This window comes from Bradyrhizobium viridifuturi (assembly GCF_001238275.1).
Classification (GTDB): domain Bacteria; phylum Pseudomonadota; class Alphaproteobacteria; order Rhizobiales; family Xanthobacteraceae; genus Bradyrhizobium; species Bradyrhizobium viridifuturi.
Genome location: NZ_LGTB01000033.1, coordinates 1 through 111,958, shown reverse-complemented (window position 1 = coordinate 111,958; position 111,958 = coordinate 1). Strand labels below are relative to the sequence as shown.

Here is a 111,958-nt window from a genome sequence, read left to right as displayed (position 1 = left end):
CCTAAAAGCTATCGATTTCTATGTTTCCTATTTTATGGAAGGGCCAGTTGGGCACACGTTTCTGAGCTTCATGTTCGACAATGTGCCGCCGCTGACCATCTCGATCGAGACGCGCCCAGAGATCGGCGAAGGTTTTGCTCCCATCGCATCCATGTTCAAGCAATTCGAATTGATTTACGTGGTGGGCACCGAGCGCGACCTCGTTGGCGTGCGGACCAACCATCGCAACGAGCCGACCTATCTTTATCGCCTCAATTCATCCGCCGGCGACGCGCGCCGCCTGTTGCTGGTTTACCTGGAGCGCATCAACCAGCTCGCCGATCACCCCGAATTCTATCATCTGTTGACCAATAGCTGCACAATCAACATCGTACGCTACGCCAATGCGGCGGGACGCGGCGGAAGGCTCGACATCCGTCATCTTCTCAACGGCCTGATCGACAGCTACCTGTATCAGTCGGGCCGGATCAACACGGACGTGTCGTTCGATGAATTGCGGCAACGCTCCCTGATCAACCTGGCCGCACAGGCAGCCGACGGCGCGCCCGATTTCTCGGAGCGGATCAGAGCTTCCCTGCCGCCGCGTTGATGAAAAGCCGCTCGCGACATGACGCAGCGTTTCTCTTGCTTGCACCGACGTTCTCGACCTGACGCGTCCGGATCGACGCGTCGCACAAGCTAACGCAGTGTCTGGGACAGCATCTCACCTATTTTTGCCGCTAGTTCCTCGATCTGAAAGGGCTTGCTTATCATCGCCATGTTTGTTCCAAGGAAGCCAGCTCGAATGGCGGCGTTTGCGGCATAGCCCGTGACGAATAGGATCGGCACCTTCGGGTGATGCTTGCGAGCGACTTCAGCGAGTTGCCGGCCGTTCATGCCGGGCAGTCCAACGTCGGAAATCATCATGTCTATCGGACGACCGCTTTCCAGCAGCTTGATTGCGGAGTCGGAATCAGGTGCTTCGATCGTTCGGTAACCCAGCTCCGATAGCAGTTCGCCGATGAGAAGACGAACCGAAGGGTCGTCTTCGACAAGCAGAACGGGCTGACCGGTTCCTTGCGGAGACGCTTCATGCTGGACGGTAGTCTCGATCGCCCCTTGATCCGCAGCCGGCAGGTAGATCTTCGCGGAGGTGCCTTGGCCGGGCGTCGAATGGATCCGGACTTGGCCGTTCGACTGCCGCGCAAACCCGTAGACCATCGATAGACCGAGACCGGTACCTTGCCCCACCGGCTTTGTCGTGAAGAAAGGATCAAAGACCTTTTCGATCACGTCCGGCGTCATTCCGACGCCGGTGTCCGAAACTGCCACGACCACGTAGCGGCCGGGCGAAATGCCTGGTCGAGCCCTTGAATATGTCGCGTCGAGGTCAATTGCAGCGGTCTCGACGGTAAGCTTGCCTCCGTTAGGCATCGCGTCTCGCGCGTTGATGGCGAGGTTAAGGATCGCGTTCTCAAGCTGATTGGCATCCACTATGGCGGCGGGCACGTCCTCGTTGGTTTGGATGGCGATCGAGATATTCTCGTCCACAGTGTGATGCAGCAGGTCCGAGAGCGACCGGACGAGAGCATTGATATCGGTCGGTTTGCTGTCGAGAGATTGCCGGCGCGAGAAGGCGAGAAGTCGTGATGTCAGATTGGCAGCCCGGTGCGCCGATGTGCTCGCCGCGTCCATGAAGCGATTCAAGTCGTCGAGCCGATGCGATGCAATGCGCCGTTTCATCAAATCGATCGCGCCGATGACGCCGGTGAGCATGTTGTTGAAGTCGTGCGCAATGCCGCCAGTGAGCTGGCCGACAGCTTCCATTTTTTGAGCTTGGATCAGCGCGGATTCTGCCCGCGACCGCTCTGCCGTCTCCCTACGGAGATCGGACAAGGCCTTTTCAAGCTCCGCGGTACGTTCGGCCACCTGCAACTCGAGCGTCTCGGCGGCCTTCGCCAACCTTTGCTGCGCAAGCTTTTGCTCGTTGATGTCGACGACGACACTTATCGCACCCATGATCGCGCCGTCTTCTCTCAAGATCGGGACGCTGCTGATGCGGGTCCATATTGGTCCCTCCGCCAAGCCCGTGTAGAGAAATTCGACCCCGGTCACATATTCGCCGTGCAGCGCACGCGCGCTCGGGAAACGGTTTCGCGAGAGCGGGGAGCCGTCGCTGTCCTGCGCAAGCCATTCATGCTCCGCTGTGGGGTCGAAAGCGGGGCTTTTGCCAGACTTGGAAAAGCGTTTGAATGCCGGGTTGGAGACCAGACCAGTTCCCGTCTTGTCAAGAAACACGACCCCGACCGGGAGATTGTCGAGAAGCGTCCTCAAGCTGGCCCGCTGCGTGTCCAATTCCGCAAGTTGATCGCGCATCAAAAATTGTCGCTGTCGCGCCCGCATAGCCGATGTGATCGTACTCAGCAGGGATTCGCTGCTTAGCGGCCTCTCGAGCAAGACCACATTCGTGGCGTTTGGCGGCAATTTCCGGCGGACGGCTTCATTCGGACGCTCGCGCCCTGCTCGTCGGCCGGACAGCAGAATGAACGGAATGTCCGACCACGCGGGTTGTGCCGTCAATGCGGATTCCAGCGTCGACGCGTCTTCGCGGAGTGCTTCCTCGGTGATCAGAATGACGCCCGCGTGCGCATCGACGAGTGGCGCAAGCTCGTTGAAGGTCTCGCAAATCTTCGTATCGTAGCCGTGAGACATCAGTAGTGCCGATACGCTGTCCGCATCGCGGCCGTAAGGGGCGATGATCAGGACGCGATGGCCTTCAGCGGCTGTCCTATGCACCTGAACCGCGATCTTCCATTAGGGGATTGGTTGCGCCCGTGTATTCCGGTGTTCCGGTCAAGACGCCCTTGAACTCCGACAGAGGCTCGCCGACCCTCACTCCCCTGTCGTCGATGCGCATCTCGCGGATCGTGTCTTCGTGCTTTCCGGAGCGGTTCTTGACGACGGAGATGGCCTTCCGGATACGTCCTGCAGCCTCGAAGAACCGCAGAAGGATGACGGTGTCTGCCAGATAAGAAACGTCCAAACCATTTGTCTGCATGTTTCCGAAGAAGCCGCTTTGGGCGTTAATCAACAGAGTCAGGACGCCCGACTGGCTGAGGTAGGACAGGAGTTCGTGAAGCTGCAGAACGAGTTGCTGCTCCTGCGGCATGGCGGCGACGTAGCCGCTGAGGCTGTCGATCATAAGGATCTTGACGGAGCGTTGTTCAACTTCCTTCATAACGTCGGCAGCGAACTCGCCTGGCGAAATCTCGGCCGGGTCGATCTGCCGAACGACAAGCTGCCCCTTCTCGATACACGCCCCAAGGTTGAGGCCCATTGCTTCCGCGCGTGCGAGAAGAGTGTCGATACGCTCGTCGAATTGATAGACCGTCACCTTCTCTCCTCTCTCGCAAGCGGCAGCAAGGTACTGCAGCGCGAGAGTTGTCTTTCCTGCGCCGGAAGGTCCGGTGATGAGAACTCCTGTGCCGCGCGTAGGACCGCCGTTCAGTAGCGCATCAAGTTCCGGTATGCCGCTGGGAACGAGTTCGTTCGAGCGCTCGATTCCATGCTCAGCTGCGACCAGTCGAGGAAAAATGTCCAAGCCGCCACGCCGAATGACGAAATCATGAAAGCCGGCGATGAAATCGACGCCTCGAAGTTTTTGAACCTGAAGCCGTCGCCGTGCCGCGCCAAAGTCCAGCGTCAGCCGTGACAGGGTGATGACGCCATGGCAAAGGCTATGTAAGTGATTGTCCAAACCGGTGCCTGACCCAGTGAAGTCGTCCACCAGCAAGACGGTTGTACTGAGACCGGAGAAGAATTGCTTCAGAAGGAGAAGCTGCCGCCGATACCGCAGTGGATCCTGGGCGAGCAGCCGCATTTCGGAAAGGCTGTCGAACACGACCCTGGTCGGCTTGATCCTCTCCACTTGCGTCTTGATGAGCTTGATTGTCTCTCCAAGCTCGATCTCCCAGCTATGGAGTATCGACTGATCTCTGCCTGGGCCGAGAACTTCGTCGGCGGCGCTCAGTTCAAAAATATCAATTCCGCCTAGATCCCAACCATGCGAGGCCGCGACGACTTCTAGCTCTTCCTTGGTTTCCGACAAAGTGATGTAGAGCCCGCGCTCGTTCCTGGATTGACCATCTTGGAGAAATTCGAGCGCGAGCGTTGTTTTGCCTGAACCGGGCGTTCCCTCGACAAGGTACAAGCGGTTGCGCGGCAAGCCTCCGCGAAGGACATAGTCCAGACCGGCGTTGCCGGTCGAAATGCGATTGCGTGTGTGATCCATGGCGCGTTCGGTAATAGGCTCAATCTTTATCGTTCTGCACGAAGCGGCGAACAATGTGAGACAACAAGGCTACTGCTGCAGTAGATCGCCCGCCGTTGATAAAAATGTTCACTAGTGAACATAACCATCGTCTCTGTTGGTAGGTCAGAGAAGACGATCCTGTCCAAACCCATGCTTCTGTCTTTCACCTGTGTTCCTGGAACAGAACGCGCGCGCCGGCGATTGGCTCCCTAGGACAAGGAACTCTATTTCGACGATTAATTTCGGCAATGGCGGAACATTTCCGCTTCATCGAGCCAGCCACACGGCACGCGGAAATGACAGGGGCGGCTGCAACGGGTAGCAATTGAGATCGGGCAGGGCCCGCTCTGGTCGATAGCGCTAGCTGGCTTGCTGCTGTACGGCGGGCATCTTCAAGTCTCTAATCCTGATTGGACAGGCGAAGCCGCAAACGATCTCGTACGACAGATCTCAAAGACCCCAAACGGACAGGTCGAACTCCGGTCGGCATAGCAGTCCAATTCGTCTGCCTTGCGGGCGTTCCAATCTATGGGTACGCGCCCTGGTCATTGTCTTGCCGCCAAATCCGCGATCGCCTTCATCACGGCGTTGCGGATGCCGGGGTCGTAGAGGATGTGGCCGGCGCCATCGACAACGCGGACCTCGCTGCCCGGCCAGCGCGCGGCGAGCGCGTGCGAGGTTGCGGGCGGGCACAGGAGATCGTAGCGGCCCTGCACCAGGATGCCGGGAATTCCGGCGAGCTTGCCGGCTTCCTCCATCAACTGGTTCGGCCGCATGAAGCAATCGTTGGCGAAGTAGTGTGCCTCCATGAAAGGCGTCGAGGGCAGGGCGCCTGAGGCCTTCAGATCGAGCCGCGTCTGCTTCGGCGTGTGCTCCGACAGCACGCGCTCGGTGTCATGCCAGGCGCGCGCGGCCGGCGCATGCACGGCGGCGTCGGGATCGAGGATGCGGCGGTAGTAGGCCGCAAGTGGCGCCGCACGTTCATGCTCGGGCAGGAAGTTGAGGAAATCCTCCGAGAGGTCGGGATAGAAGCGCGGCAAGGCGCGCCGAAGACGTCTTCCAGCTCCTCCGCCGTGCCGAGAAAGGTCGCGCGCAGCACCAGGCCGCTGACGCGCTCGGGATGGGCCTCTGCATAAGCCAGCGCCAGCGTCGCGCCCCAGGAGCCGCCGGCCACCATCCAGCGTGCGAAGCCGAAGCGTTCGCGGATCTTCTCCATGTCGGCGATCAAATGCTGCGTCGTGTTGTGGTCGCGGCTGCCTTTCGGCCGGCTGCGGCCGCAGCCGCGCTGGTCGAACAGCACCGCGTGGAAGCGCTCGGGATCGAACAGCCGGCGATGGTCCGGCTGGCAGCCGCTGCCAGGGCCGCCATGCAGATAGACCGCGGGAATGCCGCCTTCGCGCCCGACGCTCTCGACGTGAAGGTTGTGGCCGTCGCCGACATCGAGCCATTCCGATGTCAGCGGAGCGAAGGGATCGGCGCGCCTGGCAGCCTTGCCGGCGTCGGCGTCAGGCGCCATGAGATTTGTCCTGGGGTTCTTCCTGGAGTTGGTCTGTCTCCAGCGTGCCGCCGGCGAAGTTGCGGTAGAGGAAACGGTTCTGCGTGCCGGCGGATTCCTGCTCGGCCTGCTTGAAGATCTCCTCATGCCGCGGCGACAGCGCACAGGCCGGGTCGGTATTCCCGGCATCGCCGGTCAGCGCAAAGGCCTGGCAACGGCAGCCGCCGTAATCGACCTCGCGGAATTCGCAGGATTTGCACGGCTCCGGCATCCAGCCGGTGCCGCGATAGCGGTTGAAGGCCTCCGAGTTCTGCCAGATCCAGGCGATCGAATGGTTCGAGCGCACGGATTCGAATTCGAGCCCGGTGATGCTCTCCGCGGCGTGGCAGGGCAGCACCTTGCCGGCCGGCGAGATGTTGAAGAACTGGCGGCCCCAGCCGCCCATGCACTTCTTCGGCCGCAGCGCGTAATAGTCCGGCACGACATAGTCGATCGCGAGCGTGCCCTTCAGGCGCGCCTGGGCTTCCTCGACGATGCGGCTGGTTTCCTCGATCTGCGCGACCGTCGGCATCAGTGCAGCGCGGTTCTTCAGCGCCCAGCCGTAATACTGCACGTTGGCGACTTCGAGCCGGTCGGCGTCGAGATCGACCGCCATCTGGATGATGTCGGGCAGCTGATGCAGGTTCTGCCGGTGCATCACCGCATTGACCGTGAGCGGCATGTCGAGCTCGCGGGTCCATTTCGCGACCTCGAGCTTCTTCCTGTGTGCGTCCTTCAGGCCCGCGACGCGATCGGCGACGTTGGGCTCGTTGCCCTGAAAGCTGATCTGCACATGGCTGAGGCCGGCATCGGCCAGCGCCGACAGCCTGTCCCTGGTCAGCAGCACGGCCGAGGTGATCAGGTTGGAATAGAGCCCGACATCGGTCGCGTGCTGCACCAGCTCGACGATGTCCTTGCGCGCGGTCGGCTCGCCGCCGGAGAAATGGACCTGCAGCACGCCGAGCTCGGCAAGCTCGCTCAGCACCTTCTTCCACTCTTCGGTGGTGAGCTCGGTCGAGCCGCGGTCTAGCTCGACCGGGTTGGAGCAATAGGGGCATTGCAGCGGGCAGCGGTGGGTGACCTCGAGCAGCACCGCGAGCGGGATGCCGTAGGTTTCGGCCGCCGAGCGCGTTTGCTCGAGCACCGCGAGCCCGTCGGTTGGGCCCACTGCCGTTGTCTTGTTGCCGGCGAGCGTGTCAGTCATGCCGTGCTCTCGCGCGCTTCGGTGAGAAAGCCCTTGTCGGCCAGGTCCTGCAGCATCGCGATCACGTCGGTCGCGATCGCCTCGCGCGGCGCGGCGTATTTTTCCGCGAGCTGGTCCACCATCTGGCCGACGCTGCGCACGCCGTCGCAGAGATGCAGCACCTCGACCGCGATCTCGTCCGGCGCCAGCACGCGTTCCGGCGCCAGGATCACCCAGACCTGCCGCGTCTCGTCGAATTTCAGCCTGGTGTGGCGCGGCAGTTTCGGCCGGCTGGTCTCGCTGACGCTGATGTTGCGGCTGGCCATGATGTTGTCTCTAAAGCGCGATGAGATTGAGTTGAATCGTCATCGCACTTTAGCTCCTTGTTTGAGCATGATCTTCTCGGAAAACCGCTTCGCACTTTTCCGGATCATGCTTTAACCTGTCTTCGGCACGAAGGCGCCGGGCGGAATCTGGCCCTCGACATAGGCGTGATAGAGCGCGTCGAGCTGCACCCACAGCACGTTGGTCTTGAAGATCAGCGCGTTGCACACAGCCTCGCGCTCGGCCGGCGTTCTGGCGTGCTGCTTGACGTAGTCGAGCGCAAAGCCGGCGTCGCGCGGCGCCTGGGTGAGGCGGCGGCTGAAATAGCTCATGATGTCGGGGTTGACGAAGTCGTAATGCTTCAGCATCCCCGAGATGCGCTCCTCATGCAGGTTCGGCGCGAACAATTCGGTGAGCGAGGAGGCGATCGCCTCCAGCGGCGTGCGGTCGCGGCAGAAATGTACATAAGCTTCCACGGCAAAGCGCGTCGCCGGCAGGATGCCTTCGGTGGATTCGACATAGGCGGTGTCGAGGCCGAGGCCTTCGGTCAGCTTCAGCCAGCGCTCGATGCCGCCCTCACTGCCGAGATCTCCGTCATGATCCTCGATGCGGTGGCGCCACTCGACCCGCGTCATGCGATCGCGAAAGCGCGTCATCACCATCGCGTCCTTCAGCGGGATCGTGCTCTGATAGTAATAGCGGTTGAGAGCCCAGGCCTGGACCTGGCCCTTGTTCAGCTTGCCGCCGTGCAACAGGCGGTGGAACGGATGCAGGCTGTGATAGCGCGTCGCGCCGATGGTGCGCAGCGTCGCCTCCATCTCTTCGGCAGTGTCGAGCGTGATGCCCTTGCCGATCGAGAGCGCGGTCATTCCATTGGTGGGCACGACGTTCACAGCACGATCTCCGTTCCGTCCGAAGGTATCTGCCAGCCCGCGTGCTCGACCGTCTTGCGTTCGGCCGAACTCCCAAGCAGCGCCGGGTTGGAATTGTTGATATGCAAAAACACTTTTCGTCCAATGTCGAGACCGGCGAGGCTTTCGATCGCGCCGTGATCGCCTGACATCGCGATATGTCCCATGCTTTGGCCGGTCTTGGTGCCCAGCCCCGCCGCGATCAGTTCGTCGTCGCGCCAAACCGTGCCGTCGAAAAACACCAGCGGCGCGCCCTTGAGCCGCGATTTCAGCTCGTCAGTGACCCGCGCGCAGGCGGCTAGGAAATAGAAGTATTTGCCGCTGCGCTTGTCCGCAATACGCAGGCCCAGCGTATCGCCGACGCCGTCGGCGCCTGCCGGGTGGGCCTTGCCTTCGAGATACCATGCGCCCTTGCCGGGAACCTCGAACGGCAGCACTTCGAGCCCCGACGGCGATCCATCGGGCAGGGCCGGCTCGAAGGCCTGGTCGACGGCGATCGGCAGGCGGGCGACGTTCTTCTCGCTCAGCACGTTGAAGATGCTATTCGAGCGCAGGATCGCGAGCACCCGCTGATGCGCGTAGATCGCAAACGGCGAGCCCTCGCGCATCGACAGCAATCCGGCGACCGCATCGACCTCGCTGTTGGTGAGGATGACGCCCGCGATCGGGCTGTGGCGCAGCGCGCCGTGCTTCGGATGAAGCTGCGGCGTCGTGATCAGCTGCTGGCGGAGATCGGGAGAGGCGTTGACCAGGAACCAGTGCGCGCCGTCGCCGCTGACGGCGATCGAGGCTTGCGTGCTCTGCAATTCGGGATGGTCGCTTCGCGCCGTCCTGCAAACGGCACAGCCACAATTCCACTGCGGAACGCCGCCACCCGCCGCGGCACCCAGGACGACGACACGAAGCATGATCCGTCCCCTGGAGAGTTTTTCTCAGATCCAGAAACGTTACGAGGTGGACTCCGGATTTGAAACACACCCCCATGCTCGGGAGCGCGTTACGCCCGGATGTCCACCTGCGCTAAAACGCTAAACGTGTATAGGGCGCTGCCGCTTACTTGCGGGTGGCGCACATATACATGTTGATTTCCATGCCGACCGACACTTCCACGATCTTCGGTGCTTTCCAGGCCATTAGGCTCTCCTTGTTGCAACCGGACGAACTTTCCGCCCTGAGATTAAACTACTGCGGTTCGGAAAGTTCGCCACCTAAATTTTTCGCTAGGCGTCCTGCGGAATGGTATGCTGCACTGCGGAAGACAAATCCGGACCACTCACAAATTTGTGCGCGCATTTCCCGTCAAAACCCGGTGCCATCAGACCTTTTTCCTGTTGTTCGCCACACGGCGAATGGTGATCTTGGATTATGAGACTGGGGCCGGGTGATCCTCCCAAGGTCCTGATGACGATCCTGTGCTTCCCGGTCACGGGAAGCGACTAACCGAGCCGAGTTCAGCCGATGCCACGCTATTTCTTCAATACCCGTATCGGCGACGAGCTGATCTCCGACCCCGACGGCGAAATCCTGCGCGACCCGGATCGCGCGTGGGAGATGGCCCGGGCGATGATTCGCGAGCTGCTCAAGACCGAAGGAGCCGACGGCGCGCTGCTCAGCGCTGTCATCGAGGTGACCGACGACGAGGGCGAGATCGTGCTGGAGTTTCCGTTCACCGAGGCGATTCTCGATCGCCCGGACCGCTCGATGACAAGGCACTGAGAAACGCCGGCGCTGCCGCGCGGTCACAACCGTGGTCACAACCATGCGTTGGACGATGTCGGCATGTTTCCGATTGCATTTGTCCGGACAAATTCGCAAGACTATGAACGGAAAGCCTAATGCGCCGATCGACATCAATGGCGCGATGAACAAAGGCTTCCACCCAGGGGAGATCATCATGAAAAAACACTCGTTCGCACCGCGCAGCCTGCTGCTGGCGGGGGCCATGCTGGGCGCGTTCACGCTCTCTGCTGCGGCGCAGCAACCGGCGGCCGCACCGGCGGCAGGTGCTGCTCCGGCCGCCCAGCCGCTGCCGCCGGGCTCGCCCTTGATCGGGCGTCCGGACAATGAAGCCGCCGCCAAGCTGGCGCCGGTGGCGCCGCCGCCGCTGCCGTCTGCGCCCGACAAGCTGCCGCTCGCCAAGCTCAAGGTGCCGGCCGGCTTCAATGTCGAGGTCTATGCGGCCGGGATGGCCAATGCGCGCTCGATGGCGCTCGGCGACAAAGGAACGGTGTTCGTCGGCAGCCGCCTCGTCGACAAGGTCTATGCAATCGTCAACAAGGACGGCAAACGCTCGGTCAAGGTGATCGCTTCCGGCCTCTACCGCCCGAACGGCGTCGCCTTCAAGGACGGCACGCTCTACATCGCCGAGCTCTCGAAGGTCTCCAAGATCGACAAGATCGAGGACAATCTGGACAACCCGCCGAAGCCGACCGTGATCTACGACAAGCTGCCGAAGGACGAGGCGCATGGCTGGAAGTTCATCGCCATCGGTCCCGACAACAAGCTCTATGTCCCGGTCGGTCAGCCCGGCAACAACGTGCTGCATGACGCCGACCACGGCCAGATCCGACGCATGAATCTCGACGGCTCCGGTGCCGAGGTCTATGCGCTCGGCGTGCGCAATTCGGTCGGCTTCGACTGGAATCCCGAGACCAAGCAGATGTACTTCACCGACAACGGCCGCGACTGGCTGTCGGAGACGGTGCCGGAAGACGAGCTCAACCGCGTCACCAAGGCGGGCGAGGATTTCGGCGCGCCGTTCTGCTACCAGGGCAACATCATCGACCAGGAGCTCGGCTGGGGCAAGAACTGCAAGGACTACACGCCGCCGGTCGGTCTGATGGGTCCGCATACCGCTTCGCTCGGCATGCGCTTCTATACGGGCAGCATGTTCCCGAAGACCTACAAGAATGTGATCTTCGTCGCGCGTCACGGCTCCTGGAACAAGTCGCAGAAACAGGGCGGTGACGTCGTCGTCGTGCGGCTCAACAAGGACGGCACCGTGAAGTCGGTCGAGCCGTTCATGACCGGCTTCCTCGAGGACAACAAGTATGTCGGCCGCCCGGTCGACGTGATGCTGCTGAAGGACGGCTCGCTGCTGGTCTCCGACGACTGGAACGGCGCGGTCTATCGCATCAGCTACGGCAAGCCGAAGGTCGCCAATCAATAAGCCGAAACCCAGGGATCGGGGGCAGCGCGTGCTGCCCCCGATTTTCTTTTTGAACTGCATGCAAGGATGGACCGATGCGCAAGTTCGCAATCGCCGCGGCGCTGGCCGCTCTCAGCTTCTCCGCAAACGCCGAGACCATCCAGGAGCGCGCTGCGGCGTGCTTTGCCTGCCACGGCGAACACGGCACGTCGGAAACCGAGAACACGCCATCGCTCGGCGGCCAGCAGGCGCCCTATGCGCTGATCCAGCTGTTCATGTTCCGCGAGAAGCTCAGGGTATTCGACCCGATGAACGAGATGGCGAAGCCGATGACCGACGACGATTTGCGCGCCTTCTCGGATTTCATCGCCACCCTGCCGAAGCCGGCGCCGCCCGCGGATGCCGGCGATCCGGCGCGGATGGCGCGCGGCCAGGCGCTGGCGCAGCAGAACCGCTGCAACAGCTGCCACAACACTGATTTCTCCGGCAAGGACAACGTCCCTCGCATCGCCAACCAGCGCGAGGATTACCTCGCCAAGACATTGGCCGAATACAAGGACAACAGCCGGCACGGCTACGACGCCACCATGGCGGACGTGATGCAGACGGTGACCAAGGAGCAGATCGGCGACCTTGCCTATTACATCGCGCATTTCCGCTGACCGGCTACGCGGCAGGCCGCTGGCCTTGCCTCGCATGCAGCGCTAAAAAGCCTCCGTCACACGGAGTATCTCATGCAGGATCTTTGGCGTCTGTCGGCAACCGAGCTCGCCGGCCTCATCAAATCGAAGAAGGTATCGGCGAAGGAGGCGGCCGAGGCCGGGCTCGCTCGGCTCGATGCGGTCAACCCGAAGATCAACGCGGTGGTCGATCACCGGCCGGACGACGTGCTCGCGCAGGCCGCGAAGGTCGATGCGGCAATTGCGCGCGGTGAGGCGGTGGGGCCGCTTGCCGGCGTGCCGATCACGATCAAGGTCAATGTCGACCAGGAAGCTACGCCACCACCAACGGCCTGAAGGCGCAGCGCGACCTGATCGCTAAGGTGGACAACCCGGTGGTCGCCAATCTGCGCAAGGCCGGCGCGGTGCTGCTCGGCCGCACCAATTGCCCGGCGGTGTCCTATCGCTGGTTCACCACCAACCTCATTCACGGCGACACCAAGAACCCGCGCGATCCCGGCATCACCCCGGGCGGCTCGTCGGGCGGCGCGGGCTCCGCGGTCGCGGCCGGCATCGGCCACATCGCCCACGGCACCGATATCGCCGGCTCGATCCGCTATCCGGCCTATGCCTGCGGCGTGCACGGACTGCGGCCGAGCATGGGCCGCATCCCGGCCTTCAACGCGGCATTGCCGGAGCGTCCGATCGGCCCGCAGATCAGCGCGGTCTCGGGCCCGTTGGCACGTACGGTCAACGATCTGCGGATCTCGCTCGCGGCGATGTCGGCACCTGACTATCGCGATCCCTGGTACGCACCGGTGCCGCTCGAGGGACCGCCGCGCGAGAAGCGCGTTGCGATGTGCCTCAATCCCGATGGTCTCAACCCGGTACCGGAAGTGGTCGCTGCGGTTGCCGACGCCGGCAAGCGTCTGCAAGCCGCCGGCTGGATCGTCGAGGAAGTTGCCAACACGCCATCCCTGCGTGAGGCGGCCGAGATCCAGACCCGGCTCTGGCTCGGCGACGGCTACGAGGCGCAGCTTGCGTTTGCCGAGCGCGAGGGCGATCCCGGCGCGCTGGCCTGCCTGCGCGGCGTCCGCGCCAGGGTGCATCCGTTCGACCTGTCGCAGGCGCTGACCCGCCGCGCGACCTTGACGCGCGAATGGTTCGCCTTCCTCGACAAATATCCCGTGCTGCTGATGCCGGTGTCCGGTGAGCTGCCGTTCCCCGATCATCTCGACCGCAAGGACGAGGCGTCGTTCGCACGGGTCTGGCACGCGCAGCTGCCGCAGATCGCGATCCCATTCATGGGTCTGCCGGGGCTCGTCGTCTCCACCGGCCTCGTGGGACGGATTCCGGTTGGCGTGCAGCTCGTGGCGGCCCGCTACCGCGAGGATCTCTGCCTCGCCGCAGGCGAGGCGGTCGAGGCCGGCGGCACGCCGTCGGCTGCGATCGATCCGGTGAGCTGAAGATGCCGACGGTCTACGATTTCACCGCCAAATCGCTCGCCGGCGAGGACATGCCGCTGCGGGATTTCGAGGGGCAGGTGCTGCTGATCGTGAACACCGCGAGCGCCTGCGGGTTCACGCCGCAATACAAGGGCCTGCAGGAGCTGCACGCCGGATTGTCGCCGCGCGGCTTTGCCGTGCTCGGCTTTCCCTGCAACCAGTTCGGTGCGCAGGAGCCGGGCGATGCCAAACAGATCGCGGCGTTCTGCGAGACTAACTATGCCGTGACGTTTCCGATGTTCGCCAAGATCGACGTCAATGGCTCAGGTGCGCATCCATTGTACGAACACCTGAAACGTGAGAAGTCGGGCCTGCTCGGACCGGCGATTAAATGGAACTTCACCAAGTTTCTGGTCGATCGCGCCGGCAAGGTCGTGGCGCGGCATGCGCCGACCGCCCGGCCCGAAGGATTGAAGAAGGAAATCGAGGCGCTGCTATGAGCGACGACACCACCAACGACCAATTCCCCGACCGCCTCTCGGTCGATCCGAACAGCCCGTACTACAATGCGGAGATTCTGGCGCGCGACGTCGGCATCCGCTTCAAGGGCGCCGAGAAGACCAATGTCGAGGAGTACTGCATCAGCGAGGGCTGGGTGCGCGTCACCGCCGGCAATGCCAAGGACCGTTACGGCAATCCGCTGACCATCAAGGTGCACGGGCCGGTCGAGCCGTATTTCCGGGATAAGAAGTAACCACCGTCATTCCGGGGCACGCGAGACGTGAACCCGGAATCTCGAGATTCCGGGTTCGATGCTTCGTATCGCTCCGGAATGACGTGCCCCGACAACTCCGAAAGCTCAACCATGTCCGTCCGCATCGTCGACGTCCGCGAGGTGACGAAACCGATCTCCTCGCCGATCCGCAACGCCTATATCGACTTCACCAAGATGACCTCGAGCCTGGTTGCCGTGGTCACCGATGTGGTGCGCGACGGCCGGCGGGTGGTCGGCTACGGCTTCAATTCCAACGGCCGTTACGGGCAGGGCGGTCTGATCCGCGAGCGCTTTGCGCCGCGCCTCCTGGAAGCCGACCCGAAATCGCTGCTCGATGCCACCGGCGACAATCTCGATCCGGACAAGGTCTGGTCGACGCTGATGTCGAACGAGAAGCCGGGCGGCCATGGCGAGCGCTCAGTCGCGGTCGGCACCATCGACATGGCGGTGTGGGACGCGGTGGCGAAGATCGCGGGCAAGCCGCTGTTCCGGCTGCTTGCCGAGCGCCACGGTGTGAGCGCCAATCCGCGCGTCTTCGTCTACGCCGCAGGTGGCTATTATTATCCGGGCAAGGACCTCGGCGCGCTGCGGAAGGAGATGCGCGGCTATCTCGACCGCGGCTACAACGTCGTGAAGATGAAGATCGGCGGCGCGCCGCTCACTGAGGACCGCGAGCGCATCGAGGCGGTGCTGAAGGAAATCGGCAGCAGCGCGCAGCTTGCGGTCGACGCCAACGGCCGCTTCGACCTGGAAACCGCGATCGCCTACGCAAGATGCTGCGGGAGTATCCACTGTTCTGGTACGAGGAGGCCGGCGACCCGCTCGACTATGCGCTGCAGGCCGCCTTGGCTGAATTCTATCCCGGGGCGATGGCGACCGGCGAGAACCTGTTCAGCCACCAGGATGCGCGCAACCTGATCCGCTACGGCGGCATGCGGCCGGACCGCGACTGGCTGCAATTCGACTGCGCGCTGTCCTATGGGCTGTGCGAGTATCAGCGCACGCTCGAGGTGCTGAAGACCCACGGCTGGTCGCCGAGCCGCTGCATCCCGCATGGCGGCCACCAGATGTCGCTCAACATCGCGGCCGGCCTCGGGCTCGGCGGCAATGAAAGCTATCCCGACCTGTTCCAGCCCTATGGCGGTTTCCCCGACGGCGTCCGCGTCGAGAACGGCCACATCGTGATGCCGGACCTCCCCGGCATCGGGTTCGAGGGCAAGTCGGATCTCTCCAAGGAAATGAAGGCGCTGGCCGATTAGCTGGTGCCCATCCGCCCGGTGGGCCGGCTGCTAAATAATTTGAGCATTGCTCAATATAAGATTGAACGTTGCTCACGTTCCGATATACTTATGGGGGAGAGGCGCCTCGTCCGGAACCGGGAAGGCGTCGGAACCGGCCATGAGGAACAACCGCATGCCATATTCAGCGAAGAGTCTTCGGGAAGCTGCCGATGCCGGGGTGATCAGCGCGGCTGATCTGGACCGGCTGCTCGCCTTCCTGTCCAGCCATGAGGGGCAGGGCGCCACTGGCGATGCCAGCCCGGCCGCCAGGTTCGATGCCGCCCACGTGCTCTGGTATGCCGGCGCCCTGATCGTGATCGGCGCCATGGGCCTGTTCTCGACCCTGGCGTTCACCCAGATGGGGGGACGAGCGCTCACGGCCTGCGCAATCGCCTATGCCGCCGCTTTCGCCGTGGCCGGTCACCACCTCTGGGTCGGCAAGAATCTGCGGGTTCCCGGCGGCCTGCTGATCGCGATCGCCGTCTCGATGGCGCCGCTTGCGGTCTATGGCATCCAGGATGAACTCGGCTGGTGGGGCAAGTTCGGCAAGCCCGGAACCGTGCAGGACTTCTACGTCTGGGTGAAGGGCAGCTGGATCTTCATGGAACTCGCGACCGTCGCCGCCGGCATCGTCGCGCTGCGCTATTTCCGCTTCGCCTTCATCGTCGCGATCATCGCGTTTGCGCTGTGGTTCATGTCGATGGACTTGGCGCCATGGTTCAGCGGCACGGCCCATGCCGACTTCGAGACGCAGCGCCGCGTGTCGGTCTGGTTCGGTCTTGCCGTCCTCGCGGTGGCCTGGATCGTGGACTATCGCAGCCGCAACGGTGACTTCGCGTTCTGGCTGCATCTGTTCGGCCTGATGGCGTTCTGGGGCGGCATCTCTGCGTCCTCGAGCTCGACCGAACTGGGCAAGGCGATCTACTGCCTGCTCAATGTCGGCCTCGTCGTGATCGCCGTGATCCTGATGCGGCGCGCCTATGCGGTGTTCGGCGCGTTCGGCATCTGCCTCTATCTCGGACATCTTGCCGACGTCGTGTTCAAGGACTCGCTGTGGTTTCCCTTCTCGCTGTCGCTGATCGGCATTGCCGTGATCGCCGCGGGCCTGCTCTACCATCGCAACGAGCGCGCGATCACAGCCTGGATCGACACGCATCTGCCGGCGGGACTGCGGCCGCGCTCGGCAATCGCGTGACGACGACGGCCCATCAAGAAGCCGCTTAGAACCGATACAATCTGGAATTACTACAAGAAGGGCGGCGCGCAAGCGCCGCTCTTCGTTTCCCGGCGCAAATCCGGAAGCCGACGGAAACCATTTGCATCCTTGACTTTTCCAGCCCTGCGCTCGCCGTGCGCGGCACCTGCGCGCTTTCGTCACGACTTTATTCCGACATCACGCAAAAATTTTCCCGGGCTCATCGTCTGGACGCACAACGCCTCACGTCTCTAGAGGACGGCGCATCGCCTTCCCGCAAGGCGCGAGTTGCTTGGGGACGACGTCATGACATCAAGACTACAAGAAAATCGTCGCGTCGCTTTGCTTGCGAAGCTGGCGCTGCTCACGGCAAGCTATCTCGCGCTGAGCTTTCCGCTCGCAACGTCACCTGCGCGGGCGCAGTCGACCCCCTCGCAAGGCGGCGCCTCGTCGTTGCCGCCGGTGACCGTCACCGCGCCTGCCGCGCAACGTCGCCGCACTTTGCCGTCTACGTCACGCAACACCGCCGCTGCCCGCGGCCGCCGCACCCGGACGGCACGGCGGATCGAGCCTGCGGCCGCGCCGAAGCCTTTCACGGAGTCGCAGGATGCCCGCACCGGCACGTCGGGCTATTTCGCCAACAGCACACAGGTTGCGACCCGAACCAACACCGCGATCGTCAACATTCCGCAGTCGCTGAGCGTCGTGACGCGGGAGCAGATCCGCGACCAGAACTACCAGGGCGTCACCGACGTCACCCGCTACGTTCCCGGCGTCGCGGTGCATCAGGGCGAAGGCAATCGCGATGAGCTCGTGATCCGCGGCGTCGATTCCAGCGCCAACTTCTTCGTCAACGGCTTCCGCGACGACGTGCAGTACTTCCGCGACATGTACAACGCCCAAAGCATCGAGGTGCTGAAGGGGCCGAGCGCGCTGACCTTCGGCCGCGGCGCCGGCGGCGGCCTGCTCAACCGCACGCTCAAGGAGGCCGACGGCAACCGCGTCTACGAGGCGACGGCGCAGACCGGCTCGTGGGGCGATCGCCGTGTCACCCTCGATGCCGGACAGGCGATCAACGAGAACGTCGCGGCGAGGCTCAACGTGTTCTACGAGGGCGCCGACGCGTTCCGCGACTTCAACCATCTCGAGCGCTACGGCATCAACCCGACGGTGACGCTGAAGCCGGACGATAATACCAAGATCAAGCTGAGCTACGAGTATTTCCACGACGCGCGCACGGCCGACCGCGGCAATCCCTCGCAAGGTGTGCCCGGCGGCGCGACCCGCTTCAACCCGACGGCGCCGTTTGCGCCGAACGGCGACTTCTCGACATTCTTCGGCAGCCCGAGCCTGAACACCGCGCAGGCGACGGTGCAGACCGGCATGGCTATCATCGAGCACGATTTCGAGAACGGGCTGACGGTGCGCAACGGCACCATCGCGGCCGACTACCAGAAATTCTACCAGAACGTCTATCCGACCGGCGGCGCGCTCGCCGGCGCGGTCAACCCGGCGGACACCGCGGTCAATCTCGGCGCCTATCAGCACACGACCAACCGCGACAACGTCTTCAACCAGACCGATTTCGCCTACAAGACCTGGACCGGCCCGCTGTTCCACACCGTCGGTTTCGGCACCGAGTTCGGCCGCCAGAGCGGCGTCGACATCCGCAACACCGGCGTATTCCCTGATGGCACCAACACCATCGTGCAGAATCCGTTCGCCCCGACCTATTTCGGCGCGGTGACGTTCATCCACCACTTCACCGGCACCAATACCGACGGCGTCACCACGCCCGACTCGAACAGCCGTTATGCGCTGAACATCCAGTCCGGCTATGTCAGGGACACCATCGAGATCTCCCGCGCCGTGCAGATCATCGCCGGCGCGCGTTTCGATCGCTTCGACATGTCGGCGACCGACATGAACACCAACACCAATCGCGGCCGCGTCGACAATCTGGTGTCGCCGCAGGGCGCCCTGATCATCAAGCCGATCGAGCAGATGTCGGTCTATACCGCCTACAGCATCTCCTATCTGCCGGCGTCCGGCGACCAGTTCAGCTCGCTGACCGACGGCACGCTGATCCTGCAGCCGCAGCGCTTCGAGAATGTCGAGCTCGGCATGAAGTGGAACATCAATCCGAAGCTGCTGTTCTCGACCGCGGTCTACAATCTGAACCGTACCAACCAGCCGATCCCCGACGGCAACAATCCCGGCTTCTTCTTTCCCTCCGGCAGCACGCTCACGCGCGGCGTCGAGGCGAGCCTGACCGGCCATTTCACCGAGCAGTGGCAGTCGTCGCTGGCCTATGCCTATACCGACGCGAAGATCACCGGCGCGACCTCGGCAACCGTCGTGCCCGGCAACCGCGTCCAGCTCGTGCCGTACAACCAGTTTTCCTGGTGGAGCAAGTATCAGTTCACGCCGATGTGGTCGGCTGCGCTCGGCGTGATCTATTTCGGCGATTCCTTCGCCTCGTCCGACGACACCGTGCGGCTGCCAAGCTTCGTCCGCTTCGATGCGGCGGTCTATGCCAGGATCGATGAGACCTGGAGCGCCCAGCTCAACGTCGAGAACATCTTCGACAAGGGCTATTGGGCCTCCGCCGACGGCAACAACAACATCTCGCCGGGACAGGGCCGCACGGTGCGGTTGACGGTGCGGGCGAGGTTTTAGGCGTCGAGCGTGTCGAGGCCGGAGCGATGATTAGCCGTCATTGCGAGCGAAGCGAAGCAATCCATTGTCCCGCAGTGGCGCGATGAATTGCTTCGTCGCTTGCGCTCCTCGCAATGACGGGGAGGGAGCTGAGCGGCGGTCTACCCTAGCCGCATATCCAGCAGCCGGCGGCCTTCGCCCTTCAGCAGCTTCTTCACCGCGCTCGAGGCAATCACCTCGCCATTGTTGGCGTAGGCCTCGTGGTTCTTCTCGATGTCGTCGAGCCGGTAGAGGTAGTTGACCATGACACCGGCGGATTCGCGCAGGCCCTTGGGCGAGAGGTCGCCGAGCCAGTTGATCCGCTCCAGCCGCGCGCCGTTGCCGAGATGGAAGCGCGCGACCGAATCGATCAGCCGTCCCTTCGGCGTGCGCGCCTTCAGGAAGTAGTAGGCGGCGAGCGGCTCGAGCACGGCGCGCAATTGCGTGGCGAGCTCGGCGTTCTCGGGCCAGTCGGGCTTGCCGAGATTTTCCAGCAGCTGGCGGTCCTCATCTGACAGCGGCACGTCGTCGGCCTGCTTGACCCACTGCATGAAGCCCGGCACCGGCGACAGCGTCACGAAGGTGTCGAGCTTGGGCAGTTCGCGGCGCAGCTCCTCGACCACCTGCTTGATCAGGAAGCTGCCGAACGAGATGCCGCCGAGGCCGCGCTGGGTGTTGGAGATCGAATAGAACACCGCGGTGCGGGCCTTCTCGACCGGCACCGGCTCGCGCTCTTCCGCCAGCAGCGGCGCGATCGCGCCCGGGATGGCTTCGGTGAGTGCGACCTCGACGAAGATCAGCGGCTCGTCGGCAAGTGCCGGGTGGAAGAATGCGTAGCAGCGGCGGTCGACCGGATCGATGCGGCGGCGCAAATCGTCCCAATCGCGGATCTCATGCACCGCCTCATAGCGGATGATCTTCTCCAGAATATTGGCCGGCGACGACCAGTCTATCCTGCGCAGCACGAGGAATCCCCTGTTGAACCAGGACGAGAGCAGATGCACCACGTCGCGATCGAGCGCGGCAAGGTCCTTGTTGCCCTTCATCAATGAAAGCAGATCGGAGCGGATCGACACCAGCTCGCCGGTGCCGCCGGGCGCGCGATTGAGCCGGCGGATCAATTCCTGGCGGCGCGGCTCGGAGGCGAAATGCAGGTCGCTGGCGTCCTCGCCATTGGCTTTGGTGCGCCAGCTCTCGATCGCCTGCGCCAGCCTGGCGTGGTCGGGGCCGAAATCGCGGGCCAGCGTCTGGAAGAACGACAAGCGGCCGGCGGCGTCGAGGTGGTGGTAGCGGTCGAGCACTTCGCGCGCCATCGCGGTGCCGGAGGCTTCGCCGCGGCCGGACAGCAGCGCCTCGCACAATTCCAGAAGCTCGGAGGCATCCTGCCTGTCGTTGGCCGGGCTGGCGCGGCCGAGCAGGACGCGGCCGCGTTCGGAAATCGTCGAGAGCAAGTCGGAGAAAAAGGCGTTGGCCATGGGCAGGTCGTATCCAGCGGGTCGCATCCAGTGAAGCCGGACCTTACACGGGATTTAAGGTCGGCAGGAATGCAATCAAGCGCATGGATCGTACGGAAATATGTCGCAACGCGACAGCGGTATAATTCGCCTTATCATTCGTCTTGGCTGCGCCCGGTGACAACTCCCGTTCACGTTTTCTCCGCGAACGCGGTCGGTGTCTTGCCGGTAACCTGGCGGAACGCGTGGGAAAACGCGGGGACGCTGGCATAGCCGAGGTCGGAGGCGACCTGCTTGACCGAGACGTTGGCGCTGGTCGACAGCCGCTCGATTGCCGCCGCGATGCGGGCGCGCTGGCACCAACTCTTGAAGGAGAGCTGCGTCTCCGCCGCGAACAGCCGTGACAGTGTGCGCGCCGAGGTGCCGACCGTGCGCGCCAGCGCATCGATCTCATGGTCCCTGGTCGGATCGGCCAGCACGATGTCGGCGGCGCGGCGGCAGCGCGGCTCCTGCGGCAGCGGGATGAAGGTCGCGGAATCCTCGGCCTGGTGCAGTTCCAGCATCACCAGCCTGATCAGCAGGTCGGTGCGCTCGCGTCCGCAGGATACGTCGAACAGCGCAAGGATCGCCTGGTGCACCAGCGGCGAGACCCGCACCACGAATTCATGGCCGAGGCTGTCGCTGCGCTTTTCGCGCGCGAGCCAGGCCTGGTCGAAATACAGCGTGCGCATCTCGATGTCGGCGAGCACGTCGATCGCATGCGCGAGCAGGGCAGGGACCCACACCGCGCGGTCCGGCGGCACCAGCCAGCGGCCCTTCGGCGTGGTCACCTGCATGGTGCCGCTGGCGGCATAGACCAGCTGCGCCTCGCGGTGCATGTGGGGATCGAGCCGGATGCCCTTCTGGTAGCTGCGCGCGACCATGTGCACGCCGTCGCCGGTGACGCGCCGGTCGTTGTGGAGGGCTCTGATTGGCGGCTCAGCGATAGTCATTGGCGACATCCCGTCAGGACAAGCACCTATAACCTATTTCCGAGCAATTGAAGAATCGCCTGAAAGACGTGCCCATGAATGGTCCAAAGAACAGTCCGAGCAACAGTCCGAGCCGGGTGATCAGCTTCGTCAACGCCGGCCATTTCATCGACCATTACGCGATGCTGATCTTCGCCGCCGCGGTCATCATCATGGGCCCGGCGCTCGGCATGGCCTATTCGGAGCTGCTGCCCTATGCGACGCCGGGCTTCATCGCCTTCGGCGCCGGCTCGCTGATCACCGGCTGGCTCGGCGACCGCTGGAGCCGCCGCCACATGATGGTGATCTTCTTCGTCGGCATCGGCCTCTCGATGATCTCGGTCGGCTTCGTGCAGACGCCGCTGCAACTCGGCGCCGCGTTGCTTGCGATCGGCATCTTCGCCTCGATCTATCATCCCGTCGGCACCGCGATGATCGTGTCCTATGCCGAGAAGCTCGGCGCCCAGATGGGGATCAACGGCGTCTGGGGCAATCTCGGCGTCGCCTCGTCGGCGCTGGTCACCGGCGTGATCGGCCAGTATCTCGGCTGGCGCTGGGCCTTCATCGTGCCCGGCACGGTCACCGTGCTGATCGGCATCGCCTTTGCGATGACGGTGGTGCATGAGGATCGCAAGGGCTCCAAGCAGGCGGCGGCACAGGTGCGCGTCGCCAAGGAGGACATGTGGCGGGTGGTGCTGTCGCTGCTGATCGTGGTGATCGCGATCTCGACCACGTTCAACGCGGTGACGGTGGCGCTGCCGAAACTGTTCGCCGAACGGCTCGCCGATCTGACCAAGAGCCCGGCGCTGCTCGGCGTGATCGCCGCCGGAGTTTATGTGTTCGGCGCGATGACGCAGTACACGATCGGCAAGCTGCTCGACAAACATTCACTGAAGACGGTGGCGCTGCCGCTGTCGTTCATGCTGGCGCCGTTCCTCTATCTCGCAGCGAGCCTGTCCAACTTGCCGCTGATCGTGGTCTCGATCGGCATCGTGATGGGCGCGTTCGGCCAGGTGACGGTGAACGATGCGATGGTCGGCAAATACACCACCGAGGAATGGCGCTCGCGCGCCTATGCGGTGCGCTATTTCGTCGGCTTCACCGCGGCGGGCGCCTCCGTCGGCCTGGTGGCCTGGCTGCATGACCAGGGCGGCTTCTCGATGATGCTGCGCGCGTTCGCGGCGCTGTGCCTGCTGGCAATCGCAGCCGCGATCATCCTGCCGCGCGAGATTCGCAGCCCTGTCACGCAGACGGGCTGACCTGCTGACGGTTTGCCGCAGCAACGCGAGCTGAAATAGGCCAAAGTGCCATCCGCCACGAGCGGATGGCGCTTTTTCGCGCATTGCACAATGGCGTCACAAACTTTGTTCGGACCGGGTGGTGTGATACGCTCCACATGGGTCGCAGGGCCCGGGCGCCGGTTGCGCCGATCACTGCCATTTGTGGTTTGTGGAGCAGCCGACGCCATGGGCGAAATTCGCGACTTCAGATCCGGCAAGCCGGGCAGGCCACCGCCCGGCGAAGCGATGCCGCGGCGGCTCGCGGCGATCGTGGTCGGCGATATTGCCGGCTACAGCCGGCTGATGCAGCTCGATGAAGAGGGCACGCATACGCGCGTCAAGCGGATCGAGCGTGATCTCGTCGAGCCCACCATCACAGAGCACCACGGCAAGCTGGTCAAGACCACCGGCGACGGCTTCATCGCGATCTTCGACAGTCCGGTCGAAGCGGTCCGCTGCAGCATCGTGATCCAGCAAAACATGGTCGGCCGCAACGCGGCGATCGCCAGGGATCACTGGATCGAATACCGGATCGGCGTCAATCTCGGCGACGTCATCATCGAAGCCGACGATATCTACGGCGACGGCGTCAATGTCGCCTCGCGCCTGGAAGGGATTGCCGCGCCGGGGGAGGTATTCATTTCGGGCGGCATCTACGAGCAGATCAAGCACAAGATGGTCTGCGGCTACGAATCGCTCGGCGACAAGAAAGTGAAGAACATCACCGATCCGATCCGGGTCTACCGCGTGCTGCCGGACGCCGCCGCCTACCAGAGGACGCGCCGGCGCCGCGAGTCCATCCTGCTCACGCTGCTCGGACTGGCGGTCGCGACCATCGCGGGCGGCGTGTTGTGGTACCTGCTTGCGCAACCGCGGAGCAAGCTGGCCGAATTGGCGCAGGCGCCGCAGGCGCCGCCGGCACCGGCGGCGTCGCCTGCCGTGCAGCAGCCGGCGCCGGCGCCGAGCCAGAGTTCAAGTCCGGTCCCGGCGGCACCGGCGCAGCAAGCATTGCCGCAACCTGCGCCTGCCGCGAGCCCGGCACCGGACGTGCCGGAGCCCGAGATGGTGTCGCTCAAGGGCGGCAGCTTCTCGATGGGCAGCAATGACGACCCGTCCGAGCGGCCGATCCGCAAGGTGACGGTCAAGCCGTTCGCGATGGGCAAATTCCCGGTCACCGTCCGGGAGTGGAATGCTTGCGCCGCGGCCAAGGCCTGCGGCTTCACGGCCAGCGGCAAGGATGACGTTCCGGTCACCAATGTGAGCTGGAGCGATGCGAAGCAATATGTCGCCTGGCTCGCCGAGCTGATGAAGAAGCCCTATCGGCTTCCGAGCGAAGCCGAATGGGAATACGCGGCGCGCGGCGGAACCCAATCGAAATACTGGTGGGGCGATCAGGTGCAGCCGGGCCACGTCGGCTGCAAGGATTGCGGCGGCGACGCTTCGGCAGAACAACCGGTGAAGGTCGGCAGCTTTAAGCCGAATCCGTTCGGGCTCTACGACATGGGCGGCGGGGTCGATCAATGGGTCGAGGATTGCTGGCACAGGAATTACCAGGGTGCACCGGACGACGGTGCGGTCTGGACCGGAGGCGACTGCGGTTCCCATGTCATTCGCTCCGGCTCCTGGAAGAACGACGCACGCTATGTGCGCCCGGCCAATCGCGACAATTACGACACCAATGTTCGTTATCCGACCCACGGTTTCCGGATCGCGCTGTCTCCCTGAGCGATCATCCGCAATCGCCGGGTTTCATGGAGGGGCTATGAGACGTGCACGCCTGATCATGCTCGCCGCGGCACTGACATTGCTCGCTGCTCCTGCCGTCGCGCAAAACAAGCCGGCGGGCAAGGACACCAAGCTGTACTTTATCTGGCCGCACAACGGCGCGACGCTCAGGGGATCGTTCGTGTGCCGCTTCGGGCTGCGCAACATGGGCGTCACCCATGCCGGCGACGAGTTTCCAAACAGCGGCCACCACCATCTTCTGGTCGACGTCGACGAGCCGCTCAATCCGAATGAGCCGATCCCGTCGGACAAGTCCCATCTGCATTTCGGTGCCGGCCAGACCGAGACGCAGCTCGATCTGGCGCCCGGCAAGCATACCTTGCAGCTCGTGCTGGGCGACGCCAAGCATTATCCATTCAACCCGCCCGTCGTCTCCGAAAAGATCACCATCCGGGTCAAATAGGCCGATACGGATAGCTCCCTTGCGCGAAGCGCAGCTTGCGCAAGGCGGCCTCGTGCGGTTTGTTGCGCGCCGCCGGGCGCAAGAGCCGGCGTGGAGGGCATCCGATGTTGTCTCGATTGCTGCGTCTGGCTGGCCTTGTTCTGGGAGTGATAGTGATGGCCACATCAGCCAATGCCGACGCCTTGACGGATCAGATCGCGCCGACCGGAAAGCTCCGGGTCGCGATCGCAATCAGCCCGGCAGGCGGCGCATTCTGGTCGACCAAGAGCGAGAAGGGCTATGCCGGCGTTCCCGTCGATCTCGGCAAGGCGATGGCCGCGCAGCTCGGCGTCCCCGTCGAATACGTCGTGCACCAGAATTCCGGGCAGATCACCGACGCTGCGGCGAAGAACACCTGGGATGTCACCTTCCTGCCGAAGGATCCCGAGCGCGAAACGAAGATGACGTTCGGGCCGATCTACGAGGTCGCCGACGCCACCTATATCGTGAGACCAGGCTCGAAGATCACGAATTTCGCCAGCCTCGACCAGGATGGCGTCAAGGTCGCCGCCGTCAACAACACCACGACCATGCGTGGCGCGATCGCGCATCTCAAGCACGCCAAGGTCACCGGCTATCAGACCTATGACGAGATTTTCCATCTCCTGGAGAACGGCGAGGTGGACGCCTTCGCGCTGTCGCGCGACCAGCTCATGGCGATGGCGAAGAAGATTCCGGGCACGTGCGTGCTGGACGAGACCTTCAAGCAGACCGTGACTGCGGTCGCGGTGCCGCTCGACCATCCGCTCGCGGCTGCCTTCGTCACCAAATTCATGACGGACGCGATCGCCAACGGCACGCTGCGCAAGGCTTACGACAATAACGGCCTGAAGGACGCGCCGGTTCGTACCGAGGTGAAGTAGACCGCATCGGCCGCGCCGTGCGCGCGGCGACGTTCGCGCCGCGGCCCCTGCCGGGCCACGCGGCGGCCTGGGCGACATCTGTGCAAGCTGCATAAATCGGCGCCACCATCCCGGCCGGTTCCGGCGCCGGTCATCTAAGTAATTGTATTGAAATGATTTTCTTCCCCGACGCCAGCGCCTCCAGTTGGCATATCCATTGCTTTTGATTGCATCAGTCAATGACGACTGCCGTCCTCCGGATTGCCGAAGCCAGTGCTGGCCGAGGCGAGGGGATCAAGGCGCCCGGCCCGGGTGCCTCGAGCAATCGTTGCATCCCCATCTCCCCCGGACGGACGAGCATTTCCACCAACCCGCGTCGCTTCCGGCAGGCAACCGGCGCGGCCGAATTGCGCAAGGGGAATTTACGAATGGCCTATCTCGCACCGTCCGAATTCGTCACCAAGATGGTGGATGCCGGTGAATCCAAGATCTTCATGTCGACGCGCGACACCGTGATCCGCGCCTACATGGCCGGCGCGATCCTCGCGCTGGCAGCCTGGTTCGCGGTCACGATCAACGTCAACACGGGGCAGCCGATCGTCGGCGCGCTGCTGTTTCCGGTCGGCTTCGTGATGCTCTATCTGCTGGGCTTCGACCTCTTGACCGGCGTGTTCGTGCTGTCGCCGCTCGCGCTGCTCGACAAGCGGCCCGGCGTCACGCTCGGCGGCGTGCTGCGCAACTGGGGCCTCGTCTTCATCGGCAATTTCGCCGGCGCGCTGACGGTTGCCTTCATGATGGCGTTCGTCACGACCTTCGGCTTCACGCAGGAGCCTGACAAGGTCGGCATGACCATCGGAAACGTCGGCGAGGCGCGAACGCTGGGCTATGCGGCGCATGGCGCGGCCGGCATGGCCACGCTGTTCATTCGCGGCATGCTCTGCAACTGGATGGTCTCGACCGGCGTCGTTGGCGCCATGATCTCCACGACGGTGCCCGGCAAGGTCATCGCGATGTGGATGCCGATCCTGGTGTTCTTCTACATGGTGTTCGAGCATTCGGTGGTGAACATGTTCCTGTTTCCGTCGGGACTGATGCTCCATGCCAAGTTCTCGATCATGGACTATCTGATCTGGAACGAGATCCCGACCGTGCTCGGAAACCTCGCCGGCGGCCTCGCCTTCACCGGGCTGACGCTCTACACCACGCATGTGAAGACGGCGCCGAAGCGCCAGCGCCTGGCGGCTTGATCCTGGCCGGCTTGTGGGGCTCTCCTGTCACGGAGGGCCCCATTCGCTTTGGGACGGTCGATGCCGCGCACGCTGAAAATATCGGTCGGGCAATTCTCTGATCAGGGCCGCAAGGACACCAATCAGGATTTCCACGGCGCGCTGATCCCCGACGAGCCGCTGCTCGGCCTGAAGGGGATCGCTGTGGTGCTCGCCGACGGCATCTCCTCGAGCAGCGTCAGCCGCATTGCCGCGGAGTCCGCGGTCAAGAGCTTCCTCACCGACTACTACTGCACCTCGGAATCCTGGTCGGTGAAGAGCTCGGCGCAGCGGGTGCTGGAGGCGACCAATTCCTGGCTGCATGCGCAGACCCGGCGCAGCCAGAACCCCTACGACAAGGACAAGGGTTATGTCTGCACGCTGAGCGCGCTGGTGATCCGGTCGACCACGGCGCACCTGTTCCATGTCGGGGACAGCAGGATCTACCGCGTCGCCGGCAACAGTCTCGAGCAGCTGACCAACGACCACCGCGTCGTGATCTCGTCACAGCAGAGCTATCTCGGCCGCGCGCTCGGCGTGAACCCGCAGCTCGAGATCGACTACCAGAATCTCCCGCTCGAGCGCGGCGATGCCTTCCTGCTGGTGACCGACGGCGTCTACGAACACGTCCCGGCGCGGCAACTGGCGAAGACGATCAGGGACGGCGCCGCCGACCTCGATGCGGCCGCGAAGTCGCTCGTCGAACAGGCCTATGAGAACGGCAGCCCGGACAATCTCACCGCGCAGATCATCCGGATCGACGAACTGCCTGACGGCGATGCCAGCGAGGTGTTCGGCCAGCCGACCGAGCTGCCGCTGCCGCCGCTGCTCGATGCACGGATGCTGTTCGACGGTTATCGCGTCGTGCGCGAGCTGCATGCCTCGCACCGCAGCCACATCTATCTCGCTGTTGACGAGGAGAGCGGCACCACGGTCACGATCAAGATCCCCTCAATCGACCTGCGCGACGACGGCGCCTATCTGAAGCGCTTTGTGATGGAGGAGTGGGTCGCCAAGCGGATCGACAGTCCGCATGTGCTGAAGCCATATCTGCCGCAGCGCAAGCGCAACTTCCTCTATGTCGCGATGGAGTATATCGACGGCCAGACGCTGACACAGTGGATAACAGACAATCCTGCGCCCTCGCTCGAGACGGTGCGCGACGTCACCGAGCAGATCGCCAAGGGCCTGCGCGCGTTCCACCGCAAGGAGATGCTGCACCAGGACGTCAGGCCCGACAACATCATGATCGACAGCACCGGAACGGTGAAGATCATCGATTTCGGCTCGACCCGGATCGCGGGCGTCGCCGAGGCGGTGCCGGCGGGCGTCGAGGACATCCTGGGCACCCAGCAATATACCGCACCGGAGTATTTCCTCGGCGAGGGGGGCTCGGCGCGCTCCGACCTGTTCTCGCTCGGGGTCGTCACCTATCAGATGCTGACGGGGCGCTTGCCCTACGGCGCGCAGATCGCGCGCGCCCGCACCCGATCCGATTTCAACCGGCTGGTCTATCGTCCGGCCGCGCATGGCGGCCGCGACATCCCGAGCTGGGTCGACGGTACGCTGGAGCGCGCCGTGCAGATCAATCCGCTCAAGCGCTATGACAGCTTTTCCGAGTTCCTGTTCGACCTGCGCAATCCCAACGCAAGGTACCTGACGACGTCATCGACACCGCTGATCGAACGCAACCCGGTGCTGTTCTGGAAGTCGACCACGCTGCTGCTGGCGCTCGTCGTGGTGCTGTTGCTGGCCTATGGCGCGCATCATTTGCGGTAGGGAGTGCGACGACCCACCCCGTCATCCTGAGGAGCGCGTAGCGCGTCTCGAAGGATGCACGGCCCGGCTGGTGGCCGATTCATCCTTCGAGGCTCGCCCAGCGGCGCAATAGCGCCGCAAGGCTCGCACCTCAGGATGACGGGGAACGAGTTCGAGTAGGTGCCTAATGCGTGGCGCCCGCCGCAATCGGATCCAGCCCGCTCTTGACCAGCGCGTCGCGCGCATCTGATGAGGCGAGGAAGCTGATCAGCGCCTTGCCGGCGTCGGGCTCCTTCGAGACGGTCGCGATCCCGGCTGAAAACACCGTGATCTTCTGCAGCGGCTCCGGCAGCGGGCCGACGATGTCGATGCCGCTAACGGGCTTCAGCTCGGAGATCTGCTGCAGGCCGATCTCGGCCCCACCCTTGGCCACGATCTCGCCGACCGGAGTTGCCGGGATCATCCGCGCCTTGTCCTTCATCTGGTCGGCAATGCCGAGCTTGCCGAACATCTCGGTCGAGACATAGACCCCGCTGGCGCTGTCGGAATAGGCGACCGATTTCGCCGCCAGCAGCGCCTGCTTGACGCTGTCGGCCGAGCTGATGTCCGGCTTCGGCGCACCGGCCTTGACCGCAATGCCGATCGGCGACTTCACGAGGTCGACGCGGCTGTCGGCCACCACCTTGCCCTGCTTGATCAGGTCGCCCAGCGCGTAGCCGACCATGATCAGCACGTCGGCGGGCTCGCCGCGCGCGAGCCGCACCGGAATGGCGTTCGTGGTCGTCCCCATCGACGGCCCGAAGGCGGTCACCACCTTGTTGCCGGTCTTGCGCTCGAACTCCGGCACCAGCGCCTTGTAGGCCGCCGTCAGCCCGCCCGAGATCATGACATGGACTTCCGCGGCCGACGCGGCTGACGTGAAGGCGAGAGCGCCGATGACGGCGAACGTGAGGGCACGAAAGGCGGTGGCTGATCGCATGAAGTTTCTCCCTGGACGATTCTTGGGAACGGGGTCGTCGTGGCCTGGGAGACTATAGCTCGGGAAGAGGCGTGACTAGGGACGTGCCGCCGTCATTGCGCGGAGCGAAGCGACGAAGCAATCCATCTAACCCCGGGTAGGGACATGGATTGCTTCGCTTCGCTCGCAATGACGGCAGAGGATGCGCGCCCTCACGAATTCACATGCACGAAATCACGCAGCAGCGGATAGATCTCATTGTTCCAGCGCTTGCCGGAGAACACGCCGTAATGGCCGACGCCGGCCTGCATGTGGTGCACCTTGCGATAGGTGCGCACGCCGGTGCAGAGGTCCTGGGCGGCGAGCGTCTGGCCGATCGAGCAGATGTCGTCCTTCTCGCCTTCCACCGTCATCAGGCCCATGCGCCGGATCGCCGCCGGGTTCACCGGGCGGCCGCGATGCATCAGCATGCCCTGCGGCAACAGATGCTCCTGGAAAACGTCGCGCACGGTCTCGATGTAGAACTCCGCCGGCAGATCCATCACGGCGAAATACTCGTCGTAGAAAGTCTTGATCACCTCGGCCTTGTCGGTCTCGCCCTTGGCGAGATGGTCGGCGAGATCGATGTGCTGCTTGATGTGGCGCTCCAGATTCATCGAGACGAACGCCGTGAGCTGCACGAAGCCGGGATAGACCTGACGCAACGCGCCCTTGCACTGCACCGGCACGTAGTTGATCAGATTGTCCTCGAACCATTTGATCGGCTTGCTCTTGGCGAACTGGTTCACTTTGGTCGGCTGAATCCGCGTGTCGATCGGCCCGGCCATCAAGGTCAGCGACGCCGGCCGCGCCGGATGATTGTCCTCCGACATGATCGCGGCGGCGGCCAGCGCCGACACCGAGGGCTGGCAGATCGCCACCATATGCGCGCGCGGCCCGAGCTGGCCGAGGAAGTCGATCAGATGATCGGTGTAGTCCTCGAGCCCGAAGCGGCCTTCCTTGCGCGGGATGTCACGCGGATTGTGCCAGTCGGTGATGTAGACGTCGTGGTCCTGCAGCAGCGTCTTCACGGTGCCGCGCAGCAGCGTCGCGAAATGGCCGGACATCGGGGCCACCAGCAGCAGCCGCGGCTGCTCCGGGCCGTCCACCTTCCTGAAATGCAGCAGCGAGCCGAACGGCGTCGCATAGGCGACCTCCTCGGTCACCTCCACTTCCCTGTTGCCGACGGTGACGCTGCCGATGCCGTAGTCCGGCCGGGCGTAGGTCAGGGTGGAGCGCGAGATCAGCTCGAGCGCGGCGGCGAGCCGGCCGAACGTCCGGTCGGAGGCCCCCCGGGGCGCAAGATTGAGATAGCGCAAAGCCGCTGCGGCGCCGGTCCGCCACGGCGCCGTGAGGTCCATATGGTTCTGATAGGCTTGGTACATCATCGACATCATACGCATCCACCCGGTGGCCCGGTCTGCCAAGCAATATCGAGGCCAGAGGCTGGCCCGCTGCCCGGCAAATTGGCACGTGGCTTGCTGCGAAAATGACCGGCTCCGGGGGCGCGGCGGTTGGACCGGCGCGCGGCGTCCGGCAGCGAGACCGGTTTTCGGGCGTGAGGGACTGATATGGCGAAGGCGACACTCACCATCAGCAGCAAGAACTATTCGTCCTGGTCGCTGCGTGGCTGGCTGCTGGCGAAATTCGCCGGGCTGGAGTTCGAGGAGGTGGTCACTGCGCCCGATGACCCCTCGGCACGGGCCGAGCTGCTGCTGCTGTCGTCGTCGATCCTGGTGCCGTGCCTGCGCCACGAGGGCGCGACCGTCTGGGATACGCTGGCGATCGGCGAGTATCTCAACGAGATCATGCCGCAGGCCGGGCTGCTGCCGGACGACCGGGTCCAGCGCGCGCATTGCCGCTCGATCTCGGGCGAAATCCATTCCGGCTTCACCACGCTGCGGTCGTCGCTGCCGGTCAATCTCAAGGGCCACTTCCCCGGCTTCAAGATCTGGTCGCGGGCGCAGGCCGACATCGACCGTGTCTGCACCATCTGGCGCGATTGCCTCGGCAAGTCCGGCGGCCCATTCCTGTTCGGCGAGCGCCGCACCATGGCGGATGCGATGTATGCGCCCGTCGTGACCCGCTTCATGACCTATGACGTGAAGCTCGACCCGCTTCTCGTGACCTATGCCTGCACCATCATGGCGATGCCCGAGATGCAGGAATGGACCGAGGCCGCAAAGGCTGAGCCTGCCGATGTCGAGGAGCTCGAGGTCGAATATTAGGCAAGCCGCCCACCCGGCCTGACTGCGCCGGCGGCTCAAGCTCCAGGCAAGACTTGCTCAATCGACGTGCCGTCCGCGTCTGCCATCGGGCGCTGCGACTGATCGAGCGCGGCGCGCGCCGAAGGCAAATATGCGCCTCGCGCCAAATGCTTCCGCCGCGATATCGGCGCGTGGCGGGACCGATCGCCGCAGCGTGGCCGGGCTGGCAAGGATTTCGCATAGCAATATTCGAGCTGTGACCGCGACGATGCGACGCTGCCGAAAATTTGGACGCTGAGCCCCCGCCGCGATCTCGCGAACACGAGAACCGTGGAGGCTTGAAATGAACCAGCACGCCGTCGTCAGCAAATTCTCCCACGTCAAACCCGGTGACACCGAGTTCAAGGGTGGAGGTCTGCGCGACTTCTTCCTGTATCGCGATCTTGGCATTGCCGATGCCACCGGCGGGCAGGTGATCTGCCACCTCGTCAAGGCCAATCCCGACCTGCCGCCAGAACACGGCACCGGCTGGCACAAGCATTTGTGCGATTTTCAAATCGTCATCATGACCAAGGGCTGGGCGCGCTTCATGTACGAGGACAAGGAGACGCTGGTCGAAGCCGGCGACGTCATCCACCAGCGGCCCGGCATCACGCACTACCTGTTCGATTACTCGAAGGACATGGAATACCTCGAGATCGTCAGCCCCGCCGATTTCAAGACGGTGGACGTGCCGCCGGCGACCGAGACGGTGCCGCCGATCACCCCGTGGAAATGATCGCCAAGGCGGATTGGAGAGGAGGTATCGCAAATGTCGTCTGCGGAGGAATTAACCTTTGTCGTCGGCCGCTGGCTGCGGCCGATCATCATGCTTCTGTATGTGGTGCGCCGTATCGGGCAGATCGCCACATCTAGCCGTGAACAACGGAGTACGTCACTCAATCAGTGATTCGGACGCGGTTCGTTCCATCCGCGTTCCAAATCTTAAAGCAGGTCGCATGCGCGTCGCGTTTTGAGACAGCGCATGCACATGACCGGAAGGATCATGTGCAGGAGCTGCGGCTTGCGGCCTCAGGCCATGCCCGGTTGCTTTTCGCGCGGCTTGCGCCAGGCGATGACGTTGGCTTCCAGCGCGCCACCTGTCGTGTCATTGCGCCACTGACCGTCGACGAAGCGGCAGGCGAACGGCAGCTGATACGTTCCGCTGTGATCCTCACAAAGCACTTCCACGCGCTGTTCCGGCGAAGGTTCGCCATTGCCATCGAATTGCGCCAGCCGTTTTTCGCGCGTTGCCATGCGATCTGTCTCCACTGCCCAAGGTCGAGCCAAAAGGGGTCGAACCAAACAAGTTCCGAAGGCCCCCGTCCCCACGAGTAGTCCCCGTAATGGGTGAAGCACACCGCTCGAATGCGGTTTCAGTGTGGTATGTCTGCCCAGCTTTCAGCGTCGCGAGCACAAAACTGTGAATGACGCATGTGATTGGGGATGCCGATGATCGCTCGTTTCGCTCTTGTCCTGCTCATGCCGCTTGCGCTCGGCGTCGCCGGAACCGCGCATGCGCAGGACGTTCCCGGCATCGAGATCTGCACCGTCGAGAAGACGATGGAGCGGCGCACCAGCTGCCTGCAGAGCAACGTCGATTTCCTGCACAAGACGATCACCAAGCTGACAACGGATCATCAGCAGAAGCTCGACGCCGCCAACCGGCAGATCGCGAGCTTGCAGAATGCGGTGGCAAGCTTGCAGAAGCTCGTCACCGACTTGCAGGCGGCGCAGCTCAAGCTGACCGAGGATCTGAAGAAGAAAGCCGACGCGCCGGCGGCGAAGGATGCCGCGCCTGCGGCAAAGGACGCGACGAAGTAGCACACCGTCATTGCGAGGAGCGAAGCGACGAAGCAATCCACCTCACAACGAGCGGAGGGATGGATTGCTTTGCGGAGCCTGTCATCGGGCGCGCGTTCGCGCGACCCGTTGGCTCGCAATGACGCGGAAAGAGCCGGGGCTCTTCACGCCACCCGATATTTCTCCATCACGTCGCGATCCGGCTCGTAGCCGAGCCCGGAGCCCTGCGGCACGGCGACATGGCCATGGGCGTCGACAGCGATCCGGTCGCCCCACAGACAGGCAGGTCGCTTCATGAAGAACACCTCGATCAGCCCGGCGTCACGGATCGCCATCAGATGCAGCGTGGCGAGAAAGCCCGGGCCGAAATAGGGCGAGTGCGGAATGACCTGAACGCCGAACTCGTCAGCGAGCACCGCGACCCTCAGGAATTCGGTGACGCCGCCGACCTTGATCACCGACGGCTGCGCGTGGCTGACTGCGCCCGCGGTCATCATCTGGCGGAATTGATGTACGGTGCAGGCGTTCTCGCCGGCCGCGATATCGAGCCGGCCTTCTCGCCGCACTTCCGCGAGCGTCGCAAAATCCTCCGGCGGCCAGACCGGCTCCTCCAGGAACATCGGCGCGGCCTGCTTGCAGTCGCGGGCGAACTGGATCGCCGCCGGCCCGTCCAGCGGGCAGTTCATGTCCACCATCAGCGGCACGGTGGGACCGATCGCCTCACGCGCGGCAGCGACTGCGGGCACGGTCGTCTCGTGCAGCTTGATCGCGGCATAGCCAAGCTTGATCGCCTTCTTGCATTCGGCGGCGATGTGCGCCGGATTGCCGATCCGCATCAGGCTCGCATAGGCCGGAATCGTGCTGCGCTTGGCACCCCCGATCAATTGATGCAGCGGCACGCTCTGCACCTTGCCGGCGAGATCCCATAGCGCGATGTCGAGCGCCGAGATCGCAAACATCGTGATGCCGTAGCGGCCGAACAGATGCAGATTGCGCTGGATCTGCTCCATCGCGGCGGGAATGCGGGCGGCGTCCGGCACCTCGAGGCCGCGTGCCTGCGGGGCGATCATCTCGGCCACGGCAGCGCAGCTGGTCTTCGGGCAGACATAGGCGAAGGCATCGCCCCAGCCGGTCAGGCCGGCATCGGTCGACACCTCGACCAGCACCATGTCGAGCGCGGAGATTGCGGACGCGCCCTGGCGGAAGCTCGCGGGCCCGGCATCATAGGGAATGCGGATATGGTGAGCGCGGACGTCGGTGATTTTCATTGTTGTTGTCCTTCCGATCGCAGGATGCAGCTTGAGCCGGTGAGGCCGGACATCGCAGCCTGGACGGCGTTGCTGCGGCTCGCCCGGGTTCCAGCCAATCGCAGGTCTTGGTTGTAAAGCCTTGCTTGTGACGAGTCTTGCTCGTGAATCGTGTCGAAGACGTGGATGCCCGGCGTAGCGCCGGGCATCACGAACGCCGAAATTGTGGAGAAGGCCGTTACGAGCTCTTCTCGCCGCTCATGACGGGGCCGAAGCGCTCCCAGCTCTCGCCCTTGAAGCGCATCATCTGCAACTGCTCGATCGGTGCGTAGTCGTCCGGCCCGGTCTTGATCTTCGTGCCGGGCAGGTAGATGCCGATCTCGAAGTTGAGGCTGGCCGCCTGCTTCATCAGGTTCTCGCGGGTGAGGTTGTCGCCGCATTGCCGCAACACCTGCTCGAGCCCCTTGGCGACGCCGTAACCGAACACGGTCGAGGCATCGTTCTGGTCGCCCTCGGGATACCACTTGGTCATGAACGCGCGCCACTCGTTCATGGCCGGATCGTTCTTCCACTCGTGATCGGCTGGATCCTTCAGATACTGGGTCGACAGGATGTCCTGGCTCGCCTCATAGCCGGCCGGCTTCATCACACCGCCGATCGAGACCGAGACGTTGGTGAGAAACTGGACCGGATGCCAGTCGAGCTCGGCGGCCTTCTTGATCGCCTGCGCCGCGAATTTCGGCGTCGCGATGTTGACGAAGATGTCTGGGTTGGCGCCCTTGATCTGCACGATCTGAGAATCCACGGTCGGCGACGAGGTCTCGTAGGAGGATTCGACGACGATCAGTTTCTTGGCCGCATCGCCGAGCCCGTCATGCAGGCCGATCAGATAGTCCTTGCCGAAGTCGTCGTTCTGGTAGAGCACGCCGATGGTCTTGCCGGGATATTTCTGCAGGATGTATTTGGCATAGATGCGGGCCTCGACCTGGTAGCTCGGCTGCCAGCCCATGGTCCACGGAAAATTCTTCGGATCGTTCCACTTGGCGGCGCCGGTCGAGACGAATAGCTGCGGCACCTTCTTGGCGTTCATGTATTTCTGGATCGCGGTGTTGCCCGGCGTCCCCAGCGGATTGAAGACCAGGAGCACCTCGTCGCTCTCGACCAGCTTGCGGGCCTGCTCGACCATCTTCGGCGGTGAGTAGGCATCATCGTAGGAGATGAAGTTGATCTTGCGGCCATTGATGCCGCCCTCGCTGTTGAGCTTGTTGAAATAGGCCGCTTCCGTCTTGCCGATCGTGGCGTAGGCGGATGCCGGGCCCGAATAGGGCATGATGTTGCCGACCTTGATCTCGGCGTCGGTTGCGCCCGGATCGTATTTCTTTTGGGCATTGGCTGCGCCGGCGACGGTGATCGTCAAAAGTCCGGCAAGCGCCGCTGATATGACGCAGTTGGCATAGCTCAGGCGGTGGTGGTGCATCATTGTCCTCCCTGACATGCTGGCCGCGGCTCGTGCAGTCTTGATTTTCGGGCAGCTTGATGAGCCGTCGGATCGATGCAACCGCGAGTATGCACGATTGCAACGCTGTTGCCAGCGACGCCTTTGGTTTAAAATTTCGCGGAGCGGAACCACGGTTTCGCCGCGCGCAGCAAGGACTGTCAAGCGCCGCAGGTCGCAGCCATGCATGATGCCGGAGCCTTGCAGGAAAGCCGTCGTCCATGAATCCAGCCCAGAAGGCGCTCTGGTACATCGAAAGCCACCTGCGCACGTCGCTGACGCTGGATGACATCGCTGTTGTCGCCGGGGTCTCGCGCTTCCACCTGGTGCGGGCGTTTGCAGAAGCGACCGGGTTCTCGGTGATGCGCTATGTGCGGGCGCGCCGTCTCAGCGAGGCTGCGCGCGAGCTTGCGGCCGGTGCGCCCGACATTCTGACGCTGGCGCTGGATGCGGATTACGGCTCCCACGAGGCATTCACCCGCGCGTTTCGCGACCATTTCGGCGTCACGCCGGAGACCGTGCGCGCGACGCCGTGCCTGACGACGCTCAAGCTCCAGGAGCCGATCACCATGATCTCGACTGCTCTCGATCATCTCGATCCGCCGCGCATCGCGACCGGCAAGGCCTTTCTCGTCGCCGGCGTCGGCGAGCGCTATAACCACGCCAACGACAGCACGGCCGGCATTCCGAGCCAGTGGCATGGCTTCCACCAGCAATACGCGCATATTCCGCGCCAGATCGGCAATGGCGCCTACGGCGTCTGCTGCAACGGCGATGATGCCGGCAATTTCGACTACATCGCGGGCGTCGAGGTCGCCGATTTCTCCGACCTGCCGCGCGAGTTCGCGCGGGTCCGGATCCCGGCGCAGAAATACGTGGTGTTCACCCACGCCGACCACATCTCGACCATCCGCCGCACCGTCAACACGATCTGGAACAGGTGGCTGCCGCAGTCCGGCATGAAGGTCGCCGACGCGCCGAACTTCGAGCGCTACGACGCGAGATTCGACGCGTCGACCGGCGTCGGCGGGCTCGAGATCTGGGTGCCGGTCAAGGAGTAGCGGTTTGTGTGGTGGCTGCGCGGCAGGCGAGACGTGCGGGAGGTTCTTCAGATGAACGTCGACAGATACGAAAGACCGGTTGCCATGAGCGATCCGGGACGTCACGCGGCCCTGTTCAACGGCCTGCCGCAAGGCCCCGGCGCGCTTGCGGCGACTGTGCAGGGTCTATTGATCCATCAGCACATCGCCCCGGCCTATGGGGTGACGCTCGGCGGCGACCGGCAGGCGCAATCGCAGGTCCGCGCCGTCGAGACCATGCTGGGCGAAATCGTAGCGCGCGACGCCCGGCCGCTTGCGGCGGCACGTGCCGTCAACGAGCGGCAGGTCGGTGTATGCAGGCACTTCACGCTGCTTCACGTGGCGATGTTGCGCACGCAGGGCATTCCGGCGCGTGCGCGCTGCGGATTTGGCGCCTATTTCGAGGCGGGAAAATACCTCGACCATTGGGTGACAGAGTATTGGAACGAGGACAGCAAAAGCTGGGTCTTGTTCGATTCCCAGATCGATCATCGGCAGCGTGAGCTGTTCGGGATCGGATTCGATGCGGCGGATGTGCCGCGCGATCAGTTCCTGGTCGCCGGCGATGCCTGGTCGCTCTGCCGCGCCGGGAGCCGCGATCCCAGCGCATTCGGCATCCTCGACATGCACGGACTTTGGTTCATTGCAGGCAATCTCGTCCGCGACATCGGCGCGCTGAACAATCGCGAGATGCTGCCGTGGGACGTTTGGGGCGCCATGCGCATGCAGGACAGCGAACTTGACCTCGCATTCTTCGACCGGCTAGCAATCGTCAGTCGCGAGCCCGATGCTCACGTCGATGAACTGGCTGAGCTCGATCGCGATGAGCGGGTGCGTGTTCCCGGAGCGGTGTTCAACGCCGTGCTCGGCTTTGTGCAGGACGTGTAGGTGGAGGGCGCGCGCCGGACTTCGGGATCTAGGTGCTGGTGAAGGGGAGGGCTCGTACCCGCACCGCAAATTCGATGTCGTCCCTGCGAAAGCAGGGATCCATAACCACAAATGCTGATGGTCGCCCGATGTCAGAACGACGAGTCCCGCCTGCAAGTCTCGCCGCGGCGTATGGGTCCCTGCTTTCGCAGGGACGACACCGTTTATGCGGCCGCGAGCTTGCCTTGCTAACTCAGTGCGATCTAGCCAGGCAGAACGCCACGACCTGTTCCAGCGCCGTCTTCATCGGTGAGGGCGGGAACAGCGCCAGTGCGTCGACCGCCATCGCGCCATAGTGCTGGGCGCGGCTGATGGTGTCCTCGAGGGCGCGGTGCTTGGTCATCAGGCCGATGGCTTGGTCGAGATCGCTCGAGCCGATCTCGCCGCGCTCGAGCGCACGGATCCAGAACTGGCGCTCGGTGTCGTTGCCGCGGCGGAAGGCCAGCACCACCGGCAGCGTGATCTTGCCCTCGCGGAAATCGTCGCCGACATTCTTGCCGAGTTTTGCGGATTTGCCGCCATAGTCCAGTACGTCGTCGACGAGCTGGAACGCGATGCCGAGATTCATGCCGACCGAGCGGCAGGCGGTCTGCTCGGCCTTGGGCCGGTTGGCGATCACGGGACCGACCTCGCAGGCGGCCGCGAACAGCTCCGCGGTCTTGCCGCGGATCACGGCGAGATATTCGTCCTCGGTGGTCGCGGTGTTCTTGGCGGCGGCGAGCTGCATCACCTCGCCCTCGGCGATGGTGGCGGCGGCCGCGGACAGGATGTCGAGCGCGCGCAGCGAGCCGACCTCGACCATCATCCGGAACGCCTGGCCGAGCAGGAAGTCGCCGACTAGCACGCTGGCCTCGTTGCCCCACAGCATCCGCGCGGACAATTTGCCGCGGCGCAGCTCGCTTTCGTCGACCACGTCGTCATGCAGCAGGGTCGCGGTGTGCATGAACTCGACCGCGGCGGCGAGCTTGATGTGGCCGTCGCCGGTGTAGTCGGAGAGCTGGGCCATCGCGAGCGTCAGCATCGGGCGCAGCCGCTTGCCCCCCGAGGAGATCAAATGATTGGCGACCTCGGGGATCATGGTGACCTCGGAGCCGGTCCGCGACAGGATCGTCGCGTTGACGCGCTCCATGTCGGCGGCGACAAGTCCCACCAGCCCGTCGATCGAAGCATTGGACGGGCTTTCGAAGGGTACAATAACCGCCACGCTGGTCTCCAATTTTGCCGAATTCGCACTATGCTCAGCTATAACAATAGAAACTGCGCGGTGCAGCGGCAAGGCCTCGAAGCTGTTGACATATGACGCATTCGCTGCACTGCCGGGGCAACAGGAGAGCGTATTTTGCGGGAATTGGTACGGACCAATGACATGGTGCTGGTCTCCGCCATCGGCGCGCTGCTCGACAGCGCTAACATCCACCATCTGGTGCTGGACCAGAACATGAGCATCATCGAGGGCTCGCTCGGCGTGCTGCCGCGGCGGATCCTGGTGCACGAGGACGACAACCACGAGGCCCGCCAGCTCCTGACCGATGCCGGCCTCGGCCACGAATTGCGGGCCGATGATTAGAGCGTTTTCAAGCGAAGTGGACCCCGGTTCGCGTGACGAAAACGCGTCAGGGAAGGAGGCCGCCGAGATCACCGAAGACGGATTCCTCGGCGGGCAGTTGCGCCTCCGGCAGCCCCGCGGCGGCCACCGTGCCGGCCATGACGCGATCCTGCTGGCCGCGGCGACGCCGGCCCGGTCAGGCGACCGCGTCGTCGATCTCGGCGCCGGCGTCGGCGCGCCGGGCTTGCGGTGGCGCGGCGGGTGAGGGGGATCGACCTGGTCCTGGTCGAGATCGACCCGGCAATGGCCGAGCTCGCCCGGAATAATGCCGGTGCCAACGCGATCGTGGCCGACGTGATCGTGCTCGATGTCGAGGCCGGCGCCGCAGCCTTCGATCAGGCCGGGCTCGCACCCGACAGCGCCGATGTCGTGCTGATGAACCCGCCGTTCAACGATCCCTCGCGGCACCGCGCCTCGCCGGACGGCGTGCGCCAGCGTGCCCATGTCGCGACCGCGACAACACTTGCCGCCTGGGTTCACGCGGCGCGGCGGATTCTCAAGTCGAACGGGCAGCTGACGATGATCTGGCGGGCCGACGGGATTGCCGACGTATTGGCCGCGCTGGACCGCGGCTTCGGCAGCCTCGAACTGCTGCCGGTTCATGGTGATGGGACCTCGCCGGCGATCCGAATCCTGGTGCGGGCCACCAAGGGTGGCCGGGCGCCGACGCGGCTCCATGCCGCGCTGTTGCTCAATGAAGAGTCAGGTGTGCCCAATAAATGGGTGCAGGAGATCCTGGCTGGAAAGGGAGAATTGCCGCTGGCGCGGCGCTGACGGGCAGGCGAACTGCCCGCGTCACTGGCACAAAATCACTGCGAAGCCGTTTCCGACTGGCGTTCCGGCCTTGATGTGAAGCGGATCGCCGTCAGGAGCGTTCCGATCAGCACAATCAGCAGATAGATCTTCATGAGTCCCTCTCCGCCGCGAATTGCAACCCCAATGACAAAATGCAAAACGCGTTCCACGGAATCCAATGACAGTGGCGTGATAAAAAGTGGTTAATTCGAGGTAACGGCATGAGTGAACAAATAAGTGATCGCCAAGGCCATTCTGGAGGACGTTCGGGACTGCTCGAACGCGTGCAGGGAATGTTGCCGGCACGTTTCCGGCGCGGCACGGCGGTGGTGCCTGTCGTGCGGTTGTCGGGCGTGATCGGCGCGGTGACGCCGCTGCGGCCCGGCATGACGCTCGCCGGCGTTGCCAAGATGCTGGAGCGCGCATTTGGCACTCGGAATGCCAAGGCGGTGGCGCTGGTGATCAATTCACCGGGCGGCTCGCCGGTGCAGTCGCGCCAGATCTATCTGCGTATCCGGCAGCTGGCGGCCGAGAAGAAGCTGCCGGTCTTGGTGTTCGTCGAGGACGTCGCGGCGTCCGGCGGCTACATGATCGCCTGCGCGGGCGATGAGATCTATTGCGACCCGTCCTCGATCCTGGGCTCGATCGGTGTGGTCGGCGGCAGCTTCGGCTTGGAGGGACTGATCAAGAAGATCGGGGTCGAGCGGCGGCTCTACACGGCGGGCGCGCACAAGGCGATGCTCGATCCGTTCCTCCCCGAAAACCCCGACGACGTCGCCCGGCTGAAGTCGATCCAGCGCGAGATCCACGCGATCTTCATTGCGCTGGTGAAGCAGAGTCGCGGCAGCCGCCTGAAGGGTCCCGACGACGAGCTGTTCACCGGCGAGTACTGGGCGGGCGAGACCGCTGTCGGCCTCGGGCTTGCCGACGGCATCGGCGATCTGCGCGCGACCTTGCGGGCCCGCTATGGCGAGAAGGTGCTGACCCCGGTGATCGCGCCCGCCAGCGGCATGCTGTCCGGCCTGCTCGGCCGGCGGGCGCCCGGGGCCGGCTCGATGGCGGCGCTGGACGGGATCGCTGGCCTGCCGGACGATCTGATCTCGGCGGTGGAAACACGGGCGATTTGGGCCAGATTCGGGCTCTGAACACGCGGATTTGAGCGCGCCATTTAGCCCCAAAACCGCGATTGCGGCGCAGGCCGGCTTGCGCGAGAATGGGTTATTGGGGGCCTGACAGACGTGAACGACAAGGATCGACCGATGCCGCCGCTGATTGCATTCGCAGGCGTCCTGGGTGGCCTGGCCGTGGTCCGCTGGGCTTACAAGACGGCCGTCCGGATCAACCAGGAACTGGAAGAGGCGCGATTGTCCCGCGTGGCCGAGGCCTCGCGTGCGAGCGAAATCAAGACCCTGCGCCGCGACCCCGTGACCGGGGCCTATCGCCCGGGCTAGCAGCTTCAAACTCCGCAAATCGGCGGTGCCGGATTTTCCGGCATCGCCTTGATTCCATTGGCCACCGCCGATACGGTCCCGCGCGTTTTCACACCCCCTCGCGAGATCGATTCCAACGATGGACGCCCTGCCTGACCACATGCGCCCGGAACGTTCGTTCCAGGGCTTCATCCTGGCCCTCCAGCGGTTCTGGGCCGAGCAGGGTTGCGTCATCCTGCAGCCCTACGACATGGAAATGGGCGCCGGTACCTTCCATCCCGCGACCACCTTGCGTGCGCTGGGCCCAAAGCCGTGGAACGCGGCCTATGTGCAGCCCTCGCGGCGGCCCAAGGACGGCCGCTACGGCGAAAATCCCAACCGGCTGCAGCACTACTACCAGTTCCAGGTGATCATGAAGCCGTCGCCGCCCAACCTTCAGGAGCTGTACCTGAAGTCGCTGGCCGCGATCGGCATCGATGCGGCGGTCCACGACATCCGCTTCGTTGAGGACGACTGGGAGAGCCCGACGCTGGGCGCCTGGGGTCTCGGCTGGGAATGCTGGTGCGACGGCATGGAAGTCAGCCAGTTCACCTACTTCCAGCAGGTCGCCGGCGTCGAATGCGCGCCGGTCGCGGGCGAGCTCACCTACGGGCTCGAGCGGCTTGCGATGTATGTGCAGGGCGTCGACCGCGTCTACGACCTCAACTTCAACGGCCGCGAGGGCGCCGAGAAGGTGACCTATGGCGACGTCTTCCTGCAGGCCGAGCAGGAATATTCACGGCACAATTTCGAGTACGCCGACACCGCGATGCTGTTCGAGCAGTTCAGGATGGCGGAAGAGGCGTGCCGCAAATATCTCGCCTCCGGCTGGCGTGAAGGCGGCAATCAAAAGAAGGAACATTTGATGGCCTTGCCGGCCTACGACCAGTGCATCAAGGCGAGCCACGTCTTCAATCTGCTCGACGCCCGCGGCGTTATCTCGGTGACGGAGCGGCAGAGCTATATCGGTCGCGTGCGCGACCTGGCGAAGGCCTGCGGCGAGGCATGGATCCACACTGAAACGGGCAGGGCGGTCTGATGCCCGATCTTCTCCTCGAACTGTTCTCCGAAGAAATTCCCGCGCGCATGCAGGCCAAGGCGGCGGACGATCTGCGCCGCATGGTGACCGACAAACTAGTCGCCGAAGGTCTCGTCTATGAAGGCGCCAAGGCGTTCGCGACCCCGCGTCGCCTCGCGCTCACCGTGCGCGGCATCCCCGCGCGCCAGCCCGATTTGAAGACCGAACGTCGCGGTCCGAAGATCGGCGCCCCTGACGCGGCGGTGCAGGGCTTTCTGAAGGCGACCGGTCTCAAGTCGCTGGATGAAGCAAAGATCCAGAAGGATGCGAAGGGCGACTTCTACATCGCGCTGATCGAAAAGCCGGGCCGCGCCGCGATCGACGTCATCGCCGAAATCCTCCCCGTCATCATCCGCACCTTCCCCTGGCCGAAATCGATGCGCTGGGGCGCGCGTTCGGCCAAATCGGGCTCGCTAGCCTGGGTGCGCCCGCTGCACGCCGTCACCGCGACCTTTGGTCTGGAGACCGAGGAGCCTGATGTCGTGAAATTCTCGGTCGACGGCATCGAGGCCGCGCAGACCACCTACGGCCATCGCTTCATGCGCCCGGCGCGATCCCGGTGCGCCGTTTCGAGGATTACGAGGCCAAGCTGCTCGACGCCAAGGTCGTGCTCGATTCCGAGCGACGCAAGGATACGATCCTGACCGATGCCAGGCAGCTAGCCTTCGCGCAGGGCCTCGAACTGGTCGAGGACCAGGTGCTGCTCGACGAGGTCTCCGGCCTGGTTGAATGGCCCGTGGTGATGATGGGATCGTTCGAGGAGCAGTTCCTGTCGATTCCGGACGAAGTGATCCGCGCCACCATCCGCAACAACCAGAAGTGCTTCGTGGTCAAGGATCCCAAGACGGGGAAACTGACCAACAAGTTCGTGCTGACCGCCAACATCGAGGCGCCCGACGGCGGCAAGACCATCGTCGCCGGCAATGAGCGCGTGATCCGCCCGCGACTAAGCGATGCGAAGTTCTTCTACGAGACCGACCTCAAGACCAGGCTCGAGGACCGCCTGCCGAAGTTCGAGCAGATCGTGTTCCACGAGAAGCTCGGGACGCAGGCGGAGCGGATTAAGCGGATCGAGGCGTTGGCAGCGGAGATCGCGCCGCTGGTCGCGCCGACGTCGAGAAGACCAAGCGCGCCGCGCGGCTCGCGAAGGCGGACTTGCTGACCGAAGTGGTCGGCGAATTCCCCGAGTTGCAGGGCCTGATGGGCAAGTATTACGCGCTAGCGCAGGGCGAGGATGCCTCGGTTGCAGCCGCGAGCGAGGAGCACTGGAAGCCGCAGGGGCCGACCGATCGTGTGCCGACCGATCCAGTCAGCGTCGCGGTGGCGCTGGCGGACAAGCTGGATACGCTCGCCGGGTTCTGGGCGATCGACGAGAAGCCGACCGGATCGAAGGACCCGTATGCGCTGCGCCGTGCGGCGCTGGGTGTGATCAGGCTGATTGTCGAAAACGCTCTGCGTCTGCCGATCCTGACGACGGCCAAGTCGGCATTGCGTGGACTGTCGGTCAAGGCCGATGCCGACGTGTTGCCGAACGATCTGCTCGCTTTCTTCGCCGACCGCCTCAAGGTCCAGCTCCGCGACCAGGGCGCGCGTCACGATCTCGTCGATGCGGTGTTCTCGCTCGGCGGTCAGGACGATCTCCTGCTCGTGGTTCGCCGTGTCGAGGCGCTCGGCAAGTTCCTCGACAGCGACGACGGCAAGAACCTGCTCGCGGGCACCAAGCGTGCCAGCAACATCCTCAGCATCGAGGAGAAGAAGGACAAGCGGACCTTCGATGGTGCGCCCGACGCCGCGCTCTACAAGCTCGACGAAGAGAAGGCGCTGGCTGCGGCGATCGACCAGGTGAAGGCCGAGGCCTCCGCTGCGGTTGCCAAGGAAGACTTCGCCGCCGCGATGAGCGCGATGGCCAAGCTCCGTCCGGCGGTCGATGCGTTCTTCGACAAGGTCAAGGTCAACGACGACGATCCGAAGGTGCGCGAAAACCGCCTGAAGCTGCTCAACGAGATCCGCGCCGCGACGCGTGCGGTGGCGGATTTCTCCAGGATCGAAGGCTGACCGATGGACCGCGCAACGCTGGCCGCTTACGACAAGGAGGCGGCGGCGTTTGCGGAGGACTGGCACGACCAGCCGGCGCCACTCGATTTGCAGGAGATCGTCGGGCAATTCTTCATCAAGGGCGGCGCGACCGCCGATATCGGCTGCGGCAGCGGCCGCGAGGTGGCATGGCTCAACGCCAATGGCTTTCCGGCCGAAGGTTTTGACGCCTCCGAGGGACTGCTTGCGGAAGCGCGCGCCCGCTATCCGGCGCTGCGCTTTACGCACGCCGAATTGCCCGCGCTATCCGGAATAGCCGCCGACAGATTTGACAATGTGCTGTGCGAGACCGTGATCATGCATCTCGATCACGAGCTGATCGCGCCGTCCGTCCGGCGCATGTTCGACGTCGTGAAGCCCGGCGGTATTTTCTACCTGAGCTGGCGCGTGACCAAAGGTGACGATGCGCGCGATGCGCACGGCCGGCTCTACGCGGCATTCGATACCGCGCTGGTGCGGACCGAGTTGGCGGTGGCCGAATTCCTGCTCGACGCGGAAGTCGTCAGCGCGTCCTCCGGCAAGGTCATTCACCGTCTGGTCGCCAGCAAGAGGAGGTGACGATGACGCGGCTTGCGACATGCGCCTGCGGACAGCTTCGCGTGACCTGTCATAGCGAACCGGCCACGGTGGCGCTCTGCCATTGCCTGGACTGTCAGAAGCGAACCGGCAGCACCTACGGCATCGCCGCCTTCTTCGGTCGTGCCGATGTCGAGCCGCAGGGCGAGGCGCGGCAATACACCAGGCCTGGTGACAGCGGCTCCTCCGTGCTGTTCCATTTCTGCCCGAATTGCGGATCGTCGGTCTATTGGGAGCCGGCGCGGATGCCCCATCTCATCGCGGTCGCGGTCGGAGCGTTCGCGGACCCGGATTTTCCGGCGCCTTCCGTCGCGGTCTACAAGCAGCGCCGCCACGGCTGGGTGGCGGATATCTGACGGATCGGTGCGGCGTTCGTTTCGATCGGGAAACATTTACACAATTTGCAATTTGTTAACCACGCCCTGCGAAGGTCGCGCCGGATCAACGATTTCTTAAGAAATCGCCCCTCGCGCCAATGCAGGGACCTCCCCGATGACCTCGATCGGCACCTCGCCCAATCCCTACGCCCAATATGGCTCGGCCTATGCGCGGGCCGCCGCGACGCCCTCGCTGGCCGCGACCTTGTCGGGCGACGGCACCGCCGGCGATCTCTCGGCATCCTCGACCCCGGGCGCTGCAACCAACCTCACGCTGTCGGACGCCGCCCGCGCGCAACTCGCCAAGCACCGTTGCCGGATTTCGCGACCGTCACCAATGACGCGCGCGTCACGCTCGACCGGCTCTACACGGTCGCCGGCGTGAAGAAGCCGATCGTCGACGGCAAGACCACGATCGATCTCTCGACCCTGGATCGCCGCTCGCTGTTTGCGATCTCGACCAACAATGGCGGCAAGTTCACGCCGGATGAACAGGCGGTTGCCGCCACCGAACTGAAGCAGCGCTTCGACAAGGCCCTGGCGCCGTCGCTTGCGACCACGCGGCTGACCGGCGACTACAGCGTCAGCTACAAGGCGGCGCTCGACTGGCTCGACGGCGCCAGCGACGAGGAGAAAGCGACCGCGACCTGGGCCAACCAGCGCGCCGCGGTGTTGAAGGGTGTTCAGGCGACCCAGCAGGACCCGAACACAGCGCCAAGCGGGATCACGGGCGATCCGATCGCCGCCGCGCTGGCCGGGACCACGTCGCCTACGACGGGCAACACGCGCGACTTCTCCAGCGTGGCGAGCGACGTGCGCGCCTTCCTCGATCGGCAGAAGAGCGAGGCGGCGAAGAACGGCAAGGAACTGGTCTATGATTCCGGGCGCAAGACCGGACAGCTCGCCGACCTCTCGTCGCTCGACAATCGCTCGCTGTCGGCGATCTCATTGAACCAGGACAAGAAGTTCTCCGGCGAGGAGATCTTCGCGGCCAAGCAGGAGCTCAACACGCGGACGCGCCTTGCCGTGCTCGATGCGTTGAAGCAGAGCCAGTCCGCCGGCGATCCACGCCAGTTCTCACTCGGCATCCTCAAGCAGTATTCCTCGATGAGCGCGGAGGAACGCCAGGCCGCCAACTGGACGCAGGATTTCCAGGACGCCGCGATCAAGAGTTACAAGTCGACCTCGACGCTGCTCTCGATCCTTAAATCGTAGATCGCTGGAGCTTGATGAACCGAAAAGGTGTCGGGCTCCCTCCCCCGCAAGCGGGAGAGGTGCAGCAAGTTTGACGCGGGACTGATTCAACTCACGATGATCTCGAACAAGACAGAAAAGCCTCGCCCGGTGGGGAGGCCGGGCGGGGCTTTCTGGTCCGGTCGATCTGCGCGCAGATCCGCTTGCGCGGCGCCCGGACTGTTCGTTCAGGCTATCGCTGACGTTACGCTATTCGACCACCTGAACTATCCGTCGCGAACGCGGCTCGACCAGGACGGTCTCGCCATTCACGACGGTGTAACGATAGGGCGTCGCGCCGAACCGTTGCGGCACGTCGTAATAGGTCACGCCGGCGTCGGGCAGCACGGTGCCGACCACGACGCGATCGGGAACGGTGTAGTTCGGCACGCGCTCGCGCACGATGTATTCGCGGAATGCCGGGCGCTGCTCGACTGCAATGCCTTCGTCATCCTCGACTGCAACCGGCGGGCCACCGCGGACAACGCCAACGGTCTGGGCCTGTGCGGCAACAGCCGGCACCGTGATCGCAGCAGCAACGGCTGCAACGGCTGCAACGGCAAGTATTCTGTTTCGCATGGCTCGCTCCATTCTTTTTCGATGCGCGCCAGCTTTCGCCGATGCGCACGGCGAGCCAATGCATCTGACGTGGTGATGTTCCGGAAAAACCGCCGCCACAAACGCGGCAATTTGGAGCAATTTTCGTGAGTTGCGGGAACTCTCAGGCGGTGCAGGCGTCTTGATGTGGGAACCCCCTCAGCGGATAAACTGCCGCTCGATTCGCTCCTCCAAAAACCGCCGGAGAAAACTTCAATGACCATCACCGCTGGGCATCTGCCTGCCATCGTGGCCCTGGCTGCAGGCGTCCTGATCCTGATCATGCCGCGGCTCCTCAACTACATCGTCGCGATCTACCTGATCTTCGTCGGTCTCGTGGGAATGGGCCTGCTGCGCTGGCTGCACCTGTAGCGGGAAAGCGGGGTTTCGCGGCTTGCGCGGAACCCCCCAAAGTGGTGTAAGGCGCGCATCTTCGACCCCTCCTTCCGGATTGTTGTCTGACATGGCCAAAGCCGTCGCGAAGTCCAAGAAACCTGCTGTGAAAACTGTCGTGAAAACTGCAGCGAAATCAAAGCCCTCCGCCGCAGCCCGCAAGGCCGCTCCGGCGCGCAAGGCATTGAAGAAGAGCGCCCCGAAGGCGGCGCCGAAAACCGCGGCCAAGCCGGTTGCCAAAACAGCCGCAAAGCCCGCCGGCAAGGCGCCGGCGAAGGCCGTTGCGAAGAAGGTGGCTGCGCCGGCGATCAAGGCCGGCAAGTGGGTCTATACGTTCGGCGACGGCAAGGCCGAGGGCCAGGCGACCCTGCGCGATCTGCTCGGCGGCAAGGGCGCCAACCTCGCGGAGATGGCCAATCTCGGCCTCCCGGTGCCTCCCGGCTTCACCATTCCGACCTCGGTCTGCACCTACTTCTACGATCACGACAAGACGTATCCGAAGGAATTGAAAGCACAGGTTGAGAAGGCGCTCGACTATGTCGGCAAGCTGACCGGCAAGACCTTCGGCGACGCCAAGAACCCGCTGCTGGTCTCGGTGCGCTCGGGCGCGCGCGCCTCGATGCCGGGCATGATGGACACCGTGCTCAATCTCGGTCTCAACGACCGCACGGTCGAAGCGCTTGCCGAGCTCTCCGGCGACCGCCGCTTCGCCTATGACAGCTATCGCCGCTTCATCACGATGTATTCGGACGTGGTGCTCGGCTTCGAGCATCATCACTTCGAGGACATCCTCGACACCTTCAAGGACGGCCAGGGCTACTCGCTCGACACCGACCTCACCGGTGACGACTGGGTCGAGCTGGTCGGCAAGTACAAGGAGGCGGTCGCCAAGGAGACCGGCCACGACTTCCCGCAGGATCCGCACGACCAGCTGTGGGGCGCGATCGGCGCGGTGTTCTCATCCTGGATGAACGCGCGCGCGGTGACCTACCGCAAGCTGCACGACATTCCGGAATCCTGGGGCACCGCCGTCAACGTGCAGGCGATGGTGTTCGGCAACATGGGCGAGACCTCGGCGACCGGCGTTGCGTTCACCCGCAATCCCTCGACCGGCGAGAGCAAGCTGTACGGTGAGTTCCTGATCAACGCGCAGGGCGAGGACGTCGTCGCCGGCATCCGCACGCCGCAGGACATCACCGAGGAAGCGCGCCAGGAGAGCGGCTCCGACAAGCTGTCGATGGAAGCCGCGATGCCGGCCGCGTTCAAGGAACTGACGCGGATCTACACGCTGCTCGAGAAGCACTACCGCGACATGCAGGACATGGAGTTCACGGTCGAGCAGGGCAAGCTGTGGATGCTGCAGACCCGCGGCGGCAAGCGCACCGCCAAGGCGGCGCTGCGCATCGCGGTCGAGCTCGCCAATGAAGGCCTGATCTCGCGCAAGGACGCGGTGACGCGGATCGATCCCGCGTCGCTGGACCAGCTGCTGCACCCGACCATCGATCCCGCCGCCAAGCGCGACGTGATCGCGACCGGCCTGCCGGCGTCGCCCGGCGCCGCCTCCGGCGAGATCGTGTTCTCGTCGGATGAGGCCGCCAAGCTGCAGGCCGACGGCCGCAAGGTGATCCTGGTCCGCATCGAGACCAGCCCGGAAGACATCCACGGCATGCACGCCGCCGAAGGCATCCTCACCACCCGCGGCGGCATGACCTCGCACGCGGCGGTGGTCGCCCGCGGCATGGGCAAACCCTGCGTCTCCGGCTGCGGCACCATCCGCGTCGATTACGGCCGCGGCACCATGAGCGTCGGTTCGCGCACCTTCAAGACCGGCGACGTCATCACCATCGACGGCTCGGTCGGACAGGTGCTGGCTGGTCGCATGCCGATGATCGAGCCGGAGCTGTCCGGCGAGTTCGGCACGCTGATGGGCTGGGCCGACGAGGTCCGCAAGCTCGGCGTCCGCGTCAACGGCGATACGCCCGATGATGCGCGCACCGCGGTGAAGTTCGGCGCCGAGGGCATCGGCCTCTGCCGCACCGAGCACATGTTCTTCGAGGAGACCCGCATCCGCACCGTGCGCGAGATGATCCTCTCCGAAGACGAGCAGTCGCGCCGCGCCGCGCTTTCGAAGCTGCTGCCGATGCAGCGCGCCGACTTCGTCGAGCTGTTCGAGATCATGAAGGGCCTGCCCGTCACGATCCGCTTGCTCGATCCGCCGCTGCACGAGTTCCTGCCGCACACCCAGGCCGAGATCGAGGAAGTGGCGCGTGCCATGAACACCGATCCGCGCAAGCTGGCCGACCGCGCCCGCGAACTGTCCGAGTTCAACCCGATGCTCGGATTCCGCGGCTGCCGTCTCGCGATCGCCTATCCGGAGATCGCCGAGATGCAGGCGCGCGCGATCTTCGAGGCCGCCGTCGAAGCCGGCAAGCGCACCGGCAAGCCGGTCGGCCTCGAGGTGATGGTGCCGCTGATCGCGACCAAGGCCGAGTTCGACCTGGTCAAGGCGCGGATCGATGCCACCGCCAATGCGGTGATGAAGGAAACCGGCGTCAAGCTGACCTACCAGGTCGGCACCATGATCGAGCTGCCGCGCGCCTGCCTGATGGCCGGCGAGGTGGCGGAGACCGCGGAGTTCTTCTCGTTCGGCACCAACGATCTGACGCAGACCACCTACGGCATCAGCCGCGACGACGCCGCGAGCTTCCTCGGCACCTATGTCGCCAAGGGCATTCTCGAGATCGATCCGTTCATCTCGGTCGATCGCGACGGCGTCGGCGAGCTGGTCAAGATCGGCGTCACGCGCGGCCGCAAGACCCGGCCGAGCCTCAAGGTCGGGATCTGCGGCGAGCACGGCGGCGATCCCGCCTCGGTCGCGTTCTGCCACGAGGTCGGGCTCGACTACGTCTCGTGCTCGCCCTATCGCGTGCCGATCGCGCGCCTCGCCGCCGCGCAGGCCGCGCTCGGCAAGGAGATCGCCAGCCAGGCGTGAGCGATCGAGCAGTTCAGAGGTTGCAATGGCCGGGACCGAGTCCCGGCCATTTTTTTGTTTGCCGAGCGCGATCGGCAGTCATCGTCATTGCATCAGGAAGTGCGTCCACTCTCCGTTGTCATCGCCCGGCTCGTCCGGGCGATCCAGTACCCCGCGGCCTCTCGGCTCAAGCACTGCTGCCTCTGGAATACTGGATCACCCGCTTTCGCGGGTGATGACAGCGAGTGCCATATGCAGACCAGTGGATTGCTTCCGCCTTCGCCAAGGCTTCGGCGGACAAGTCGTCGCTGCCGCTCCTCGCAATGACGGGCTAGGGACGGGTAACGACTCGTTCACCATTCCCATTGACCAGATGTTTACGACTTTCATGCGCGGCGCATTTACCAACGCGCGCGATGCGGCGCGCGACATGTGCGCGATCGCTTGAGTGTAGCGCGCGGGCAACGCTGATTAACTCCGCGGCAACCTAAACAGATTAGCAACGGGAAAGGTCGAATTGCGCGGATGTACCGCGTTCGATTGCACTCAGTAAGCGTTGCGTGAGCGTACGATGTTTGTGTCGCGTAACCAGCCGAAGGGCGCACGTCTCGCGCTCTTCGGTCTCGGTCTCAGCATCTTCGCCTTGATGCCGACCGAGCTCGGATATCAGGATATTGCTTCGCTCCTGGCCCGGCAGCCCGGCGTCGCCGAGCGCTGGCAGAAGCGCGTCTTCTCATCCGCGGTCGGCTCGATCCAGGTCGCGACCTACAGCTTCGGCCGTCCGATCGGAACCTCCGCGCCGCAGGATCCGCAGATCCTGCTCGCACGGCTGGACAATTCGAACGTCGACATCACCGGCACCGTGACGCGCAATCCGATTGCCGCGTCGCCGCCGCGCTATCAGGCATCCGATTTTCCCAAGGTCGATCGCACCTTGAAGGGCGATCGTCTCGTCGTCAGGCGGCCCGACCAGGTCGATCCCGCCGAGCCCGCGCCCACGGCTCCGGCGAACGAGGATCCCGCGACGTCGAATTCGTCGGTCAGGGGCATGAAGACGGCGACCGCGGTGAGTGGCAGCGCAATTGCGGACAACACCCCGCTCGATCCCGAATTGCAGGAGGCGCTGCGCGCGCCGCCGCTGCCGCAATATGCAAAACCGTCGCCGCAGCAATACGACGTGTCGATGTCGCTCGAGGCCAATCCGCTCGACGACCTGAAGCCCGCGCCCGCGAAGCCTGCTGCCGCGCCGCCCGTCGATGCAACGCACGAGCGTGACCCGTTCGCATTCAAGACCGCCAGCCTGTTCTTCGGCTCGTCGCTCGGCACGCCCGAGAATCTCGAGCGCTGGCAGCCCGGCGAGGCGCCGGTCGTGGTGGCGCCCGCGGCGCAGCCCGATCCCGACATGAAGGTGATGGCCTCGCTGCCGGTCGATGCCGACGGCCCGGTCAAGGCCGGCGAGATGGGCGAGAGCATCGCGCCGAAGGGCGAGGTCAATGCCGACGACCAGCACAGCAAGACGCCGGCGGAGCGGCTCGGCCTGTTCGACGACAAGTCGCGCGCCAAGTCGGAGAAGTGCCTCGCCGAGGCGGTCTATTTCGAGGCGCGCGGCGAGGCGGTGCGCGGCCAGATCGCGGTCGCCCAGGTGGTGCTGAACCGCGCCTTCTCCGGCAAATATCCGGAGACGGTATGCGGCGTGGTCTACCAGAACAAGAACCGGCACTACGCCTGCCAGTTCACCTTTGCCTGCGACAACATCCCCGATGTCGTCCGCGAGCCCGACATGTGGGACCGCGCGAAGAAGATCGCGAAGGCGATGCTCGACGGCAAATTGTGGCTGCCGGAAGTCGATCGTTCGACCCACTACCACGCCTATTGGGTGCGGCCGTCCTGGGTCAGCGAAATGAAGAAGATGTACAAGTTCGGCGTCCATACCTTCTATCGTCCGCGCGCCTGGGGCGACGGCAGCGATGCGCCGAGCTGGGGCAGTGCGGCCGAGACCGCCAAGATCTCGGCGCAGCTCGCCGAGGCCGCCCAGAGCTCGGCCGAGCAGGCCAGCGCCAAGCGGTAGCGCGATCGGTCTCCTGTTCCGGGTGCGATGTGCCCCGGAATGACGCTCGTCATCCTCTCGGATTCTGCAGGGCTGCCTTGCAGGCGAATATTTTTCTCCGCCGCCTCTTGGGGTTTTCATGCATGTGCATTAACTCCCCGTAACGTTCGGCGGGGCCGGTTCCCCGCGCGGCAGATGCGGGGGAAGACGACATGGCCGTCACGACAGGGGATCTTCGACCGACATCGGGCAGCTGGCGCACGCCGCTCGTCATCATCGTCTGCGGCTGCGCGATCGCATTGCTGAGCTTCGGCCCGCGCTCCAGTCTCGGCTTCTTCGTGCAGCCGATGGGCCGCGAATTCGCCTGGGGCCGCGATGTGTTCGGCCTTGCCATCGCATTGCAGAACCTGCTGTGGGGGCTCGGCCAGCCGATCGCAGGGGCCATTGCCGACCGCTTCGGGCTGCTGCGCGTCATGATCGTCGGCGCCCTGCTATACGCCGCCGGCCTGCTCCTGATGCGTTACTCGACCACCTCATTGTCGCTCGACATCAGCGCCGGCGTGCTGATCGGTTTCGGCCTGTCGGGCTCGTCGTTCAATCTGGTGCTGGCAGCGTTCAGCAAGCTGTTGCCGCCGGAAAAGCGCGGCCTCGCGCTCGGCGCCGGCACCGCCGCCGGCTCGTTCGGCCAGTTCCTGTTTGCGCCGTTCGGCGTCGCGCTGATCGACAATTTCGGCTGGCAGACCGCGCTCGTCGTGTTCAGCGCGCTGATGCTGTTGATCCTGCCGCTCTCGCTCGCGCTGGCGACGCCGCCCGCGGAGACGAATGATGCGGCGCCCGCCGATCAGCAATCGTTCAAGACGGCGCTGGCGGAGGCCTTCGGCCATCGCTCTTACGTCCTGCTGGTGCTCGGCTTCTTCACCTGCGGCTTCCAGCTCGCCTTCATCACCATCCATCTGCCGGCCTATCTTGCCGATCGCGGGATTCCGGCGACGACAGGCGGCTGGGTGGTCGCGGCGATCGGCCTGTTCAACATTGTCGGCTCGCTCAGCGTCGGCTGGCTGCAGAACTTCTTTCCGAAGCGCTATCTGCTCTCGGTGATCTACTTCTCGCGCGCGCTGGCGACGGTTGCCTTCATCTCGTTCCCGGTCACGCCATTCTCGGCGATTGCATTCGGCGCGGTCTCAGGGCTGCTGTGGCTGTCGAGCGTGCCGCCGACCTCGGCGCTGGTCGCGCTGATGTTCGGCACGCGCTGGTTCTCCACCCTCTACGGCTTCGCCTTCGTCAGCCATCAGGTCGGCGGCTTCCTCGGGGTCTGGCTCGGCGGCGTCGTGTTCGAGCAATACGGTTCCTACACCCCGATCTGGTGGCTGTCGGTGCTGTTCGGCGTGCTGTCGGCGCTGATCAACCTGCCGATCGTCGAGGCGCCTGTCGCCCGCCCGGTTGCGCAGCCCGCCTGATGGGTTAAACACTCCCCCGAAACCAGAATTACGGGGAGTGCTTATCGTGGCAACGTTCAAAGCAATCAGGATCGACAAGGCGGACAAGGGTACCACCGCCGCACTGACCCAATTCGACGACGCGGAATTGATGGACGGCGACGTCACCGTCCGCGTCGAATGGTCGACGCTGAACTACAAGGACGGCCTCGCGCTGACCGGCAAGGCGCCGGTGGTGCGCCGCTTTCCGATGATCGCCGGCATCGATTTCGCCGGCACGGTCGAGCAATCCAGCCATCCCGACTGGAAGGCGGGCGACAAGGTCGTCTGCAACGGCTGGGGCATGGGCGAGACCCATCTCGGCGCCTATGCCGAGAAGGCCCGCGTCAAGGGCGACTGGCTGGTCCGGCTGCCTGACGGCATCTCGGCGCGCGATGCGATGGCGGTCGGCACGGCCGGCTATACCGCGATGCTGTCGGTGCTGGCGCTGGAGAAGCACGGCCTGACCCCGAAGAGCGGTCCGATCGTGGTGACGGGTGCGGCCGGCGGCGTCGGCTCGGTCGCGATCGCCGTGCTGTCCAAGCTCGGCTACCACGTCATCGCCTCGACGGGGCGGATATCGGAGGCCGACTATCTCAAGGGGCTTGGCGCCACCGAGGTGATCGACCGCGCCGAACTGTCAGGTGCCCCGAAGCCGCTCGCGAAAGAGCGCTGGGCCGGCGGCGTCGACAGCGTCGGATCGACCACGCTCGCCAACCTGCTTTCGATGACCAAATACGGCGGCGCCATCGCGGCGTGCGGCCTGGCGGCCGGAATGGACCTGCCGTCGTCGGTCGCGCCCTTCATTTTGCGGGGTGTGTGCCTTCTCGGCATCGATTCCGTGATGTGCCCGATCGAGCTCCGGAGGACCGCCTGGCAGCGCCTGGCCCGCGATCTGGACAAAGCAAAACTTGCTGATATTACTCATGAAATCGCCTTGGACGATGTCATGGGTTACGGTGCCAAAATCCTCGGCGGTCAGGTCCGCGGTCGGATCGTGGTAAAAATAGTCTGAGGACGTTCAGACTTTACCAACGAAGCTGCTCCAATGTTGCCACTGTTGGTATGGTAAGCAGCGGGTAAAGAGGCTTGCAGCATGATCCCGGGGGGCCGGGTATCCTCGCGCAGACGCCGAGAAGCGTCGGTAGCGGGGGTCATGCTCAACAAGGAGCGGGTGCCCGCGCTCGTAAGTGGAGTAGCTCATGCTTGCGCGTTTGGTGTTGGGGGCCGTCACGGCCGGAGCGATGGTCGTGCCGGCATTCGCAGGCAGCATGAATGCCGATGAGGCCCGCAGATTCGTCGCCGGCAAGGTGTTCGCGTTCACCTGTTTCGATGGCACCCGCGGCGCCGGCCGTATCCTCGACGATCTCGGCGCGACAGGCTCGATCCAGTTCTCCGGCTCCGGCCCGATCCGCCACGTGCGGCTGCCCGGCAATACGCTGCAAATCCGCGGTCAGAGCGTTTGCGCCTCCCTGAAGGGCATTCCGTTCGAACCGTGCTTCAATCTCGACAAGCAGGACGACCGCTCGTTCCGCGGCTCGGTCTCCGGCATGGGCTTCGCCTATTGCGATTTCCATCACCAGGGCGGCCAGCAGATGCTGATGGCGCGTGCGGCGGCGCGTCCGCGCACGCTGCACCCGCGCACCCGATCCGCCGATGCCACGCCGACCGAAGTGTCGCGCGTTGAGACGCCGCAAGTCGGAAGCGCCAAGCTCGAGCCGGTCAAGGCCGAGCCCGCCAAGGCCGAGAGCGCGCCGGAATTGCGCCGTTCCACCGACTAGAGCCTATCCCTTCCGAGGCTCTAGATTCTTGTTTTGACGCGTTTTCTTCACGCCAACCGCTATCCGCTTCGCTCGAAAACGCGCCGACCTCTGATCTGCGCGCTAGCGGGAATACGCTCCGAGCCGTAGTCATACGGATGGCGGTCGCCACGCCTTGATAGCTACTCAATACCTAGCGTTCATCGCCGCGAGGCGGAATGGTGGGGACACCGATTTGAGTAGTCATATGGCGCAGTATTTTTTCAGGATCAGTGACGGCGATTTCGCCGGTGGGTCCGATCACGCGACCGAGTTCGAGAGTCGTGACGTGGCCTGGGCCGAGATGACCAAGGTCTGCGGCAATTTCCTCGGCAGCATTTCGCGCAACATGAAGCAGAACAGCGAGTGGCACATGGAGCTGCTCGACGAGGGCAGAAAGCCGGTCTTCCGGATTCGCCTGGTCGCCGAATCCGTGGACTGAGGCTCTCGCCGTTCAACACAACAAGCTTCAAGCCCCGGTCTGCGCGACCGGCGGAGCGGCCCGCCTGCGGAACAGGATCCGCTGATACAGCCAGCCGATCGCGACCAGCACGATGCCGAGGCACATGAAGGACAGCGCCCGGTAGACCCCTGACAGCGTCGACATGTCGACCAGGAACGCCTTCAGGATCGTCAGCCCGATCACCGCGGCGGAGGCGAGCCGCGCGCGCTCCGAGTTGACCACGATGCCGACACCGAGCAGCGCGACGCCGAACATCAGCCAGGCGATCGAATAGGTGTACTGCTCCGCGCCCGTGGTCTCGCCGCGCGACAATACCGGCCCGTGATACAGCCTGCGGATTTCGAACGTGACATAGGCGAGCGCAAACACCAGCGCGCCGGCCGCGATCGTGTTGGCGTATGCAGCGGGACGATGCCCCGCCACCGCATAGGACAGCAGCAGCGCCAGCACGGCGGGCAGGGCATAGCCGAGCAGCAGCAGGTTGATAAAGCTGCCGCCGACGTCCTGCCACCACAGCATCGGGTTCTCCAGCCCCAGCAGCCCGAACAGGCTGGCAAGCCCGGCGAAGACCGTGAGCAGCACCGCGGCGACATTGTGCACGATGCTGCCGCTGCGCAGCCGCAGCCGCTCCAGTCCGATCGACATCGCGAGCGTCACGCCGACCTGCAAGGCGACCTCAGTCAGTCCGGCGCTGGCGTAATAGACGTCGCCGCCATTGACCGCGTGGCGGATCTCCATGAAGGCGAGCAGCACCGTGAACAGGATCGCAGCAGACTCAACGATGCGCAGCGGGACGTCGTCGCCGGTGCGGCGCAGGAAATGACTGCCGGCCCAGAATGACAGCGCCGGAACGCCATAGCCCCACAGCAGCCAGTTGAAGATCGGCGTGGTGCCGACGGCGTCGCCCGCGATGCGCGGCTCATAGCCGATGCGCAGCACCACGATGCCGGCGAGGATCGCGGCAAGCCAGCGCAGGAACGGGATCGGCCGCTGCACCGACAGCCACGCCGTGCCCATCGACACCAGGGCCAGCGCAATGGTGAGCCAGCCCTTGTCGAGCGCAAACGTCAGTGCCAGCGCCAGCGAGGCGAGGGCGCCGGTGGCCGACAATGCGATCGAGGGCGACAGCTCCGGCCGCTCGCCGCGCCGGGTCAGCGCTTCAGTCGCAGCGGCGTAGGCTGCGGCCAGCAGCACGGCCAGAACAGCGAACGGGATCGAGCGATCGAGATGCGCAATCCGCGCATAGAGCGCGACCAGCAGCGCGACCGGCGTGAACACCGCCGCCGCGGCCCAGGTCACCGTGATCTTCGTGGTGGCAAAACGGAATTGCGCGAGGAAGCCCGCGATGCCGAAGGCGGCTGCGAACAGCGCGGCCGTGACGAGATGCAGCGAGACCGAGCCGTCGGTCGCGGACGGGCCGATGCCCGGGATCGCACCGCCCGGCAGCACCAGCATGTCGACGTTGCGGCGCACGGCCCATTCACCGAACACGATGAAGACGAAGGCCGAGGCGGCAGCGATCGCACCGGCAGCCGCAGGCGCGCGCCAGGCGACGAAAAGGCTGCCCGCCGTCAGCAATCCGAAGCCGATCATCGCGGTGTCGGCGTGGGCGCTGTTGAGCACGATCAGCATCGCGCCGAACAGATAGGCGGCGAGCGAGCCGGACGAGATCGGCTCGATCTCCTCACCATCGCCGTCGGGGCCGAACATGAAGCCGCAGACCACGAGCAGCGCCGCCAGCACGAAGCCCGCGATGACGTGGAAGACGTGCGGCGCGATCATCTCGGGGCCGCATTGCAGGCAGGGGAAGGTCCACAGCAGCGCGAAGGCGATCGTCGTGACCGCGAGCCAGCGCCACAGCCGGATCCGCGCAAGGCCGAACGCCGCCGCCGTGACGATCGCGAGATAGACATAGAGCGACCAGAAGTCGGGCTTGTCGGAGGAGACCAGGAGCGGCGTGACGAAGGCGCCGACGATGCCGAGCCCGGCCAGCGCCGGCCCGTGCAACAGCGCGGCCGCCAGCGTGCCGAGTGCGACCATGCCGAGCAGGATGAATGCGGTTGCCGGCGCAAGGAAGTCGTACAGCGCATAGGCGGCGTAGACGGTGGCGAAGGCCACGGCGGTACCGGCCGCGGTGAGGATCGCCGGAATGTTGGCGATCGGCAGCGCTGCGATGTTGGAGATGCTCTCCTTGCGCCGCGTCCACTCGCCGGCGCCGAGCAGCGCCAGCGCAAACAATCCGCCGAGCATCGTGCGCACGCCGGGGCCGAGCAGCCCGGCCTCGATCGAATAGCGCACCATGAAGAAGCCGCCGAGCGCGAGCGTCAGGCCGCCGATCCACACCACCCAGCGGGTGCCGAGCGTCTCCTCGAAACCCGGCGCCGGCTGCGGCGGCGCGGGCGGCTCGGGCAGCGGCGGCGGCGCGGCGCCCGCCGCGTCCGCGGCTGGCTCTGCATGCGCTTCCGGCGCGCGCGCGATCGCCTCGGGGAGGGGCGGCGGCGCGATCGGAGGTGCCGCCGGAAGGGTCTGCTCGAACGCGTCGAACGGCGCCAGCGGCGGCGGCACAGCAGTTCGCGCGGCAGTGACGCCCGCTGCCTCGATCGCATCCAGCCGGCGCTGCAGCACCGAGATCTGGCCCAGCGCCTTGCGCGAGAAGGTGATCGCAACGATGGCGATGACGAGGGTCAGGAAATCAAACGGCGAATCGAACATTGGGCCTCCGGCGGGACGCGCCGGACCATCGGCCAGCCGGCCGCCCGTCGCAACCTAGTAGTGCAGTTGAGCGGACGGGAAGTTCAAGCGGTCCGGGCACGCAGGTCGCGCTATTCCAGGTCGATGTGGAAGGGCCGGCCTTCGACGCTCATGCTGCCCGGGCCCATCGCATCGAGCGCGCGTAGCATCCGGCCCTCGCGCCCCAGCGCCTTGTCGGCGAGGCTGACGATCAGGCGGTTGGGCGCCGCGATCGGCGAAGCCTCGCGGATCAGCCGGGCGATGGACATTTCGTCGCGGTGCGGATTGAGCGCGCAGACCGTGGCAAATGCGCTCGCGGTCGAGCGGCTGATGCCGGCATAGCAATGCACCACCATCGGAGCGCGCCGATCCCAGCCGCGCACGAAGTTCAGCACCCGCTCGATATGCGTCTCGTTGGGTGCAACGAACCCGTCCATCTGCTCGACGATGTCGTCCATCGACACTTTCAGATGATTGGCCGGAAGTACGGAGGGCGGCCGCTGCACCTGATCGACATTGGCCATCACGGTCAGCACATGGCTGGCGCCGGTGGCACGAACCGTGTCGGAGAGCGCAGCGAGCGAGCAGACGTGAAGCATGATGATCCTTGGGGCGTCAGGTGTGCCCGATTATAACGGCTGCTCCCCGGTGGGCAAAGGCGCCATGTCCATCTGCATTTTGCGGCGCAACCGGCGGCGCGGCTCGCGATGCCGCGCCTATGACGCGTGCAATGTCCCGAAGCGCTCGAGGAACTGCTTTTCGGCCCGCGCCGCGGTCCATGGCGTCAGATAGTCGCGCTCGGTCGCTTCCGGCAATTCCGGATCGCGGCCGAACAGCCGCTTGGCCTCGGCCTGCGAGAATCCCGCCAGATGCGTCGCCTCGAGATAGGCGGCGCCGCGATCGGCGGCCTTGATCTGCTGGGTGATCTCGTCCGCCAGCACGGCAGGCAGGCCGAAGCGGATATGGATCGCCGACAGCAGCCGCCTCTCCACTGCCTTGTATTCGCCTGCGAGCACCGCCTTGAACGGCGAGATCATGTCGCCGATGACGTATTCCGGTGCGTCGTGCAGCAGCGCCGCGAGACGATGGCTGATGTCGACGCGCGGCGTCTGCTGACGCATCACGGCCTCGACCAGCAGCGTGTGCTGGGCGACCGAGAAGATGTGCGCGCCCGAGGTCTGGCCATTCCAGCGCGCAACCCGCGCCAGTCCGTGCGCGATGTCGACGATCTCGATATCGAGCGGCGACGGGTCGAGCAGGTCCAGCCGGCGTCCCGACAACATCCGCTGCCAGGCGCGGGTTGTTTCGGTCGATTTGCGCGCCGTCATTTCTTCTTGAGCCGCGGGGTGCGGAGCTTGCCGCTGCAGGTCTCGTGGCAGAAGCAGGTGACGAGGTGATCGTTGACCATGCCGGTCGCCTGCATGAAGGCGTAGACGATGGTGGGGCCGACGAATTTGAAACCGCGCGCGCCGAGTTCCTTGGAGACCTTGATCGAGACCGGGGTCGAGGCGGGCACGCTCGCGGTGGTCTTGAACTGGTTGACCTTCGGTTTGCCGTCGACGAAGTCCCACAGCAGCTTCGAGAAGCCGGGGCCCTTCTCCATGATCTCGAGGTAGCCCCTCGCGCTCGCCACTGCGCCTTCGATCTTGGCACGGTTGCGGACGATGCCGGCGTCGTTCATCAGCGCATGCACCTTCTTGTCGGTGTAACGCGCGATCTTCTCGGGCTGGAAATCGTCGAAGGCTTTGCGGAAATTGTCGCGCTTGCGCAGGATCGTGATCCAGGACAGGCCGGCCTGAAATCCGTCGAGGATCAGCTTTTCATAGAGCGCGCGGTCGTCATATTCCGGCACGCCCCATTCATTGTCGTGATAGGCGACGTAGAACGCATCCTCGCCCGGCCACGGGCAGCGCGTCTTGCCGTCGGGATGCAGTTGCGCGGTACGGCTCATGCGACGGTCTGCTTGGCAGTGATGCGCACCGCGTCCGGCTCGGCGAGATGCAGCGACAGCCCGCCCGCGGTCAGCGGCAGCCCGGCGTCGAGCGCGTCGGCGACGCGATCGACACGCACCAGCGCGAGGCCTCTCTCGCCGGCGGTCGAGCCGATGGTGCCGACCTGCTTGTCGCCGGCGAGGATGGTTGCGCCGGCTTCGGGCGAAGGACCATCGAGAATGATCTTCACCGTACGGGTGCGCGCGGTGCCGCGGTGCTGCATGCGCGACACCACCTCCTGGCCGACATAGCAGCCCTTGTCGAAATCGACGCCGTTGAGGCGGTCCATGTTGGTCTCGTGCGGGAAGGCGTCGCCATACATGAAGTCGAGCCCACCGCGCGGCACGCCGGTCGCGATCCGGTGCGCCTCGTAGGCGCTGGCGTCGACGAGATCGGCGCCGATCAGATCGGCGAGCTTCTGCTTGAGGTCTTCCGGGATCAGGATGCGCCAGCCGAGCGCTGCGTTGCGCGGATCGGCGAAAGCGAGATCGGGGATCGCCGCCGGCTCGCCATCCCAGGCCGCCAGCACGCCGAGGCTGTCGGAGAGGTTTTCCACCACGACCTTTGCGCGCAGCTTATAGAAGCCGAGCTTGTCGGCGAGCCCCTTGGCGAGCGCGCGCGGCGCGTCGATCAGGAAGCCGCCGCCGTGCCCTGTGGGTATCTCGGTGATCAGGAAGTCGACGATGATCTTGCCCTGGGGCGTCAGCAGCGCACCAAACCGGGCCTGTCCCGGGGCCAGCTGCTCGACATCGGTCGTGATGAGGCCGTTGAGGAAGTTGCGGGCGTCCTCGCCAGAGACCTTGATCACGCCCCGATCTGGAAGAAACGCTGCTTTCATGCGCAAAATTGGCTCTTTTTCCAAGTTCCTTGGGAAACGCGGTGCTCGCGGATATCCCCTGCCAAGCTAAGGCGCTAGAGTACGCCGAACAAGGCCCGCACGACTGTGGAAAGCGGGCGTCGAGGACCGATGAATCAGCGTTTTGACACCATTCTAAAATCCGGCACCGTGGTCAATCAGGACGGCGAGGGCGTGCGCGATATTGGCATCGCGGGCGGCCGCATCGCCGCGATCGGCTCGCTCAGCCAGGCGTCGGCCGGCGAGGTGATCGACTGCAAGGGCCTGCACATCCTGCCCGGCGTGATGGACACCCAGGTGCATTTCCGCGAGCCCGGGTTGACGCAGAAGGAAGATCTCGAGACCGGCTCGCGCAGCGCCGTGATGGGCGGGGTCACGGCTGTGTTCGAGATGCCGAACACCAACCCGCTGACGGTCACCGAGGAAGCATTCACCGACAAGATCAAGCGCGGCCACCATCGCATGCATTGCGATTTCGCGTTCTTCATCGGCGGTACGCGTGAGAACGTGCAGGACCTGCCCGAGCTCGAGCGCGCGCCGGGTTGCGCCGGCGTCAAGGTGTTCATCGGCTCCTCCACCGGCGCGCTGCTGGTCGAGGACGACGAGAGCCTGCGGCGGATCTTCCAGGTGATCAAGCGTCGCGCCGCGTTTCACGCCGAGGACGAGTACCGCCTCAATGAGCGCAAGCCGCTGCGCATCGAGGACGATCCGCGCTCGCATCCGGTGTGGCGCGACGAGACCGCCGCCCTGATGGCGACCGAGCGCTTGGTCAATCTCGCGCGCGAGACCGGCAAGCGCATCCATGTGCTGCACATCTCGACCAAGGAAGAGATCCTCTATCTGCGCGACCACAAGGATGTCGCCTCCTGCGAGGCGACGCCGCATCACCTGACGATGGCCGCACCGGAATGCTATGAGCGGCTCGGCACGCTGGCGCAGATGAACCCGCCGGTGCGCTCGGCCGATCACCGCGCCGGCATCTGGTACGGCATCGAGCAGGGCATCATCGACGTGCTCGGCTCGGACCACGCGCCGCATACGCTGGAGGAAAAGCAGAAGACTTATCCGGCTTCGCCGTCGGGTATGACCGGCGTGCAGACGCTGGTGCCGCTGATGCTCGATCACGTCAACGCCGGGCGGCTGTCGCTACAGCGGTTCGTCGATCTCACCAGCGCCGGTCCGGCGCGGTTGTTCAACATCGCCTGCAAGGGCCGCATCGCGGCGGGTTACGACGCCGACTTCACCGTGGTCGATCTGAAGCGCAGCGAGACCATCACCAACAAATGGATCGCCTCGCGCGCCGGCTGGACACCCTATGACGGCGTGCGGGTGCAAGGCTGGCCGGTCGGCACCTTCGTGCGCGGCAGGCGGGTGATGTGGCAGGGCGAGGTGACGACGCCGTCGCTGGGGGAACCGGTCCGGTTCCTCGAGACGCTGAAGGCGTAGCACCGTCGTCGATTACTGCCGGGCGAGAGCCAGCGAGAACTCGCCGTTGCGCACGCGCGCGGCGAGGCCCTCGGCGAATTTCGCCACCGCATCCTCGCCATAGGTATTGACGAGCTCGGCGAGCGCCGCGAACAGGCTCGCCTGCGCAAGGCAGTCGCCGTCGACGCCGTCATGACGCGCTTCCGCCCAGGCCTCGTTCAAATAGCTGAGCGCGGCCTGCTTCTGTTCTTGATCGGGACGCGGGTCGTCTTGGTGATGGGGGAAGGACGCTGGATGGCGCATGAAACTCTGCAAAATGAATGCGCGCGGTCCGAGGAGCGAACCACTGCGACCCGCGAGATGTATCACGCATGCGGGTACCGCCTAGCCCACATCTTTCGAAAAGGTTAACGGCCGCCACGGCATTTAAAGCGGAATTCCTGATATCCCCGCCGCGATCAGCCAAATGAGCTGTGGATATGGTCCAGCACCGCCCGCGGCGAGGCGCAGAGGTGGCTGGCGCCGGCCTCGGTCAGCTCCTCAGCCGTGCCGTAGCCATAAGTGACCCCGACCGCGCGGATTCCGTTACGGCTGGCCCCGATCACGTCGTGGCTGCGGTCGCCGATCATCACGGCCTTGGCCGGATCGGCCCCGGTCTCGACCAGCGCATAGGCCAGCAGGTCGACCTTGTTGACCCGGGTTCCGTCGAGCTCGGAGCCGAACACGTGGTCGAAATAGCCGGTGAGGCCGAAATGCTTGACGATCCGGCTCGCGAACACATGCGGCTTCGAGGTCGCCACGAACATCCGGCCGGGCCGCCCGCGCAGCTCGGCCAGCACCTCCGCGATATCGGGATAGACGCTGTTCTCGAACAGCCCGACATCGCCGAATCGCTCGCGGTAGAGCTCGACGGCGCGGTCGGCGAGCTCCTCGCCGCCGAGCAACATGGCAAAGCTCGCCCTGAGCGGCGGCCCGATGCACCAGGTCAGGTCGTCCTGCGAGGGAACCGGGCGGCCGAGCTTTGCCAGCGCATACTGGATCGAACCGGTGATGCCGGGCTTCGGGTCGGTCAGGGTGCCGTCAAGGTCGAAGAAGATCGCGCGCTCAGTTGGCATAGCGGGCCGTCAGGTCGCGCGAGATTTTCGAGCCTTCCTCGATGTAGCGGCGGATCGCGACGGAAGCTGCCGGCGTGCAGGTCCGGTAGGTCTGCTGGAAGCCGTTGTAGCCGCGGTTGAAGCCCGCGACCATGCGGGCGCGGCGGTCGCCGGAGGGGGTCTCGGCGTCGATCAGCGCCTGCATCTCGTTGCGCCATTTGGCGCCCTCGTTGGAGCCGCAGATGCCGCGCAGGTAGTGCAGGGCGCCGAGGATCTCGGCCAGCCGCTGCAGGTCGCCGTCGAACGGCGCAGCCGCGTCCTGCGCCCGGGCGGGCGTCGCGAGGCATGCCGACATCAGGATCACAACGGCGAGAAAGGTTCTGATCATCAGGGGTTCCGGAATGGCCGTGGTATGCCCCCTCAATGCGCCCGAGGCAAGGCGGCAGAGCTCTCCAAAGCCTCCAAAACAGGCCTCAAACCAGCCGCTGAGCGGCCGCAATGACCTCATGCAGGCCGCCGGTGACCTTGAGGTCGCCGATCGCCTCCGGCGCCAGCCATCTGAAATCGTCGTGCTCGTCGTTCAGCACCGGCTCGCGGGAGGTCCAGCGCGCCGCGAAGGTCATGATCATGTAGTGCCCGGTGCCGGGGCCGGTCGGCAGCACCTCGCGCCAGCCGGCGAGGCCCAGGATATCGACCCTCAGGCCGGTCTCCTCGTCGATCTCCCGGTGCAGGGCGGTGTGCAGCGTCTCGCCGAACTCGACCCGGCCGCCGGGCAGCGAATAGAAGCCCTTGCCGGGCGAGCGGGCCCGGCGGACCAGCAGCACCCGGCCGTCGCGGAAAATCACGCCGGATACGGCAAGCTGCGGGCGGATCGGAGGTTCGGGAGAGGTCAAGGCAGTCAGGGCACCAGTTTCAACACCATCATCCTGCCCGATATCTCAGGCGCCCGCCATGATGCTCTCGACATCGGCCTCTGCGGCGCCGTTGATGATGCCGGCGGTCTGCATCACCAGCGGCTTGACCCAGACGATGGCCTGTTCGGCGAGCGCGACCCGGCTCTTGTCCTGCTGCAATTGCCGCATCGCCGCCCCGACCTCGGTCAGGATCCTGGTCATGCTGTCGGTCAGCTGGTCGAATTCGGCCCGGATCCCGGTATCCGCGGTCTCGTAGGACTCGATCGCCAGGTCACGCGCCTTGAAATTGGACGCGGTGAAATGCTCGGCGTAGGACAGCGGCTGCCATTCCAGGAAATCGTCGGCGCATTCCGGCAGGTCCGGTACCATCTCCAGCAACATGATGGCTTCGTTGAAGTGATTGAGGTAGTCGGTCGCAAGCCCGGTGCGGGGATTGATGTTGGCGGCGCGCAACAAAGCCGCCCGCGCCTCGTCGGGGTACGTCGGTCGCGGGGAAGAGCCCGCTATGGCGGCCGTTGAGGTCATTGGTCGCAGTCTTTAACGGTCCAAGTTAAGGCTGAATAAACAGATACCACTCTGGACGGGATATGTGCGGACGCTTTGTCATTACCTCGCCGCCGGCGGCTTTGCGCGAAATGTTCGGCTACATCGAGCAGCCGAATTTTCCGCCGCGGTATAATATTGCGCCGACCCAGCCGATCCCGGTGGTGCTGCTGCAGAACGGCGGCCGGCATTTCCAATTGATGCGCTGGGGCCTGATCCCGTCCTGGGTCAAGGACCCCCGCACATTCTCGCTCTTGATCAACGCGCGCTCCGAGACGGTGCGGGAAAAGCCCGCCTTCAAGAACGCGATCAAGCGGCGCCGCGCGCTGATCCCGGCCGACGGCTATTACGAATGGCAGGATGCCGGCGGCCGCAAGCGGCCGTTCTTCATCCATCGCCGCGACGGCCACCCGGTCGCCTTCGCCGCGCTCGCCGAGACCTGGATGGGGCCGAACGGTGAGGAGCAGGACACGGTGGCGATCGTCACCGCGCCGGCGAGCCCCGATCTTGCGCAACTGCATCACCGCGTGCCCGTCACGATCCGGCCCGAGCAATTCGCGCGCTGGCTCGACTGCCTGCCCAACGATGTCGACGACGTGATGCCGCTGCTGAAGGGGCCTGATGTCGGCGAGTTCGCCTGGCACCAGGTGACGATGCGCGTCAACGCGGTCGCCAACGACGATGCGCAATTGCTGCTGCCGATGAGTGCCGAGGAGATCGCGGCGGAGGAGGCGCCGGCGGCGAAGAAGGTAGCAGTGCGCAAGGTGACGCCGCGGGAGGACGACGGGCAGGGGTCGTTGTTTTGAGGGCGGCTGAAGCCGCGAGGTGAGTGCACGCATACAGGCGCAGGCATCTCCACGTCGTCGTCCTGGCGAAAGCCAGGACCCATAACCACCGCATTTGATTGCAAACGGGATCGCGGCCCCAGCGTCGCGCAACAACCGACATTTGGGGTAATGGGTCCTGGCTTTCGCCATGACGACGGCGGTGGATGGACGGCTATGCCTTCACCGACGCCACGCCCTCGATCTCGATCAGCATCTTCGGATTGGGCAGCGCCACCACGACGCAGGTGGTGCGTGCGGGGTAGGGTGCGGGGCCGAACGCGCCGGCGTAGAGCACGTTCATCGTGGCGACGTCAGAGGCGCGGGTCAGCAGCACGTTGACCTTGACGAGATCGCGCATCGTCGCGCCCGCCTCATTCAGGACGCGTTTGAAATTGGTCACGACATTGGCGAACTGCGCCTCGAAGCCATCGGGTAATTCCCGATTGGCGTCGAAGCCGGGAATGCCTGATATGAACAAGAGGTCGCCGACGCGGGCGCCGAACGAGAGTGGCGGCGCCGTGACGCCGGGCGGAGGTGGGAAGTGCTTGATCGTTGTCATGACATCACCCGTCTGCACGAGATGGAAGGGGAGTAGTCTCGATGGCGTGCGACGCCGGCGTGCGGCGGCGCCCGAGATTGTCGCCGAATAGATTCTGGCCGATCATGCCCGCCAGCATCGCGACGACGAACACCACGATCGGCAGCGAGAGGCCGGCGAGATTGACCAGCGCGGGGCCGGGGCAGATGCCGGCGAGGCCCCAGCCGATGCCGAACAGGACGGCGCCGGCAACCAGCGGCGCATCGATGTCGTTGCGGTCGGGCCAGAGGAAGTGCGCGGAGAAGGCCGGCGCCGCACGCCGCCGCGCGATCGCAAATCCGGATGCTGCGACCGCGACCGCGCCCGCCATCACGAAGGCGAGCGTCGCATCCCAGGCGCCGAACAGGTCGAGGAAGCCGAGCACCTTCTGCGGGTCGGTCATGCCGGAGATCAGAAGGCCCGCGCCGAAGATCAGGCCGCAGATGAAGCTTGCGAGAACTTGCATCGTTAGCCTCCGAATCCGTGTCTGACGATTGCAACGGTTGCGATCGCCGCCGTCATGAAGATGAACGTGGCGACGATCGAGCGGCCGGACAGCCGCGCGAAGCCGCAGACGCCGTGGCCCGAGGTGCAGCCGTTGCCCATGCAGGTGCCGAACCCGACCAGCACGCCCGCGATCGCGATCACGACGAGGCTGCCGTTCATCGCCGGCCGCGGCAGCGGCGCGCCGAACAGCGCTGCAATCAGCGGCGCTGCGATCAGCCCCGCGATGAACGCGACGCGCCAGCCTCGGTTGGCGGTATCGGGCTGGAGCAGGCCGCCGACGATGCCGGTGATCCCCGCGATTCGCCCGGTCAGCAGCATCAGCGTCGCCGCGGCGAGGCCGATCAGCGCACCGCCAGCGAAGCCGGAAAATGGGGTGAAATCGTGCATCTGTGCAGATCCCTGTTGCGCAAACTCCTCAGCGATCCGGCAAAGCGGCGCGCGCGCATGCGCCAACGTCGCGCGGCTGCGCGGCCGATGATAGACTCCGCAAGATCAGGAACAAGCACAATCCCGCATGTTTCGCAGGCGTTTCAAGGGTGCCTGCCCGTCGGCTGGATTGCCGCGATTCGCATCTCGACTTCACTTAGTCCGGAGAACCCCCATGAGACTGTCATCCGCCGCCCGCGCCGTGCTGTTCGCGCTGGCGCTGCTCTCCGGATCGTCCGCCGCGCTGGCCGACGAGGGCGCCGTGACGCTCGTCATCTTCAAGGGCGGCTGGATCTTCGGCGGCTCCGCCGGCAAGGGCGTGTTGACCTTCAAGGGCCAGACCTACGGGCTCACCGCCGGCGGGCTGGATTACGGCCTCGTGTTCGGCGGCTCCCAGACCACGTTGCAAGGCCGGGTGCGCAATATCCGTCGCGCGCAGGATATCGCCGGCGTCTACGCCGCGGCCGGCATGGGCGTTGCGCTCGGCGCCGGCGTGCGCGGCATCTTGCTGACCAACCAGAACGGCGCCGTGCTCGAACTGAGCGGCAAGCAGGTCGGCCTGATGGCCAATGTCGACCTCAGCGGGCTCGCGATCACGTTGAAGGAGTAGGCGGGGTTCGATTCGTGGCCTTGTAGGATGGGTAGAGCGCAGCGAAACCCATCTCTTTCGCGGTCAGGAAGTTGATGGGTTTCGCTGCGCTCTACCCATCCTACGATGCGATCCACTCGGCGAGCTCGCGCCACGGCTGCAAACTCCAATGCCCGGACGCCGCGCCTGACGGCGAGGGCAGGACGAACACGTCAGGGAAACCACTCGTTGATGGCTGACGCCCCAGCGCAAGCGCGCTGGTCGGCCTGTTGTAAAACAGGCTCGCCGCCTTCCTGCTGGTGAACGCGATGGTCCTCGGGCGGTAGGTCTCGATCTTCGCTCTGAAGCCCACAACGTCGAACGACTGTCGCGCAATCTCATGATCCATCCCGGCGCCGGTCTTGGAGAGATCGGTGAAGCCGATGCCGAGCGATAGCAGCGCTGCGAACTCATCCGGCCGATAACGCCGCGGCGTGATGCCGGCCTCATGCAGCGCGCGCCAGAAGCGGTTGCCGGGATGCGCGTAATAGTGCCCGACCGCGGCGGAGCGCGTGCTGGCCGCGGTGCCGACGAACACCAGGCGCAGATCGGCGCGGAGCTGATCGGGGAGGCGATGGAGGTTGGTGTCGCGCAAGTCGCTCATCCGGGCTCCTGCCTACCATTTCCGCCACTGTCGTTCTATCATTCGGCGATGAACAGCGACGAATTGGCCGCCGCCTACACGGCGGCGGGCCGCCACTATCACAACCTCGCGCATATCGAGGATTGCCTTGAGGCGCTCGCGCGCGTGGAGGGCATTTCCGCGGCCGAGCGTGAGATCCTGTCGGAAGCGATCTGGTGGCACGATGTCGTCTACGATCCGACCCGGCCCGACAATGAAGAGCGTAGCGCGCAGCTCGCCGAACGGCACGTTCGCGCCGATATCGCTCACGAGGTCGGCCGCCTGATCCGTTTGACGAAGACGCATGATGTCGAGGCCGGCGACCGCCTCGGCGCGATCCTGATCTCGATCGACCTCAGCATCCTCGGCGCCGAGCCCGCGCGGTACGATGCCTATGCGGCTGCGATCCGGCAGGAGTTCATCCATGTCGGCGATGCCGACTATCGCGCCGGTCGTTCCAAGGTGCTTCGGCACTTCGCCGAGCTTCCGGTGATCTTCCCCGATCCTGGTTTTGCCGCGACCTATGACCGCCGCGCCCGCGACAATCTCGCGCGTGAGCTGGCGTCGCTGGCCTGAGGGCTGTCGGTAGATCCTCCTCTCCCGTTCCTGCGGGCAGAGGCGGGGGTGAGGGGGCTCCAACCGCATATGGCCTGCGTCCTCGGGGGCGCATTGCCAAAACATCGAAAACAACCCCATGCAAAGCAGCCGGCGTGCCGGCATTCGACACGGCAACTTGACATGTCGGGCAACTCAGTGGCATTATTCTATTATTCAGAAGTCTCCCAGGCGCGCCTCCTGAACTGCGGGACATCGCCGTAGGCATATGCGATTGCCCTGCCTTGCCCAGCGCGAGGTCGCGGCTCGATTCCTCTGATCTCGTCAGCGCTAACGCACCGGCTCCTTGATCTCGTCTTCGGCCGTCACCGCCTGCGCCGGCCCGGTCGCGCGCACCATCAGGAACCGTCCCGAAAACGCCGTGCCGCGGATGCTCCAGCGGCCGTCGATCTCGGTCGCGTCGGCATTGACCGCGCCTTCATAGTGCACGGTGTCGTAGCCGTAGCCAGCCGGCTCGTAGCGCTTGACGAACGTGACGGCGCTGCCTGATCGGTGACCGGAGAGCGAAGCATTGTGGGTGCTGATCGGGCAGCCGGGTGCGACGCAAGGTTCGGTCACGCTGCCGCCGAGTGCACCGCCGGCGTCGATCAGCGTCGCCAGGAACGTCACCATGCCGCTCGGCTGAACGTAGCTGCCGTCCCAGACGCCGGTGAGATTGTCGTCCATGTCGCTCGTCCGGATTTCCGCGCATTGCAACGCAGGGATCGATGTGGCGCTTGCAGCGTCTCAACGCAAGTCGCGCGCTGCGGCGCGGTTGCCTGATCCGGCAAAACGGTCTGTAATCCGGCCCAACAGATCAAGAAGAATTTTGGAGCGGGAATCATGGGAGAGACGAAAACCCATTACGAGGTGATCGTGGTCGGCGCCGGCGTCGCCGGCATCTACCAGATCAAGCGGCTCGCCGATCTCGGCATCGATGCGACCGTGCTGGAAGCCGCGCCCGATCTCGGCGGCACCTGGTACTGGAACCGCTATCCCGGCTGCCGTTTCGACTCGGAGAGTTACACCTACGGCTTCTCGTTCTCGCGCGAGCTGCTCGACGAGTGGCACTGGAAGGAACGCTTCTCCGGTCAGCCGGAGAACCTGCGCTACCTCAACTACGTCGCCGACAAGTTCGACCTGCGCCGCCACATGCAGTTCAATTGCAAGGTCGAGGCCATGCAGTTCGACGAGGCGCGCGACCTCTGGCAGCTCAGGATCAGTGACGGCCGCGAACTGACCTGCCGCTTCGTCGTGCTGGGGATCGGCCTGCTGTCGGCGCCGACCATGCCGCGCGTACCCGGGATCGACGACTTCAAGGGCCGCTCGTTCCATACCTACTACTGGCCGCATGAGCCGGTCGATCTCGCCGGCAAGAGAGTCGCCGTGATCGGCACCGGCGCCACCGGCATCCAATTGATCGGCGAGATCGCCGACAAGGTCGGCGAGCTCACGGTGTTCCAGCGCCGGCCGAACTGGAGCGCGCCGCTCAACAACAGCGAGATATCAGACGCCGAGATGGCCGACATCCGCGCGCGCTATGACGAGATCTTCGCCGCCTGCGCGCTGACACCGGGCAGCTTCGTGCACGGCCCCGACAAGCGCGGCTTCTACGAGGTGAGCCGCGAGGAGCGGCTCAAGCTCTGGGACAAGCTCTATGACGAACCCGGCTTCGGCATCTGGCTCGCGAACTTCCGCGAGATATTCATGGATGAAGCCGCCAATGCGGAATTGTCGGAATATATCGCCGGCCGCATTCGCGGCCGCGTCAATGATCCCAGGGTCGCCGAGAAGCTGATCCCCAGGGATCACGGCTTCGGCGTGCAGCGCCTGCCGCTGGAGACACGGTATTTCGAGGCCTATAACCGTGACAACGTCCATCTCGTCGACCTCTCCGAGACGCCCTTGGCGCGGATCACCGAAACCGGCCTGCGCACATCGGCGCGCGACTACGACTTCGACATCATCGTCTACGCGACCGGCTTCGACGCCATCACCGGCGCCTATGACCTGATCGACATCAGGGGCATCGGCGGCGAGAAACTCGCCGACAAATGGAAGCAGGCGCCGTCGACCTTCCTCGGCATGCTCGTGCACGGCTTCCCGAACCTGCTGATGCCGACCGGCCCGCAAAGCGCCTCCGCCTCGACCAACTTTCCGCGCGGCATCGAGAACGGCGTCAACTGGTGCACCAATTTGCTGCAATACATGTGGGACCGTGGCCTGACCCGCGCCGACGCGACGCTGGAGGCGCAGGAGCGCTGGACCGCGCACGTCGCCAAGATGTACGAGATCATGCTGATGCGCAAAGCCAAGTCCTGGTTCACCGGCTACAACTCCAACGTCGCGGGGCACGAGGAAGGGACCGTGCGCTACTTCGTCTACAACGGCGGGACGCCGAAGTTCTTGGGGATCATCAACGGCGTGGCGGCGGGGGGATATCAGGAGATTGAGTTTGGGGTGGCTGTGGATGCTGGGTCGAACATAGTCGATGCTGACGCCTTGACATAACGTATCCAATACGTTTGGAGAACGACACTATCGTTTTAGCGGAACCATTTGTCTCGACTTGCGATAGATTGGAGCCCTTCTGCCTTCGCTCCAGCGTTGGCTCGGAGCGAGCTATCGGCTGCGGCGACGAGTGGAAGTGGAAACTGCTCGAGCTCGCGTGATATTTTCTCCGCCACTTCGGTAGATATGTCGATTCCTTGGTGAATGTTCATAGGAATTGAAACCCCGCGTAGATATAGAGTTCTTATCATCTCTAACGCATGGGCCCACGGTGAACCTGCTAAGCAAGACTTAACAACCGCTTCTAACGCGAATTGGAGTTCTGGCACTTCTGCCGACGGGTCAGAGGCAATTATAGCTCCAAGTGTCGGTTGCAGTTTCAGGGGGAGTCGCTGTCCGACAAAGCTGCACACACGAGAACTTAGGGATTCGAATTGAGACAAGTCGGAACTCGTGACTGAGGATGTGTCCTCGGTTTTCCGGGCAAATCCGGCGAGGATGTAGAATTCGCGACTCAGAATTACCCAATGCTCAGCGGGTAAGCTCACAAGCAATTGGTCTAGAAGCGCACGGCGATGTACGACGCTTATATGGATATGTTTTTTAGCCGGGAATCCGAGAAGAGTGACGTTGTTAGAGACAACCGAGACATTTTGATAGACATCCATCGTTTCCTAGCCTGGAAACTCCAAACTGCGGCAGAAGCTGGTGGTGACGGTAGCATCGAATATGGTGATCTCCGAGCCACACTGTTCTCCTATCTCGATAAGGAAGGAGAAGACACGACAATCGTCGACGCTCTCTTCAACGGAATAATCGAACGAGTGGGAGCATTGGTTTCGCGCGTGCAAGACACGTACGAATTTGAAGTCCAGCCTCTTCGAGAGTACTTCGTCGCCCGATTCTTGTACGAAACATCTCCTTATCCGTCAGGCGAAGGCGAAGCGACTGGCGACAAGTTTGATCGCTTCAAAGCCCTGATCAGAAATCCCTACTGGCTGAATGTTACTCGATTTTTCGGAGGCTGCTTCAACAAGGGCGAGATCCTTACCTTGGTCTTCTCGGATTTTACGACCTGCTGGATTAAGTCTCGTTCGCTGCGGGAATCTGTCGGATTTTTGATGTACTTTACTTGGAACACTACGAGTTCGCTCTCGCTCGCGGAGGCCTTGGCGAGAAGGTGACGGACGAGCAGGAAACCATCACGGCCGCCGTCAGGCTGGCCAACTGGTAGGCACTGAACATTAGGGAACGCTGCGACGAGCAGAGATTGGCAAAATTCCTGAAATCGCTCATCGCCCAGGGCTTCATAATGATACATTTAAATCTTTCAAAGATACCGTTCGGGAAATTGGCAACCATTAGTTGATCATTCCGGCCTCTAATCTGCAAATAGTCGTCGGCCGATCTGCGTGTATCTCCGACTAAAGTTGATAGGGGGCTTGCAGGCATATGCTACAGTTCAAACAAAAAACCGGGCTTTCGCCCGGCCTCTATACTTGGATACCCCGTGGGCGAGCCCGGGCCTAATGAGCAGTGAGGGCGCCCCCTCACAACACCCGATTGCTCTCCTTCACCTTCTCCGCGTCGAGATATAGGTTCTCGCCCATCTCCTTGAACTTGGCACTCATCGTCGCCATGCCGTCCTCGATGGTACCTGACATAGACGCGCCGACGCCGGTCGGGTCGTTGAGCGTCGCGGCGTAGTCGTGGACGTCCTGGGTGATCTTGATCGAGCAGAATTTCGGGCCGCACATCGAGCAGAAGTGCGCGACCTTGTGGGCTTCCTTCGGCAGGGTCTCGTCGTGGAAGTTCTTCGCGGTGTCGGGATCGACGCCGAGATTGAACTGGTCCTGCCCGCGGAAGTCGAGGAGGCATCGGTGGGTTACGCCCTCGGCTAACCCGACCTAGCCGTCGCCACCGACCTCACATCGAGCAGCGAACATACGGCGTCTCCACCGACACCGGTTCTTTGGAGCTGAGCGTGATCGTGTTCTCGCCAGAGAGTTTCACGTCGAATGTGACATCTGAAATCGCGATGCCGTCCGAGCACGCTGCGATCAGCCGGACATTCTGCCCGTCATCGTGCAACGATTTGATCGTGCATTTTTGAAATGTGCCGGTGATTTGCTTTCCCTGCACGATCAAGCCGCCGGCGTGGAGATCAGCATCCCGCTTGAAGGCGAGCTTGTTGTTCTCCTTGGTGAAGATCTGATTGCAGGCAGAGGCGTCCATCGTCCAGGCTCCGTCCAGACTTCCAGCCTGTGTCGATGCCGATTGCGTAACGAGAAGTACGAATAGCACCGCATTGAAGGTTTTCATGAAACTCTCCAGTTGAAGGCAATGGGCTGCGCTGCAATCTCTGCCGCCTGACGTGGAATTGTCGCTACATCGTCTATTTGGAGGGAGCGGAATGACACCCCGACGCGGGCCCTCGCTGTTGGGCATCATAGAAAGCGACGAGATCGCGGATCTTTCGTTGATCCAAATCAATGGTTCGGCGGGACAGCGGGTGTCTGTGCCGCAGCGTTAGGCCTCGGGCTCGGGCCGGCTGCCGTCGTGATCGAGCCTGTACGATCCGCACATAGGCAGTGAGCTCGTGGGTGCGCGCCTCTAAAAGAAAAAGACCGGGCGATCGCCCGGTCTCTTCGTTCTTGATGGATGCCCGGGTCAAGCCCGGGCATGACGAGCGGTGAGGGCGATGTCCTCACAACACCCGATTGCTCTGCTTCACCTTGTCCGCGTCGAGATACAGGTTCTCGCCCATCTCCTTGAACTTGGCGCTCATCGTCGCCATGCCGTCCTCGATGGTGCCTGACATCGATGCGCCAACGCCCGAGGGGTCGTTGAGCGTCGCGGCGTAGTCGCGGACGTCCTGGGTGATCTTCATCGAGCAGAACTTCGGGCCGCACATCGAGCAGAAATGCGCGACCTTATGGGCTTCCTTCGGCAGGGTCTCGTCATGGAAGTTCTTCGCGGTCTCGGGGTCGAGGCCGAGATTGAACTGGTCCTGCCAGCGGAAGTCGAACCGGGCGCGGCTGAGCGCGTCGTCGCGGAGCTGCGCCGCGGGATGGCCCTTGGCGAGGTCGGCGGCGTGAGCCGCGATCTTGTAGGTGATGACGCCGACCTTGACGTCGTTGCGGTCGGGCAGGCCGAGATGCTCCTTCGGCGTGACGTAACACAACATCGCGCAGCCGAACCAGCCGATCATCGCCGCGCCAATGCCCGAGGTGATGTGGTCATAACCCGGCGCGATGTCGGTCGTCAGCGGGCCGAGGGTATAGAACGGCGCCTCGCCGCATTCCTTGAGCTGCTTGTCCATGTTGATCTTGATCTTGTGCATCGGCACGTGGCCGGGGCCCTCGATCATGACCTGGCAGCCCTTGTCCCACGCGATTTTCGTCAGCTCGCCGAGCGTCTCCAGCTCCGCGAATTGCGCGCGGTCGTTGGCGTCCGCGATCGAACCCGGGCGCAGGCCGTCGCCGAGCGAGAACGAGACGTCATACTTGCGCATGAGGTCGCAGATCTCGTCGAAATGGGTGTAGAGGAAGCTCTCCTTGTGATGCGCGAGGCACCACTTCGCCATGATCGAGCCGCCGCGCGACACGATGCCGGTGACGCGGTTGGCGGTGAGGTGGATGTAAGGCAGCCGCACGCCGGCATGGATCGTGAAATAGTCGACGCCCTGTTCGCACTGCTCGATCAGGGTGTCCTTGTAGAGCTCCCAGGTCAGCTTGACGGGATCGCCGTCGCACTTCTCCAGCGCCTGGTAGATCGGCACGGTGCCGATCGGCACCGGCGAGTTGCGCAGGATCCATTCACGGGTGGTGTGGATGTTGCGGCCCGTCGAGAGGTCCATCACGGTGTCGGCGCCCCAGCGGATCGCCCACACCATCTTGTCGACCTCTTCCTCAACCGACGAAGTCACCGCCGAGTTGCCGATATTGGCGTTGATCTTGGTCAGGAAGTTGCGGCCGATGATCATCGGCTCGAGTTCGGCATGGTTGATGTTGGAGGGGATGATGGCGCGGCCGCGCGCGATCTCGTCGCGGACGAATTCGGGGGTGATGAAGGCAGGCACCGAGGCGCCGAAGCTCTCGCCGTCGGCAAGCGCGGCCTCGGCGCGCTCGAGCTGCTGCTTGCGGCCGAGATTCTCGCGCTCGGCGACGTAGATCATCTCCTTGGTGATGATGCCGGCGCGGGCGAATTCGAGCTGGGTGATCTTGTGGCCGTCGAGGCCGCGCAGCGGCTTGTGGTGCGCGGTGAACGCCTTGGCGGCGTGGGATGCGCCGACATTGCCGTTGTCCTCCGGCTTGATGGTGCGGCCCTCATATTCCTCGACACCGCCGCGCTCCTTGACCCAGGCGAGCCGATTGCGCGGCAGGCCGGAGTTGACGTCGATCGTGACGGCCGGATCGGTGTAGGGACCCGAGGTGTCATAGACCGGCAGGTTCGGCTCGCCGGCGCCTTCCGACAGGATGATCTCGCGCAGCGGCACGCGGACATCGGGCGCGCTCGCCGGCGTCGCGAAGATCTTGCGCGAGGCGGGCAGCGAACCGGTGGTGACGGCGGGACGAGTGGTGTCGGGGTTGGAGCGGATGTTCATGAGGGATCCTCCGTTTTAATTCGTGTGCGTAAGGGCTGTTGTTCTCGTCATCCTGAGGTGCTCGCGAAGCGAGCCTCGAAGGATGGACGAGCCGGGCCGTCGCCCTTCGAGGGCCGCTGAAGAAGCGGCCACCTCCAGCGACAAAGGCGAAGCCTTTGCGCGGGGGTGACGGTATGAGCGGGGTGTCGTGTGCATCATGCGGCCTCCGCAGGGATGCCGAGCCACTGCCGCACCCGCGCGTCGGGGTCGGCGTTCTGGGTGACGTCGGAGAGACGGCGATTGAATCGGCGCCGGCGGCGAAGATCTCGGCGGCGTGCTCGAATTTGATGCCGCCGATCGCGACAAGCGGGATATTGCCGATCCGCTTCTTCCACTCCGTGATCTTCGGAATGCCCTGCGGCTCGAACCGCATCGACTTCAGCGTGGTGAAGAAGATCGGGCCGAGCGCGACATAGTCCGGCCTGGCGGCGAGCGCGGTGGCGAGTTCGGCGTCGTCATGGGTGGAGACGCCGAGCGTCAGCCGCGCTTTACGGATTTCGCCGAGGTCGGCGTCGGCGAGGTCTTCCTGGCCGAGATGCAGATGCTCGGCGCCGGCGACGATCGCCGCGCGCCAATAGTCGTTGACCACGAGCTTTGTGGGCGTGCCCTTCGTGACGGCCAGTGCGTCGCTGACGATCTGCAGTGCCTCGGCATCGTCGAGCTCCTTGGCGCGGAGCTGGATGGTGCCGACGCCGAGTTTTGTCAGTCGCTCGACCCACTTGACGCTGTCGACGACGGGATAGAACGGATCAGGATACGGCATGCCAGAACGGGGTCCCAACGACAGGGGTGGAGGGGGAGGCGAAGTCGCGGGCTTCCAACAGCCCGGCTTCATAGGCGGTGCGGCCGCCTCGACGCCGAGGCGGAAAGCATTGGCCATCGCAACCGGGTCGGCGGCCTTTGCGACGGCGGTGTTGAGCAGCACGGCGTCATAGCCGAGCTCGAGCGCCTGCGCCGCATGCGACGGCGCGCCAAGGCCGGCGTCGACCACCAGCGTGATGTCGGGCAGGCGGTCGCGCAGCAGTTTCAGTGCGTCGCGGTTGGTGATGCCCTTGGCGCTGCCGATCGGCGCGGCCCACGGCATCACCACCTTGCAGCCGGCCTCGACCAGCCGCGAGGCGACCGAGAAATCCTCGGTGCAATAGGGGAAAACCTCAAAACCGTCCTTGATCAGGATGGTGGCGGCCTCGACCAGGCCGACCACGTCGGGCTGCAGCGTGTCGTTGTCGGCGATCACCTCGAGCTTGATCCAGGGCGTGCCGAACAATTCGCGCGCGAGCTTCGCTGTTGTGACCGCCTCGCGCACGCTGCGGCAGCCCGCGGTGTTCGGCAGCACCGTGACGCCGAGCTCGCGGATCAGCGACCAGAACGCATCGCCGGTCTTGCCGCCCGCCGCCTCGCGCCGCAGCGACACCGTGACGATGCTGGCGCCGGAAGCGCGGATCGCGTTCTGCATGATCGCAGGCGAGGCGTACAGCGCGGTGCCGATCAGCAGGCGGGAGGGGAAGGATTTGCCGTAGAAGGTGACCATGGTCCGTAGTGTCTCCTCAAACCGTGCCGTCGTCCCGGCGCAGGCCGGGACCCATAACCACGACGGGCAATTGCCGGAGGGAACGTCGCCCCGCGTGCCTCACTGAAGGGCCGCGGAGTATGGGTCCCTGCTTTCGCAGGGAGGACGTGAGGAGAGAGTGTGCGAACAAACTCACATCACCCTCCCTGCCGCGGCGTGATGATCTCGATCTCGTCGCCGGCTTTCAGTGCGGTCTCGGCCCAGCGGCCCTTTGGCACCACGTCGTAATTCACTGCGATCGCGAAATGCGTGCCCTCGTAGTCGAGCTCAGCCAGCAGCGCATCGACGCTCGCTGCGTTGATCTCGCGCTGCTCACCGTTGACGATCACGCGCATTGCATCACCTCATTGTCGATTTCGCCGCGCTGGAGATAGGCGAGCGTCAGCTCGGCCAGCGCGGGCGCCAGCAGGAAGCCGTGACGGTAGAGTCCGTTCACCGTGATGCGTTCCTGCTCGATCCTGATTTTCGGCAGGTTGTCGGGAAAGGCCGGACGCAATCCGGCGCCGAATTCGACGATGCGCGCCTCGCCGAACGCCGGATGCACGACGTAAGCCGCCCCCAGCAGCTCCAGCGCCGAGCGCACGCTGACGCCATTGTCCTCGGCCTCGATCGTGGTCGCGCCGAGCATGAAGCGGCCGTCGCCGCGCGGGATCACGTAAAGCGGCCAGCGCGGATGGATCAGCCGCACCGGACGCGACAGCTCGACCTCGGCGGTTTCGATGATGATCATCTCGCCCTTGACGCCGCGCAGGCTCGGCTCGCGGTCGCACGCGGCGAGCCCGCGGCAATCGATCACGAGGCCGTCGAGATCATGAGCCTCGGCATCGCTACCGAACTTGATGGCGCCGCCGGCCTTGGCGATCGCGGCATGCAGCCGCGGCAGCACGCGGCGCGGCTCGACATGACCCTCGTCGGGATAGAACAGCCCCTCGCGGAAGCGGCCCTCGAGCGACGGTTCCAGTTCGCGAACGCCCTCGGCATCGAGCCTGCGGTGATTGGTGGTGAGGCGGGCAAAGCGCTCGAAGTCGGCGCGGTCGCGCGGATGCGCCACCACCAGCGAGCCGTTGAACGGGGTTTCCGGAAAATGCTGTCGCCACAGATCGAGCGAGCGGATGCCGAGGCGGGTGATGACCGGCTCGGCGGCCTCCTCCTCGCACCAGGGCGCCAGCATTCCGCCGGCCCAGTGGCTTGTGGATTCCGTCATCCCAGCGTCACTGCGCTCATGCAGGGTGACGGCACGTCCGGCCTCTGCGAGCAATAGCGCATGCCAGGCGCCGGCTATGCCTGCGCCGATGATGGTGACGGGGGAATCCCCCCGCGGTCGTAACGTCTGATACATCCCTGTCCCTTCGCCGGCATGACCCGGATCAGGTTCAAAGGGTCACCGCGGTCCCGGACTGTTCGCCTACTGGCGAGGCCCAAGCTTGCGGTATCTCAGCTCCTCCTTCGGAGCACCCCTCGGAACGCCCCTAATGTAGGCGGATGGGCTTCTGTGTCAACGTGTATGCCAGCGGCAGGCGTGCCGTGGCGCCGCAGCGCCTCACAGGAGGTTGCAGCCGCAGGGTCGCGTGATTTGCGGTGAGAGGGCGCCTCGGGGATGGCCAGAACTGCGCCAGCGCGTCAGCGCTCGGCGCACGCGATCGGCTTTATTTCTCGGCCTGTTCCGGCTTCGGCTCGGCAGGGTCGGCCGCGATCTGGTCCGACTTGGCGAGCTCCTTGGGCGGTGCACCTGCGCCGCCATGCTTGGCTTCCTTGAGGTGACCGCCGCGCTGCCGCTTTGCGACGTAGTAATACCCGCCCGCGAAATAACGCACGGCTCGGTCGTGGTCGCCATTGGCGGCGCGATAGGCGCCGGCGAGATATTTGACGCCATATTTGAGGTTGGTGCCGGGGTCGCGCAGACCCTCGGCGGTACCGGTGTAGCCGAGGCCGCGCGCGGTGCCGAGCTTGATCTGCATCAGCCCGATGGTGCCGCCGCGCCCGATCAGCTGCGGATGGTATTTGCTCTCGCGCACGATGACGCGATGCACCAGCTCCTCCGGCACCAGATTGGCCTGGGCCTCGGCCGCCACCATCGCCTCATATTGCGCGCGCGATTGTGCATGCGCACCGGCGCAGGACGCGAGCACCGCAATCGCGGCGGCAAGGCAGCTAAGGGTCTGAAGTGTCTTCATCTCGGATCGCCCGGGTGATCAAACGCGCGTCGGTTCTGCGGTCTCATTGGTACGGCGAGCGGGCAGGAATGTGGCAAAACCTTCGCATCAGCGAACGTTCTGCGTCCGTGATTGTCCGGACCTGCGGTGAGTGGCACGACGCGATTGCGAGATGCTTCAAATTGTCTGCTTCAATTGTTTCAGCTGAAAATTGTCCGAGCAGAGAACTTGACCGCAAAACTTCTCTGCCGATTTTGCCGCACGCTATCCACAGCGGTTTGTCGTGCAAACGACTCAACAAGGGTCTACACTGATCGAACGACAGAGCGCGCGTGTTGGGTCAGCGCGTCTGTCCGTTCCAAAGCACGCAAGAAACAACATTCGGGAGATGCGCCATGGTCCGTCAGGACACCGGCTACATGCCTCGCGAAAACCCCTGCGCGCAATGCGGCAAGCCGATTGCCCGCCCCGATTGGGTGGAGCACAGCGAGGGGCGCACGTCGTTCCTGTGGAATTGCCGCGCCTGCGATTACCGCTTCGAGGCTGTCGCGATCTACGATACCGCGCAGCTCAGGCCGCTCGCCGCCTGACGCCCTAGTTATCGGTCAGCTTCGTCGTCGCCGATCAGGTCAGCCTCATTAGGCCGCGGATTTGCGCGCCACCTGCTGCGGCTGCTGCCGCGCCGGCAGTTCGATCCGGACCACGAGCCCGTGCGGCTTGCGATCGTGCAGCGACAGCGTGCCGCCGTGCGCGAGCACGATGGCGTTGGCGATCGACAGGCCAAGGCCGAAGCCTTCGGCCTCATCCATGTTGCGTGCCTGGTCGCCGCGCACGAACGGCTCCAGCACGCTCGCCTTGTGCGCGTCCGAAATGCCGGGGCCGTCATCCTCGATGTCGATGACGAGACGATCCGGCCTGACGTCGAGGCGGACGGCGACTTCGCCGCCGAAGCGTACGGCATTGTCGACCAGATTGGTGATGCTGCGATGCAGGTCGGCGGGCCGCGCGGTCGCCATCGCGTGCTGCGGACCTTCGTAGCTGACCTTGTGGCCCATGTCGGCGAACTGGTCGGTGACGAGGTGCAGCGTGCTCGCGATGTCGACCAGCGTCATCTCCTCGAGCTTGCGGTCGTTGCGCAGGAACGACAGCACCGATTCCAGCATCGAGCGCATCTGGTCGAGGTCGCGCAGCATGCGGTGGCGGTGGGTCTCGTCCTCAATGAACTCGGCGCGCAGCCGCATCCGTGTGATCGGCGTGCGCAGGTCGTGGCTGATGGCGGCCAGCATCTTGGTGCGGTCGTCGATCAGTGCAGTGATGCGCTCGCGCATCCGGTTCAGCGCCTTGGCCAGCGAGCGGATCTCCTCGGGGCCGCGCTCGGGCAGCGGCGCGGCGGCACCGTTCAGGCTGAAGGTCTCGGCGGCCTTGACGAACGACGACAGCGGCGCGGTCAGTGCCCATGCCGCCCACAGGCCGAGCAGGGTGACGCTGATGACGGCGAACAGCACCGTCATCATCCAGGGCCCGCCCCAGAACGGCCGCAGGTGCTGGTCCGGCATCAGGTTCGCGCCGAACATGCTGCCGTCAGGCAGGCGGATCGCGACGCGGCGGATCTCGCCGTCACGCGACGTGCTGCCCGCCTCGCGAGGCAGGGAGTAGACATGATAGCCGGCGCCCAGCCGGCGCAGCGCGTGCAGGTTCGGCGGGTCGGTCTCGGTGAGCCCGCTGGTATCGGCCGGCAGGTCGCTGACCGCAAGCTGCGGGAAGGCTCTGATGATATCGGCCTGGAGACGCGGCCGCTCCGATGCCGGGGCGTGCCCGAGCAATTGCGCGGCGGCGGCGAGCTGGGTGTGCCAGCGATCGGACGGCTCCGGCCTGTCAGGGCGATGGATCAGGAAGGTGGCGGTGATGATCAGGTGCAGCGCGACGATCGAGACGACGACCAGCGCCGCCATCTGGGCGCCGATCCCCCGCAGACTCAGCACACGCAGCAGCTTCATGGTCAGTTGCTCGTGGCGGCAACCGCCTCCACCCTCGGAGTGAACACATAGCCGCCGGAACGCACCGTCTTGATCATGGTGGCTTCCTGCGGATCGGGCTCGATCTTGCGCCTGATGCGGCTGACCAGCACGTCGATCGAACGCTCGAACGAGCCGGCGCTGCGGCCCTGCGTCAGGTCGAGCAGGCTGTCGCGCGACAGCACGCGGCCGGGCCGTTCGCAGAAGGTGCGCAGCAGGTCGAACTCGGCGCTGGTCATCGCGACGCGCGCGCCTTCGGGATTGCGCAGCTCGCGCAGGCGGATGTCGATGCGCCAGCCGAGGAAGCTCAGCGTGGTCGCGCCCTCGATCGCGCTGGCGTTGCGTGCGGCGGCCTGCCGGCGCAGCACCGCGTTGATCCGCGCCAGCAGCTCGCGCGGGTTGAACGGCTTGGCCAGGTAGTCGTCGGCGCCCATCTCGAGGCCGAGGATGCGGTCGACGTCCTCGCCGCGCGCGGTCAGCATGATGATCGGCGTCTGCGACTCCGCCCGCACCTTGCGGCACAGGCTGAGGCCGTCCTCGCCGGGCAGCATGACGTCGAGCACCAGCAGATCCACCCGGTGATCGGTCATGGCCTTGGCCATTTCGCGGCCGTCGGAGGCGGTCGTGACATGGCAGGAATTAGTGCGGAGATATTTTGCGATGAGGGATCGCGTTTCGCGGTCGTCCTCGACGACGAGGATATTGGGCGCAGCTGGGTCATACCGACTCTTTTGTCCGTGATTCGGGGGAAGCGGCTCAGGAATTTTGTTTCAGTGTATGTCTGAAATCTTGCCCGGCAGAACGGGTTAACAGGTCGGCGGAGCGGTGAAAAGTTATCGTTCTGTCATCAAGCCTAATCCGTTGAAATGCGGGTCGAACTCTCCAAGGTCCGAGCTCCGCTCCGGGCCGCCGTGGCGGGCCGAGAAGGGAAGGGCGGCTGTCATATCCGGGGCCGGAACCCGTTCCCCCGGCGACGCGTTGTTTCTCTTTCCGGACAGGGAGGGTGAGATGTCTGTCGATGTCAGGACAAGGCCGCATCAGCTCATTGCAAGCGATCGCGTCGAGGGGACGGCGGTGCGCCGGGCCAATGGCGACATGATCGGGCACATCGAGCGGCTGATGATCGACAAGGTCTCGGGCAAGGTGTCGTACGCGGTGCTGAGCTTTGGTGGCTTCCTCGGGATCGGAACCAATTTGATTCCGCTGCCGTGGGGCCGGCTGCACTACAACCCGAAGTTCGAAGCCTACGAGCTCGACATCGAGGATGACGAGCTGAAGCGCGCGCCGTCGTTCCGCGCCGACAAGGATTTCGATTGGGGCGACCGCTCGCAGGAAGTCGAGCTGCATCGCTTCTACGGCGTGCCGCCTTATTGGGGCGGCTTCTGAGCGCGCTGTCAGGCGTGCGCATGATCGACGCATGTCGATCGATGATGCGGCTGCTGCGGGGGCGCGTGTCCGCTTGTGCAGCGCGGTTCGCCGAGACGACTTGGTGAGCCGAACATCGTCACATCGGGGACTGCGCGTCCGGCGCAGTCGTGAGGCTCAACCGCAGCCCACTTGAAAGATCACGATCGCTCTCGTCAAGGCGTGCGACGTTCCATCCGCGGAAGGTCGACAGCACCGGCTTGCCGCGCTGTTTCCATGGCGTTCCTGCACATGGGGGCGGCCTTTGAGCGCAGGTCCGATAGGAACGGTAGCCCGCATCCCGGGTTCTCCCAGCATCGATTTTGCGAACTGAGGAGAGCGCATATGTTGATCAAATCCATCGTTGCCGGCGTGGCCGGCTCGGCCCTGCTTGCGACCGTCGCGGTCGCACAGACTCCCGCCGACAAGGCCGACAACAAGATGGCACCTCCGGCGTCGACGACGGCCACCTCGCCAACCTCCTATACGGGGGACTGGCGCGCGTCGAAAGTCGTGGGCCTGAGCGTGTACAACGACAAGAACGAGAGCGTCGGCTCGATCAATGATCTGCTGATGGACAAGGGCGGCGCCATCAAGGCTGTCGTCATCGGCGTCGGCGGCTTCCTTGGCGTCGGCGAACACCTGGTCGCCGTGCCGCTCGACAAGGTGAAGTTCGTCAATGAGCCGGTCGCCAATACGAGCGCCTCGAACACCGGCGCCGGCGCCAGCAGCACCAGCAAGACGACGACCACGGGCGCGGCGCCCGCGGCGACGGCGTCAAAGCCGAATCCCTGGTATCCGGACCACGCCGTGTTCAACGCGACCAAGGATGAGCTGAAGGCGATGCCTGAGTTCAAGTACACGACCCAGTAAGGCGCATCGCGTCGCGCAAAAGACAAGCGCGCCCGGTGATGCCGGGCGCGTTTTGCTATGCCGAGCGCAACTTGCGTCGCCAGCCTCACCAGCCGAGTTCGCGCAAGTAAGCGGCGCGGGCGGCAACGCCGGTGTGGGTGAAATCCGTAAACACCCCGTCCACGCCGAGACGGAAGAACCTGAGATATTCCTGGGCCGGGTCGCCGCGATAGTCGGCCGCCAGATATTTCTTCTCGTTGCGGAACGTGAAGACGTGCACGAACAGGCCGAGCTTGTGCGCGTCGGCGATCACGCTGGTCGCGTCCTGTGTCGTGGCCTCCGCGGTCGATCCCTTGTAGGGCTTGCCGTCGGCGCCAGCGTCCCTCCACGGCGAGATCTTGTAGGGCACGATATAGGCCTTCCACGGACCGATGCCGTCGGCATAGGTCTTGATCTCCGCGAGGCCTTCCGGGGTCAGCATCGCATCGAAAGTGCGGCCGTCGCCTGCGACCGTCCAGTCGTAGGGACGGGAATTGGCGATGTTGTTGAGCAGCACCTTGCCGGTCTTGAAGTCGACGCCGTTGCCGTCGAGGAGCTGGACCTGCCGCGTTTCCAGTCCATGGCTGCGCATGTATTTCAGGCTACCGGGCTCGAAGCTCTGCACGATGATCGGCGCGTCCTTCGAGTTGAGGCCGTTCTCCTTGATGATCTTGATCAGGGCATCCTCGAGCGGATGGCTGCCGGGCGCGCCGCAGCCGTTGGCGACCGCCTGGGCGTTGTTCCAGGTCGGATTCTTGGTTTCCGGATAGACCGAGATCGTGCGCCCGGTCGCCTTGCTCTTGGCCTTGGCGATGTCGATGATGTCCTGGAAGCTGATGATCGGGAATTTGCCGTTGAACAGTTTCGGCCGTTCGTTGGCCGCATCATAGGTGGTGCCGGCGATCCACTGCCTCAGCTCGGCCATGGTGAAATCGGTGATCGACCAATCGTTGGTGTGGTCGTCGCCGTCGACGATCAGCGCCTTCAGCACCGATTTGGGATCGGCCGGATCAATCAGATCGGTGAGGTATTCGGCTGGCCCGCTGCTGGGGGTTTGCGCCCACTTCACCTTGACGCGCACGCCCGGCGCCGTGCGCTTACGGGCCGCAACTTGCACGTTGGTCTTCGCCACTTCAGCGACGTTGGTGTTGTCGCCGAGCCAAGGATTATGCCGCGCCACGAGCACGCAATCCTTGGTCAGATGCAGGTCCTCCTCGAGCGAGTCGGTGCCGAGGTCGGCGGCCAGCTCATAGGATGCCTCGGTCTCCTCGGGCACGAGGCCCGGCACGCCGCGATGTCCGATCACCAGCGGCAACTTGCCGTCGACGGTCACGAAGGGCTTTGCGCCTGATGGTGCCGGGGCGGTCTGCGCCGATGCCATCGACGGCAGCAGCACCGCCAAGGCCGCGCCGAGCAGCATCGCTCCAATGTCTTGTTTCCGTCCTGAACGCATCTGCTTCACGGGCCCGCTCCATCTCTTTCCGGCATCGGCCGATGCCAAAGTGCCGAGCCGACGCGGCCGACGCAGGCGTCTTCTTGTCTCAGTCTCCTGACAGTCCGATGACTGCCACGGTCGCGCACGCGTGGTTCACTCGCGCGTTTGTCGCCGGTCGGTCCTTCGCAGTCCACCGGAAGAATTTCCGAAAGCGCCGGCCGCGCGAACAGAGCGGCCTTGCCGGCCGCGCATGGCCCGCGGTTCACACGGATATTTGAAGGCCCGCGCCCGAATAAATCGTATCCGATTAAATCGGGATACTTGAATGCAGGCCGCGCCGTGCCTTTATCAAGCGCGAACGAGTTAATCGTATGCGATGTAATAAATCGCGGGAGCGTTACCATGACCACCAGGATTTCCCACCTCGCCAGGACGTTCAAAACCATCGCGCTGGCTGCGGCGTTGTCCGCCGTCGCGGCGACGGCGGCCTCGGCCCAGGCCGCGATCTCCGAGCCGGCCGCCTTCCAGGCGCTCTATCCATATCGGGACGTGCTCAACAACGGCGCGCCGACGCCTGCGGCCAAACTCGTGCTCGAGCCGCCCGCGGTGCTGCAGAGGCTCCAGGCGCTGGAGAGCGGCGTCGGCATCGCTGACGCGCCGCGTGCCCGCGCGCATCGCGCCGGCCGCTGAAGCTCGCGCGTCTGTGATTAAATGATGAATATCATCCTATTGACCACAGACGCGTCCTGACTACGTGGAAACACAGTGACTTTCCCTGACGACGGAGACGTCCCATGACCAAGCAGATCGACGACCTCTCAAGGTACTATCGTTACGAGCTCGTGCACGGCGACCATGCCGACTTCATCGCCTATCAACGCAATCTCGGCGATGGCGTCTGGCAGACCTATTCGACGTGGATGATCCCGAGCGCGAATGCCGGATAGCGCCGGCTGACGACGCAATCATCGATGGCCGCCGCGACATGAAAAACGCGCCCGGTATGGCCGGGCGCGTTTTCATTGGCTCTTGGCGGGCTGCTGGCGGGTCCGCATTTCGGCGGACCGGGCCGTTCGCGGCGGCGTGCGTCAGTTCGACTTCACCAGCGGGCAGCCGCCCTTGTCGAGCGGACGGAACGCTTCGTCGCCGGGCACGGTGGCGATCAGCTTGTAGAGATCCCACTCGTTCTTGGATTCCTCGGGCTTCTTGGTCTCGAACAGGTACATGTCGTGCACCATGCGGCCGTCGATGCGGATGTGGCCGTTCTTGGCGAAGAAGTCGTTGATCGGCGTCTTGCGCATCTGCTCCATCACCTTCGGCGCCTCGTCGGTGCCGATCGCCTCGATCGCCTTCAGGTAATGCATGGTCGCCGAATAGAGGCCGGCCTGGATCATGGTCGGCATGTGGCCGACCTTCTCGTTGAAGCGCTTCGAGAAGGCGCGGGTCTCGTCGTTCATGTCCCAGTAGAAGGCGTCGGTGACGATCAGGCCCTGCGTCGCCTTCAGGCCGAGCGCGTGGGTGTCGGTGATTTCCATCAGCAGCGCGATCAGCTTCTGGCCGCCCTGGGTCAGGCCGAACTCGGCGGCCTGCTTCAGCGCGGTGGTGGTGTCGCCGCCGGCATTGGCCAGCGCCACGACCTTGGCCTTGGAGGCCTGCGCCTGCAGCAGGAAGGACGAGAAGTCCGACGAGTTGAGCGGATGGCGCACGTCGCCGAGCACCTTGCCGCCGGTCTCCTTGACGACGTTGGCGGCGTCGCGCTCCAGCGCCATGCCGAAGGCGTAGTCGGCGGTGACGAAGAACCAGGTGTCTTCGCCGCGCTTGACCATCGCCTTGCCGGCGACGTTCGACAGCGCGTAGGTGTCGTAGGTCCAGTGCACGGTGTTGGGCGAGCAGGCGGTGCCGGTGATATCGGAGGAGCCGCCGCCGGAATTGATGTGGATCTTGTTCTTCTCGCGCGTCAGCGCCGAGATCGGCAGCGCGACCGAAGAGGTCGGAACGTCGAGGATCGCATCGACCTTGTCGTTGTCGTACCAGTTGCGCGCGATGCTGACGCCGACGTCGGGCTTGTTCTGATGATCGGCCACGACGACCTGGATCGGCTTGCCCTTCACCTTGCCGCCGTAATCGGCGACCGCCATCTCGACGGCGGCGACCGAGCCCTTGCCGGTGGCGTCCGCATAGAGGCTCGACATGTCGGTGAGCACGCCGAGCTTGACGACGTCGTCGGAGATCTGGGCGTTGGCCGCGGTGCCGGAGGCCGCAAGCGCGAGGCTGGCCGCCGCTGCGGCCAAGAGCGATTTCATCGTGTTTCTCTCCCTGGTTTTTGGTCGAAGTTCGCTTCCACGGGGCACCTTCTATCCGGTGCGGCAACCTGTCGCAAAGACGACTTTTTGGGCATGCGCAGGGGGGCTGGGCGCGGCCGAGGTCGTTCGCCTCTCGCCGCCAGGAGCGGGCAGCCCTCGTTACAGCGCCGGTAACGCGGTGACGGCGGCCTTGATGGTGCCGTCGGTTTCCACGACCACCCGGAGCGTCTTGGAATCGAACGTGATGCCGGCAAGGCGGATGCTGTTGACGTCGGCGTCGACCCGGATGCCCTCCTCGTTCTTCTGCAGGTCGGCGATCGCGGCGGCGATCTTGCGCTGCGCGTTGCTCGCGAATGGCTTCAGGTCGACCACCATCCGGTCGGCGAGCGCCTGCTGCAGATGCGGGATCGCCGCGCGCGCGGCAGCGCCGAGCAGGCCGAACGCGGCCTCGGACTCGACCGCCAGCTCGACATCGGTCAGCCGCAGCGTCTGCGCCGCCTGGTCGAGCCGCGGCCGGCCCCAGATGTGCACGGTCGCCTCGGCGCCGAGGCCGAAGAAGCTCTTCTTCTCCTTGGCGTGCACGAGAAGCGAGATCAGGAGCCGGTCGCCGGAGGCGGCGATGCTCGCGCTCTTGACGGTGACGTCGACCGGGCCGGAGCCGTCCTCGGGGAAGGTCTTGCCCTTCAGCTGCGCCTCGACGAGTTGCGTCAGCGTGGTGAAGGACATGTCGACCGGCAGGCCGACCGAGACCTGGCTCGGCATCGGCGGCACGATCGAGAGCTTGTCGGGGAACGGGCAGTTCGGTGTGGTCTGCGTCTCCGTGATCCGGGTCTCGGCCTCGATCCCCATGGTCAGGATCAGCGAGGACGCATCGACCTTCGGCTGCGCGGCGATCGCGCGGGTCGGCCGCAGCTCGAGCCACATCGGCGGCATCGACGCGGTGCCGCCGGTGCCCTGCAGCGGTATCGAGCGGCAGGCCTTGGCCCATTGCGTGCGGGCGGCGTTCTGGAACACCGGGTTGTTCTGCAATCGCGCCTCGACCACGGAAATCTGGTCGGCGACCGCTTTGTCGATGACAGGCTTGACCTGCGCCGGCACGTTGATGCGGACGCCGGCGGCCGACAGGCTGGTGTCGCCGAGATTGACCTGCGCCTGCAGGTTCGGCTCGATCCGCCAGGACGCGCCGAGCTTGGGCCGCGCGGTCAGCGTGACGCTGCCCTTGATGTCGGCGTTGGCGTTGACGTTCTTGATGTTCACGGAGCCGATCTGCTTGGCGACATTGCCGCCGAGCAGGCTGCCGAGCGCGTTGGTGACGGCGCCGGTCGCCTTGTCCGACAGCGAGCCGGTGACCTTGAGCGTGCCGTTGATCGGGGTCGTCAGCGTCAGCACGTCCTGCGCGCCGGTGGCCGCAATCGGCCCGCGCGACGCGGTCCAGCCGATATCGGCATTTTGCAGGATTTGCTGGACCGGGTTGTCGGCCTTGCCGCCGAAGGTCTTCGGCGCACCGCGTTCGGCGGCATCGCGGATCGCCGACAGCGCGACCGATACCTGCGCCACGACCGTCGAGGAGCGCGGCGCCTGCGGCAGCGGCGGCAGTTGTACCAGCGGCGGTGTCTGCACGGTGACGCTCGGTGCGAGCCAGTCCATGGCCTTGAGGCTGATCGCGAACGAGAGCACCACCACCGTGAGCCCGAGCGCGATCGTCCTTGGATGCATCGGTAGACGCATCGTCCCCCCGGATGAAAATCAACTTGACGGGTTGTACAGGCCCCCCGACGACGGCGCCAGTGTGGCGGGATCAAGCTGCTTCAGGGGCGGAAGCAGCGATCACCTGGACGTTAACGATTATGAACGCGACAACGGCCCCGGCATGGATGCCGGAGCCGTCGTCGATGTCTGAATGTGTCGGGGCTTAGCGGACGGCCGAGCCGAGATCGGCGCGGCGGTCGGTCATCGGCAGCACGATCACCTTGGTGCCGACGCTGACCCGCGAATAGAGGTCCGTGACGTCCTCATTGGTGAGCCGCAGGCAGCCGGAGGAGACGTGGGTGCCGATCGTCTCCGGCGCGTTGGTGCCGTGGATGCGGTACACGGTGCCGCCGAGATACATGGCGCGGGCGCCGAGCGGGTTGCCGGGGCCGCCGGCCATGTGGCGCGGCAGATAGGGTTGGCGGGCGATCATTTCCGGCGGCGGGGTCCAATCCGGCCATTCCGCCTTCTTGGTGATGGTCTGGGTGCCCGACCAGGTGAAGCCGTCGCGGCCGACGCCGATGCCGTAGCGCATCGCCCGGCCGCCTCCGAGCACCAGATAGAGATAGGTGTGCGGGGTGTCGATGATAACGGTGCCGGGCGCCTCGCGGGTCGGATAGGCCACGACCTGGCGGCGCAGGCGGGCGGGCAATTCGACGGAGCGGTCTTCTTCCTGCGCCTGCGGCATCGACTGCACCGGCGGCTGCACCGCCTCGGTCGGCGGCGTCAGGATGAAGGGGAAGATCGGCAGCGGAGCGGCCGCGGCGGAATTCGAGAAGGCAACGGTGCCAATTGCCAGCGCACCGAAGGCGGCGGCAGCGAGACGTGCGTTCAGCTTGATGGAATTGAACATTGTCGACCCCTGTTGTTTGCGCCCTGCGCGCCAGTTCCGGCGCGTCGTTGGGTCAAACCAGTACAGGTGAGGCGTTTCAGGACGTTTGCACGAAATCGCCAAAATGGTTTCGTGGCGTTAGGGGTTTGTTTCGTCCGTGTTTCGTCGAAGGGTTAAGGCCGGGTTGCCGGGAGGTGTCCCGTCCCAAGACATTTTTCCTGGCATGGCCCTTGCTGTCCGAAGGCGTGGTTCGGAATGGAGTGGAAATCATGCCAGCGCCTTCGATTGGGAGCATGCTGGATCGGCAGAAAGGCTTTGGTCCCGGGTTCGATTTTCTCCGTGTGGCGCTCGCGATCGCCGTCGTCGCGGGGCATACGCCCTATGTTGCCACCGGTCGCGGCGATTCCGATCCGACGTCGGTCCTCTGGTTTCCGCAATTTGCGATCCTCGTGATGTTTTTCGCGCTGAGCGGGTTTCTGATCGCGGCAAGCGGGCTGCGGCTCAGCGTTAAGGAATTCCTGATCAATCGCGGCCTGCGGATCATTCCGGCGCTCGCGGTCGAGATCGTGCTGTCGGCGTTGATCCTCGGGCCGATCTTCACGACGCTGCCGCTCTCCGACTATTTCACCAGCGCCGGCACCTGGAAATACTTTACCAACGTCGTCGGCCTGGTGAACTACACGCTGCCGGGCGTGTTCAACGGCAATCCCGCGCCGGAGGTCAACAGTTCGCTGTGGACCGTGCCATTCGAATACGGCTGCTACGCGGTGATGGCGGTCATCATGGCGCTGGGGCTGCTGCGCAAGCCGGTACTGATCGTGATCGGTGTCATCGTGCTGGTGGGGCTCGGCCTCGCGCTGACCTTCACGGGGCATGCCGCTGCTCCCTCCCAGCTGCCTGCCGGCGTCGCGGGCACGCTGCATGACAAGATCTTCAGCACGGCGCTGTTTCTCGGACGCGGTGCGAAATTGCCGGTCGCCTGTCTGCTCGCAATCGTAGTCTACCTCTACCGCGACCGCATTCCCTATGACGGGCGCATTCTCGCCGCCTGCTGTGCGCTTTGTCTCGGCGCCATACTGCTCGGGCCGGCGGCCTGGATGACCCAGCCCGTCCTCAATGCCGTCATCGCGCCGGCGCTGGTCTATATCACCGTGTTCCTCGGCGTCTCCAATCTGCCGCGGCTGCCGCTGTATTCGAACGGTGACTACTCCTACGGCATCTATCTGTATGGCTTTCCGATGCAGCAGGTGGTGAAAGTGTGGCTGCCGAATGTGTCGCTGACCGTCCAGTTCGCCCTCGCGCTGGTGCTGATCACGGCGTTCGCGGCGTTCTCCTGGCACTGCATCGAGAAGCCGATCCTGAAGCTGCGCCGTCATTTCTCCTTCGTGGCGCGCAAGCGGCTCGAGCCGGACGAGAAGGTCGGACCGCTCGAGGAGATCGGGCCGCTTGCGGTCAGCGTGAGCGGCAGCCGGAGCGCGCGATCGTCCTGACGAGAGGCAACAACGCCGGCAACGTTCAGAGGTGAATGTATCCGGCCAATCCGTCCCACAGCAGCTTGGCCGCGGTGACGACGAGGATGGCGTAGCAGAGGCGGTACAGCGCACGCTGGTCGAGGCGCTCGTGCAGCCGCCAGCCGGCCCAGACCCCGACCGGCACGGCCGGCACGCACAGCGCCATCAGCATCCATAGGCTCCGCGACGGCGTCGCGAGCACCAGCCAGGGGCCTGCCTTCAGGAGGTTGCCGACCGTGAAGAACAGGCTGGTGGTGCCGGCGTAGAGTGCCTTCGACATGCCGAGCGGCAGCAGATAGATCGCAAGCGGCGGCCCGCCGGAGTGCGCGACCATCGTGGTGACGCCGGAGGAGAGCCCGGCGAAGGTGGCCTTGATGGTCGAGCGCGGACGCGGCTTGATCTCGCCGCCGCCGATGAACCACAGCGCGGCGAACACCAGCGTCACCAGGCCCATCACGATCTCGACGCATGCCGGTCGAGATCGCGCAGCACGAAATAGCCGAGGCCGATGCCGACGACGAGCGCGGGCAGCAGCATCGCGAGGTCGACCCGCGACCATGTATTGGGGCGCCAGAACCGCAGCGCCGTGATGTCCATCACCACGAACAGCGGCGCGAGCAGCGCGCCGGCCGCGATCGGATCCATCGCCAGCGAAAGCAGCGGAATGCCGACGATGGCAAAGCCGCCGCCGAACGCGCCCTTCATGAACGCGATCAGGAAAACGCCGGCGAGCGCGACCGCGAGCACGAACGGCGCGGGCAGGTCAGCAATGATGGACGTGATCATGGTGTCGTGCAGAGCGTTGTGGTCGTACTCATACATGGCCACGTGCGCAGGCACGCGCAATCCAAACATTGCTCTCGGTGCACATTGCTCTCGGTGCAATCGGCGTGTGCGGCTCTAGCCGGTGCGCATCCTCGGCAGCCCCGTCCGGTCGCCGCCGATCACGGCTCGGCGATCGGAGACGGCGTGATGGAATTGCTCGAGCGTCAGCCCGATCGCCGACAGATCGCCTTCCTCGATCGCGCCGTCGTCGTAGCAATCGAGCGCCTCGCGCAGCAATGCGTCGGCATCGCCCTGCATCGCCGCGAGTTGCTCCGGCGTCTCGGCGCTGCGTACGCGCGAGATCAGCGTCAGCAGATTGTCGCGATGGGTGATGTATTGCTCGCGCTCGTCGCGCTTCATGTGGTGGCGCAGCCAGGCGCCGGCCGAGCCGAAGCCGGAGATCAGCAGGATGCCGCCCCAGATGTAGTCGGAGTATTTCTCGAGGAAGGTGCGCTCGGTGCCGTCGATATAGGCGGCGGCGCCCTGGTGTGCCGGCAATGCGGCGTCCTTGTCGGTGTCCGGCTTCTCGATCTTGGCCGCCGCCGGCAGGTCGCGCGCGACCTGGAGGCGCTGCGTAAACAGCTGCCGGTCCAGCGTGCCGACGGTCGCCTCGTGCAAATTGTGCTGCGCGATGATCAGGTGATTGACGCTGACGGTCTCGACCTTGTCCTCGGGGCGTGCCGGCGACGAGGAGAAGATGCTGCCGGCGATCTCTTCCGATGCGTAAAGCGGATGCTTCTGCGCGATCGCTTCGGAGACCTCGATCGGAATGAATTTCGGCTCGCCGCGCGCGGCCGCCGTCGCGGCGATCGCATCCGCCGTGACCTTGCTGTTGAGCGGACCGACGGTCATGTAGGCGTCGAGCGATGGATCGCGCGCGAGGTCCGCTGCCTTGTTGACGGCGAACTGGCTGACCGCGACCTTGTCCGGGTTGACGCCGGACTCGGTCAGGATCACGCGCAGCAGCGTGACGTTGGCCTGGGTGCTGCCGATCACGCCGACCTTGTGACCGGCAAGATCGTCGATGCTCTTGATCTTCGCAGGCCGCTGCTTGCCCTTGCCGCCCGACGGTGCCCACAGCACGACGACGTTCTTGCGCAGGACCGCAACCGACTCGGCGCTCGCCGGCAGGCTGAGATCGCCGCGCACCACCGCGAGATCGACCTTGTTGGCGGTGAACAGCGCGATGCTTTCGGCGGCGCCTTGCGTCGGGACCGGCTTCAATCGCACCGCGCTCCCGTCGCGGGCAAACGCCTGCGCGAAGCCCTGGATGAGCTTGATGTCGTCGCTGCCGGTCGGGCCGACGGCGATCGTCAGCGTCACTGGACGCAACGCGTAGGACAGCGCGCCGGCGGCGGCGCCAAACACAAGGATGCCGACCGCAAGGATCAGGAGCGACGAGTTTCGCCGTCTGAGCCTGCGGCGCGTGGTGCCGGGATGTTCGCTCTGCTCTGACATCTGTCTGTCATGTTACACGAAAAACCGGCCGTTTGCCGTGAAAAACAACCTAACATTTCGATGACGTCATACGTTTGAAACATCCATGTCAGAACGTCGTGCGAGCAGAATCAAGATTAACGATTTGGGTCTCCTGCGATGCGCATACTCGTTGCGACCGATGCCTGGCATCCGCAAGTCAACGGCGTGGTCCGGACGCTGACGTCGCTTGCGCGCAGCGCAGCGGCACTCGGCGCCGAGATCGAATTCCTCACTCCCGACGGCTTCCGTTCGGTCGGTGTGCCGACCTATCCGGGGCTGCGGATGGCGCTGCCGAACCGGCGCGAGATCGCGCGCCGGATCGAGGAGGCCGCGCCCGAGGCGATCCACATCGCGACCGAAGGGCCGATCGGCTGGGCGGTGCGCGGCTATTGCCATCGCAACAAGCTCGCCTTCACCACGTCCTATACGACGCGCTTCCCGGAATATGTTTCGGTGCGCACCGGAATTCCCGACAGCGTCGGCTACGCCGTGCTGCGGCACTTCCATGCGGCGGGCTCGATGACCATGGTCGCGACCGACTCGCTGCGGTCGGAGCTTGCCGAGCGCGGCTTCCGCCGGCTCGGCTTCTGGACCCGCGGCGTCGACACCAGGATATTCAATCCGGATCAGCCGGCCGTGCTCGGCCTGCCGCGGCCGATCTTCATGACGATGGGCCGCGTCGCGGTGGAGAAGAACCTCGACGCCTTCCTGTCGCTGGACCTGCCGGGCTCCAAGGTCGTGGTCGGCGACGGCCCGCAGAGGGCGGCGCTGGAACAGAAATATCCCGACGCGATCTTTCTTGGCGAGAAGAAGGGCCAGGATTTGACCTCGCACCTCGCCGCCGCCGACGTCTTCGTGTTCCCGAGCCTGACCGACACCTTCGGCGTCGTGCAGCTCGAGGCGCTGGCCTGCGGCACGCCGGTCGCGGCGTTCCCGGTCACCGGCCCGAAGGACGTCATCGCGGATCATCCGATCGGCGCGATCGACAATGATCTGCGCAGCGCCTGCCTGCGCGCGCTGAACATGTCGCGCGCCGACTGCCGCAATTTTGCGTTGGAGCGTTCCTGGGAAAACAGTGCGCGTCAGTTCATCGGCAATCTGGCCACGTTGCAGCCGAGCCGCGCGCCGCGGCCCGCCCGCCGCGTCGCCGGCCGCAGTGCGGTTCCGAATTAACAGCTCAATCGAACGAAAGACGAGAGACTATCTATGGCTGAAATCATCAAGCTGGGCGCCGACCGTTCCATGGACTTCGACCGCGAAACGGTCGAGCAGGCCTATGACCGCTGGGCGCCGATCTACGACCTCGTGTTCGGCGGCGTCTTCAGCAAGGGCCGGCAGGCCGCGATCCAGGCCACCAACAAGATCGGCGGCCGGGTGCTCGAGGTCGGCGTCGGCACCGGCATCTCGCTGCCGCTCTATAGCCAGAACGTGCGTATCTTCGGCACCGACATTTCCGAGGCGATGCTCGAGAAGGCCAAGAAGCGGGTCACCGAGCAGGGCCTGAAGAATGTCGAGGGGCTTGCGGTGATGGATGCCGAGAAGCTCGAATTCCCCGACAATTCGTTCGACGTGGTGATGGCGCAGTACGTGCTCTCGGCGGTGCCGAACCCGGAAGCCGCCCTCGATGAATTCGCCCGCGTGGTGCGTCCGGGCGGCGAATTGATCATCCTGACCCGGGTCAGCGCCGATGCCGGCGTCCGCCGTTTCATCGAGCAGAAGCTGCAGCCGGTGGTGCGCCCGCTCGGTTTCCGCACCGCCGAGTTCGCCTGGTCGCGCTACACCAAATGGCTCGCCGGCGCGCGCGGCATGGAGCTCGCGGAGCGCCGCCTGATCCCGCCGCTCGGCCATTTCTCGCTGGTCCGCTTCCGCAAGGCGGACGTCGCCAAGGCGGCGTAAAGAGGCGGCGCAAAGAGGCGGCCCAGTCCGCCGGTCCTCCGGGTGAGGTGGCGCACAGCGCGCCGCAAACCGGGAGGCTACGATCTCTCCGCCTCATCCCCGCAAATCTCCGGGATGAGGCGAGACCCTGCTCCAGTCGCGTCAAGGTGTCGCTCCGCATTGTCATATGTCATTATGATGATGTCACACGCGATACATCGAATCCCTGTAGATCCTGTCCCGAAAGATGTTGGGGGAACCAATGATCAAGAATTTTCTGCAAGAGCTGCGTACCCAGCGCTGGGATGACCATCGCTTCTACCATCACAGCCGGATCAACCAGAGCCTGCACTTCGTCAGCGCCCTGAGCTTCCTGTTCGCCTATGTGATGCTGTTCTTCGATCCGGTCGTGTCGGCGCTGGTCGGCTGGCTGGTCTCGATGACCTCGCGGCAGGCCGGTCACTTCTTCTTCGAGCCGAAGGGGTATGACCACGTCAACCAGGCGACCCACGAGCACAAGGAAGACATCAAGGTCGGCTACAATCTGCAGCGCAAGGTCGTGCTGATGGCGATCTGGGCGCTGTCGCCGATGGTGCTGTATTTCGATCCGACCCTGTTCGGCCTGTTCAAGCCCTGGGTCACGATGGGCGACTTCACCCGCCAGGTGGCCAAGATCTGGCTCGTGGTCGGCATCGGCGGCCTCTTGTTCCGCACCATCCATCTGTTCTTCATCCGCGACGTCGAAACCGGCCTCGTCTGGATGACCAAGATCATCACCGACCCGTTCCACGACCTGAAGCTCTATCACAAGGCGCCGTTGTTCCTGATGAAGGGCGAGCTGATCGATCCGGGCCTCGAGAAGCACGTCAAGCACGCCTGATCGTTGCTCCCAGCGTCTTCCAACTGCGTGATGCCCGGGCTTGTCCCGGGCATCACCGTTCTTGGGGCTCTCGTGAAGATCTTACGCCGCGCTGCTGGCCATAACGGGACTGCGCTCCCTCTCCCGCTTGCGGGGGAGGGCTGGGGTGGGGGTGTCGCCGCTTGCGACACTCATCGCGAGGAGAGAGCCCCCACCCGGATCGCATCTAACGATGCGACCCGGCCTCCCCCGCAGGCGGGGGAGGCGAAGGAAGGGCAAGAGCGGTGTAAGGCAGCGAAGGGACGGCGCCAGGCCTCAGCGCCCGAACTTCACAGCGACCATCTCCTTCAGGATCTGCCGCTTGATGTTCTTGTTGGTGACGCCTTCCTTGTGCCACCACCAGCCGTCGCGCTTCATCTTCTCGGCGGCCGCGACGAAACGATCGCTGACCTCGGCGAAGTCGGCGTCGGTGTAATTCAGGGTGAAGATCAGGCGGCCGGTGCCGACCCAGCTCAGCGCCAGTCCCTCGGCGCGCAGGTAGTATTGCAGCATCCAATTGTAGCGGGACGGCTCGGTGTAATAGACCGTCCAGATCGACGAGATGTTGCCGACACGAACCGGCAGGTCCGCGGCCGCGAGGCGGTCGTTGAGGGCCTTGGCGCGGCCGTTCCAGGTCTCGTCCAGCCCGTTGTAGATCGAGCGGAAGTTCGGGCTCGCGAGCCGGCTCAAAAACTCGTCCATCGCCGTCATCACATAGGGATGCGAGTTGAAGGTGCCGCGGGCGAAGCAGATGTCGGCGGGGCGGTCGTCGCGGAAGCGGCGCATCAGGTCCCTGCGGCCGCACACCACGCCGACCGGAAGGCCGCCGGCAAGGCTCTTGCCATAGGTCACCATGTCGGCCTTGACGCCGAAATATTCCTGGGCGCCGCCGGCGGCGAGACGGAAGCCGACGAACACCTCGTCGAAGATCAGGACGATGCCGCGCTCGGTGCAGACCTCGCGCAGCCTCTTCAGCCATTCGGTGTAGGCGGCGCGGTCGTATTTCGACGAGCGCGACGAATCGACCAGCGCGGAATCGCCGGGCGCGTTGGAGTTCGGGTGCAGCGCCTGCAACGGATTGACCAGCACGCAGGCGATGTCCTTGCGGGTGCGCAGCACGTGCAGCGTCTTCTCCGACATGTCGGCGAGCGTGTAGGTCTCGTGCGGCGACACCGGATTGCCGACGCCGGGCTGCACCTCGCCCCACCAGCCGTGATAGCTGCCGGCGAAGCGCACGAGGTGCGTGCGCTTGGTGTGGTAGCGCGCGAGCCGCACCGCCTGCATCACGGCCTCGGTGCCGGACATGTGGAACGAGACCTCGTCGAGGCCGGAGAGCTCGGTCAGGCGCTTGACGTTGTCGGCGATAACAGGGTGGTAGGGGCCGAGCACCGGACCCAGCGCATGGGCGCGCTTCTCACCCTCGGCGATGCACTCCTTGTAGAAGTCGTTGCCGAAGATGTTGACCCCGTAGGAGCCGGTCAGGTCGTAGGACACATTGCCGTCGACATCGGTGACGGTGACGCCGCGGGAAGCCTCGACGAAGGCCGAGGTGCCGAGATGCTCGCGCACCAGGCGGCTGTACTGGAACGGCACGCGGTAGCTTTCGGTGAACTGCAGGTCGGAGATCCGCTCCGTCACCTCGGTGGTGAGCGCGCGGCCCTTCGGGTAGCGATCCTGATAGAGGCCGGCGAGGCGGAAGAAGCCGTCCTGTCGCTGCATCGCGATGTCCTTCGGCGCTCCGTCGGAGCAGAAGAACTCGTCGATGCCGAATTCGTAGTGCGGCACCATGCGCGCCACCATCTTGGACATCTTGGAATGTCCGGTCAGCGAGCGGTGCTTGGCGCGCGACAGCGCGATGCGGGCCTGAATTTTGGGGAAAGCTGCGGCGGCGCCGGCAAGTGCGGCGGCGGACAGCGAGAGAATCGGAAGGGATGTTTCCATGACAGAAGCGCTAGCCTCGGCACCTAACAAATTCATGACAGTCAAGGGCCTGATCTCGGCATTTACCCAGCAGGAGGACCTCAATTTCCTGCTCACCAACCGGATTCCGCGGGCCGCGCTGACCCGCTTCATGGGTTGGTTCTCCAAGATCGAGAACCCCTTGGTGCGCGATGCCTCGATCGCCTGCTGGAAGCTGTTCTCCGACCTCGACCTGTCGGAAGCGAAGAAGACCGAATTCGAGAGTTTGCACGATTGCTTTACCCGTGAGCTGAAGCCGGGCCTGCGCCCGGCGGCGGCCGATCCCGCCATCATCGCGAGCCCATCGGATGCGATCATCGGCGCCCATGGCCGGATTGAGGACGGGCAATTGTTCCAGGTCAAGGGCGCGCCCTATTCGCTGCTCGACCTGCTCGGCGATCCGGCGCTGGTCGAGCAGCACCGCAACGGCCGCTTCGTGACGCTGCGGCTGACCTCGAGCATGTATCACCGCTTCCACGCGCCGTATGACCTTGCCATCGACAAGGTGACGTTCATCCATGGCGACGTCTGGAACGTCAATCCGATCGCGCTGAAGCGGGTCGAGCGGCTGTTCTGCAAGAACGAGCGCGCGGTGCTGCGCGGGAAGCTTCCGACCGGCGAGGCGCTGACCCTGGTTCCGGTCGCCGCGATCCTGGTGGCGAGCCTTCGCCTGCATTTCCTCGACGTCACGCTGAACGCGCAGTCGCGCGGGCCGGTGGACTTTCCCTGTGACGCGCATGTGAAGAAGGGCGACGAACTCGGCTGGTTCGAGCATGGTTCGACCATCATCGCGCTCGCGCCTGACAATTTCGAGTTCTGCGACAATGTCGTCGAGGGAACGCGGATCAAATGCGGCGAACCTTTGTTGCGCAAGCCTGCAATGTGATCTCGCGTGCGCAATCGGCCCATTGTTTGAGCATGAAAAGCGGTTTCCACTTTTCGCGATCATGCTTTAGAATGTGCGGGATCGTCGTGCGACGATCCTAAATCGCAAACCTGATGGATACGAGATGGCGCGGACGCCTGTGCTGGCGGCGGGAGGCATTGTGCTGCGGCGGGAGAGCCCGCCGCGCATCGCCGTCGTGCGCCTGCGCAAGCGCAACGAATGGGTGCTGCCGAAGGGCAAGCTCGACGACGGCGAGACCGCGCGCGACGCCGCCGAACGCGAGGTGCTGGAAGAAACCGGCCACGATGTCGAGGTGCACGAATTCCTGGGCACGCTGGTCTACGATTCGGGCGGGCGCTCGAAGGTGGTGCACTACTGGCGCATGGACGCCGGCGGCAAGCCGGTGCGCGAATTGATGAGCGACATCAAGGAAGTCGACTGGCTGCCGTTCGATGCGGCGCTGGAACGACTGTCACGCAGCTATGAGCGCACGTTCCTGGAGAATGTCGGACCGATCGCGTTGCAGGCCGCAGCGCTGGCCGAGCGCGAACGGCGCGCGCGTTTGCGCCTTGCTGCCGCGGAGCGCCGGCGCAACCGGCAGGGGGCGATCCTGCCCGCGGCCGAGCAGATGCCGGTCGCCGAAGCGCCCGTGGTCGCTGAAGCGCCCGTGGTCACTGAGCCGCCGGTGGCCGTGGACGCGGCGGTGGCCGTCGAGGTGCCGGTCATGGCGGAGTACGACGTTGCCGATGCCGGCGAGGCGGTGAAGGCCGAGCATGGCGTCGGCGCCGCGCCAACCGAGCAGCCGCCGTCATTCGGGCGTGAGATCGATCCCGTGGCTTCGGCAGTTCACCCCACGCCGCGCAAGAACCTGATCGAGCGCGTGCGCGACTGGCTGCGCCGCGCGGCGTGATCAGCCGCACATCTGACGTCTTGCGGCTGGCCGCCAGGTGGCGATGTCGTGCTGCAAGGCGACGCAGTCGGCAACACGCCTGGGCGAACCCAATTCACGGGCCAAAAGCTGTGCGGCATGAACCTCGGCCATGGCGCCGCGAGTGTCGCCACGCTCCAGCTGGAGGCGGGAAATCTGCAGCCTCAGCCGCACGATCTGGACCCGCCCCTCGATGCTGGACCACAATTGGCGGGCGAGATGCAGATGCCGCATCGCTGTTTCATGATCCTGCCGGGAAAGGGCGAGAATCGCCTGCGCTTCGTTGGTGAGCGCGCGGATCGAGGGCATCGGCCAGCGATCCGGATTTCCGGAAAGCTCGCAGATCAACGCCTTTGCCTGACCGGTTCGATTTGTGTGCGCGGCAACCAGCGCCAGATGCGCGAGCAGGATTCCCCGCCGTTGCAATGTCCACCAGGTCTTGCCGATCAAACTTCGTTCGAGGCTTGCATAGGCGGCTTCCGCTTCGCCTCTTGCGAGCAGCAGCATGGCGCGGCCCGGCTCCGGGCACCAGCCGAGCGTGTAGGCCCTGTCATAGGCTTCAAGCGCCGCGTCGTCATCGCCGATCGCAGCCAGGATATCGCCCAGCACCCGGTTTGCATCGCCCATCGACCACGGCGCATCGCTCGTCAGGCGCGCGAGCGCGTCCTGGATGCGCGCCAGCGCCTCATCGAGCGAGCCCCTGATGCCGAGCACCTCGGAGCGATGCAACTGGCATGAACCCGTCAATTCCATGCCGCTGCCCGAGCAGAAGTTCTGGTAGCTCCGCGTCCACTGGTCGGCCCGCGCCCAATCTCCGAACATCCGGGCGGCCCAGAGAATGTTGCAGTAGAGGCTGCCACCCATGATCGGGTCCAGATTGGTACTGGACAGTGCAACGGCCGCGGCATGATCCTGATCGACCAATCCACCATGGGTGTCACCGAGGCAGAGCCGATAGAAGCCGCGATAGGCCAGGCTCAGCGCCTCGATGTTGAGCGCATCCTTGTATTTGACGGACGTGTAGGCAGCGTCGGCCAAGGCGAGAGCCTGTTCCGGCTCGCCGTCGAACGCAGCCAGTTTCGACTTCATCCATAACAGCAGGGCCGTCGTTGGAGGATCGTCGATCCGCGAGGCCCAATCTTCGGCGCGCGCAAGCCAGCCTTTTCCGATCGCGGCTTGACCGCTCTCGAAATGCAGGCCCGAGAGCGCGATCGCGTCGACCGCGGCGCCGGCAGCGTCGCCGGCCTCGCTGCGCGCTGCGACCGCGCGAACAAAAATCGGAATGGCTGCCGTCGCCTTGCCGAGGCATTGCAAGGCAAGAGCCCAGTTGTGCAAATCTTCAGCGTTCAGCTCGCCGTTTTCGTCTGCGCTCGCGAACAGGGTTGCTGCCTGCAGCCACAATTGCCCGGCCGCTGCACGGCGGGCGAGGCCGATTGCACCGATTGCACCGACGGTGCCATCCGCGTTCTTGCGGTCATTGCGTTCCGGCTGCCTGATCTCGGACTCGAGGAAGAAGCGATAGCCTTTCCCCGGCAGATTGCGGATCGCGCCGTCCATGCCGCCCCTGCGCAGCGCGGCGCGCAACGAACTCACCGCACGCTGCAGCGAGTTGTCGGTGACCGTCACATCGGGCCACACGGCTTCGAGGAGTTCGTCTTTGGAGATCATCCGGTCGCGGTGTCGGACGAGATAGACCAGCAAGTCGAACACACGCGGCTGCAACGGGACTTCTTGCCGCGCACACAACAGTACGCGTCCAGCTTCATCAAGCTCGAACAGTCCAAATGAGAATGCCATGTGTATAGGTTCGGGCTCGGCGGAAAAGGTTCAGGCAAAGATCAGACAATGATCAGCCCGCGGTAAGGACAGTTGGCGCTGATGGCGCCTATAGCTGACCATGGCCGCGATCACCGCAGCCTGCCGTCCAACCGCCGCAACCGAGGAGATTTCGATGGAACTCTATGTCATTCGCCGTCCGAGCGCCTGGGCAAACATGAGCGAGCTCGAGCGCGCCGGCGCAACGTCCGCCAGGATCGGCGACGAGCAGATGCCGGATCGCGTCCGCTGGATCCGCAGCTACGTGGTGCATGAGGCAGATGGTCGCATTGGCACATTCTGCATCTACGAGGCGCGCGACGGCGACTCGATCCGGGACCACGCGCGCTGCGTCGGCATGCCCGGCGAGGAATTCTACAAGGTCGCAGCGACCGTCGTGGTGCGTGGCGATCCCGTCGAACCGCCCATTGCAGCCCAATGACGCCCGCGGGGGCGTCGCATGGTGCATCCCGGCCAAAGCAAGATCCGGGGCGCCATCATACTTCGATCAAGGAAACGATTATGCCGATTTCATTCATGGAGTACGCTTCAAGTCCGGTGCGAAGACATTTCTCCTTCCTGCTGTTGCGGATCCGCCGGATCGTCAATCAATCGGTCGCAGGCATGCTCGAACATCGCGAGCGGCAGGCCAGTCGCTTGATGCCGGGCGAGCCCGGCGGCCGGCGGTCGAAGGCCGCAGGCAGCCGCTGGTGCCGGCCGATCATTCGCAGCGCAGTGCTCGGACTGATGATTGCTGGTTTGTCCTCACCCGTGTTCACGAGAGCGGAGGAGCCTGCCGTTCGGAAGCATCAGGCAGGTGTGGCACAGCAGGCCGTTTGGTCCGAGCGGAGCAGGCATGGCTGCAGGCATCGCTCCGACTGGAGCATTGTCGCCGCATCCAGCATCCCGGTCCTTCTCGGCTATCACACGTAGCGCGCAGCACATTGAAGCATTCGCACTGCTCGACACTTTTCAACGCAACTCGTGAGTTTTCGGCGAAGCCAGCCGCCTTGCCGCGAGCCGCGCCACTTTTTCAAAGGAGAAGCATATGAACGTTCAGACCGAAATGCCCGTCGTTGATCTCGCCGCGGTCAAGGCGCGCCAGCAAGCCACCTGGAGTTCAGGTGACTACGCCATCGTCGGCACCACGCTTCAGATCGTCGGCGAAACGCTCTGCGAGGCCGTCGACCTGCGCAGCAATCAAATGGTGCTCGACGTCGCCGCCGGCAACGGCAATGCGACGCTGGCCGCGGCGCGGCGCTTTGCCGACGTGGTCTCGACCGACTACGTTGCGGCACTGCTCGAACGCGGCCGCGAGCGGGCGGCCGCGGAACGCCTGCCGGTCACGTTCCAGGAGGCGGACGCGAGAAGCTGCCGTTTGCCGATGCGAGCTTCGACGTCGTGCTGTCGACCTTCGGTGTCATGTTCACCGCCGATCAGCAGCAGTCGGCGAATGAACTGCGCCGGGTCTGCCGCATCGGGGGCAAGATCGGCCTGGCGAGCTGGACGCCGGAAGGGTTCATCGGTCAGGTGTTCAAGACCATCGGCAAATATGTGCCGCCGGCTCCGGGCGTGAAATCTCCGGCGTTGTGGGGCACCGAGGCGCATCTCGGCGCCATGTTCGGCCCGCAGGCGGCGGTTGATGCCAAGCGCAGGCACTTCAATTTCCGCTATCGGTCGCGCGAGCATTTCCTCGAGATCTTCCGCACCTATTACGGCCCGGTACTGAAGGCCTTCGGAGCGCTAGATCCGGTCAAGCAGCAATTGCTCGCCGTCGACCTATTCCGCCTGATGGATCAGTTCAATGTCGCCAAGGATGGAACGCTGGTCATTCCCAGTGAATATCTCGAGGCCGTGATTACCAGGCGGGGCTGACCTGCCGCTATTCGTCGATCTGAATGTGGCGCCGGCGTTCTCGCCGGCGCCACATTCGTTTGTTGATGCGATCGCTCAGTAATGTCGCTTGTCCTTTGGCGGCGGCCTTGCCGCGCGCGGCGGCGGTGCGCGCCGTTGCGTAAAGCCGGGGCGCGCCTGCACGGCGGGCCGTTGCATGCCGGGATGCCCGCCCGGCGCGGCCTGCTGGATGCGGGGCCGCATCTCACCGGGTGCCGGCTGCGCCGTGCCCTGTCGCGGCACGCCGGGTTGAGCCGCTGGTTGTCCTGGCTGGCGCATGCCGCCCGGCACCTGCGTGCGTCCGGGCTGCAGGCCGCCTTGACGCGCGGGCTGCTGTTGTCCGCCGGGCTGTGTCGCGCCGCCTTGTCGTGCTGGCTGTCCGGCAGGCACTTGCCCGGCCGGCGTTTGCACGCCGGGCGCGTGCGGCAGCGTGGTGCCGCCGGGCTGGCCGGGCAGCGCGTGCTGGGCGCCGCCTTGTTGCTGCGTGCCCGGCTGCTGTTGCGAACCCTGCCGGCCGGGCGTGCCGGGTTGCTGCGGCTGGCCGGGCCGGTTTTGCTGACCGGGCTGCTGCAACCGGCCCGGACGATTCTGCTGACCCGGCTGCTGCGGGGTGTTGCGGTTCTGGCCCGGCAAGCCGTTCTGGCGCTGCGGGTTCGGCTGCACCGGCTGGCCGCGGTTCGGATAGGGCGCGGCCGGATTGGCGCGGCGGAAGTCCGGATTGGCCCTGCGGAAGTCGCGCTGCTCGGTCACGATCTGGCGGCCCAGTGTCTGCGCGGAATGCACCGCGCGCACGAAACCCTGATCGCGCGACATCTGTTGCGGCGAGATCGTCAGCGGCACCGCGGCGAAGCGGGCGCCGCCGGTGCCGGGACGAATCGCAAAGCCGCTGGCGCCGCGCGTCAGCACGCCGAGCGAGGCGCCCGCGCGGTCGTTGACCTCGATGCGGCCGACATGTCCGTCGGCGTCGGGATAGAGCTTGATGCCGACATTGTTGCCGGTCGCATTCGCGCCTTCGGGCACCTCGACAAGACCGGTGGTGCCGCGAATGCCGAGGGTTGCGGTCGGCGTCGAGATCTTCATGTTGCCGGTCTTGGCGACGGCGGCGGCGACGAAGGCCGCCGTTCCCTTGGCGACGTTGAACAGCGCGCTGTTCTGCTGGCCGCCATCCTCGTAGACGTAGTTGTCGATCGTGATCCTGGCGTTGGCGCGCAGGTTGAAGGTGGTGCCGTCGTTGAACGTGATGCCGAGCGAGGAGGTCGCCGATGTGGCGACATCGTCATTGGCGAAGATGTCGTCGCGGATCTGCAGCGGCGTCGTGGTGTTGTTGCGCGTGACCGTCGCGGTTCCGGTCAGCGTCGCGACGTTGCCGATCGGCTCGGGCGCTGTGGCCTGCGGTGTCGCGGCCGGAGCAGCCGTCGCGGGCGCGGCCGGTGTCGCATTCGGCGCCGGGGCAGGAGCGGGGGCCGGAGCGGACTGCGCTTGCGCGAGCTGCGTCAGTCCGGGCGCGGCATCGGCCGTTGTATGCCAACTCGTGGCGACGCCGGCACCAAGCAGAAGCGCAAAGAGAAAGGTGCGGCGCATCACTATCGATTCCCGGGGAGGCATTGGGGATCGGCAATTGAGCCGCGTCAGGCTGAATGCCGAATGAACGGTCCTGCCTTGTTGTCATGACGGACCGGAACGATCAAGCACCGCGCCCCCAGCAGGAGGCGCGGTGCCTGGTCGTCGTCGGGGTTTTGGTTAGCCGCGCTTGTGAGGAGTGATGTTGAGTGGCTTCATCGGCTTGGCCGCCGGGGCGTAGCTTACGGGCTGCGCTGCCGTCGCAGGGGGCACGTAGTGGAATACGGCCTTGCAGCCGTCGCTGAGCAGCGCGCGCTGGCGCACCATGCAGGCGGTGACGCGATCGACATCGGGGATTTCCGAACTGCACAGCCGCATCGCGTCGCCGGTGCACATCTGCTGCTGCTCGTCGGTGTAGGCATAGGACGCGGACGTCAACAGACCGAACGTGAACGCGGTTGCCGCCAGCAGTTTACCGTGACGGAGCGCGGAAGCGGTGAAAGCCATCTTGTCCCCCTTGTGCTGATCGCGCCGATGCAGCGCGTCGTCCGGCGCATCACTAGGGAGGTTTGGTTTCAGCGATTCTTCATGCACCCGGCTAAATGGTTTCGTCACGCACCGGTTTGTTTCGTTAACCACTCGCGGATGGTGTGAGATCAGCCGTTACGGCAGCGCGGGCCGCCGGAGCGCCCTCGAGCGCGAGCACGGCTTCGCGCTCGGCCTCGGGCATCGCGCGGATGCGGCGCCGGGCGGTGAGGCGGAGCGCGGCAAAGCCGCCGAGGAACACCACGATCTTGCTGACGATGCCGAAGGTCGGCATGACGACAGCCCAAGTCGTGATGTCGCAGGCCAGCGCGACAAAGGCGTTCACCGCGGCGGAGACGAACATCAGCGCCGACCAGACATAGCCGACCTTGACGGCGACATCGGGCACGACTTTCTGTGCGATCTCTGGAAGATAGCGGTTGAGCCAGCCGGGCTTCAGCATCACGACGCCGACGATGGCGTAGATCACGCTGGGCTTGAACAGCACAAAGCGCGGGTCATTGGTGAGGAGCGTCGCGGTGCCCGCGGTGACCACCAGGAACAGGCTGAGCCATTCCATGGTGTCGATCCGCTTGCTGCGCATGATCTGGAGGCCGATCTGCACGACGCCGAACGCAATGCCGAGGCCGACCGAGAGCGCCGTGTTGTGCGTCAGCAGGAACAGAACGAGAAAGACAAGGGTCGACGCCAAGTCGAGGGCCAGCAGCCTTGCCGCGGTGAGGAAATGCTTCATGGGCCGTTGCGCTCCGCTTGCCTTTGGTCACGCCCGATCACGCCTCGCCGCGACGCGGCGGCTGCATCGGCACAGCTAGGCAGATTGTGGGGCTGTAAGCCTATCGATTTCTGAAATCGAGGAGCGAATTCTCACTCCGACCGGACGATTTCCACCGCATCCGCGGTTTGCCCGGCCATCGCCTGCCGGCGAAACTCGGTCGGCGTCAGCCCGGTGTCCGCCTTGAAGGCGCGGTTGAACGGCGCCAGCGACTGGAACCCGGCATCGAGCGCGATCGTCAGCACCGGCACCTCGGCCTGGCCGGCATCGGCGAGCGCCGCCTTGGCCTCGTCGAGCCGATAGCGGTTGAGGAAGGCATTGAAGTTGCGGTGGCCGAGCCCGTCATTGATCAGGGTGCGCAACCGGTATTCCGGCATGCCGAGCTTGACCGCCAGCACGCCGATGGTCAGCCCCTCCTGCCGATAGGTCCGCTCGGTCGCCATCAGGTATCTGAGGTGATTGAGTGCGGCCTCGCTCGACGGCGGTGGGCCGGCATGCGCGTGCGCGCGCGCCCCCCGCGCGGGCGGGCCGTTGCCGCCGCCGGCGACGGCTGGCTGGCTCTCGGGCGGATCGAACAGCATCATCCAGATCGATATCAGTGCGAACGCGGCAAGGGCGAACGCGGCGCCGAGGCTGATCGACCGGGTCGGAATTGCGGCGAGGCCGGCCGACGCGGCGAACATCATCTGCAGGCCGATGCCGGTCACCAGCGCGATCAGGATCCGGCCGCGCGCCGTCGTCGCGGCGGTGCGCCATCCCTTCGGGATTTGCGCGACCCCAAGCGCCGCGAAGCCGATCGTCGCCAGCGCCAGGACGCGGCCGCACACCCCGGCGGCATCGGGCCAGATCGTCCAGCAATTGTGGCTGACAACGCCAAGACCGGCGAGCAGCGTCCACACCGCCGCATGCCACGGCCGCAGCGCAAACCGCTCGTCGAACATCGCGCGCGCCCACAGCCAGAAGATCACCGGCGAGCCCATCGCGAAGGCTATGAACGGAGAGCTCCAGCCGAAAGACGATGCGGGAAAGAACGGTGCGGTGGAAATCGCATACGCCGCGCCTGCGACGCCCATCGCGGCACCGAGATGCGCGGCGCGATGCACCGCCGCGTAGCGCAGCAGCAGCACCGCGCAAACCACCAGGAACAGCGCGACCACCGCGCCCCGGAGACCGAGTTCAAGAGCCGTCATCGCCATCGCAAGCCGCCCGCAGGTTCAAATCAACCTCGACACTGCGACGCTTATAGCGCCTCCGGCGATCGACATGAAGCGATCGCCGGAGCAGCCACAATAATCTGATGCCGGTTGCGGTTCAGCTGACCCGCTTCCAGGTCTGGCCGCCGCAGAACATGCCGCCGAAGGCACAGCCCTGCACGCGCATCGCGTTCGGGCCCTTCATCGCGATCGTCGAGTCGTAGTTGCGGCCGGAGTCGGGATCGTGGATACGGCCGCTCCACTTGCTGCCGTCGGGCTTCATGTTGATCAGGATGCGCTCGTTGCTCTTGACCGAATAGCCGCAGAGGTTGGCGCCGCAGGCTTCGACGCGGACGTTGCCCTTGTTCTCCTCGGTGGCCCAGACGCCGATCGGTCCGGTCGGCGCCGCTGCCGGCGCTGCGGCAATTGGCGCGGCCTGCGGCTGCGGCGAAGGCTGTGCTGCGACCGGGGCCGGTGCGGGCGCAGCGGGGGCGGCGTCTACCGGTGCGGGGGCCACCGTCGCAACATTTG

General features: G+C 64.7%; 107 protein-coding genes, 11 pseudogenes and 1 riboswitch (2 of these 119 running past the window's edge). Of the genes and pseudogenes, 61 read left to right on the top strand and 57 right to left on the bottom strand.

Translation table 11 applies throughout. The features are described from left to right. A protein-coding gene (locus tag ALC15_RS46575) for a hypothetical protein (RefSeq protein ID WP_244486289.1) crosses the window boundary here: on the top strand, positions 1–5 show its 3' portion. 421 nt of this gene lie to the left of the window's left edge; 5 of the gene's 426 nt are visible here — the last part of the coding sequence; its start codon lies beyond the left edge, outside the window; it ends in the stop codon at positions 3–5. After that, positions 1–589, top strand: the 3' portion of a protein-coding gene (locus ALC15_RS27635; RefSeq protein WP_244486288.1) for a lipoprotein N-acyltransferase Lnb domain-containing protein. Its footprint begins 74 nt before the window's first position; only the last 589 of its 663 coding nucleotides appear in the window; its start codon lies off the left edge, out of view; the stop codon is at positions 587–589. The genes ALC15_RS46575 and ALC15_RS27635 overlap by 79 nt, the downstream gene beginning before the upstream one ends. An 89-nt stretch (positions 590–678) precedes the next feature. On the opposite strand, the gene ALC15_RS27630 is transcribed toward ALC15_RS27635, so the two are convergent. From ALC15_RS27630 to pqqA, 9 genes are all read right to left on the bottom strand, one after another. Beyond that, positions 679–2,691, bottom strand: coding sequence for a hybrid sensor histidine kinase/response regulator (locus ALC15_RS27630; RefSeq protein ID WP_094194145.1), 2,013 nt, complete (start codon positions 2,689–2,691; stop codon positions 679–681). A 76-nt stretch (positions 2,692–2,767) separates the two neighbouring features. Beyond that, entirely contained in the window at positions 2,768–4,270 is a 1,503-nt protein-coding gene (locus ALC15_RS27625; RefSeq protein WP_050630003.1) for an ATPase domain-containing protein, read from the bottom strand. 566 nt (positions 4,271–4,836) lie between these two features. Beyond that, entirely contained in the window at positions 4,837–5,175 is a 339-nt protein-coding gene (locus ALC15_RS46570) for an alpha/beta hydrolase (RefSeq protein WP_244486287.1), read from the bottom strand. Beyond that, entirely contained in the window at positions 5,133–5,807 is a 675-nt protein-coding gene (locus ALC15_RS27620) for an alpha/beta fold hydrolase (RefSeq protein ID WP_244486286.1), read from the bottom strand. The genes ALC15_RS46570 and ALC15_RS27620 overlap by 43 nt, the downstream gene beginning before the upstream one ends. Next, positions 5,797–7,029 carry a pyrroloquinoline quinone biosynthesis protein PqqE gene (pqqE, locus tag ALC15_RS27615; RefSeq protein WP_050630002.1) on the bottom strand — a complete coding sequence of 411 codons (1,233 nt, stop codon included), beginning with the start codon at positions 7,027–7,029 and terminating at the stop codon, positions 5,797–5,799. The genes ALC15_RS27620 and pqqE overlap by 11 nt, the downstream gene beginning before the upstream one ends. Then, a complete protein-coding gene (pqqD, locus tag ALC15_RS27610; RefSeq protein ID WP_050630001.1) occupies positions 7,026–7,334 on the bottom strand; it encodes a pyrroloquinoline quinone biosynthesis peptide chaperone PqqD in 309 nt (102 codons plus the stop codon). Before pqqD ends, pqqE begins: the two co-directional genes overlap by 4 nt. 111 nt (positions 7,335–7,445) lie before the next feature. Beyond that, entirely contained in the window at positions 7,446–8,201 is a 756-nt protein-coding gene (pqqC, locus tag ALC15_RS27605; protein ID WP_035652015.1) for a pyrroloquinoline-quinone synthase PqqC, read from the bottom strand. Between the two features lie 20 nt (positions 8,202–8,221). Beyond that, on the bottom strand, positions 8,222–9,151 hold the full coding sequence (gene pqqB, locus ALC15_RS27600) for a pyrroloquinoline quinone biosynthesis protein PqqB (protein ID WP_050630000.1): 930 nt from the start codon (positions 9,149–9,151) through the stop codon (positions 8,222–8,224). A 145-nt stretch (positions 9,152–9,296) separates the two neighbouring features. Continuing rightward, positions 9,297–9,377, bottom strand: coding sequence for a pyrroloquinoline quinone precursor peptide PqqA (gene pqqA / locus ALC15_RS27595; protein WP_035635412.1), 81 nt, complete (start codon positions 9,375–9,377; stop codon positions 9,297–9,299). 324 nt (positions 9,378–9,701) lie between these two features. Here pqqA and ALC15_RS27590 point away from each other — a divergent pair, with 324 nt between their 5' ends. From ALC15_RS27590 to ALC15_RS27550, 9 genes and pseudogenes are all read left to right on the top strand, one after another. Beyond that, on the top strand, positions 9,702–9,959 hold the full coding sequence (locus tag ALC15_RS27590; protein WP_016839844.1) for a DUF6894 family protein: 258 nt from the start codon (positions 9,702–9,704) through the stop codon (positions 9,957–9,959). Between the two features lie 178 nt (positions 9,960–10,137). Then, complete coding sequence (locus tag ALC15_RS27585; protein ID WP_094194144.1) at positions 10,138–11,412, top strand: PQQ-dependent sugar dehydrogenase; 1,275 nt, start codon at positions 10,138–10,140, stop codon at positions 11,410–11,412. Positions 11,413–11,486: 74 nt separating this feature from the next. Continuing rightward, on the top strand, positions 11,487–12,053 hold the full coding sequence (locus ALC15_RS27580) for a c-type cytochrome (protein WP_050629999.1): 567 nt from the start codon (positions 11,487–11,489) through the stop codon (positions 12,051–12,053). A gap of 72 nt (positions 12,054–12,125) precedes the next feature. Beyond that, positions 12,126–13,516, top strand: a pseudogene (locus ALC15_RS27575) (amidase family protein). Positions 13,517–13,518: 2 nt separating this feature from the next. Continuing rightward, positions 13,519–13,995 carry a glutathione peroxidase gene (locus ALC15_RS27570; RefSeq protein ID WP_050629998.1) on the top strand — a complete coding sequence of 159 codons (477 nt, stop codon included), beginning with the start codon at positions 13,519–13,521 and terminating at the stop codon, positions 13,993–13,995. Continuing rightward, complete coding sequence (locus ALC15_RS27565) at positions 13,992–14,249, top strand: DUF3297 family protein (protein ID WP_050629997.1); 258 nt, start codon at positions 13,992–13,994, stop codon at positions 14,247–14,249. Before ALC15_RS27570 ends, ALC15_RS27565 begins: the two co-directional genes overlap by 4 nt. Positions 14,250–14,360: 111 nt before the next feature. Beyond that, positions 14,361–15,529: pseudogene (locus ALC15_RS27560) on the top strand (mandelate racemase/muconate lactonizing enzyme family protein). A gap of 154 nt (positions 15,530–15,683) precedes the next feature. Further along, a complete protein-coding gene (locus tag ALC15_RS27555) occupies positions 15,684–16,745 on the top strand; it encodes a hypothetical protein (protein WP_050630020.1) in 1,062 nt (353 codons plus the stop codon). Positions 16,746–17,051: 306 nt separating this feature from the next. Continuing rightward, positions 17,052–19,424, top strand: a complete 2,373-nt coding sequence (locus ALC15_RS27550; protein ID WP_050629996.1) for a TonB-dependent receptor — start codon at positions 17,052–17,054, stop codon at positions 19,422–19,424. A 140-nt stretch (positions 19,425–19,564) separates the two neighbouring features. Here ALC15_RS27550 and ALC15_RS27545 read toward each other — a convergent pair whose 3' ends face one another. Both ALC15_RS27545 and ALC15_RS27540 read right to left on the bottom strand, forming a co-directional pair. After that, positions 19,565–20,917 carry a malonyl-CoA decarboxylase gene (locus ALC15_RS27545; RefSeq protein WP_050629995.1) on the bottom strand — a complete coding sequence of 451 codons (1,353 nt, stop codon included), beginning with the start codon at positions 20,915–20,917 and terminating at the stop codon, positions 19,565–19,567. 170 nt (positions 20,918–21,087) lie between these two features. Next, a complete protein-coding gene (locus tag ALC15_RS27540; protein ID WP_050630019.1) occupies positions 21,088–21,888 on the bottom strand; it encodes an AraC family transcriptional regulator in 801 nt (266 codons plus the stop codon). Positions 21,889–21,962: 74 nt separating this feature from the next. On the opposite strand from ALC15_RS27540, the gene ALC15_RS27535 reads away from it, so the two are divergent. The 6 genes from ALC15_RS27535 to ALC15_RS27510 all read left to right on the top strand — a co-directional run bounded on the left by ALC15_RS27535 (position 21,963) and on the right by ALC15_RS27510 (position 29,299). Beyond that, complete coding sequence (locus ALC15_RS27535) at positions 21,963–23,165, top strand: MFS transporter (RefSeq protein WP_050629994.1); 1,203 nt, start codon at positions 21,963–21,965, stop codon at positions 23,163–23,165. Positions 23,166–23,372: 207 nt separating this feature from the next. After that, the gene (locus ALC15_RS27530) at positions 23,373–24,911 is read left to right on the top strand and encodes an SUMF1/EgtB/PvdO family nonheme iron enzyme (RefSeq protein WP_050629993.1); all 1,539 of its coding nucleotides are present in this window, start codon (positions 23,373–23,375) and stop codon (positions 24,909–24,911) included. Between the two features lie 37 nt (positions 24,912–24,948). Beyond that, positions 24,949–25,374, top strand: coding sequence for a DUF4399 domain-containing protein (locus ALC15_RS27525; protein ID WP_050629992.1), 426 nt, complete (start codon positions 24,949–24,951; stop codon positions 25,372–25,374). Positions 25,375–25,529: 155 nt separating this feature from the next. After that, on the top strand, positions 25,530–26,276 hold the full coding sequence (locus ALC15_RS27520) for a transporter substrate-binding domain-containing protein (protein WP_050629991.1): 747 nt from the start codon (positions 25,530–25,532) through the stop codon (positions 26,274–26,276). Positions 26,277–26,683: 407 nt separating this feature from the next. After that, positions 26,684–27,502, top strand: coding sequence for a formate/nitrite transporter family protein (locus ALC15_RS27515; protein ID WP_050629990.1), 819 nt, complete (start codon positions 26,684–26,686; stop codon positions 27,500–27,502). 60 nt (positions 27,503–27,562) lie between these two features. Next, positions 27,563–29,299, top strand: a complete 1,737-nt coding sequence (locus ALC15_RS27510; protein WP_050629989.1) for a bifunctional protein-serine/threonine kinase/phosphatase — start codon at positions 27,563–27,565, stop codon at positions 29,297–29,299. 163 nt (positions 29,300–29,462) lie between these two features. On the opposite strand, the gene ALC15_RS27505 is transcribed toward ALC15_RS27510, so the two are convergent. Both ALC15_RS27505 and ALC15_RS27500 read right to left on the bottom strand, forming a co-directional pair. After that, positions 29,463–30,257 carry a substrate-binding domain-containing protein gene (locus ALC15_RS27505; protein ID WP_050629988.1) on the bottom strand — a complete coding sequence of 265 codons (795 nt, stop codon included), beginning with the start codon at positions 30,255–30,257 and terminating at the stop codon, positions 29,463–29,465. A 191-nt stretch (positions 30,258–30,448) separates the two neighbouring features. Then, the gene (locus ALC15_RS27500; RefSeq protein WP_094194138.1) at positions 30,449–31,672 is read right to left on the bottom strand and encodes a polyhydroxyalkanoate depolymerase; all 1,224 of its coding nucleotides are present in this window, start codon (positions 31,670–31,672) and stop codon (positions 30,449–30,451) included. A gap of 174 nt (positions 31,673–31,846) precedes the next feature. Here ALC15_RS27500 and ALC15_RS27495 point away from each other — a divergent pair, with 174 nt between their 5' ends. The 3 genes from ALC15_RS27495 (at position 31,847) to ALC15_RS44905 (ending at position 33,431) form a co-directional block, all read left to right on the top strand. Then, complete coding sequence (locus tag ALC15_RS27495) at positions 31,847–32,503, top strand: glutathione S-transferase (RefSeq protein WP_050629987.1); 657 nt, start codon at positions 31,847–31,849, stop codon at positions 32,501–32,503. A gap of 322 nt (positions 32,504–32,825) precedes the next feature. After that, positions 32,826–33,260: a cupin domain-containing protein gene (locus ALC15_RS27490; RefSeq protein WP_050629986.1), complete on the top strand. Its 435-nt coding sequence runs from the start codon at positions 32,826–32,828 to the stop codon at positions 33,258–33,260. Between the two features lie 33 nt (positions 33,261–33,293). Beyond that, entirely contained in the window at positions 33,294–33,431 is a 138-nt protein-coding gene (locus tag ALC15_RS44905) for a hypothetical protein (RefSeq protein ID WP_167350170.1), read from the top strand. 122 nt (positions 33,432–33,553) lie between these two features. Here the strand turns inward: ALC15_RS44905 and ALC15_RS27485 are convergent, their stop codons facing one another. Continuing rightward, positions 33,554–33,778 carry a hypothetical protein gene (locus ALC15_RS27485; protein WP_050629985.1) on the bottom strand — a complete coding sequence of 75 codons (225 nt, stop codon included), beginning with the start codon at positions 33,776–33,778 and terminating at the stop codon, positions 33,554–33,556. A gap of 195 nt (positions 33,779–33,973) precedes the next feature. On the opposite strand from ALC15_RS27485, the gene ALC15_RS27480 reads away from it, so the two are divergent. Beyond that, a complete protein-coding gene (locus ALC15_RS27480; protein ID WP_050630017.1) occupies positions 33,974–34,345 on the top strand; it encodes a hypothetical protein in 372 nt (123 codons plus the stop codon). A gap of 143 nt (positions 34,346–34,488) precedes the next feature. On the opposite strand, the gene ALC15_RS27475 is transcribed toward ALC15_RS27480, so the two are convergent. Together ALC15_RS27475 and ALC15_RS27465 are read right to left on the bottom strand one after the other, a co-directional pair. Beyond that, positions 34,489–35,592 carry a mandelate racemase/muconate lactonizing enzyme family protein gene (locus ALC15_RS27475; protein ID WP_050629984.1) on the bottom strand — a complete coding sequence of 368 codons (1,104 nt, stop codon included), beginning with the start codon at positions 35,590–35,592 and terminating at the stop codon, positions 34,489–34,491. A 217-nt stretch (positions 35,593–35,809) separates the two neighbouring features. Beyond that, positions 35,810–37,051: an ABC transporter substrate-binding protein gene (locus ALC15_RS27465; protein ID WP_050629982.1), complete on the bottom strand. Its 1,242-nt coding sequence runs from the start codon at positions 37,049–37,051 to the stop codon at positions 35,810–35,812. Positions 37,052–37,287: 236 nt separating this feature from the next. Between ALC15_RS27465 and ALC15_RS27460 the strand changes: the two genes are divergently transcribed. Both ALC15_RS27460 and ALC15_RS27455 read left to right on the top strand, forming a co-directional pair. After that, positions 37,288–38,127, top strand: a complete 840-nt coding sequence (locus ALC15_RS27460; protein WP_050629981.1) for an AraC family transcriptional regulator — start codon at positions 37,288–37,290, stop codon at positions 38,125–38,127. 51 nt (positions 38,128–38,178) lie between these two features. Continuing rightward, a complete protein-coding gene (locus tag ALC15_RS27455; protein WP_050629980.1) occupies positions 38,179–39,033 on the top strand; it encodes a transglutaminase-like domain-containing protein in 855 nt (284 codons plus the stop codon). 232 nt (positions 39,034–39,265) lie between these two features. Here the strand turns inward: ALC15_RS27455 and ALC15_RS27450 are convergent, their stop codons facing one another. Continuing rightward, positions 39,266–40,276: a polyprenyl synthetase family protein gene (locus ALC15_RS27450; protein WP_050630016.1), complete on the bottom strand. Its 1,011-nt coding sequence runs from the start codon at positions 40,274–40,276 to the stop codon at positions 39,266–39,268. A 135-nt stretch (positions 40,277–40,411) separates the two neighbouring features. Between ALC15_RS27450 and ALC15_RS27445 the strand changes: the two genes are divergently transcribed. The 9 genes and pseudogenes from ALC15_RS27445 (at position 40,412) to ALC15_RS27405 (ending at position 48,282) form a co-directional block, all read left to right on the top strand. Further along, positions 40,412–40,639: a putative signal transducing protein gene (locus ALC15_RS27445; protein WP_026193157.1), complete on the top strand. Its 228-nt coding sequence runs from the start codon at positions 40,412–40,414 to the stop codon at positions 40,637–40,639. A gap of 16 nt (positions 40,640–40,655) precedes the next feature. Further along, positions 40,656–41,452, top strand: a pseudogene (locus tag ALC15_RS27440) (tRNA1(Val) (adenine(37)-N6)-methyltransferase). 242 nt (positions 41,453–41,694) lie between these two features. Continuing rightward, positions 41,695–42,618, top strand: a complete 924-nt coding sequence (locus ALC15_RS27435; RefSeq protein WP_050629979.1) for a S49 family peptidase — start codon at positions 41,695–41,697, stop codon at positions 42,616–42,618. 114 nt (positions 42,619–42,732) lie between these two features. Beyond that, complete coding sequence (locus ALC15_RS27430; RefSeq protein WP_021080015.1) at positions 42,733–42,924, top strand: hypothetical protein; 192 nt, start codon at positions 42,733–42,735, stop codon at positions 42,922–42,924. Positions 42,925–43,042: 118 nt separating this feature from the next. Then, positions 43,043–43,981 carry a glycine--tRNA ligase subunit alpha gene (locus tag ALC15_RS27425; RefSeq protein WP_050629978.1) on the top strand — a complete coding sequence of 313 codons (939 nt, stop codon included), beginning with the start codon at positions 43,043–43,045 and terminating at the stop codon, positions 43,979–43,981. After that, positions 43,981–46,075: pseudogene (glyS, locus tag ALC15_RS27420) on the top strand (glycine--tRNA ligase subunit beta). The gene ALC15_RS27425 and the pseudogene glyS overlap by 1 nt, the downstream one beginning before the upstream one ends. 3 nt (positions 46,076–46,078) lie before the next feature. Beyond that, on the top strand, positions 46,079–46,672 hold the full coding sequence (locus ALC15_RS27415) for a class I SAM-dependent methyltransferase (RefSeq protein WP_050629977.1): 594 nt from the start codon (positions 46,079–46,081) through the stop codon (positions 46,670–46,672). A gap of 2 nt (positions 46,673–46,674) precedes the next feature. Beyond that, a complete protein-coding gene (locus ALC15_RS27410) occupies positions 46,675–47,046 on the top strand; it encodes a GFA family protein (RefSeq protein ID WP_050629976.1) in 372 nt (123 codons plus the stop codon). Positions 47,047–47,182: 136 nt separating this feature from the next. After that, a pseudogene (locus ALC15_RS27405) lies at positions 47,183–48,282 on the top strand (hypothetical protein). A gap of 228 nt (positions 48,283–48,510) precedes the next feature. Here ALC15_RS27405 and ALC15_RS27400 read toward each other — a convergent pair. Next, positions 48,511–48,879, bottom strand: coding sequence for a DUF1236 domain-containing protein (locus ALC15_RS27400; protein WP_050629975.1), 369 nt, complete (start codon positions 48,877–48,879; stop codon positions 48,511–48,513). Positions 48,880–49,113: 234 nt separating this feature from the next. Here ALC15_RS27400 and ALC15_RS42225 point away from each other — a divergent pair, with 234 nt between their 5' ends. The 7 genes from ALC15_RS42225 to ALC15_RS27365 all read left to right on the top strand — a co-directional run bounded on the left by ALC15_RS42225 (position 49,114) and on the right by ALC15_RS27365 (position 58,024). Further along, positions 49,114–49,269 carry a DUF3096 domain-containing protein gene (locus tag ALC15_RS42225; RefSeq protein ID WP_021080009.1) on the top strand — a complete coding sequence of 52 codons (156 nt, stop codon included), beginning with the start codon at positions 49,114–49,116 and terminating at the stop codon, positions 49,267–49,269. Between the two features lie 91 nt (positions 49,270–49,360). Continuing rightward, positions 49,361–52,282 (top strand): pyruvate, phosphate dikinase, encoded by a 2,922-nt coding sequence (gene ppdK, locus ALC15_RS27395; RefSeq protein ID WP_050629974.1) that lies wholly within the window; start codon positions 49,361–49,363, stop codon positions 52,280–52,282. Positions 52,283–52,832: 550 nt separating this feature from the next. Then, entirely contained in the window at positions 52,833–54,329 is a 1,497-nt protein-coding gene (locus tag ALC15_RS27385; protein ID WP_050629972.1) for a cell wall hydrolase, read from the top strand. Between the two features lie 191 nt (positions 54,330–54,520). Next, on the top strand, positions 54,521–55,765 hold the full coding sequence (locus tag ALC15_RS27380; protein WP_050629971.1) for an MFS transporter: 1,245 nt from the start codon (positions 54,521–54,523) through the stop codon (positions 55,763–55,765). A gap of 46 nt (positions 55,766–55,811) precedes the next feature. Beyond that, positions 55,812–56,798 carry an acrylyl-CoA reductase (NADPH) gene (gene acuI, locus ALC15_RS27375; RefSeq protein WP_050629970.1) on the top strand — a complete coding sequence of 329 codons (987 nt, stop codon included), beginning with the start codon at positions 55,812–55,814 and terminating at the stop codon, positions 56,796–56,798. A gap of 187 nt (positions 56,799–56,985) precedes the next feature. Then, entirely contained in the window at positions 56,986–57,564 is a 579-nt protein-coding gene (locus tag ALC15_RS27370; protein WP_050629969.1) for a hypothetical protein, read from the top strand. Positions 57,565–57,790: 226 nt separating this feature from the next. Beyond that, positions 57,791–58,024, top strand: coding sequence for a DUF6894 family protein (locus ALC15_RS27365; RefSeq protein ID WP_050629968.1), 234 nt, complete (start codon positions 57,791–57,793; stop codon positions 58,022–58,024). Positions 58,025–58,051: 27 nt separating this feature from the next. Here ALC15_RS27365 and ALC15_RS27360 read toward each other — a convergent pair whose 3' ends face one another. The 5 genes from ALC15_RS27360 to ygfZ form a co-directional block, all read right to left on the bottom strand. Then, positions 58,052–60,757 carry a DUF2339 domain-containing protein gene (locus tag ALC15_RS27360; protein WP_050629967.1) on the bottom strand — a complete coding sequence of 902 codons (2,706 nt, stop codon included), beginning with the start codon at positions 60,755–60,757 and terminating at the stop codon, positions 58,052–58,054. A 110-nt stretch (positions 60,758–60,867) separates the two neighbouring features. After that, complete coding sequence (locus ALC15_RS27355; RefSeq protein ID WP_050629966.1) at positions 60,868–61,374, bottom strand: tyrosine phosphatase family protein; 507 nt, start codon at positions 61,372–61,374, stop codon at positions 60,868–60,870. A 117-nt stretch (positions 61,375–61,491) separates the two neighbouring features. Continuing rightward, positions 61,492–62,103 carry a YfbR-like 5'-deoxynucleotidase gene (locus tag ALC15_RS27350; protein ID WP_050629965.1) on the bottom strand — a complete coding sequence of 204 codons (612 nt, stop codon included), beginning with the start codon at positions 62,101–62,103 and terminating at the stop codon, positions 61,492–61,494. Further along, the gene (locus ALC15_RS27345) at positions 62,100–62,726 is read right to left on the bottom strand and encodes a DNA-3-methyladenine glycosylase I (RefSeq protein WP_050629964.1); all 627 of its coding nucleotides are present in this window, start codon (positions 62,724–62,726) and stop codon (positions 62,100–62,102) included. Before ALC15_RS27345 ends, ALC15_RS27350 begins: the two co-directional genes overlap by 4 nt. After that, on the bottom strand, positions 62,723–63,604 hold the full coding sequence (ygfZ, locus tag ALC15_RS27340) for a CAF17-like 4Fe-4S cluster assembly/insertion protein YgfZ (protein ID WP_050629963.1): 882 nt from the start codon (positions 63,602–63,604) through the stop codon (positions 62,723–62,725). Before ygfZ ends, ALC15_RS27345 begins: the two co-directional genes overlap by 4 nt. A 129-nt stretch (positions 63,605–63,733) precedes the next feature. Here ygfZ and ALC15_RS27335 point away from each other — a divergent pair, with 129 nt between their 5' ends. Continuing rightward, positions 63,734–65,068, top strand: a complete 1,335-nt coding sequence (locus tag ALC15_RS27335) for a dihydroorotase (RefSeq protein WP_050629962.1) — start codon at positions 63,734–63,736, stop codon at positions 65,066–65,068. Positions 65,069–65,080: 12 nt separating this feature from the next. On the opposite strand, the gene ALC15_RS27330 is transcribed toward ALC15_RS27335, so the two are convergent. The 5 genes from ALC15_RS27330 to ALC15_RS27310 form a co-directional block, all read right to left on the bottom strand. Next, positions 65,081–65,350: a hypothetical protein gene (locus ALC15_RS27330; RefSeq protein ID WP_050629961.1), complete on the bottom strand. Its 270-nt coding sequence runs from the start codon at positions 65,348–65,350 to the stop codon at positions 65,081–65,083. A gap of 155 nt (positions 65,351–65,505) precedes the next feature. After that, on the bottom strand, positions 65,506–66,162 hold the full coding sequence (locus ALC15_RS27325) for an HAD family hydrolase (RefSeq protein ID WP_050629960.1): 657 nt from the start codon (positions 66,160–66,162) through the stop codon (positions 65,506–65,508). After that, complete coding sequence (locus ALC15_RS27320; RefSeq protein ID WP_050629959.1) at positions 66,152–66,529, bottom strand: TIGR02301 family protein; 378 nt, start codon at positions 66,527–66,529, stop codon at positions 66,152–66,154. Before ALC15_RS27320 ends, ALC15_RS27325 begins: the two co-directional genes overlap by 11 nt. Positions 66,530–66,614: 85 nt before the next feature. Continuing rightward, the gene (locus ALC15_RS27315) at positions 66,615–67,034 is read right to left on the bottom strand and encodes an NUDIX hydrolase (protein WP_050629958.1); all 420 of its coding nucleotides are present in this window, start codon (positions 67,032–67,034) and stop codon (positions 66,615–66,617) included. A 45-nt stretch (positions 67,035–67,079) separates the two neighbouring features. Further along, positions 67,080–67,580 carry a hypothetical protein gene (locus tag ALC15_RS27310; RefSeq protein ID WP_050629957.1) on the bottom strand — a complete coding sequence of 167 codons (501 nt, stop codon included), beginning with the start codon at positions 67,578–67,580 and terminating at the stop codon, positions 67,080–67,082. Positions 67,581–67,642: 62 nt separating this feature from the next. Between ALC15_RS27310 and ALC15_RS27305 the strand changes: the two genes are divergently transcribed. Next, entirely contained in the window at positions 67,643–68,404 is a 762-nt protein-coding gene (locus tag ALC15_RS27305) for an SOS response-associated peptidase (RefSeq protein WP_050629956.1), read from the top strand. Between the two features lie 193 nt (positions 68,405–68,597). On the opposite strand, the gene ALC15_RS27300 is transcribed toward ALC15_RS27305, so the two are convergent. Genes ALC15_RS27300 through ALC15_RS27290 form a run of 3 tightly spaced genes read right to left on the bottom strand, consistent with a single transcriptional unit; the run spans position 68,598 to position 69,896 of the window. Continuing rightward, complete coding sequence (locus ALC15_RS27300; RefSeq protein ID WP_050629955.1) at positions 68,598–68,984, bottom strand: RidA family protein; 387 nt, start codon at positions 68,982–68,984, stop codon at positions 68,598–68,600. 4 nt (positions 68,985–68,988) lie between these two features. After that, complete coding sequence (locus ALC15_RS27295) at positions 68,989–69,468, bottom strand: DUF6691 family protein (RefSeq protein ID WP_050629954.1); 480 nt, start codon at positions 69,466–69,468, stop codon at positions 68,989–68,991. A 2-nt stretch (positions 69,469–69,470) separates the two neighbouring features. After that, on the bottom strand, positions 69,471–69,896 hold the full coding sequence (locus ALC15_RS27290; protein ID WP_050629953.1) for a YeeE/YedE family protein: 426 nt from the start codon (positions 69,894–69,896) through the stop codon (positions 69,471–69,473). A 214-nt stretch (positions 69,897–70,110) separates the two neighbouring features. Between ALC15_RS27290 and ALC15_RS27285 the strand changes: the two genes are divergently transcribed. Next, positions 70,111–70,545, top strand: a complete 435-nt coding sequence (locus ALC15_RS27285; RefSeq protein WP_050629952.1) for a hypothetical protein — start codon at positions 70,111–70,113, stop codon at positions 70,543–70,545. A 100-nt stretch (positions 70,546–70,645) separates the two neighbouring features. On the opposite strand, the gene ALC15_RS27280 is transcribed toward ALC15_RS27285, so the two are convergent. Beyond that, positions 70,646–71,167 (bottom strand): mismatch-specific DNA-glycosylase, encoded by a 522-nt coding sequence (locus tag ALC15_RS27280; protein ID WP_094194137.1) that lies wholly within the window; start codon positions 71,165–71,167, stop codon positions 70,646–70,648. A 48-nt stretch (positions 71,168–71,215) separates the two neighbouring features. On the opposite strand from ALC15_RS27280, the gene ALC15_RS27275 reads away from it, so the two are divergent. Then, entirely contained in the window at positions 71,216–71,761 is a 546-nt protein-coding gene (locus tag ALC15_RS27275; protein ID WP_050629951.1) for an HD domain-containing protein, read from the top strand. A gap of 309 nt (positions 71,762–72,070) precedes the next feature. Here the strand turns inward: ALC15_RS27275 and ALC15_RS27270 are convergent, their stop codons facing one another. Further along, complete coding sequence (locus ALC15_RS27270) at positions 72,071–72,466, bottom strand: hypothetical protein (protein WP_050629950.1); 396 nt, start codon at positions 72,464–72,466, stop codon at positions 72,071–72,073. A gap of 156 nt (positions 72,467–72,622) precedes the next feature. Between ALC15_RS27270 and ALC15_RS27265 the strand changes: the two genes are divergently transcribed. Together ALC15_RS27265 and ALC15_RS27260 are read left to right on the top strand one after the other, a co-directional pair. Then, positions 72,623–74,290, top strand: a complete 1,668-nt coding sequence (locus ALC15_RS27265) for a flavin-containing monooxygenase (protein WP_050629949.1) — start codon at positions 72,623–72,625, stop codon at positions 74,288–74,290. 575 nt (positions 74,291–74,865) lie between these two features. Beyond that, on the top strand, positions 74,866–75,474 hold the full coding sequence (locus ALC15_RS27260) for a hypothetical protein (RefSeq protein ID WP_050629948.1): 609 nt from the start codon (positions 74,866–74,868) through the stop codon (positions 75,472–75,474). Between the two features lie 366 nt (positions 75,475–75,840). Here ALC15_RS27260 and ALC15_RS27255 read toward each other — a convergent pair. The 8 genes and pseudogenes from ALC15_RS27255 to ALC15_RS27225 all read right to left on the bottom strand — a co-directional run. Continuing rightward, positions 75,841–76,155, bottom strand: a pseudogene (locus ALC15_RS27255) (phosphomethylpyrimidine synthase ThiC); the annotation flags it as partial. 61 nt (positions 76,156–76,216) lie between these two features. Further along, positions 76,217–76,612 carry a hypothetical protein gene (locus ALC15_RS27250; RefSeq protein ID WP_050629946.1) on the bottom strand — a complete coding sequence of 132 codons (396 nt, stop codon included), beginning with the start codon at positions 76,610–76,612 and terminating at the stop codon, positions 76,217–76,219. 385 nt (positions 76,613–76,997) lie between these two features. After that, positions 76,998–78,896, bottom strand: coding sequence for a phosphomethylpyrimidine synthase ThiC (gene thiC / locus ALC15_RS27245; protein ID WP_050629945.1), 1,899 nt, complete (start codon positions 78,894–78,896; stop codon positions 76,998–77,000). Between the two features lie 194 nt (positions 78,897–79,090). Continuing rightward, positions 79,091–79,698, bottom strand: a pseudogene (thiE, locus tag ALC15_RS42220) (thiamine phosphate synthase). Beyond that, a pseudogene (locus ALC15_RS27240) lies at positions 79,685–80,466 on the bottom strand (thiazole synthase). The pseudogenes thiE and ALC15_RS27240 overlap by 14 nt, the downstream one beginning before the upstream one ends. A 176-nt stretch (positions 80,467–80,642) precedes the next feature. Continuing rightward, positions 80,643–80,840 carry a sulfur carrier protein ThiS gene (thiS, locus tag ALC15_RS27235; protein WP_050629944.1) on the bottom strand — a complete coding sequence of 66 codons (198 nt, stop codon included), beginning with the start codon at positions 80,838–80,840 and terminating at the stop codon, positions 80,643–80,645. After that, positions 80,831–81,844 carry an FAD-dependent oxidoreductase gene (locus ALC15_RS27230; RefSeq protein WP_050629943.1) on the bottom strand — a complete coding sequence of 338 codons (1,014 nt, stop codon included), beginning with the start codon at positions 81,842–81,844 and terminating at the stop codon, positions 80,831–80,833. Before ALC15_RS27230 ends, thiS begins: the two co-directional genes overlap by 10 nt. Then, positions 81,832–81,974: riboswitch (TPP riboswitch) on the bottom strand. (Overlaps the previous gene by 13 nt.) A 177-nt stretch (positions 81,975–82,151) precedes the next feature. Then, positions 82,152–82,679, bottom strand: a complete 528-nt coding sequence (locus tag ALC15_RS27225; RefSeq protein ID WP_050629942.1) for a lytic transglycosylase domain-containing protein — start codon at positions 82,677–82,679, stop codon at positions 82,152–82,154. A gap of 374 nt (positions 82,680–83,053) precedes the next feature. On the opposite strand from ALC15_RS27225, the gene ALC15_RS27220 reads away from it, so the two are divergent. Then, on the top strand, positions 83,054–83,248 hold the full coding sequence (locus ALC15_RS27220; protein WP_050629941.1) for a hypothetical protein: 195 nt from the start codon (positions 83,054–83,056) through the stop codon (positions 83,246–83,248). Between the two features lie 48 nt (positions 83,249–83,296). On the opposite strand, the gene ALC15_RS27215 is transcribed toward ALC15_RS27220, so the two are convergent. After that, positions 83,297–84,655, bottom strand: coding sequence for an ATP-binding protein (locus ALC15_RS27215; RefSeq protein WP_050629940.1), 1,359 nt, complete (start codon positions 84,653–84,655; stop codon positions 83,297–83,299). A gap of 2 nt (positions 84,656–84,657) precedes the next feature. Continuing rightward, the gene (locus ALC15_RS27210; RefSeq protein ID WP_050629939.1) at positions 84,658–85,437 is read right to left on the bottom strand and encodes a response regulator; all 780 of its coding nucleotides are present in this window, start codon (positions 85,435–85,437) and stop codon (positions 84,658–84,660) included. Between the two features lie 244 nt (positions 85,438–85,681). Between ALC15_RS27210 and ALC15_RS27205 the strand changes: the two genes are divergently transcribed. Together ALC15_RS27205 and ALC15_RS27200 are read left to right on the top strand one after the other, a co-directional pair. Further along, the gene (locus ALC15_RS27205; protein WP_050629938.1) at positions 85,682–86,059 is read left to right on the top strand and encodes a PRC-barrel domain-containing protein; all 378 of its coding nucleotides are present in this window, start codon (positions 85,682–85,684) and stop codon (positions 86,057–86,059) included. Between the two features lie 363 nt (positions 86,060–86,422). Then, entirely contained in the window at positions 86,423–86,950 is a 528-nt protein-coding gene (locus ALC15_RS27200) for a PRC-barrel domain-containing protein (RefSeq protein WP_050629937.1), read from the top strand. A gap of 85 nt (positions 86,951–87,035) precedes the next feature. Here ALC15_RS27200 and ALC15_RS27195 read toward each other — a convergent pair whose 3' ends face one another. Beyond that, positions 87,036–88,388 (bottom strand): glycerophosphodiester phosphodiesterase family protein, encoded by a 1,353-nt coding sequence (locus tag ALC15_RS27195; protein ID WP_094194136.1) that lies wholly within the window; start codon positions 88,386–88,388, stop codon positions 87,036–87,038. 417 nt (positions 88,389–88,805) lie between these two features. Between ALC15_RS27195 and ALC15_RS27190 the strand changes: the two genes are divergently transcribed. Both ALC15_RS27190 and ALC15_RS44900 read left to right on the top strand, forming a co-directional pair. After that, the gene (locus ALC15_RS27190) at positions 88,806–89,093 is read left to right on the top strand and encodes a hypothetical protein (RefSeq protein WP_050629936.1); all 288 of its coding nucleotides are present in this window, start codon (positions 88,806–88,808) and stop codon (positions 89,091–89,093) included. 104 nt (positions 89,094–89,197) lie between these two features. Then, positions 89,198–89,350 (top strand): hypothetical protein, encoded by a 153-nt coding sequence (locus tag ALC15_RS44900; RefSeq protein ID WP_094194135.1) that lies wholly within the window; start codon positions 89,198–89,200, stop codon positions 89,348–89,350. 141 nt (positions 89,351–89,491) lie between these two features. Here ALC15_RS44900 and ALC15_RS27185 read toward each other — a convergent pair whose 3' ends face one another. The 3 genes from ALC15_RS27185 to ALC15_RS27175 form a co-directional block, all read right to left on the bottom strand. Beyond that, a complete protein-coding gene (locus ALC15_RS27185) occupies positions 89,492–90,706 on the bottom strand; it encodes an ABC transporter substrate-binding protein (RefSeq protein ID WP_050629935.1) in 1,215 nt (404 codons plus the stop codon). Between the two features lie 159 nt (positions 90,707–90,865). After that, the gene (locus ALC15_RS27180; RefSeq protein ID WP_050629934.1) at positions 90,866–92,434 is read right to left on the bottom strand and encodes a DUF4403 family protein; all 1,569 of its coding nucleotides are present in this window, start codon (positions 92,432–92,434) and stop codon (positions 90,866–90,868) included. 184 nt (positions 92,435–92,618) lie between these two features. Then, positions 92,619–93,308: a L,D-transpeptidase gene (locus tag ALC15_RS27175; protein WP_050629933.1), complete on the bottom strand. Its 690-nt coding sequence runs from the start codon at positions 93,306–93,308 to the stop codon at positions 92,619–92,621. 248 nt (positions 93,309–93,556) lie between these two features. Between ALC15_RS27175 and ALC15_RS27170 the strand changes: the two genes are divergently transcribed. Further along, positions 93,557–94,777 carry an acyltransferase family protein gene (locus tag ALC15_RS27170; RefSeq protein WP_063781884.1) on the top strand — a complete coding sequence of 407 codons (1,221 nt, stop codon included), beginning with the start codon at positions 93,557–93,559 and terminating at the stop codon, positions 94,775–94,777. Positions 94,778–94,802: 25 nt separating this feature from the next. Here the strand turns inward: ALC15_RS27170 and ALC15_RS27165 are convergent. Continuing rightward, a pseudogene (locus tag ALC15_RS27165) lies at positions 94,803–95,584 on the bottom strand (sulfite exporter TauE/SafE family protein). Between the two features lie 114 nt (positions 95,585–95,698). After that, positions 95,699–97,081, bottom strand: a complete 1,383-nt coding sequence (locus ALC15_RS27160; protein WP_050629932.1) for a TAXI family TRAP transporter solute-binding subunit — start codon at positions 97,079–97,081, stop codon at positions 95,699–95,701. Positions 97,082–97,219: 138 nt separating this feature from the next. Here ALC15_RS27160 and ALC15_RS27155 point away from each other — a divergent pair, with 138 nt between their 5' ends. From ALC15_RS27155 to ALC15_RS27145, 3 genes are all read left to right on the top strand, one after another. Then, a complete protein-coding gene (locus ALC15_RS27155; protein WP_050629931.1) occupies positions 97,220–98,275 on the top strand; it encodes a glycosyltransferase family 4 protein in 1,056 nt (351 codons plus the stop codon). Between the two features lie 33 nt (positions 98,276–98,308). Continuing rightward, positions 98,309–98,998, top strand: a complete 690-nt coding sequence (locus ALC15_RS27150) for a class I SAM-dependent methyltransferase (protein WP_050629930.1) — start codon at positions 98,309–98,311, stop codon at positions 98,996–98,998. 241 nt (positions 98,999–99,239) lie between these two features. Further along, entirely contained in the window at positions 99,240–99,857 is a 618-nt protein-coding gene (locus ALC15_RS27145) for a hypothetical protein (RefSeq protein ID WP_050629929.1), read from the top strand. 294 nt (positions 99,858–100,151) lie between these two features. On the opposite strand, the gene ALC15_RS27140 is transcribed toward ALC15_RS27145, so the two are convergent. Continuing rightward, entirely contained in the window at positions 100,152–101,816 is a 1,665-nt protein-coding gene (locus tag ALC15_RS27140) for an aminotransferase class III-fold pyridoxal phosphate-dependent enzyme (protein WP_050629928.1), read from the bottom strand. 34 nt (positions 101,817–101,850) lie between these two features. On the opposite strand from ALC15_RS27140, the gene asd reads away from it, so the two are divergent. After that, positions 101,851–102,720: an archaetidylserine decarboxylase gene (gene asd / locus ALC15_RS27135; RefSeq protein ID WP_050629927.1), complete on the top strand. Its 870-nt coding sequence runs from the start codon at positions 101,851–101,853 to the stop codon at positions 102,718–102,720. 124 nt (positions 102,721–102,844) lie between these two features. After that, on the top strand, positions 102,845–103,630 hold the full coding sequence (locus tag ALC15_RS47980; RefSeq protein ID WP_063781881.1) for an NUDIX hydrolase: 786 nt from the start codon (positions 102,845–102,847) through the stop codon (positions 103,628–103,630). Here ALC15_RS47980 and ALC15_RS46565 read toward each other — a convergent pair whose 3' ends face one another. Then, on the bottom strand, positions 103,631–104,572 hold the full coding sequence (locus tag ALC15_RS46565; protein WP_244486292.1) for a YfgM family protein: 942 nt from the start codon (positions 104,570–104,572) through the stop codon (positions 103,631–103,633). Between ALC15_RS46565 and ALC15_RS46560 the strand changes: the two genes are divergently transcribed. Continuing rightward, entirely contained in the window at positions 104,555–104,743 is a 189-nt protein-coding gene (locus ALC15_RS46560) for a hypothetical protein (RefSeq protein WP_244486291.1), read from the top strand. The two genes, ALC15_RS46565 and ALC15_RS46560, sit on opposite strands and share 18 nt — an antisense overlap. Positions 104,744–105,220: 477 nt before the next feature. Here ALC15_RS46560 and ALC15_RS46555 read toward each other — a convergent pair. Next, positions 105,221–105,445, bottom strand: a pseudogene (locus ALC15_RS46555) (winged helix-turn-helix domain-containing protein); the annotation flags it as partial. Positions 105,446–105,545: 100 nt separating this feature from the next. Here ALC15_RS46555 and ALC15_RS27120 point away from each other — a divergent pair. From ALC15_RS27120 to ALC15_RS47970, 4 genes and pseudogenes are all read left to right on the top strand, one after another. Next, on the top strand, positions 105,546–105,905 hold the full coding sequence (locus tag ALC15_RS27120) for a nickel-binding protein (RefSeq protein ID WP_244486285.1): 360 nt from the start codon (positions 105,546–105,548) through the stop codon (positions 105,903–105,905). Then, positions 105,902–106,396 carry a hypothetical protein gene (locus ALC15_RS27115; protein WP_128089598.1) on the top strand — a complete coding sequence of 165 codons (495 nt, stop codon included), beginning with the start codon at positions 105,902–105,904 and terminating at the stop codon, positions 106,394–106,396. The genes ALC15_RS27120 and ALC15_RS27115 overlap by 4 nt, the downstream gene beginning before the upstream one ends. 115 nt (positions 106,397–106,511) lie before the next feature. Beyond that, a pseudogene (locus ALC15_RS47975) lies at positions 106,512–106,894 on the top strand (class I SAM-dependent methyltransferase); the annotation flags it as partial. Between the two features lie 99 nt (positions 106,895–106,993). Then, positions 106,994–107,338 (top strand): hypothetical protein, encoded by a 345-nt coding sequence (locus tag ALC15_RS47970; RefSeq protein WP_430649198.1) that lies wholly within the window; start codon positions 106,994–106,996, stop codon positions 107,336–107,338. A gap of 75 nt (positions 107,339–107,413) precedes the next feature. Here the strand turns inward: ALC15_RS47970 and ALC15_RS27105 are convergent, their stop codons facing one another. The 5 genes from ALC15_RS27105 to ALC15_RS27085 form a co-directional block, all read right to left on the bottom strand. Further along, on the bottom strand, positions 107,414–108,937 hold the full coding sequence (locus tag ALC15_RS27105) for a FecR domain-containing protein (RefSeq protein ID WP_063781880.1): 1,524 nt from the start codon (positions 108,935–108,937) through the stop codon (positions 107,414–107,416). A 159-nt stretch (positions 108,938–109,096) separates the two neighbouring features. After that, positions 109,097–109,423, bottom strand: a complete 327-nt coding sequence (locus tag ALC15_RS27100; RefSeq protein ID WP_050630010.1) for a hypothetical protein — start codon at positions 109,421–109,423, stop codon at positions 109,097–109,099. 124 nt (positions 109,424–109,547) lie between these two features. Beyond that, positions 109,548–110,195 carry an inner membrane-spanning protein YciB gene (locus ALC15_RS27095; protein WP_050629924.1) on the bottom strand — a complete coding sequence of 216 codons (648 nt, stop codon included), beginning with the start codon at positions 110,193–110,195 and terminating at the stop codon, positions 109,548–109,550. 131 nt (positions 110,196–110,326) lie between these two features. Beyond that, entirely contained in the window at positions 110,327–111,430 is a 1,104-nt protein-coding gene (locus tag ALC15_RS27090; RefSeq protein ID WP_050629923.1) for a helix-turn-helix domain-containing protein, read from the bottom strand. 115 nt (positions 111,431–111,545) lie between these two features. After that, positions 111,546–111,958: DUF2147 domain-containing protein (locus ALC15_RS27085; protein WP_157860946.1), on the bottom strand; the 413-nt coding region annotated here is incomplete at its 5' end.

Bases quoted from the DNA above. Each gene is read 5' to 3' on its own strand.
- ALC15_RS27630 (WP_094194145.1), bottom strand. From the start codon at position 2,691: ATGTCTCACGGCTACGATACGAAGATTTGCGAGACCTTCAACGAGCTT.
- ALC15_RS27625 (WP_050630003.1), bottom strand. From the start codon at position 4,270: ATGGATCACACACGCAATCGCATTTCGACCGGCAACGCCGGTCTGGAC.
- ALC15_RS27620 (WP_244486286.1), bottom strand. From the start codon at position 5,807: ATGGCGCCTGACGCCGACGCCGGCAAGGCTGCCAGGCGCGCCGATCCC.
- pqqE (WP_050630002.1), bottom strand. From the start codon at position 7,029: ATGACTGACACGCTCGCCGGCAACAAGACAACGGCAGTGGGCCCAACC.
- pqqD (WP_050630001.1), bottom strand. From the start codon at position 7,334: ATGGCCAGCCGCAACATCAGCGTCAGCGAGACCAGCCGGCCGAAACTG.
- pqqC (WP_035652015.1), bottom strand. From the start codon at position 8,201: ATGACCGCGCTCTCGATCGGCAAGGGCATCACGCTCGACACTGCCGAA.
- pqqB (WP_050630000.1), bottom strand. From the start codon at position 9,151: ATGCTTCGTGTCGTCGTCCTGGGTGCCGCGGCGGGTGGCGGCGTTCCG.
- pqqA (WP_035635412.1), bottom strand. From the start codon at position 9,377: ATGGCCTGGAAAGCACCGAAGATCGTGGAAGTGTCGGTCGGCATGGAA.
- ALC15_RS27590 (WP_016839844.1), top strand. From the start codon at position 9,702: ATGCCACGCTATTTCTTCAATACCCGTATCGGCGACGAGCTGATCTCC.
- ALC15_RS27585 (WP_094194144.1), top strand. From the start codon at position 10,138: ATGAAAAAACACTCGTTCGCACCGCGCAGCCTGCTGCTGGCGGGGGCC.
- ALC15_RS27580 (WP_050629999.1), top strand. From the start codon at position 11,487: ATGCGCAAGTTCGCAATCGCCGCGGCGCTGGCCGCTCTCAGCTTCTCC.
- ALC15_RS27570 (WP_050629998.1), top strand. From the start codon at position 13,519: ATGCCGACGGTCTACGATTTCACCGCCAAATCGCTCGCCGGCGAGGAC.
- ALC15_RS27565 (WP_050629997.1), top strand. From the start codon at position 13,992: ATGAGCGACGACACCACCAACGACCAATTCCCCGACCGCCTCTCGGTC.
- ALC15_RS27555 (WP_050630020.1), top strand. From the start codon at position 15,684: ATGCCATATTCAGCGAAGAGTCTTCGGGAAGCTGCCGATGCCGGGGTG.
- ALC15_RS27550 (WP_050629996.1), top strand. From the start codon at position 17,052: ATGACATCAAGACTACAAGAAAATCGTCGCGTCGCTTTGCTTGCGAAG.
- ALC15_RS27545 (WP_050629995.1), bottom strand. From the start codon at position 20,917: ATGGCCAACGCCTTTTTCTCCGACTTGCTCTCGACGATTTCCGAACGC.
- ALC15_RS27540 (WP_050630019.1), bottom strand. From the start codon at position 21,888: ATGACTATCGCTGAGCCGCCAATCAGAGCCCTCCACAACGACCGGCGC.
- ALC15_RS27535 (WP_050629994.1), top strand. From the start codon at position 21,963: ATGAATGGTCCAAAGAACAGTCCGAGCAACAGTCCGAGCCGGGTGATC.
- ALC15_RS27530 (WP_050629993.1), top strand. From the start codon at position 23,373: ATGGGCGAAATTCGCGACTTCAGATCCGGCAAGCCGGGCAGGCCACCG.
- ALC15_RS27525 (WP_050629992.1), top strand. From the start codon at position 24,949: ATGAGACGTGCACGCCTGATCATGCTCGCCGCGGCACTGACATTGCTC.
- ALC15_RS27520 (WP_050629991.1), top strand. From the start codon at position 25,530: ATGGCCACATCAGCCAATGCCGACGCCTTGACGGATCAGATCGCGCCG.
- ALC15_RS27515 (WP_050629990.1), top strand. From the start codon at position 26,684: ATGGCCTATCTCGCACCGTCCGAATTCGTCACCAAGATGGTGGATGCC.
- ALC15_RS27510 (WP_050629989.1), top strand. From the start codon at position 27,563: ATGCCGCGCACGCTGAAAATATCGGTCGGGCAATTCTCTGATCAGGGC.
- ALC15_RS27505 (WP_050629988.1), bottom strand. From the start codon at position 30,257: ATGCGATCAGCCACCGCCTTTCGTGCCCTCACGTTCGCCGTCATCGGC.
- ALC15_RS27500 (WP_094194138.1), bottom strand. From the start codon at position 31,672: ATGATGTCGATGATGTACCAAGCCTATCAGAACCATATGGACCTCACG.
- ALC15_RS27495 (WP_050629987.1), top strand. From the start codon at position 31,847: ATGGCGAAGGCGACACTCACCATCAGCAGCAAGAACTATTCGTCCTGG.
- ALC15_RS27490 (WP_050629986.1), top strand. From the start codon at position 32,826: ATGAACCAGCACGCCGTCGTCAGCAAATTCTCCCACGTCAAACCCGGT.
- ALC15_RS44905 (WP_167350170.1), top strand. From the start codon at position 33,294: ATGTCGTCTGCGGAGGAATTAACCTTTGTCGTCGGCCGCTGGCTGCGG.
- ALC15_RS27485 (WP_050629985.1), bottom strand. From the start codon at position 33,778: ATGGCAACGCGCGAAAAACGGCTGGCGCAATTCGATGGCAATGGCGAA.
- ALC15_RS27480 (WP_050630017.1), top strand. From the start codon at position 33,974: ATGATCGCTCGTTTCGCTCTTGTCCTGCTCATGCCGCTTGCGCTCGGC.
- ALC15_RS27475 (WP_050629984.1), bottom strand. From the start codon at position 35,592: ATGAAAATCACCGACGTCCGCGCTCACCATATCCGCATTCCCTATGAT.
- ALC15_RS27465 (WP_050629982.1), bottom strand. From the start codon at position 37,051: ATGATGCACCACCACCGCCTGAGCTATGCCAACTGCGTCATATCAGCG.
- ALC15_RS27460 (WP_050629981.1), top strand. From the start codon at position 37,288: ATGAATCCAGCCCAGAAGGCGCTCTGGTACATCGAAAGCCACCTGCGC.
- ALC15_RS27455 (WP_050629980.1), top strand. From the start codon at position 38,179: ATGAACGTCGACAGATACGAAAGACCGGTTGCCATGAGCGATCCGGGA.
- ALC15_RS27435 (WP_050629979.1), top strand. From the start codon at position 41,695: ATGAGTGAACAAATAAGTGATCGCCAAGGCCATTCTGGAGGACGTTCG.
- ALC15_RS27430 (WP_021080015.1), top strand. From the start codon at position 42,733: ATGCCGCCGCTGATTGCATTCGCAGGCGTCCTGGGTGGCCTGGCCGTG.
- ALC15_RS27425 (WP_050629978.1), top strand. From the start codon at position 43,043: ATGGACGCCCTGCCTGACCACATGCGCCCGGAACGTTCGTTCCAGGGC.
- ALC15_RS27415 (WP_050629977.1), top strand. From the start codon at position 46,079: ATGGACCGCGCAACGCTGGCCGCTTACGACAAGGAGGCGGCGGCGTTT.
- ALC15_RS27410 (WP_050629976.1), top strand. From the start codon at position 46,675: ATGACGCGGCTTGCGACATGCGCCTGCGGACAGCTTCGCGTGACCTGT.
- ALC15_RS27400 (WP_050629975.1), bottom strand. From the start codon at position 48,879: ATGCGAAACAGAATACTTGCCGTTGCAGCCGTTGCAGCCGTTGCTGCT.
- ALC15_RS42225 (WP_021080009.1), top strand. From the start codon at position 49,114: ATGACCATCACCGCTGGGCATCTGCCTGCCATCGTGGCCCTGGCTGCA.
- ppdK (WP_050629974.1), top strand. From the start codon at position 49,361: ATGGCCAAAGCCGTCGCGAAGTCCAAGAAACCTGCTGTGAAAACTGTC.
- ALC15_RS27385 (WP_050629972.1), top strand. From the start codon at position 52,833: ATGTTTGTGTCGCGTAACCAGCCGAAGGGCGCACGTCTCGCGCTCTTC.
- ALC15_RS27380 (WP_050629971.1), top strand. From the start codon at position 54,521: ATGGCCGTCACGACAGGGGATCTTCGACCGACATCGGGCAGCTGGCGC.
- ALC15_RS27370 (WP_050629969.1), top strand. From the start codon at position 56,986: ATGCTTGCGCGTTTGGTGTTGGGGGCCGTCACGGCCGGAGCGATGGTC.
- ALC15_RS27365 (WP_050629968.1), top strand. From the start codon at position 57,791: ATGGCGCAGTATTTTTTCAGGATCAGTGACGGCGATTTCGCCGGTGGG.
- ALC15_RS27360 (WP_050629967.1), bottom strand. From the start codon at position 60,757: ATGTTCGATTCGCCGTTTGATTTCCTGACCCTCGTCATCGCCATCGTT.
- ALC15_RS27355 (WP_050629966.1), bottom strand. From the start codon at position 61,374: ATGCTTCACGTCTGCTCGCTCGCTGCGCTCTCCGACACGGTTCGTGCC.
- ALC15_RS27350 (WP_050629965.1), bottom strand. From the start codon at position 62,103: ATGACGGCGCGCAAATCGACCGAAACAACCCGCGCCTGGCAGCGGATG.
- ALC15_RS27345 (WP_050629964.1), bottom strand. From the start codon at position 62,726: ATGAGCCGTACCGCGCAACTGCATCCCGACGGCAAGACGCGCTGCCCG.
- ygfZ (WP_050629963.1), bottom strand. From the start codon at position 63,604: ATGAAAGCAGCGTTTCTTCCAGATCGGGGCGTGATCAAGGTCTCTGGC.
- ALC15_RS27335 (WP_050629962.1), top strand. From the start codon at position 63,734: ATGAATCAGCGTTTTGACACCATTCTAAAATCCGGCACCGTGGTCAAT.
- ALC15_RS27330 (WP_050629961.1), bottom strand. From the start codon at position 65,350: ATGCGCCATCCAGCGTCCTTCCCCCATCACCAAGACGACCCGCGTCCC.
- ALC15_RS27325 (WP_050629960.1), bottom strand. From the start codon at position 66,162: ATGCCAACTGAGCGCGCGATCTTCTTCGACCTTGACGGCACCCTGACC.
- ALC15_RS27320 (WP_050629959.1), bottom strand. From the start codon at position 66,529: ATGATCAGAACCTTTCTCGCCGTTGTGATCCTGATGTCGGCATGCCTC.
- ALC15_RS27310 (WP_050629957.1), bottom strand. From the start codon at position 67,580: ATGACCTCAACGGCCGCCATAGCGGGCTCTTCCCCGCGACCGACGTAC.
- ALC15_RS27305 (WP_050629956.1), top strand. From the start codon at position 67,643: ATGTGCGGACGCTTTGTCATTACCTCGCCGCCGGCGGCTTTGCGCGAA.
- ALC15_RS27300 (WP_050629955.1), bottom strand. From the start codon at position 68,984: ATGACAACGATCAAGCACTTCCCACCTCCGCCCGGCGTCACGGCGCCG.
- ALC15_RS27295 (WP_050629954.1), bottom strand. From the start codon at position 69,468: ATGCAAGTTCTCGCAAGCTTCATCTGCGGCCTGATCTTCGGCGCGGGC.
- ALC15_RS27290 (WP_050629953.1), bottom strand. From the start codon at position 69,896: ATGCACGATTTCACCCCATTTTCCGGCTTCGCTGGCGGTGCGCTGATC.
- ALC15_RS27285 (WP_050629952.1), top strand. From the start codon at position 70,111: ATGAGACTGTCATCCGCCGCCCGCGCCGTGCTGTTCGCGCTGGCGCTG.
- ALC15_RS27280 (WP_094194137.1), bottom strand. From the start codon at position 71,167: ATGAGCGACTTGCGCGACACCAACCTCCATCGCCTCCCCGATCAGCTC.
- ALC15_RS27275 (WP_050629951.1), top strand. From the start codon at position 71,216: ATGAACAGCGACGAATTGGCCGCCGCCTACACGGCGGCGGGCCGCCAC.
- ALC15_RS27270 (WP_050629950.1), bottom strand. From the start codon at position 72,466: ATGGACGACAATCTCACCGGCGTCTGGGACGGCAGCTACGTTCAGCCG.
- ALC15_RS27265 (WP_050629949.1), top strand. From the start codon at position 72,623: ATGGGAGAGACGAAAACCCATTACGAGGTGATCGTGGTCGGCGCCGGC.
- ALC15_RS27260 (WP_050629948.1), top strand. From the start codon at position 74,866: ATGTACGACGCTTATATGGATATGTTTTTTAGCCGGGAATCCGAGAAG.
- ALC15_RS27250 (WP_050629946.1), bottom strand. From the start codon at position 76,612: ATGAAAACCTTCAATGCGGTGCTATTCGTACTTCTCGTTACGCAATCG.
- thiC (WP_050629945.1), bottom strand. From the start codon at position 78,896: ATGAACATCCGCTCCAACCCCGACACCACTCGTCCCGCCGTCACCACC.
- thiS (WP_050629944.1), bottom strand. From the start codon at position 80,840: ATGCGCGTGATCGTCAACGGTGAGCAGCGCGAGATCAACGCAGCGAGC.
- ALC15_RS27230 (WP_050629943.1), bottom strand. From the start codon at position 81,844: ATGTATCAGACGTTACGACCGCGGGGGGATTCCCCCGTCACCATCATC.
- ALC15_RS27225 (WP_050629942.1), bottom strand. From the start codon at position 82,679: ATGAAGACACTTCAGACCCTTAGCTGCCTTGCCGCCGCGATTGCGGTG.
- ALC15_RS27220 (WP_050629941.1), top strand. From the start codon at position 83,054: ATGGTCCGTCAGGACACCGGCTACATGCCTCGCGAAAACCCCTGCGCG.
- ALC15_RS27215 (WP_050629940.1), bottom strand. From the start codon at position 84,655: ATGAAGCTGCTGCGTGTGCTGAGTCTGCGGGGGATCGGCGCCCAGATG.
- ALC15_RS27205 (WP_050629938.1), top strand. From the start codon at position 85,682: ATGTCTGTCGATGTCAGGACAAGGCCGCATCAGCTCATTGCAAGCGAT.
- ALC15_RS27200 (WP_050629937.1), top strand. From the start codon at position 86,423: ATGTTGATCAAATCCATCGTTGCCGGCGTGGCCGGCTCGGCCCTGCTT.
- ALC15_RS27195 (WP_094194136.1), bottom strand. From the start codon at position 88,388: ATGCTGCTCGGCGCGGCCTTGGCGGTGCTGCTGCCGTCGATGGCATCG.
- ALC15_RS27190 (WP_050629936.1), top strand. From the start codon at position 88,806: ATGACCACCAGGATTTCCCACCTCGCCAGGACGTTCAAAACCATCGCG.
- ALC15_RS44900 (WP_094194135.1), top strand. From the start codon at position 89,198: ATGACCAAGCAGATCGACGACCTCTCAAGGTACTATCGTTACGAGCTC.
- ALC15_RS27185 (WP_050629935.1), bottom strand. From the start codon at position 90,706: ATGAAATCGCTCTTGGCCGCAGCGGCGGCCAGCCTCGCGCTTGCGGCC.
- ALC15_RS27180 (WP_050629934.1), bottom strand. From the start codon at position 92,434: ATGCGTCTACCGATGCATCCAAGGACGATCGCGCTCGGGCTCACGGTG.
- ALC15_RS27175 (WP_050629933.1), bottom strand. From the start codon at position 93,308: ATGTTCAATTCCATCAAGCTGAACGCACGTCTCGCTGCCGCCGCCTTC.
- ALC15_RS27170 (WP_063781884.1), top strand. From the start codon at position 93,557: ATGCCAGCGCCTTCGATTGGGAGCATGCTGGATCGGCAGAAAGGCTTT.
- ALC15_RS27160 (WP_050629932.1), bottom strand. From the start codon at position 97,081: ATGTCAGAGCAGAGCGAACATCCCGGCACCACGCGCCGCAGGCTCAGA.
- ALC15_RS27155 (WP_050629931.1), top strand. From the start codon at position 97,220: ATGCGCATACTCGTTGCGACCGATGCCTGGCATCCGCAAGTCAACGGC.
- ALC15_RS27150 (WP_050629930.1), top strand. From the start codon at position 98,309: ATGGCTGAAATCATCAAGCTGGGCGCCGACCGTTCCATGGACTTCGAC.
- ALC15_RS27145 (WP_050629929.1), top strand. From the start codon at position 99,240: ATGATCAAGAATTTTCTGCAAGAGCTGCGTACCCAGCGCTGGGATGAC.
- ALC15_RS27140 (WP_050629928.1), bottom strand. From the start codon at position 101,816: ATGGAAACATCCCTTCCGATTCTCTCGCTGTCCGCCGCCGCACTTGCC.
- asd (WP_050629927.1), top strand. From the start codon at position 101,851: ATGACAGTCAAGGGCCTGATCTCGGCATTTACCCAGCAGGAGGACCTC.
- ALC15_RS47980 (WP_063781881.1), top strand. From the start codon at position 102,845: ATGGCGCGGACGCCTGTGCTGGCGGCGGGAGGCATTGTGCTGCGGCGG.
- ALC15_RS46560 (WP_244486291.1), top strand. From the start codon at position 104,555: ATGATCCTGATCGACCAATCCACCATGGGTGTCACCGAGGCAGAGCCG.
- ALC15_RS27120 (WP_244486285.1), top strand. From the start codon at position 105,546: ATGGCCGCGATCACCGCAGCCTGCCGTCCAACCGCCGCAACCGAGGAG.
- ALC15_RS27115 (WP_128089598.1), top strand. From the start codon at position 105,902: ATGACGCCCGCGGGGGCGTCGCATGGTGCATCCCGGCCAAAGCAAGAT.
- ALC15_RS27105 (WP_063781880.1), bottom strand. From the start codon at position 108,937: ATGCGCCGCACCTTTCTCTTTGCGCTTCTGCTTGGTGCCGGCGTCGCC.
- ALC15_RS27100 (WP_050630010.1), bottom strand. From the start codon at position 109,423: ATGGCTTTCACCGCTTCCGCGCTCCGTCACGGTAAACTGCTGGCGGCA.
- ALC15_RS27095 (WP_050629924.1), bottom strand. From the start codon at position 110,195: ATGAAGCATTTCCTCACCGCGGCAAGGCTGCTGGCCCTCGACTTGGCG.
- ALC15_RS27090 (WP_050629923.1), bottom strand. From the start codon at position 111,430: ATGGCGATGACGGCTCTTGAACTCGGTCTCCGGGGCGCGGTGGTCGCG.